This window comes from Marinimicrobium locisalis (assembly GCF_039822625.1).
Taxonomy (GTDB): Bacteria; Pseudomonadota; Gammaproteobacteria; order Pseudomonadales; family Cellvibrionaceae; genus Marinimicrobium; species Marinimicrobium locisalis.
This window is the reverse complement of record NZ_JBDLLG010000019.1, coordinates 1-107,501: the sequence shown is the minus strand read 5'-3', so window position 1 is coordinate 107,501 and position 107,501 is coordinate 1. Positions and strand designations below refer to the sequence as shown.

The window sequence follows — 107,501 nt, the reverse complement described above, 5'->3', positions numbered from 1 at the left end:
AGACGACGTACGGTGGGTCAAAATTAATGGCCAAACGTGGGTCAAAATAGATGGCCATTGACAGAATGGCCACTTACTCTGAGTATATGACTCTCGATCAGACGCCATTTCAGCCGCCAATGATTGTTTTAAGAGCCGGTATTCCTCCGCTACTTTCGGGTTTTCTCGAAGTATATCCCGGAACCTAGTGCGCTCCTTCCAAAGCGGACTCTGGTACGGTACCAAATGCAAATGATGCGTACGAAGCTCGGGAGAAGGCTTGCAAAACCAATGCATAACGTCAGATTTATACGGGTAGTAGCAATACCCATTTTTTTGCAGAACTTCAATTGCACCCTTTGAAGACTCTAGGCTTTCAACTCCAAACATAATGTCAATTATCGGCTTTGCAACCATGCCTGGCACAGCAGTGCTGCCAACGTGCTCCACTGAGCCAACAAGAAAACCACCGATCTCTTCCAGTAGAAACGTCTTTTCTTGCTCGAATAGCTCAGGCCATTTCGAATTGTATTGCTTCAACTCAACTTTCATTTTTACTCTCAAGCCTGACAGCGAGGCTGTAGAAAAACTCCAGCCTCTTCTATCTGATCATATTCTGCGCAGAGAATCCTGAAACTACGCGAATTCTGGGCGCACTTCGTAGCGCGAAAGGCATTTGAAAACAAAGGAATTGCTCGAGCTTTTCTACAGCCTCAACGCCCGCCATAAACGGCCGAGCGAAACGAGGTTCGACGACCGTAGGGAGCGTAATTTATGGCTTGGTTATAAGCTTCGGCACATCTCTTAAGCCTACGAACCAACTCATGGTGCAAACCGCTAACGAGTAATAAGCAACTACTAGCGAAAAACTCATATCTTTCATGAAGACTGCCATAAGAGCGGCGGGTATAGTTGAGCAAATCAGTAGGGGCATGAGCGAAAGGCGTTGAATTCTCCAAAGAATGAACCAGACAAGAGCTCCAAACGAGACTACCGCTAGATAAGCAATACATATACCCCAAAAACTTATCATTAGCGAAGTTTGAAACACTTCAGTGAGACTTCCTGATTCAAATTGGAACATGGAAATCAGAAGAGCCCCGAATACAGTGGCTGGGAAAACCGCCAATGGGCCCAGCATAGCTCCCCGCCAAAACGCGTACTTTATAGTTTTACTTTGTTCCATGTGTAAAGCCTTGAACAGCTATAACGCCTTCTTAAATGTATGACCACACGGCACCTATGATAAGTAGAACAATTATTGCCGCCTGAATTTTGTTGGCTTTAATTTTCTCAGCCTTAGCTTCAGGTGTATCAGTTACCCCTTCTTGATAATCATAACCTTCTTCATCAAGGTCTTCGTTGAATATGATGAGGCCATTAACTAAAACAGTGATCATTGCAAGTAACGTTGCCGTTAGCCAGGAAAATCCCGTCAGGTACTCGATGCTCCAACCAGTTAGGAGGCATGCAGAGATCATTATTGCTGCGGGCTTTAGGTTAATACTATTCATCTGCTAGTACATTTAAAGCCCGCAACAGCGGGGCATTTGTAGCGCTATCGGAAAATGGCTCCGATCCTCGCTCTGATTAAGTGCGCTACGCTGCATTAGTACTGACCTTTTCTCCAGCGTTTCGCAGTGATATTTTCCAGCTTCCTACGATATTGATTTGGTGAAACCTCGCTTCTCTCACCCCGCACTATAGCGAAAATATCTTCAGCTAATATTGCACCTATTGCATGAATCGCTTCATGGCGCGGAAGGCCTTGTCTAGTTAGTTTAGCCACCGTTTCCGGTAACAGCTCTACTCCCATAGCTAGCTGATTTTCGACGATTACGTGTACTGCAGAGTGGACAGTTAATGCCTCCTCGTCGAGGCTCTCATCATTTAGCTCATGAAAATTTTTAACAAGGTCAATCCTTTCTTGTTCAGTAGATTCCAGCCACTCCTCTTTGTTCGGCTGCACAGATGGATCGTATGAAATCATTATCCCACCATTGAGCTATAATTGTGCTTGCACTTAACGCCGCGCCTTGCGGAAAACATGAAGCGCAGCGGAATGTTTGTCCGACAACAGCGCTTTGTGTATGCTCAGCATGGGCATGAACTAATGGGGTGAAAGTCCCCTGTAGGAAGATCACCGTTAATGGTCAATTTAACGCTAACTACTAGCGAATGGCAAGGGCTCCGCCGCAAGGCTGAGTTTGGAGGAGTCGAAGCGCAGCGGAGACCACGCACGCAGTGCGAGTGACCGAAGGGAGCGGTAACCCGTGAGCAAAGCGAGGGGTGTTACGGGGAGGGCGGGCTAAATACCCGTCCTTGCCCGATTAGAAATCTTACTCATTTTCGCACTCTAGAATCTTGAGTGGCACAAGACTACCAAGAAAAACCATTGTAACTAAGGGCAATACAACAAACGATATGAATGCAGCTACAAAACCAAAATAACCAAATACTGGCACAAACGAGAAAAACCCAGCAAAGCCAGACAAGAATGTGACCAGAACTGAATGCGTCCCTCCCACTCCGTAGAATGCCCCACACTCATTACATTTGTTACAATCCCTATCATAGAAAGCAGCTAGCTTAGCAACTAGAGATATGGTTTTATTTTTACATGAAGGACAATTGAACATTCAATAATGCCAAATTAGTTCTAACGCCCGCCATAAACGGCGCGAGGAACGAGCGTCCGGCGACCGAAGGGAGCGAATTTGATGGCAGGGTTAGGCATGAGCTGGCAATATAAAGCTCAATATCAGCGCGGCAATGTAAAGCCCCACGCCAAAAGACGCATGCGCCATAAGGCTCCTGATTCGAGCTAGTTTCGGATTCGGCGTTTTAGATGCCGCAACCCCAAGTCCAAATGACGGCTGCATAATAAAGAACGGCACAGACACGGTTGCCACGCCAAAAACTATAGGTTGAATTATCGTGGGCTCTTGTAACCATACAGGAGATGCAATCGCGACAAGAATCGCAGCGAATGCCACACCAATCACATAGTGAGCAGCCCAGCCGACATGGCATTCCCAGAATTTCGGTTCAGACTGCCCGATACCTTGATGTGCGAAACGTCCTTCAGGCATATGCGCAAGCCATCGCCCAACGAGACAGTAGTTCAGTGACGGAATTGCGAAGGCCCTTTTCAGGAGAAAGGCCCAAAGATCCATTACTAGCGTTGCACCAATCCCAACAGCTACGATGCTGAAGAATAAGCTAATTTTCATGACACCTCCTGATGTCGATTACTGGGTAAGCAGCCAGGTCGTTTGGACGGGACTGTAAACGCGCATGCTATATAGCATTCTACCCAATGCGCGATATTCTACCAATGAGTTCTTCTAATCCATTGTTTTTCTTATAATTTCCGAGTTTCGCCCGCCAAAATCGCGCACTTCCATTGAAATCTTTAAAGACATTCTGTGCTTGTATACAGGATTTTGAGAAGCAGATCCATTCCCTCCTAGGCCGTCTCCCAGCATTTCGTTGCTCGGCTTTCGCCAACTGGACAACCAGGCTGACAGAGTGGGTAATTGCCTCATGAGTTAACCGGGGGGGCTGGTTGTCGATTGAATTTCCACTTGCAGCCGAGCTTGTTTCTCGGCAGCGCCAAGTCGGTTTAGTGCTTCCAACTGGCCGCGTCTTTTCCATTGTTCAGGGGAGTGAAACCCGCAGCATGCCTTGGCTTCCTCACGAAAATCCACCTGACTGAGGGCGGCACTCGGACATACGGGCACTATGTTAGGCACTTAATAACGTTAAAAGTTTCATTAGTAAATTCTCCCGGTCGGCAGTGGCGTTTTAATTGTTAGTTGTTGTTTTAAAAGGGGTTTTTCGTCGTCGAGAAAATTAACAAGACTGCTGTGGCATAAAATTTTGCATTCCCCCTAACCCCCATGATGAGCGTTTTTTGACAAACTGGCATGACCTCTGCTTTTCTCTGGGTGAGGCTTAAAAAAGCGAGAGTAAGATAGAAAGATAGCCTGTTGGTAAACCTTTCAATTCACCTGGGTTAATCAAAGGATGACGTTATGAAGTTTCTCGCGAAAACTTGTTTAGTAGGCGGTTTTACCGCCGCATTTGCCACTCACGCAGCCGCGATCGATATTAACGTTCACGAAGACGCGGCAACCGCACAGTCCAACTATCTTAGCTTGGTGGACGCCGAAAGAACTGTGACCGAAGATTTCAACGGCCTGGCCGGAACTCGGGTCATGGGAGAGGGTTTCCACGACTCCTGGGAAGGCACCAGCAACTCCTACGATACCAGCGTGGGCACCTTCACTCTGACCGAGCACGGCCAGCCCGCCAGTGGCAACGAGAACATCAACAACCTGATGATTGAAAGTAACGCCACTGGTGAGTTCGGTCGCAGCGTGCTGGCCGATGACGACCTGTGGTTGGACAGCAACGATGCCAAAGAGGTGGTATGGAATCTGGACGGAGCGCTTTCTGGCTCTGGCCCGTTCGATTCGTTCGGCTTTCAGTTGGCGGATGCGGCCGACGTGTCGGCTGATTTAACGCTCAACTTTGCCGATAGCGAAGGGGCAGCTTCCACCACCATCCCGTTTGAGCTGACCAACGGCAACGTTCGGTATGTGACGCTGCAAAGCGACCGCAATATCGTTGGCGGCCAGCTCACGTTCGATAACTCCACGCTTGATGACGGCTGGGGCATCGACAATGTCACCGTCGGCAAACTGCCCGAACCGGGCTCGCTCTTGCTGATGGGCCTCGGCCTGCTTGGTCTCGGCGCCGCACGCCGTCGCACCAAGTAAACTGTGCTTTAGGGTGCCCCGCTAAGGCGGGGTCACCCCCTCCCTTCGATTACCCCCCCTACGTGCAGTCTTAGCTTTCGCATTCCGTAGTTACACGAACGCAAGGCGTTTGCCATTCCCACGATTGGCTGGGTTATACTGACATTATACCCACGAAAATAGGATGACGCGCTCGTGCCTCGGAAAGTAACCTCCCCCTCACTCACTCGAAAACGTCGCGTGGCTGGCGATCGCCCGGTATCGGTACAGATTTATGAGTTTATCCGGGATGCGATCATCAACATGGAGTTCCAGCCCGGCCAAATGATTTCCGAGACCGCACTGGCCGAGCAGTTCAGTGTTAGCCGCACTCCCGTGCGTGAAGCGCTCATCAAGCTCGCCAATATCGGGTTTGTGGATGTGCTGCCCCAGCGCGGAACCTACGTCTCCAAGTTCAGCGTGGAAAAAATCCTTGAAGCGCGCTTCATTCGTGAGGCGTTGGAGCTTGCGGTAGTGACCGCCGTGGCCGAGCAGCCCGACGAGGGGTTGATAACTGAGTGCGAATCCATCCTGGCCGAGCAGAAGCTGGCCGCCGACAATGACAATGCCTTGGCTTTCCAGCGGCTGGATGATCACTTCCACCAAACGCTGTCTGGCCGCACGGGCTACGCTCGCGTTACCCAGCTTATAGAGTCCGAAAAGGCGCACATGGACCGCGTACGTAACTTGAGCTTACATATTCGTGGGCAATACCATCGCGTTTTGGAGCAGCACCAGGCCATTCTGAAGGCCCTCAAAAAGCAGGACCCCGAGGCCGCTCGCACAGCCATGGCAACGCATATGCAGGATGTTTACAAAGTGCTTGCCGTCATTCCACGGGAGCACCCCGAGTACTTCTCGGAGGACTAGAACGATATCGGCTCAAGCTGGCGACCGGTGTCGCTCCCTTTTTCCCTATTTGTGTGATATTTGGCATCATTTTGTGGGGTTTTGTGACAGGTCTCACAGACCCTAAAAGGTTGCGTTGATTTCGACATGTCGTCATAATTAGAATTGGCCGTTACGCAAGTTTTGTGGGCTTGCATGGTTATAGGGTGCCCTTTGGGCGTGGCGATTTTCACAAAGGTTTCACGGATGCTTCCCCTCCTGTTTTCCGGCTTTGTGTCCCTCCCTCCGGGTGCTCCCTACATATTAATGCTTTTTGGACCGGCTCTAAAAAGGCGTCAGGCGTTATAACGATAGCGAGTATGGGTAGTGTTTATGGACAGTGCATTCAACAGTAGCTTCTTTTCTTTGGCAGCCAGGCGGGTAGTGCTCCCGGTGGTTGCGTTGGTTTTCTCATTGATTATTACCGCCTGTGGTGGCAGCTCCTCGGGTGGTAATTCCGGCCCCGGCCCGGGCACCGGCGGCGGTGGTTCCGGCTCTGGCGAGCTGACCGTTGACTTGGGGCCGGACCTTGATATTGACGAGGGGGAAACTGTCACCTTCCAGGCTGAAACGAGTGGCGCTGATGGCGATATTGTGGGAAGAAGCCTATCTTCACCGTCCTCGGCACTGAAAATGCCCTTGAAGGTGCTTAGCTTCGGGGCCATGCGTTATTCCTTTACTGGCCCGGACACGGAAACGGAAGACGAAGTGCAGTATGGCATTGTCGTAACGGTAAAGGATGAGGGCGGGAATGAAGCGTCCGATACCTTGCTGGTTACCGTCCACCGAGTGAACACGGCGCCCACCGTGGACGCTGGGGCGGACTTCTCCGCACGGGGCACCACTGAGGTTACCTTCGCGCCCGAAGCGAAAGACTCCGACGGAGAGGTGGCCCAGTACCAGTGGACTCAAACCGCCGGTGCCTCGGTAGAGCTGGTGGGTGCCGATCAGGCGCAGGCCGCCTTTGAGGCCCCTTCCACCAATGAGGTGCTGGAGCTGACCTTCTCCCTGACCGTTACCGATGACGAAGGCGCCACCAGTGACGATTCGGTGACCGTTACGGTCACTCCGGAAGATGCGCCGGACTTGGCGTTGCACTTTCCGCCTAAAGAAACGCTGTACTCCCTGGGTACCGTGCCGGCCTTTGGCACCGTCTCCGTGATTGAGGGGGCCAGCCTGGAGTCGGTGGTGGTTGTCACCGGAGTGGGTGAGTACGAGGCTGTCGTAGAGGAAGATGGTCAATGGAGAGTCGATGAGGCGGTGCTGCCTGAAGGGCTTGAAACGACCGAGTTGACTGTGAAGGCCACCGACTCCGAAGGCCGGGTTACCGCCATTACCGCGAATTTTTCCTCTGACGATGAGCGTAATCTGGGCTCCGGTCCAGCGTTCGGAGAACCTCTTTCCCTGTGTTTGGACGACGAGGAAAAGAAATTATGGGTGTTGGCTGATAGCACCTTTACGACGTCTGTCCAGCTCGTTCCTGTCAGCATCGACACCGGAACGCGGGGCGACTCAGTCACGGACTTTGCGGATGACGCCCAGGGCGAGAATCAAATGGCGTTGACGGCAATGGCTTGCGATTTTGACAACGGCTTCTTTTACTTGGCGAGCAGTCCGGCGGATGAGAATTTGGAATCCATTATTTACCGGGTCAGCATGACAGACGGCAGTCGTGAGCTGGTTTCCGGGCGTGGTCGAGGCAGTGGCGACCCATTACAGATCCCCACCGACATTATTCTGGGCGAGAGCGGCGAGCTTGTGGTGGCGGACAATGGCGCGAACGCCTTCGTTTCCATCGACCTGACGACGGGTGACCGCTCCGAAATTGCCAGTCAAGTGAACGATGGCTCTCGTTTTGAGTACCCGTTACTCCTGACCAAAGATGTGGAAGCTGACCGACTGTTATTTATTAAGAACACCACGCCGGACAGTGATATTTTCAGCATGCAGCAAACTGACGGTTTTGTCAGCTCGGAGTTAGTATCCGCTGCCGTATTTGGGGCTGGTAGCGAGTCGTTGCAGATAGGCGTTGGCGCGCTGAGCATGAGCATCAATGCGGACGGCAGCTTGCTTTACGTTCTGCCGGACAGCGCCTTTAATCCACGCTTTGTTACCGTCAATGTGGCGAATGGGGAGCGGGAAGGGCAGTCGATTGAGCTCGGCTTTGAGGATGTTATCGACACCCAGCCCAAGTTCCTTGCGTATCAGGGCTCCAAGAATTTGCTCTACTTTGGTGTGGCAATGGAGGGCAGCACCACCATTTACGCCATGGACCCCGAAACGGGGACGGCGGCGCCCGTGAGCCACGCCTCCCGGTGGCAGTAACGTAGACGTTTGACGAAGCCGCCCCCCGGGGCGGCTTCATCGCCCGCTAGCCAAATACCACCTCCACCAACCGCACGTCAAAAATCAACACCGCGTTCGGCCCGATTTTATTCCCCACGCCTTTCTTGCCCCAGGCCAAATCCGGGGGCACCACGAACTCATATCGCCCGCCTTGCTTGGCCAGTTGCAGCCCCTCCTGAATACCGGGAATGGCTTCTTTCATGGAGAAGGTGTCGGGCATGCCGTCCTGATAGGTGTCGGCGATGACTTTGCCGTTCACCAACTGAATGCGCTGGTTCACGACCACCTTGTCCTCCATGGTGGGGCTCAGGCCATCGCCTTCTTCCACTACCCGATAGAGCAAACCGGTGCCGGTTTCGATCACGTCGGGCTTTTGCCGAAATTTTTCAATGTAGTTATCGCTAGCCTTGCGGTTTTGGCCGGAAGAGCCTTTGTTCAGTTTGTTACGGGCCATGTGCGCGGTATCCGGGTGGTTGATAAAAAGCGGTACGTTTGCCGGGTTTCGGCGGGAAATGCTAGCGGATTGGTCGGGGAATGCAACTTTGGAGGCGGACTGGTGTGGAATTGCTGACTGGGCGGTGTAGAGTATTGATAGGCGCCGGATGACGCTGCGCCAGTTCGCCCTACTGCTGTGGTGGGGGTTGGGGGTATCATTGTCTTGACGCCTGGTTTGGCGATAGGGTGGTGCGTTCCCGGCGCCGGCGGCCCGACTCCACGGGGGCTGGCCGCTCGGCTCGATTCGTTCGCGGGGTTTGCGTATAATCCTCCGATTAATTATATGATTTATAGGTAAGTGGCAGTGGTTCGCGAGTTACTGACAGAATTAATGGAAGAGCGTCTAAGCGAGAGCGGGCGTGCCTTCTGGGACAAAGCTCAATCCGACCTCCGCGGCGGCGCCGAGGGGCAGGCCTTCGCCAAGCTGTTGGCGCTGGCCAGCCGTCATGCCAAGCGCCAACCGCTGGGGCTGACGGATACGGAACTGGCCGCCGCCGAGGGCGCCGTGCCGGGCTGGAGCCCTCGGGCCTGGAACCGCCTGGAGTTGCTGCGAGTGAACCTTCTGCTCGCCCGACCGGACCTGGAAACAGAGCGGTTCGCCCAGGACTTTGACGCCCTGTTTCGCTATGCGGACGAGGGTGAAACCTGCGCTCTGTATCGTAGCATTCCGCTGCTGCCCCAGGGGGAGCGCTTTGTCTGGCGCGCCACCGAGGCCTGCCGCACCAATATGCTGACGGTGTTTGAAGCCATCGCGCTCGACTCGCCCTATCCGGTCACCCACTTCGACGATACCGCCTGGAATCAACTGGTTATCAAGGCGCTGTTTCTGGACTGCCCGCTGTATCGTATTTCCGGGTTGGATCAGCGGCTGAGCCCGGAGCTGACGCGCATGGCGTTGGACTGGGCCGAGGAGCGTCACAGTGCCGGCCGGCCTTACCACTTGGGGCTCTGGCTCTGCCTGGGGCCGTACGATGAGGAGCGGGTACTGCGGCTGCTGACGGACCACTGGCCCTGTGCGTCTGAAACCGAGCGCGCGGCCATGGTGCTGGCCGCCGAGCGCGCCGGGCAGCAGGCCTGGCTGGCTTCGGTCGAGCCCCGGGAAGCGAAAGTGTTACCCTACTGGCAAAACGCGAAAGACGGCCGCAGCGACCAGACGCAGTTCGCCCCGCTGTTTGCCGATGACCACTCCGCTTAAATAACGACCTGTTAATAAAAAGAGGCGTACCTATGCAGTACTTCGACCCGCACATTCATATGAGCAGCCGGACCACCGACGATTACCAAAACATGGCCGAGGCGGGCATCCGCGCGGTGATTGAGCCCGCCTTCTGGATGGGCCAGCCCCGCACCAACGTCGGCAGCTTTATTGATTACTTCGCCAGCCTGGTGGGGTGGGAGCGCTTCCGGGCCTCCCAGTTTGGGATCGCTCACTACTGCACCATCGGCATCAACTCCAAAGAGGCCAATAACGAAGGCCTCGCCCGCGAGGCGCTGGAAATTCTGCCCAACTTTGCTCTTAAAGAAGGCGTGGTGGCCATTGGCGAAATCGGCTATGACGAAATCACCCCGGCGGAGGAGTATGTGTACCAGCGCCAACTGGAGTTCGCCGTGGAGCACGATATGGTGGTCATGGTTCACTCCCCCCACCGGGACAAGAAAAACGGGATTATTCGCTCCATTGATGTGGCCCGTGAGGCCGGCGTCCCCATGAATAAGCTGGTGATCGACCACAATAATGAAGAAACCGTGGATGACGTGCTGGACTCCGGTGCCTGGGCGGCGTTCACCATTTACCCCAACACCAAAATGGGTTCAGAGCGCATGGTGGAAGTGGTACGCCGCTATGGTCCGGAACGCATTATTGTGGACAGCTCCGCGGACTGGGGGGTTAGCGATCCCTTGTCCGTGCCCAAAACCGCGAACCTGATGCGCAAGGGTGGCATTGACGAGAAAGCCATTGAGTTGACCTGCTGGGGCAATGCGTTGGCCGCTTACGCCCAATCGGGTCAAATCGACGAAGAAGAGCTGGCCAAGCCGGCGGTGATCGACCAGCGCCAGTCCTACAATGACAACACCGTGCTGCGTGGCCAACAGCCCCGCGTCGATGAGCCGGTCCCCAATTGATTGCACAGAAGCGGTAGCAGTTCATGTGGCAAATTCAACAGGCGTTCACCATGACGCACGAGTTCCCGGTCTGTTTCGACCGGGGTACGCTCGCCCCCGACAACCGGCTGCTGACCGACATCATTGCCCTGGCGGGCAAGGGGCGTCACCGGCTCCTGCCGGTAATTGACGACCAAGTGCTCGCGGGCCACCCGGATTTGATCGAGCGGCTCGAGGCCTACGCCGAAGCGCACAGTGAACGAATTGAGCTGATTGACCCCCCGCTGATGGTACGCGGGGGCGAGATTTGTAAATCCGACCCGGTGGAGGTGGACGAGTTCTACCAACGGACTCAAACCGACCGCATCGACCGGCACAGCTTTGCGCTGGTGATCGGCGGGGGTGCCGTCATCGACGCCATGGGCTACGCCGCCGCCACCGCCCACCGGGGTATTCGCCTGATTCGCATGCCCACCACGGTGCTGGCCCAAAACGACGCCGGCATTGGCGTTAAGAACGCCATTAATTACCGCGGCCGGAAGAACTACCTGGGCACTTTTGCCACCCCCTTCGCGGTAATCAATGACTACGACTTTTTGCACAGCCTGCCGGCGCGGGACCGCATCTGCGGCATGGCCGAAGCGGTGAAAGTGGCGCTGATACGCGACGGTGAGTTCTTCCACTGGCTGCACAGCGCCCGCGAACGCCTGGCGGCCTTCGAGCCCCAGGCGATGGAACATATGATCGCCCGCTGCGCGGAGCTGCACCTGAACCATATCCGCACCAGCGGCGACCCCTTCGAGCGGGGTAGTGCGCGGCCGCTGGACTTCGGTCACTGGGGCGCTCATCGGCTGGAGGAACTGTCGGGCTCGGAGCTGCGTCACGGTGAAGCGGTGGCCATCGGCATTGCGCTGGACTCTCTCTACTCCCACGCTCAAGGCATGATCGACACCGACACACTACTGGCGATTCGCGATACCCTGGAAGGCGTCGGCTTTACACTCACCCATCCGGCACTGAAGGCGCTGGATATCGAAGCGGCCCTCCAAGGTTTTCGCGAACACCTGGGCGGACAGCTGTGCATTACCCTGCTCCTGGAGGCCGGTCAGGCTCAAGAGGTGGGTGAAATTGACCTGGCCCTGATGCACCAATGCCGCCAACACCTACTGGAGGCGAAATGGCCGGCTTGACCCAGCCACTGACCTACTGCAGCAACATCCACCCAGGCGAAGGCTGGGCGGATGTAATGAATAACCTCAACACCCATGTGCTCGAGGTCAAACAGCGCCTGGAAGACCAGGCCCAACGCCCCTTTCCCCTGGGGCTGCGCATCGCCGGGCAGGCTGCCGCCGAAATCGATGCCAAGGCGGTGGCGGAGTTTCAAGAATGGTGCCACCGGCACGATGCCTACCTGCTGACCATCAACGGCTTTCCCTACGGAGCCTTTCACAACGAACGGGTGAAGGAGAAAGTTTACCTGCCGGACTGGCGCGAAGCGGAACGGGTGCGCTACACCCAGTCCCTGGGCGATATCGCGGTCAAGCTACAGCCGGATGCCAACACCCTTTCCATCTCCACCGTCCCTGTGGCGTTCAAAGAGGGTTTTTCGGAGAGCGATTGGCCGGCGGTGTTGGATAACATCCAGTCGGTGCTCGCGCACTTTGTGAACCTGAAGCAAAGCACCGGCGTTCATGTGACCTTGGCCATCGAGCCTGAGCCCGCCTGCGTGCTGGAAACCACTGACGAGCTGCTAGCGTTTTTCCAGCGTGTTCGACCACGGCTGACGATGGAGCAGAATGCGCACCTGGGTGTGTGTTTCGACTGCTGCCACCAGGCCGTGGAGTTTGAAGAACCCGAGGAGTGCTTGCAGCGGCTGGCGGAAGCGGAAATTCCGATTGCGAAGGTGCAAGTCTCCAGTGCTTTGCAGGCGAACACCCCAGATGAAGTAGGGCGGCTACTGCGCTTTAACGAACCGGTTTATTTGCATCAGGCGGTGGCTCGTACCTCGGATGGTAAGTTACATGCATTCAGTGATTTGCCGGACTTTGAAGAGGCGCTGTCTGAAGGGCTGACTCCCGAGGAATGCCGGGTGCACTTTCATGTACCGATCTTTCTGGAGCATTTGGGCGATTGCGGAACGACTCAACCGTTCTTGAAGCAGTTGCTACCTTTGCTTGACCCAAACGTTCCACTGGAAGTGGAAACCTACAGCTTCGGTGTTTTACCCGACCACTTGAGAACAGATTCGGTGGGTGAAAGCATTGCCCGCGAATTGTCTTGGGTTAGTAGCCTGTTAGCCGAGAGTGTTACGCAGCCGGCCCGTTGACCCTATCAAGACCCGCCGTGAACCCATCCCTGGGGGCTTCTCATCGGCATCCATGCCTCAGAGAGTCTTGATAGGGTCAACGGGCCGGCCGCTCTCTCCATTAACCGGGGCACGGCAAATATGAGTAAGAGTGTGATATGCATAGAACCGTTGTATTGAATATTGTCGGGTTGACCCGCTCCTTGTTGGGGAAGCACACGCCTAATTTGAATCGCTTGGCCGGTAAAGCAACCGACATTGAGCCAGTGACGCCCGCTGTTACCTGTGCGGCTCAAGCAACCTATACCACCGGAAAGCCGCCAAAAGAGCATGGCATTGTGGCTAATGGCTGGTATTTCCGGGAGATGAATGAGGTTTGGTTGTGGCGGCAGAGCAATAAGCTGGTGCAGGGGCCCAAGGTTTGGCATCTGGCGAAGGAGCGGGACCCGAGCTTTACCTGTAGCAATACCTTCTGGTGGTATGCCATGGCCACCGACGCGGATTTTACCTTGACGCCCCGCCCGCTGTATCTGGCGGACGGGCGCAAGGAACCGGATTGTTATACCTGCCCCCTGGCGCTGCGGGAGACGTTGAGCGAGAAGTTTGGCAATTTTCCGCTGTTTAACTTTTGGGGGCCGATGACGAATATAAAGTCCAGCCAATGGATTGCGGACGCGGCCAAGTACATTGAGGAAGCCCACGAGCCCAGTCTGCAGTTGGTGTATTTACCGCATATGGATTACGTGCTGCAGAAAGAGGGGCCCGATGGGGATATTGCCCGGGACCTGGAAGAGATTGATACGCTGGCGGGGGATTTGCTCGACTTTTTTGAGAAGCGCGGCTGTCGGGTGATGGTGTTGTCCGAGTACGGTATTCAGAATGTTTCGCGGGCCATTCATCCCAACCGGTTGTTGCGCGAGGCCGGTATGTTGTCCTTGAAGGTGGATCTGGGGCGGGAGTATCTGGACTATTTCAGTTGCCGGGCTTTTGCCATGGCCGATCACCAGGTCGCCCATGTCTATGTGCACGATGAGGCGGATATACCCGCGGTGCGCCGGGTGTTTGAAGGCGTGGAGGGCATCGACCGCATATTGGATAAAACCGAGCAGGCGGAGTTCGGGCTGGACCATGAGCGCAGTGGCGAGCTGGTGCTGTTGGCGAAGCCGGATAGTTGGTTTACCTATTATTTCTGGCAGGACGATGCCCGGCAGCCCGATTACGCCCACCAGGTGGAAATTCATCGAAAGCCCGGGTTCGACCCCTGCGAGTTGTTCTTTGACCCCAAGCTGCGCTTTCCCAAGCTTAAGGCTGCACAACGAGTGGCCCAGAAAAAGCTGGGGTTGCGCTATGTGATGGATGTGATTGCCGTGGCGCCGGAGTTGGTAAAAGGCTCCCACGGGGTCAGTGACGGGTCGCCCGAGTCCATGCCGCTATTGATGAGTACCGAGCCGAGTCTGATCCCGCAAGAAACCGTGCCGGCCACGGCGGTTTGTGATCTGATGCTTAAGCATTTGTTTGACTGATTTTTCTTTCACACGCTTACACAAGCCCATACCGACAAGCCCGAGCACGAATACGAGAATCTACAAGATACATAAGAGAGAAAACCCATGCCTTCTGTGAAAACTCTGCTGACCCTATGCCGGGTCAGCAATTTGCCCACCGTCTGGATGAACGTGCTGACCACGGCGGTCATTGTCAGCGCCGTGGCCGGTGGGAGCTATACCATCGGGTTGATTCTTCTTGCGCTGTCGTTTTTTTACGCCGGGGGGATGGCGCTCAACGATTACTGCGACCGGGACTGGGACACCCAACACCAGCTTTATCGTCCCATTCCCTCCGGGCGAATTACGGCCCGGCAGGTGTTAAGCATTGTCATCGCGTTGTTTGCCGCGGGGTTTGTCTGCCTGTTTTTTGCCCCGGACCACCGAGCGCCTTTGGCGGGGCTGGTGCTGGCCGTCGTTATCGTCCTCTACGACTGGTTGCATAAAAAGCACTGGGCCACGGTTTTTCTGATGGCGCTCACTCGGCTGGGGGTTTACGCCGTAACAGCGGTTGCCCTGGTGGGAGAAGTGCCGGCGCTGGTTTGGTTGGCCGGCGGAATTCAGACGCTGTATACGCTCCTGGTCACCGTGGTGGCCCGCTGGGAGAACAGCCGCCAGCGGGAGTTTGGCTTTCCGTTGATCCCGTGGATGATTGCCGGCATGGGTATTGTTGACGGGCTGTTTCTGGCGGTGCTGGTGGCACCGGTGTGGTTACTGGTGGGGGCGGGGGCCACGCTGCTGACTCGCTTGAGCCAGCGCTACGTCCGGGGCGACTGACTCTCGCCCCGGCCGAGGTTCTTAAAGGCTTGTGCTTGAGCCGTTACGGAGTCAAACACTCCATGCAGCGAGCGTACACCGCCCTCGGGTCGTCCAGTTCACTGAGTGCTCTCAGTGGCTCGAGCAGCGGCGCCAGCTGCCGCTTCAGGTCTTGGCTCAGCCACTGATTTTGCCGGGCGTGCGGTATTAGCGCGCTGATTGAGCTTTGGCTGAATTGCCGTGCCAGTTGCTCGAACGGTGACAAGGGGCGCGAGAGCAGGCGCACATCGTATTCTTCTAACTTCGCGTGGCTTGCGGCGGCGGCGATGGTTTCCTTGAGGCTACCGAGCTGATCCACCAGCCCCAGCTCATGAGCGGTGGCACCGGTCCAAACCCGACCCTGGGCCAATTGATCGACCCGCTCCTGGGGCAGCCCCCGGGCCTCGGCCACCATGGAGGTGAACTCCTCGTAAATGTGGTTCACAGTCTGCTGAACAATGGTTTTCGCCTGTGGGGTCAGGGTGCGGTCCAGCCGCATGGCGCCGGCCAAAGGCGTGGTGCCCACGCCATCGACGTTGATGCCGATGTTCTCCAGGCTGTCCTCGAAGGTGGGGATGGCGCCAAACACGCCGATGGAGCCGGTCAGTGTGGTGGGCGTGGCCCACACCTCGTCCGCGCCCATGGCCATCCAGTAGCCACCGGAGGCGGCCATGCTGCCCATGGATACCAGTACCGGCATGCCCTCCGCTCGCAGAGCCTCCAGCTCGCTGCGAATCACTTCCGAGGCGTAAGCCCCGCCGCCGCCACTGTCGATGCGAACCACCACCGCTTTAATGGAAGGGTCCTCCCGCACTTGTTGCAGGCGTTGGATGATGGTTTCGCTGCCGATGCTGCCTTCGGGCTGCTCGCCGCTTTGGATGGTGCCGGTGGCGAGGATCAGGCCCACTTTCCCTTCCGGCTCAACACTGGGTTGGCGGTCGAGGTCGGACAGGAAAGTCCGATAATCAATGCCGTTATAGCCCTCTCCGTGCTGGTTTTTGCCAAAACGCTCCACCAGCATTTGCTCACGCTCGCGGTGAGAAAGGATGTCGTCCACCAGCTTGGAGTCCAGGGCCAACTGGGCGCTGTCTCCGCCCACGGCCGATAGCAGTGAATCCATCTGGCTGATGTAGTCGTTGATGGCGCCACTGGGCAGTTGCCGCTGGGCCTCTACGCGGCTGGTGTATACCCCCCAGAGCTGGTTGAGCCACTCGCTGCTGTGTTCGCGCGAGGCCGGGGACATGGAGTTACGGGTGTAGGGCTCCACGAAGTCTTTATACTGGCCCACGCGGAAGACGTGAAAATTGATTTCAAGTTTGTCGATGGCATCCTTGAAATAGGTTCGGTAGTTCGAGTAGCCGGTCAGCAGGATGGACCCCATCGGGTCGATGTAGATTTCATCGGCGTAGCTGGCGAGATAGTACTGGTCCTGGGTGTACAGGCTGCCCGTGGCGATAATCGGCTTGTCGGTTTGTTTGAACCGTTTCAGGGCCGCCCCGATCTCTTCGAGCTTGCTGATGCCCCCGCCGAGTAGATCGTCCAGTTGCAGAACCAGCGCGGAGACTCTTGGGTCCTGGCGGCTCTCGTCGATGGCTTCGACCAGCTCGCGCACCGGGGTTTCGAGCGAGCCGTCGTCCCCACTCATCAGCATTTCCACCGGTGCCACGTAACTTTCTTCATCCACGAGAAACCCGCTGGGGGAGAGCGTCAGAGCAAACGAGTCGGGCATGACCATGGGCTCTTCGGCATCGGTTATGGCGAGCACGATGACCACCACAATCAACAAAAACAGCAGATTGCTGAGCGTGACACGAAGCCAACTGATGGCCCGGCCGAGGAAGCCGAAAAAACGCCGGATCGGCCCCGGTTTGCGGGGGCGCTCGGCGTAAGCCTGGTGGCCTTCTTGGCCGGGGTGGTGTGGATGATCGTTGCGGTCAGCGTGATCGTTGTAGGGGGGCTCGTCGTAGCGCACGGTCGTATTCCTTGTAATCAATGTCGTCGTTCAGGGCTTAGGCTTGGCTCACTCGGGGCTTTTCCGGTGCTCCCAGAGCCACCATTGTTGGCGCCAGCGGCTGGCCATCATGGCGCTGATAAAGAGTAGCACGCTCAATGTGACCACCACGTAGTCCCGCCAGTAGGCCAAAGGTGAAATGACGTTGGCCACCGACCACGTGAAGTACAGCAGTATCACAAAACACAGCCAGCTATAGGTGCGATGATAACCGCGCCAAAGGCCGGGAATAAAGATGGCCAACGGCAGAATCTGCACCAACCAGAGCTTCCATTTGGGGTCGGTCTGGATCAGCGTCAGCACCGTGAACAGAATGAGCAAAGTGCTGAAACAGACCAACACCGTGGTCCGGGCCAGTCGGAGCCGGTGGTGGATTTGCCGGGCCTGGTCGCTGTCTTGTGGGGCCTTGGGGGCCATTCCCATGGGGAGCTCCTTTAATCTGTGGTTTTCCGGTCGCGGGTTTTTTCGGCCAGCCGGGCCAACCGTTCGCCGAGCGCTTGGCACAGCGTGATTTCGTCCTCGCTGAGCGTTTCGGGCTCGGGGCCTGCGGCCCAGTGCGAGGCGCCGTAAGGTGTGCCGCCGGTGCGGGTGCGGGTCAGGGCGGGTTCGCTGTAGGGCTGGCCGACCAAAATCATACCCTGATGCAACAGCGGCAACATCATCGACAACAGTGTGGCCTCTTGTCCACCATGCAAGCTGGAGGTGGAGGTAAAAACCGCGGCGGGTTTGTCAATCAAATCGCCATTGACCCAGAGGCTGCTGGTGCTGTCCAGGAAGTACTTCAGCGGGGCGGCCATATTGCCGAACCGGGTGGGGCTGCCCAGCAGCAGGCCCGAGCAATGTTTGAGGTCATCCAGAGTCGCGTAGGGCGCGCCGGACTCGGGCACCGCCGGGGCGGTGGCTTCGGTCTCGGCGGAAACCGGTGGCACCGTACGCAGCCGCGCCTCAAAGCCGCTGGCGCGGTTAACGCCTCGAGCGATTTGTTGCGCCATGGCATGGGTGGCGCCCGTTCGGCTGTAGTAAAGAATGAGAATGTAGGGCATATTTTCAGGTACCGGTTGCCGGGATGTCTTGTGGGCTCTTATTCGCTCTCTGCACTCTTGTTCGTCCTCTGCACTATACTCTGCCCAGAACCCAGTCCGAAACAGAAGGGCGCCCAATCGAAGGCCCGAAGCACCGCCCTCCTGCGCCGCTTCTAGATGGGGCGTGGTAAGGGGTGTGGTACAGTGCGATCATTAAGAGCCTCGTTTTATCGGCGTTTGAGCTACGGAATTGTTGTTTATGCGGGATCTGTCAAAAGCTGAAAACCGGCGTCATTACGCTCGCCTTTCCTGGCAGTTTGTTAAGATGATGCGGCGGCAAATACGCGACACCGACTGTATGAAAAGTGCAGCTCAGCTGACGTACGTCACGCTGTTTGCGTTGGTGCCGCTAATGACCGTCACCTATTCCATGTTCTCCGCCATCCCCGCCTTTCAGGGGCTCGGTGAAGAGGTGCAGGCGCTGATCTTCGCCAATATGGTACCCGAAACCGGGCAGGAGTTGCTCGGCCATTTGCAGGATTTCTCCAAACAGGCAAGACGGCTGACCATCGTGGGTGTAATTTTTCTGGTGGCCTCCGCTTATTTTATGCTCACTAACATCGAGATGAACTTTAACGCCGTCTGGGGTATTGTGAAAGGGCGTCGCGGCATTTCCAAGTTTCTCCTATATTGGGCCGTACTCAGTCTCGGGCCCTTGCTGCTCGGCATCGGCCTGGCGATGAGTACCTATTTGGTCTCCCTGCGTTTTTTCATGGACAGCTCTCAGGTTCTGGGTTGGCTTACCTGGATATTCGAATTCACCCCCTGGATTTTGACCTCAGCCACCTTCACTCTGTTATTTGCCGCGGTTCCCAACTGCAAAGTCCCCCTCAAACACGCGTTAGCCGGTGGCCTGCTTACCGGCTTTGTGTTTGAGGTTTTGAAAGCGGTGTTCGGGGTCATTGTGGCCAACTCCGCGATCAGTTCTATTTACGGCGCTTTTGCCATCGTCCCTTTATTTCTGCTGTGGGTGAACGTGACCTGGCTGGTGATTCTCTCGGGCGCGGTGTTTGTTCATACCATTGGCATCTATCAAATTTCCCTGCGCGATCGGGGCTACCCGGATTTGGTGGCGGCAACGGTGATCCTGTGGCATTTTTATCGTCGCAGCCTTGAGGGGCGGGGGCTGGAAGATGGTGAATTGCTGGCGTTGGGGCTGTCCTCGGCACAGTGGCAACGGATCCGTGAAGCGTTACAGCAAAACAACTGGATCGCAGTCACCAATCAGGATGACTTTGTGCTTTGTCGGGACCTGCATTACCGGCGCCTGGGGGAGCTGGCGCAAATGCTGGATTTGCCTCGGGTACTGCCCGACCCATCGGTGGGGTTGGATAAGTTGCCCTGGTATCCGGTTTTGCATCGTCGTCTGGAAAACATTGAGCAGTATTCCCGCGAGCAGTTGGATATGACCTTCGCGGAATTGTTTGAACGCGAAGAGAATTCGTCGGCGAAGAAAAGCGAAGCACTGCCGGGCCCGGCAGAAGGAGTATAGGCGGCCCATGAGACTATCGAAGTTCGGCGAGAAGCTGGCCGGTAATGCAGGCATTATTACCCTGATGGAAGACCTGGGGGACGCGCTCAGGGTTAACCCGAATATGATTTTCATGGGAGGTGGCAACCCGGCGGCCATCCCCGAGGTGGAGGCGGCGCTGACCGAGGCATTGCAGGGCGCCATGGCTGACCCGGCGGTGCGCAGACCCATGCTGGGCGTATATCAGCCACCGCAGGGCGACCCGGAGTTCCTCGACACTCTGGCGCGGGAGCTGCGTCGCCACTGTGGCTGGCCGGTTACTCGCGCCAACCTGGCGGTGGCCAACGGCAGCCAGTCCGCCTTTTTTGTGTTGTTCAACCTGCTGGCCGGGCAGGGCTCGGATGGGGAGAACCGCCGGGTGCTGTTGCCTCTGGTGCCGGAGTATCTCGGTTACTCGGATGTGGGCCTGGCGCCGGGGTTGTTTCGCTCGAACCGCCCGGTCATCAAGAGCTTGCCCGAGGGTCTCTTTAAATACCACATCGACTTTGAACGGCTACAGTTGACTCAAGAGGTGGGAGCGCTGTGCCTGTCGCGCCCGACCAACCCCACGGGGAATCTGGTCTCGGACGAGGAGCTGGCGTGCCTGGATGAGCGTGCGCAAGAGGCCGGCGTGCCCCTCATTTTGGATGTGGCTTACGGGGCGCCTTTTCCCGATATTACCTACCGCTCGGTCACCCCCTTTTGGAACGACAATACCATTCTTGTGATGAGCCTCTCCAAACTGGGGCTGCCCGGGGCGAGAACGGGGGTCGTGGTGGCCAGCCCTGAGGTGATTGAGGCGTTCACCAACGCCAACACGGTGATGAGCCTGGCTTGTGGCAATTTTGGGCCGGCGCTGGCGCAGCAGTTGCTGGTCCGGGGGCAGTTGACCACTTTGGGGCCGCAGGTGATTCAGCCGTTTTACAAGGTCCGAATGGAAGCGGCTCTGGCCGTTTTTCAGCGCTGTCTCGCGGGACTGCCGGTGCGCATCCATCGGCCCGAGGGGGCCTTTTTCCTCTGGCTCTGGTTTCAGGACTTGCCCATCAGCAGTCTGTCCCTGTATGAACGCCTAAAGCGCCGGGGAGTATTGGTGGTCCCGGGGGAGCACTTTTTCCCGGGGTTGGAAGATGACTGGCCGCACAAACACCAATGCCTGCGCATCACCTATTGTCAGGATCCGGTGCGCATTGAGCGCGGCGCGGAGATTCTCGCCGATGAAGTGCGGCGGTTGTATACCGAAGGGGCAGGGTAGAAGATCCAGAGGGGTGTGCAGGCGGGCCACTTGTAACGGCCCGCCAAGGATGGGTCCAACTGGGTTACTGCAACGCCATCATGGCCGCGGCCATTTCGTCGCTCAGTTCTTCCGCATCCGCCGACTGCATATCCGGATCCATGCCCAAGCGCTCAAACGCGGTGACTTCCTGATAGTCCATTTCCCCCAGAGTGGAGCCGTCGCCCATGTGACTTTGAAGCAGCGCCACCGTCACAATGTCAGCGTAGTCGGCGGTGGGGGCCTTGCGCGAGAACTCCAGGTGTTGGCTGGGCACGTGGATTAACTCCTGGGGAAACTCCCACGCTTTCAGAATCATGTCGCCGAGCGGCCCCTGCAGCTCCTCAATGACCTGGTCCAGGGTCAGGCTGTCGATCAGTAGCGAGGGGTGGTCCTCGGCGTAGGTAAGGATCGGCAGTACCCCGATTTTGTGGACCAATCCGGCGAGCGTGGCCTGGTCCGGGCGCAGGCGGGTGTAGTGTCGGCACAGTACGTGGCTAATGCCCGCCACCTCGCTTGAGCGCATCCAAACATCCCGCAGGCGGCTGTCCACCAAGTCGGAAGTAGCCTGGAACATTTGCTCCATGGCCAGGCCGGTGGCGAGGTTGCAGGTGTACTCCATGCCCAGGCGCATCAGGGCGGTTTTCAGGTCGTCGATATGACGGTTGGCGCGCAACAAGGGACTATTGGCTACGCGTACAAGACGGGCGCTCAAGGCCGCGTCGTTGCCGATGACCTTGGCCAACTGGTCCAGGTCGGCTTCGGGGTCGTCGGCGACTTCCCGTACTCTCAGGGCCACTTCGGGTAGTGTGGGGAGAACGAGCTGGTCGGTTTTGATGGCATTCACAATCTCTTCGCGAACGCGCTCTACAACATGACTCATGAGGCTTCCTGTATCGGTTGTTGTGAATCGGTGCAAAAACTTCCGGCTAGGGCCGGTTTGGGCCTCGAGGGTGTTTTAACCGACAGTATAGGGCAATGTAGCCACCCGGGCGGAAAAACTCTCCCCAATCGAGAGTACCTGCTCCAGGGCGCTGTCGTCCAATACGGCCAAACACTCCAGTGCGTCCTTACCGGCGTCCGCCGCCATGATAACTTCGCCGGCTTTCTTGCCACCTTCGCGGTGGATGGGGGTGCCTGGGGAGCACTGGCCGGCGCCGGTGGCCTCCAGACGGCGCATATGGGCCTTGAGCTTGCCCTTGTAGTGCAGGCGGGCCACGATCTCCTGACCGGTGTAGCAGCCCTTGCGAAAGCTGACAGCGCCGAGGAGCGGGAAGTTGAGCGCTTGTGGGGTAAATTGCTCTCGGGTGGGTGGCAGCACCTCTCCACGCCCCGCTCGGATCTCCAGCAGGCGCCATAATTCGTCCCTCGGCTCGGGCTCGCCCAGCGCCCGCTCCAGGGTTTCCGCCGCCTCGGCGCTCAGCCAGCACTCGTATTGGTGCTCGCCCAGCGTTAGCAGCACCGAGCCGTCTTCGGTTCCCCGCCATTGCCCCGGTACCTCCGACGGTTCAGCGAGGTGGTCGATCAGGGCGGCGCGCGCCTGCTCACCGTACAGGCCTCGCAGGTGGTAGCGCTCACTTTCCTCGGTCAGTTCCGCCTTGGAGAAGAGGATGTATTTGCCCAGCGACTCCTTGACGGCGGCCACCATGGACACGGGCACCCGCAGTAGAAAGTGCTCCTCGGAGCGCGCGAGGGCACGAAAGCTGAACTGCATTCGGCCCTTGGGGGTGCAATGGGCGCCCAGGCGCGTCTCGCCGTGCTCGGCGGTGGCGAAAAGGTCGCTGACATCACAGGTGACCTGCCCCTGGAGAAAGGCCTGAGCCTGGGGGCCGGTGACGGCCATGAGGGTCCAGTCATTGAGTTTGAACCAGGGGGCGTTGCTCGACATGAAGGGCTCCAGCTTGTAATTCACACCATTTGGGCTAAAACTTAACGTTAACAGCGGCATGATAGAACGATAACGCCGTCGCTCCAAGTAATGGGCTCATTGCGCCTCGGGTGACGTACTGGGGGAAACCGCTAGATCAAAAAGTGAGCAGGCTATTAGCAAGTAGCAAATAGCAGCCCAGCAGCAAGACGCAGTCCAGAGAGACACAGCCATTCAAGGTAGATAGCGCCCGTTTTCAGTGATCCCTGAGCGTCGCTCGGGGGAGTGTGGTCGGTCAGGTGCAGGTGAGAGTTGTGGTGCAACGCAATGTTCGTAGAGGCATGTCCCGCGCGGTCCTGGAGTCCTCCTATTTTTGGCTATTGATCGGCTGTGTGCTCACGCTAGTGGCGATGGTGGGCTACCCGCACCTGCCCGAAAGGCGCCTGCAATTGATCACAGACCGCTCCGAGGCCTATATCTACGCGGATGAGAAAAACTCCGTGGAGTGGTTGAATATGGAGGAGTTGCGTTGGCGCTGCCATATTATGGACTCCCACAACGGTGCGTTTTGCGGCTTTAATATCGTTTTGGAGGCAGACCGAAACGAGGGGTTGGATTTCAGTCAGTACAGTCGACTCAATCTCGGCCTGAGTTACTCCGGCCCGGGTCGGTCTCTGCGGTATTACCTGCGCAGCCGGGTGCCTGGGTTTTCGGAGCGTGAGAACCCGGAAACTCACAAGTTCAATCAGACCCAGATATCGGTGGAGTTTTTGCCCGAAGGGCTATCGATCGGGCTCGATGAGTTTAACGTGGCGGAGTGGTGGCTCGCCGAGTTCGACGTCCCCAGGATTCTGAGCGGCCCCAGCTTTGATCACGTCACCTCGTTTGGCATTGATCTGGCTTACCCGATTACCCCGGGTGAGTATATTGTTCAGCTCGATAGCGCTGAGCTCGTGGGGGACTGGGTATCGCGGGATACCTGGTACGCCGGCATTATTATTTCCTGGGTGGTGGTGTTGTCGGTGTTTGGGAGCTATCAGCTCTACAATCTTCGAAAGCGGGTGGTTCTCGAGCGCCGACGGGCGGAGAAAGTCGCCGAGCGAAATCGCGAGCTCCATCAAGAGAGCCAGCAGTATCGGGAGCTTTCCGAGCACGACCAACTGACGGGGCTGTTGAATCGCCACGGGGTTACCCGAGCCATTGAACGATTGTTTGGCGATCCACAAAAAGCCGTATCGCTGTTGGTCATTGATATCGACCACTTTAAACCTGTCAACGATACCTACGGCCATGACGTGGGCGACCGAATTTTGCGGCAAATGGGCGAGGTGTTATCCGAAAGTGTTCGCCAAAGCGACCGGCTGGCCCGCTGGGGCGGGGAAGAGTTCGTGCTTCTGCTGCCGGAAGCCGATGGCACAGTGGCGCAAACCGTGGCCGAAAAACTGCGACAGCGAGTCGCCCGCACGTATTTTGAAGCCTTACCCGAGCAGTCGATCACCGTCAGTATCGGCGTAGGCTCACGCCTCAGTGGCGAGGACTACTACTCCCTGTTCCGGCGGGTCGATATGGCGCTGTACCGAGCTAAAGACGCCGGGCGCAATCGCGTGGAGCTTTCTTTGGGGGCTTGAGGGATATGGAGGCGCAGGCCCGCGCAGTGATATACTCGCCTTACTTTTTCCAAGGGGAGATGTTTGTGGAGCGAAACCGTCTTTTTTGGGGCAGCCGTCGCGGTATGCTGGAGCTGGACCTTATCCTGCTCCCCTTTCTGGAAAACATCTATCCCACCCTGGACCAGGGGGACAAGGAGCGCTACTGGAAGCTCCTGGAAGCCGAGGACCAGGACCTGTTCGCGTGGTTTCTGCATCGCCACGCCCCCGAGGACCCGGACTTGAAAAGGATTGTCGACATTGTCCGAGCCAACACCGGTATCAACGCCCAATAACCCCGCCGGGCCACACGGTCCCGAGTGGGTTTCTCTGCGTCCCTCCCGTTGGCTGAGTCGGGCCCACGGTGGCGTCCTTCTGGCATTAAGCCTACTTCCGTTGGTTGCCGTGCTGAACGGAACGGCCACGGCGTTCCATTGGCTGCTGCTCGTCGTGTTTGAAGGCACGCTGCTCGTGGAGTATTGGCGTTTTTGCCGTTGGCGGAGCGGCGCACCTCCCGAGGCGGTGGCCTGTGAGGCTGATGGCACTTGGGCGCTGTTTTGGGACGGGCGGCGCGCCGCGGCCGAGTTAGTCGGGGAGCGCGTGGTCTGGCCCTGGCTCCAGGTCCTTCGTCTCACGGAGGTAGAAACCGGTCGACGCCACACCCTTATCGTCTTGCCGGACTCCGCCGACCGGGAGGAGCGGCGACGCCTGCGCCTGTGGATGCGCCTGGGGCGGGGTTGAGCGCAGTGGTTAAGAATCGACCGGCTATTCTTTGCTGACGATCACGTTCTGGTCCGCGTAGTTCATGGGCACCAGGATGGTGTCCTTGGCGATGGGAGAGCGCTCTGGGTAATCCATGGAGAAGTGCAGCCCCCGGCTTTCTTTGCGAGCCATGGCCGAACGAATAATCAGTTCCGCGACCATGGTGAGGTTGCGCAGCTCAATCAAATCACTGCTGACTTTGTAGTTGCTATAGTACTCGGCGATTTCCTTCTGTAGCAGCTTGATACGATGGGTGGCGCGCTCCAGGCGCTTGCGGGTGCGAACGATACCGACATAGTCCCACATAAAGCGGCGCAGCTCGTCCCAGTTGTGAGAGATGATTACATCTTCATCCGAGTTGGTGACCCGCGACTCATCCCACTGGGGCGCGGTGTCGGGGGTGGCGATTTCCGCTAGGCGCTCCCCGATGTGGTTGGCCGCCGACTGGGCGTACACCACGCACTCCAGCAGTGAGTTGCTCGCCATGCGGTTGGCGCCGTGTAGACCGGTGAAGGAGGTCTCTCCGATCGCGTAAAGGTTCATCAAGTCCGTCTGCCCGTGCTGGTCGACCATAACGCCGCCGCAGGTATAGTGGGCAGCGGGCACCACTGGGATGGGTTCCTTGGTAATGTCGATACCGAACTCCAGGCATCGGGCCTTGACCGTGGGAAAGTGCTCGGCGATAAATTCCGCCGGTTTGTGGCTGATGTCCAGGTACAGGCAGTCGCAACCCAGGCGCTTCATTTCGTGGTCGATGGCCCGGGCGACCACGTCCCTGGGCGCCAGCTCCTCACGTTCGTCGAACTTGGCCATAAAGCGCTCGCCGCTGGGCAGGCGCAAATAGGCGCCCTCACCGCGAAGCGCTTCGGTAATCAAAAAGGTTTTGGCCCGGGGGTGGTATAGGCAGGTGGGGTGGAATTGGTTGAACTCCATATTGGCCACCCGGCAGCCGGCGCGCCAGGCCATGGCGATGCCGTCGCCACTGGCGCTGTCCGGATTGCTGGTGTACAAGTACACCTTGCTGGCACCGCCGGTGGCGAGCACCACGGTGCGGGCCTGAAATACGTGGACGTGGTCGTCTTGCCGGCATAAGGCATAGGCGCCCGTACAGCGCAGTTTGGCGGAGCCGTTGTCGGCCTGGGTGATGAGGTTCAGGGCCACGTGGTCCTCAAAGACCTCGATATTGGGTTCGGCCTGGACCCGGTCGATCAGGGTGCTGTGCACCGCTTCACCCGTGGCGTCGGCGCTGTGGATAATGCGCCGATGGCTGTGGCCGCCCTCTTGGGTCAAATGGTAAGCGCCGTTTTCGCCCTCTTTGGTAAAGCTGACTCCCTGGTCGATCAGCCAGCGAATGGCGTTCTTGCTGCGCTCGACGGTGAACCGGACCGCGTCCGCATGGCACAGGCCCGCGCCGGCGTTGAGGGTGTCCGCAACGTGGGCTTCAATCGAGTCCTCATCATCGAGCACGGCGGCAATACCCCCCTGGGCGAACCAGGTGGAGCCCTGGTTGACCGCGTTCTTACTCAGAACGTGTACCCGCCCGTGCTGGGCGAGTCGCAGCGCGAGGGTAAGCCCGGCGGCGCCGGAGCCGATGACCAGTACATCGCTGCTGAAGTGCTTGCTCATTCAGTTGTTACCTGTAGTGAAACGGGAATTCAATGCTACGCCGGCTTGCCCTTGAGCGATCAATCCCGGAAGATGTCCGCGCTTTGTGCTCTAAGGTCCGAAGCCGCCATTAGAGCTGAGCGGAATAAACCCGTATAATAGCAAGGCTTAGTGTCAGTGTCTTAGAGATCGTCAAGGAATATAGAGGCATGTGCTTATGAACTTTTTGTCAGTTGGTGAGTCTTTTTAGCCATTGACCATAACATAAGCGCCGTCGTTGCCCGAAGAGGCCCATCAGGAAGTGGTCATATCGCCAAATAAAGTGATGCCTGTAAAGCGCCAGTGAGGCGTAAGGTATCAACGAGCGTAGAACGCTAACAGGTCTAGAGAAATAACAGGTCTAGAGCGCTACCAGAGCGCAGAGTGTTAAGCCACGCGTAACGAGTTAACAACAAGAGATCAACGATTTGGCTCCGGCGCGGGAGCGCCGGATCGCTTGGGGGGTTTGGGATGACAGCGCCATCCGCGCAGGATACCGATCAACAATTGGTCGAAAGAGTTCAAAAAGGCGACAAGCGCGCCTTTGATATGCTGGTGGTGAAATACCAGCATAAGATCTACGCCATTATTGGCCGCTATATCCGCGATCAGGCGGAGGTACAGGACGTTGCTCAGGAAGCGTTTATCAAAGCGTACCGGGCTCTGGCCAAGTTCCGTGGTGACAGTGCGTTCTATACGTGGCTGTACCGGATCGCGATTAATACCGCCAAGAATCACCTGGTGGCCCGCAATCGCCGCCCGCCGGCCAGCGATGTGGAGGTGGACGAGGCTGAATTTTATACCGGTAGCGAGGCCCTGAAAGACATCGATACCCCGGAGCACAGCCTGATGCGGGACGAGCTGCAGGCCGTGCTGGACAAAGCGATCCGGGACTTGCCCGAGGACCTGCGAACCGCCGTCACCCTTCGGGAGATGGAGGGGCTCAGCTATGAGGACATCGCAGCGATTATGGACTGCCCGGTGGGGACCGTCCGCTCGCGGATTTTCCGGGCTCGGGAGGCAATCGACCGCTGTATTCAGCCGCTGATGGCATAGGCGTCAATCTCTGTTAACATTTTTTAGCGTTTCTCTGAACCTTTCCTGAATAGATCAGTCTGATGCCATGAGAAAGGTCGGAGGCCCGAAAGACGCGCAAGCGCTTAAGGGTATTATTGAAGTCGCATTTTGAAGGTACACTCGCGATGACTGAACAAAGCAACCACTCCCTGTACGAAGCGCTGTCGGCCCTGGTTGACGGCGAAGCCTCCGAGCTGGAAGTCCGGCGGCTGCTGAAGGCGGAGGACGAGGAGTTGAAGGCACGGTGGGACCGCCACCAACTGGTGGGCGCGGCGATGCGTGGCGAGCTGGGGGCCGTGGCCCCGGCAGGGTTCGCCGATCGGGTCAGCGCGGCACTCGAAAATGAAGCGGTACCAGCCCCCCGGCAGCGCCACCCCTGGTGGCAGAGAGTCGGGCAGGTTGCGGTAGCGGCGTCGGTGGCCGGTGCGGTGTTGCTCGGGGTTCAGCAATACCCTGGGGATACGCAGCAGCCCGCAGTGGCCGAGACTAGCCCCGTTCCCGAAACGAGCGAAAAGGAAAACGATGTAGGCCGCAGCCAAACCGTTTCCTTGCCGGCTGGGTACCAGCCACCCTCTCTCCCGCTGGCCCGCACGGTCAGTCAAGAGAGTGGTTATGAGCCGGCCAGTCAGCCTTCAAGAGAAGTCATTTTTGTTCCGGTTCGCGTCGATTCCGGCCAGGCTCCTTCCGAGGAAATTCGGGCCTACCTCAACGAATTGATGCGAGCGCACAGTGGCCACGCTGTGCGCAACAGCAATCAGGGCGTACTGCCCTATGCCCGGGTGTCTACCGACGCTGAGGAGTGATTCGCCGTGAGGCCGAGTCGCGCTATTGTTGTACTGTTGCTGCTGGCCTCCAGTGTTACCTGGGCCAGCAGTAACGACCCGCTGGCACTATTGCAACGCATGGAGCAAGCCCGCCAAACCCTCCACTACCAAGGTACTTTTACCTACGAGCACCGCAGCGAAATGGAAAGCTTTCGGGTGCAACACTGGATGAAAGGGGGCGAAGTTCACGAGCGTTTGGAATACCTCAATGGCCCCGAGGGCGCTGTACGGCAGCTCGGTGATTCGGTCTTGTGCGAAACCACGGGCTATCAGCTGCTGCACCCCGAAGCCTCGGCTGAGGAGGTATCGAGGCTCGATCACTTCTATCAGCTTACCGTTCGGGGTGAAGACCGCATTGCCGGTCGCACCGTGACCATTGTCGAAGTCCGTCCCAAAGACCAGTTTCGGTACGGTTATCTGTTGGGGCTGGATCAGGAAACCGGCCTGTTGCTCAAATCCCTTCTTTTCGATGAACAAAAGCGGCTGCTGGAGCGTTTTCAGTTTGTCGAGCTCGACTTGGCCCCTGAGGTACGTCACTGGGAAGCATCGCCGGGAGCGAACGCCTCCGACCCCGGCCACTGTGCCGAACTCAGCCGTGGGGCGCCCACCCGCTGGGAGCTGGACTGGCTCCCGGGCGGATTTGTTTACTCAGGCGAGCGACGGCTATCGGATAACATCACAATGTTGATGTACACTGACGGCCTCGCCAGTTTTTCTGTGTTTTTGCAGCCCCTGGATGATGGAGCGCTGAGTGTGGAGGGCCGGGCCCAGCGCGGCGCCATCTCCGCCTTTATGGGGCAGCTTGATACCGGAGAGGCGGCATACCGATTGACAGTGGTGGGCGAGATCCCGGGCACCGTGGCGGAACAGCTTGCCCGTGGAGTTCAGCCGAGCGACCATAGCGGCCAGGCGAGCGCCCATAACGGCCAGACTCCCTAAAGCGCGCCCACCACAAACGAGCCGGACACGGCTTGAGCGATTAAAAGAGGCTTTTCTATGATCACCGAAACCGGGCGTATAGTCGCTGTGGAGCAGGACGGTCTATGGGTGGAAACCATCCAGCGGTCAACCTGTGGCAGCTGTGCGGCTCAAAAAGGGTGTGGTCAGAGCCTGATGTCCCGGTTGATGGGGCATACCAGTTATCTTTGGGTGCTGCTGGAAGGGCGTGATGCGTCCAACTACCATCTGGGTGAAGAAATCCAGATTGGAGTACCCGAAACGGTGGTGGTCAGAGGCTCTTTGTTTGTCTACTTGGTGCCCTTGCTTGCCATGATTCTCGGTGCGGGGTTGGCCCAGCAGTGGTGGGCCTCAGACGGCTTGAGCGCACTGGGCGCGCTGGTGGGTCTGATAGCCGGCGGCGTGGTGGTGCGCTGGCGCGCCCACCAAACTCGCCACGATCGCCGGCTGCAGCCGGTGCTACTGGACGAGTGCCAGCCGGTTACCGTGCTTCCTTCGTGAGGCTGGTGTCATGCTGTCCATAACCGCCCACCTCGAGATTCCCGAACACGAAATAGAATTGACGGCCATCCGTGCCCAAGGCGCCGGAGGGCAGAACGTCAATAAAGTGAACAGTGCGGTGCACCTACGTTTTGACGTGCAAGGCTCCTCCCTCCCCGATGACGTTAAAGAACGCTTGCTGCAAACCAGCGACCAACGACTGACGAGCGATGGGGTCGTGGTCATCAAAGCCCAGCGTTTTCGCACCTGGGAGAAGAACCGCGCGGATGCGCTTGAGCGGTTGGGGGAGATGGTGGCCCGAGCGAGTTACCGGCCCAAAAAACGCCGCGCCACCCGTCCGTCCAAAGCCGCCCGGCAGAGGCGCATGGACCGCAAAACCCGCCGGGGCTCCATCAAGCAAAAGCGCGGCAAGGTCCATTGGTAAAAATCCAGTGGTAAAGCGCCTCCTCAACCGACGCTGGCTGCTGCCTCGCGGCTCGGCGGGGCATCCGGCTCAGGGACCTGGCTCCATAGTCGGTCTCGCAGGGCTTGGATGCTTTGTGTTTCGCCGCCGGTAAGCCACTGGGCCAAGGCTCGGGCCACATCCGGATAGACGACCGGTCTCGGACGCGGGCTACTCAGCCAGTTTCCAATGGCCTGTTCGGTCAACACCTGTGCTACCGCCCCATACCCCAGTTGGCTCAACGCCAGCGCGTTGGACTGTTGCTCCATTTGCCCCACCACGGGTTGAACCAGCAGTTTTTTGCCCAGCTGTATGGCCTCGCTCGGCAGTTCAAACCCCGCGCTGCAGATTACGCCTTCGCAGCGGTGCAGGTCGGCCTGAAACCCCTCGCGGGAAAAGGGGCGAATGTGAATGTGGCCCTCATCAATGGCTTCTGGCACCTTCTGGTAAACGTAAAACTCCGTCTCAGGGAAAGCCCGCAACTGAGGGAGGATATCCTCCAGCTGTGCAAAGGGCAGGTACACCAGGCACTGCTTTTCCCGGCACTCGTTGGGGTAGTGAGACGGTTCGACCAGCGGTGGCAAAATGGGTTGGTTGAAGTGATGCCAGTGCAGGCCCACGGCCTGCTTCACCGGTGCAAAGTTACGCATAAACCAGCGCACGAACAGGTTCTCGCCCCGTTTGGGGATAGGGTGCAAAAATGCGCACTGGTGGGAAAGGCCGATGCTGGGAAGCCCCGCCCGTCGAGCTGCCCAGGCGGTGACCGGCTCAAAGTCGTTGAGCAGCAAATCGTACCGGCTGACATCCAGTGAGCGGATGTCACGGTAGAGCCGGCGCAAATGGCTGTTTACCAGCGTTTGTGGGTAACGCACGCGGCCGTGGCGGGTGACAAAGGTGAGTCCTCGAAAGCAGCGGTAGTCACCGAAGAGGTCCATATCGAAATAATCCGCCGGAGGCCGACCGGAAAACACCCAGTCCACCTCCACGCCCTGCTCGGCCAGGGCACGGGCCATAACTCGGGCGCGGGTGGTATGGCCGTTGCCCGTGCCCTGAACACCGTACAATATTTTCATAATATTCCTGAAGTTGGCTCCAGCAGTGGTGCCAGGTAAAGTCCGGCCAAAGCCGCGCCGGAGCCAAGCAGCGCCCCGGCGGCGATATCGCTGGGGTAGTGTACCCCGAGTAGGACTCGGCTGGCCCCAATTAGAGTGGCCCAAAGGTAGCAGGGGAGGGCAAATGCCGGGTAGAAGCTTGCGATCAACGCGGCGAACAAAAAGGCGGCGGCGGTGTGGCCGGAGGGAAAGCTAAACTGGTCCGAGGGCGTGATCCACGCTTCGTAAAAGTCAATTTTCATGGCTGGCCGGTCGCGTTTGATGGCGTTTTTAAGAATCAGGTACAGGCTCACATCCAGCGTATAGGCAAGGGCGCCGGCCAGCACGAAAGCGGTCCCCCGATGGGGTTCCATCAGTGCGATGGCAATGGCCGCCAGGACGTAGAGGTGGCCGTCTCCGGTGCGCGAAATCCAGCGAACGGACTTGCGGTAAGGGGAGCGCTTGGTGACATGCAGCCAAAGAAAAGCCAGGGTGTCGAGCCGATGGACGCGTTCAAACAGACTGTTCATAGCACACCGCCTTGCATGGGGATTAGCCTTCAACGCTTCCATTGATATCACTCAGGTGTGAATCTTCTATGACAGCGTGAAAAACGCCATTCTCATCCTGCTGACAATCCGCTACCTTAAGCGCGTTTCCGATGGCCCTCTGGAGATTTCCCCATGCCCAAGCCTGGCAAAACCGGCCTCCGCCGGATTATCAATGCCTTTGGTTATTCGCTGCACGGTTTCGCGGCGGCGTGGCGGTTCGAAGCCGCTTTTCGTCAGGAAGTGTATCTGGCGCTGATATTGCTGCCTCTGGCGTTCTGGCTGGGAGAGGGGATGCTTGAACAGCTCTTTCTGATTTCCAGTCTGTTCTGGGTGCTGATGGCGGAAATGGCCAACTCGGCGGTGGAAGCGGCCATCGATCGAACCGGGGATGAAATACATGTGCTTGCCGCCCGCGCCAAGGATATGGGGTCCGCGTTGGTTCTGCTAAGCCTGATTCTTCTCGCCATCATCTGGGGCGCCTTTCTGTTTCGACGGCTGGTTGGGTGAGAGCCCTCAGCGTTTGGTTAGATGGAGAGCCCTCAGCGGGCTGGCTAGGTGGAGAGCCTTCAGCGGCTGGTTAGGTGAGAGCCTTCAGCGGTTGGTTAGGTGGAGAGCCCTCAACAGTCCGGGGTTCATCTTGTGTCTGCGTGGTTATTGGGGTAGATTGAGGTTAATTAAATTATCTTATAAATAATATGGTTGGAGAGCTTGTGCCCCACATCGACGCCCGCCTTTTGGCAGAACAGTTTGAAGCTCGGTATCACCGCCCCCCCTCTGTCTTGGCCCAGGCCCCCGGGCGAGTGAATCTGATAGGTGAGCACACTGATTACAACGACGGTTTCGTGCTGCCGGCCGCCATTGACTATGTTAACGCCGTCGCCGCCGCGCCCCGGCACGACCGCCAGATTCAGGCGACTGCCCTGGATATTCAGGGTCAGTCCGTTCGGTTTTCGCTGGACAAACCCATGGAAAACGACCCGGTCTCGCCTTGGTCGGATTACCTGCGCGGCGTCGTGCAGGCTCTGTTGGCTGACGGCTATCATCTATGTGGCGCGGATTTGATTATTCATGGCAACGTGCCTTCCGGCGCCGGCTTAAGCAGCTCCGCGGCACTGGAGATGGCGCTGATTCGGGTGCTGACCGCCCTAAGTGAAGAACCGATCACCTCTGAGCGGGCCGCTCAGTTGGGGCAGCGGGCAGAGAACGAGTTTGTCGGCTGCAACTGTGGCATTATGGATCAACTGGTCAGTGCCCAGGGGCAGGTGGGTAAAGCGCTTTTGATTGACTGCCGCTCTCTGCAAACCCGCGCGGTCCCCTTACCGGATGACTGGTCGCTGCTTATTGTGGACAGCGGCGTGACCCGGGGCTTGGTCGAGAGCGAATACAACTTGCGTCGGGAGCAGTGTGAATCGGCCGCCGCCTTTTTCGGGGCCCGCAGTTTGCGAGAGGTTACCCTTGAGCAACTAAAGGCGGCGGAGGGCAAGCTTGATCCGTTGCTGTTTCACAGGGCGCACCATGTACTGAGTGAGAACGAGCGCACCTTGCTCGCCGCCGATGCCCTGGGCCGCGCGGACATGGCCACGCTGGCCACGGTGATGATGGAATCCCACCGCTCCATGCGCGATGACTTCGACATTTCCACCCCCGCCATTGATACGCTAGTCTTCCTTCTCGCTCGTGCCGCGCGGGGGCAAGCCGGTGTACGCATGACCGGCGGAGGTTTCGGCGGTTGTGTGATCGCCCTGGCGCGCACGGTGGATCTTCCGATACTGCAGGCCGCCGTGGAGACCGAGTATTCGGCGCGCACTGGCTGCCGGGCTCGGTTGATTCCCGCCAACGCCAGTGACGGTGCCTTCGCCCCAGCGGGGCTGGCATGGCTAGGAAGCCGCGAATAGGCTACACTCGGGGCCGTCTATAACGCCGTAAAGATACTCTACTCTTGAAGGCACTCTCTATTTTAGGCCCCTGTGGCATTCAGGCCCCTATGGATTTTCTGAACGATTTTTCCACACTTTCACTGGTGCTGATGGCGTTAATTGCCCTGATGACGGTTTACTTCATTGGCCCCGGTTATTCGTCCCAAAGCGCGGTCCACGCTCCCACCATTCTGACCAGTACCGGTATTTTTGGCACTTTCATCGGGGTAGCGATGGGGCTGCTGGAGTTTGATACCACCGATATTCAGTCCAGTGTGCCCGGCCTGATTGAGGGCTTGCAAACGGCGTTCTGGACCTCTATCGCCGGTTTGCTCGGGGCCCTTTTGGTCAAGTTTCGCCACCTGGCGACCACCCTGCGCCAGCACCGTCGCCAATCCAGCTACGAGGCGGCGACGGTGGATGACTTGGCCAACTTGCTCTCGGATATTCACCGCTCCCTGTCAGACTCCGAATACGGGGGCCTTCACAGTGCGATTCAAGGGTTGCGGCGGGAGCAGCAGACGGAAATGGCGGAGCTCAAACACTCCCTGGCGCAGTACCAAACCGACATGACCGAGGCCAACACTCGGGCTCTGACTCACGCCCTGGAAACGGTGTTGACGGATTTCAATGCTCAAATAGACGTGCAGTACGGGGAGAATTTCAAAAAGCTCAACGAGGCCGTGGGCAATATGCTGCTCTGGCAGCAGAACTACAAAACTGAATTGCAGGAATTGCTGGTCACCCAGAAATCCAACGGCGAGCTGCTCGATAAGGCCAGCCGGGCCTATGAGAAAGTGGTCACCCACTCAGAGGTGTTCAATCAGGTCTCCGAGTCTCTGGGCGGGCTGATGGAAGCCTTGCAAGCCCAATCTCAGGGGCTCGACCAGTATCTTTCCCAACTGGCCTCGGTGGCGGACAAAGCAGCGGCGGGCCTACCGTCCCTGGAAGGGCGGGTAGACGCGCTGACCGACCAGTTGACCGAAAGCGTCACACGTAACCAACAGCAACTCAGCCAGGTACTGGATGAGGCCTCACGCGCTTTGCGGGATACCTCGGCCGAGGTGCACCGCAACCTGGCCGACAGCCTTTCGCAGTCTCAGCAGGGAATGCACCGGCAGGTGGAAACGTTGGTTCAACGTACCGATGAGCAACTGGCGCAGCTCGACCAGGCGCTGGAAAACGAGCTGACCAAAGCCCTGACGACGTTCGGTTATCAGCTAACCTCTCTGTCGGAAAAGTTTGTCAATGACTATGCGCCGCTGACCGACCGTCTGCGCGCACTGGTTCAAGCGTCCGAAGCCGCCACCCATCAAGAACAGCGAACTCATGACACAAACGCGCAATGAGCAAAACCCGCTGAGCCCCCGCCCCAATCATGAGGTAGAGCACGAGGAGCATTGGGTTTCCGTCAGTGACCTGATGGGCGGGTTGATGATGGTGTTTCTCCTGATTGCCGTGGTGTACATGGTTCAACTGGAAATTGAAAGCCGCAAGGTGCGGGACGTGGCGGTGCTCTATGACCGCCTGCGTACTCAGTTGTACGAGGACTTATACGAGGAGTTTGAGGAGGACCTGCCCCGTTGGGGGGCGGAGTTGAACCGGAACCTGAGCCTGCGCTTTTACGACACCGAGGTGCTTTTCCCTCAGGGGGAAGATACCCTCAGGCCGGCGTTCCGGGAGATTCTTGAGGATTTTTTCCCCCGGTACCTGGGTATCATTACCTCTGCAAAGTACCGGGACGACATTCTCGAAGTTCGGATTGAGGGCCACACCTCCAGCGGCTGGGGGTCGCTCCCCGAGCGTGAGGCCTATATCCGCAATATGGCACTCTCCCAGGCTCGAACCCGTACGACCTTGGCCTACCTTTTGTCCCTGCCGGAAGTGAGTGGCGAGCGCGACTGGATCAAAGCACACCTGACGGCCAACGGTTTGTCCTCCTCCAAGGTGGTAATGGAAAATGGGGTAGAGGACCCGGCGCGCTCGCGTCGCGTGGAATTTCGATTGCGCACCGACGCGGAGTCCCGCATAGAAGGGTTGTTGGAGGAGGAGTCTCCTTGAAGCTACCGGACTTTCTTCAGTTTGCCCCCTTTAGCCGCCTGCGGGAGGCAATGGGGGCGGACAAGCTCGGAGCCTTTGAGTTCTTTGACCCCCGGTTACACCTGACCGCCGCCGAGCGGGAACGGTTGGTAGCGGGGGTGTGGTTGGGCTGGGCCCAGCTGCGCTGCCTGCCCGACTATACCTTGGCCTACAAAAACAGCCGGGTTTTGCTTTGGATGAATGCTCCCGGAGGCGCAGAGGCAGGTTCGGGCTGGGCGGCGCCCTGTTATCATTTGGCGTATTGTCGTAGCCTTCAGGCGGTGCGTCGGGCTTCGCCCGAGAAGCGGGTTGCGGTGGCCACCGCGCTGCCGGCGCCGGATCCCTGGCCCTGGCGGGTATGTTCTGACTGCCTTCAACAGCTGCAGTTTCGCGGTTTTGACGCGGCTCGGGCGCGCCACCGGGAGTACAGCGATCGGGTCCTCGAGCAGTTCAATGTGGAGGACTTTTTCCGGGAATATCCCGTTTACCCGATCACCTCGGATGTGCTGCGCGCCCTGGACTCAGTGGTTTGAGTAAGGGGCGTGCTTTGAGAAGTAGGCGTAGTAATCCTGTTCCAACGAACGGCTGGAAGCCCGCCGGTCTTTGGATTTACGGCGTTTGCGGTGGTAGAGGTCCAGAGGCATCTGCGCACAGGGGTCCCTTTCCCGGCGCCGATCTCTTCCCCTTCGGCGGTCGATAAAGATTCGATGATGATGCATAGGGTGCCAATGTTCATTTTTTTGCGCTAGGTCCACACAGTGTAGACTGCTATGAGTAAAATGCCGACAGTTTTTTGGAGTGATGTAATGAAACCGACTGAAGCCTCAATTACCCACAAGTTGACCGAAACCTTTGAGCCTAGCCATCTTGAGGTGCACAACGAAAGCCACCAGCACAACGTCCCTCCCGGTTCCGAGAGCCACTTCAAAGTGGTGTTGGTCAGTGAGGTGTTTACCGGTAAACGGCAAGTTCAGCGCCACCAGGCCGTCTACGGGGCCCTCTCGGAGGAGTTGGCCGGGCAGGTGCATGCCTTGGCCCTGCATACCTACAGCCCTGAGGAGTGGACGGGGCCGCAAAACGTTCCCGGTTCACCGGCCTGCATGGGCGGTGGGCAAGAAGAGACAAATTGACGGTGGCTGTACAAAAATTAAGCGTTTATAATACGCGCTTTTCCGCTCTTGTTGAGGTAGTCGTCGTTCTATGAGTGTTGTTGTTGCCGCCCTGTATAAGTTTGTTTCTCTGCCGGATTACCAAGAGATTAGCGGTCCGCTCAGGGACAAATGTGTCGAGTTGGGCCTCAAGGGCACCTTGCTGCTGGCTCACGAGGGCATTAACGGCACTGTGGCCGGCTCCCGCGAAGGCATTGACGGCCTCCTGGCGTATCTGCGGGCTGACCAGCGGATGGCGGATCTGGAGCACAAAGAGTCCCCCTCGGACGAGCAGCCGTTCTACCGCATGAAGGTCAAACTGAAGAAGGAAATTGTCACCATGGGCGTGGAAGGAATCGATCCGCGCCATACCGTGGGGACTTATGTGGCGCCCAAAGACTGGAACCGCCTGATTAGCGACCCCGAGGTGGTGGTGGTGGATACCCGCAACCATTATGAGTACGCCATCGGGAGTTTTGAGCGGGCCTTGGACCCGGCCACGGAAACCTTCAGAGAGTTTCCCGACTACGTCCACCAAAACCTCGACCCCGGCAAACACAAAAAAGTGGCCATGTTCTGTACCGGCGGTATTCGCTGTGAAAAAGCGACCGCCTACATGAGAGAGCAGGGTTTTGAGGAGGTATACCATCTGCAGGGCGGTATTCTCAAGTACCTGGAAGAGGTGCCTTCCGAGCAAAGCCTCTGGCGGGGCGAGTGTTTTGTGTTCGACAATCGCGTGGCGGTGAACCACAATCTAGAGCCTGGGTCCTACGACCAGTGTCACGGTTGTCGGCACCCGATTACCGAGGAAGATAAAGCCTCGGCGTTGTATATGAAGGGCGTTAGCTGCCCCAAGTGCTACCATAGTCTTACTCAGGACCAGAAAGCCCGCTTCGCTGAGCGCCAAAAGCAGATTGAATTGGCGCGTCAACGAAACGAGGTGCATATTGGCGCCGAGCCGCCGGCGCGTCAGCGTCGCGCGGCTGCCAAATCGTTATGACATTGAGAGGGAGCACCCTCAGGAGATCAGGATCATGGACTCTTTGGACTTTGATGATTGGGACATTGATGTCGGCCGGGGTCGGGCCCAGCATTCGTGCGGTTTCCGCCTGGAAGTGGAAGGAGATGTTCGCAACCCCACCGGCGTCTCTCCGGCCAACTATCCCCCCGGGATGAGCTTTGCCGAGCAGGCGCGTTTGTTGCGGTCGGGAATGACGGCGCTGGCGTCCGCGGCGGGTCGGGGCCGAGTAACGTCGGTTCGCCCAACCGTTAATCGCCGGGCGAAGCAGGCCGAGGAAAGGGCCCGATTATTTGCCGAGCAGCGTAAGGACCGCCCGGCAAGGGCTAAGCTGTCTCTGAAGAAGCCTACTAGCGGATGACCAACTGGCCTCGCAGCTGCAGGTCGGTTCTGTGGGTGTCCACGGCAATAAACATCTGATCCAGTCGCTGTCCGGCCATCTCGGCTTGCGACTCCGGTACGTAGATGCCGCTGCCGCTGGCCACTAGGCGATCGAGCTCCTTAATGGTGGCGTCAATGGAGGCCATAATGGTTGCCGTGGTCGTCTCATTGCGGAAGATTCGACCTTGGTCGGTCATCGCTAGGTAACGGTCACATTCCTGCAGCCATTCTTTACGCTGTTTCAGGAACCGGCTGATGTTACGCAGTCCGCCTTTGTGGCCGGTCTTAAGCTGGCTGTCCCGGTATTCCTGCAAACTCTCACGAGCCCGCAGCAAAAAGGTCACACTGGTATCCTGGCAATAACTTGCGGTGAGGTAACTGGGGAACTTGACGTCGTTTTCCGCCATCGCCTTTTCACGCTTGCAGTCTTCATCGCAAGCGGTCGCGGGAAAACAGGCGATCAAACCGAGTAGTAAGAATAACTTTTTCATAGCTGCGCCAGTTGGTTGTTATGGATTTTTTGACTTCTTGGTTATACATATAAATTATTTGGGTGCCAGGGTCAACAATCCACCGCCACACTAATGCCCTTTATTATAAAAAGATCTAACTTTCGGATTCTTATAAGGCTTTTGTGTGAAAGGCGCCAAAAGCTACCAATGCTCGGAATCGTCTTCTTGATAGTGAGCCGCCAAAAGCCAGCTGTATATCCGATGGACATTCTGGGCAAAGGCCTCTGTGGAATGGTGCCTGGCAAATTGGTGTGCTTGTTTAGCCAGGGCTTTCCGGTGATTTTCGTCCTCCAGTAACTTCAACACCTGCCGGCACCAGACATCCAGGTTCTCCGGTGTCTTATAGCCATTTTCCCCCTCAACGATGACATCATCGATACCGCTGGAGCGCACGGCCACCACCGGCATTTCCGCCGCCATCGCTTCCAGAATCACCATCCCCTGGGTTTCAGACTTGGAGGCGAATACAAACAGGTCACCCAGACGGTAGTAAAGCGGCATTTCCTCCGGGGGAACGGCACCTGCCAGCGTGACGCAGTCACTCAGCTCTTCGTTTTCAATGCGTTGCTGCAGACGGTGGCGCTCATGGCCGTCGCCGATGATCAGCAAACGGAAGGGAGACGCCTCTCTTGCCTTCAGCTGCGCCATGGCATCGAGCAGGAAGTCGATGTTCTTCTCTGTGGACAGGCGGGAGACGCTGACCAGGACTCGCTTCCCATTCAGGCCAAAATGCTCTCGCCGCTCTTCCAGGCGGGCGGGGTCGAGGTCCTGGAAACGCTCGTAGTCAATGCCGGTGGGCTGGACAAAGATGGAGGTCTTTACCCCGATCATCCGCAGGTAATCCTCCGCCGAATTGGTCGGCACGATGACGCCGCTGCAACGGTTGGCAAAATGCTTGATCAAGGCGTGAGAGATCAAGTTGCGGAACAGCGCGCCAGGCAGGGGCACGAAGTGCGCGTAGTGCTCCAGCCGGGTGTGATACGTATAAACCGCCGGTACCCGCAGGCGGTGGGCGATCCAGAGCCCAAGCGAGCCCATCCAGATGGGGTGGTGCAAGTGAATAATGTCAGGACCGTAGTTCTTGACCTGCCGGTGGGTACGGGGGAGAAACACATTGGCCAGGCGGAACTCTCTACGCTTGCCCATGGCGAAGAGCGAGGGGACCCGAAGCACCTGTTGCTCTTCGGGGTCCTGGTCTTTGTAGCGGGGCGCGACGATTAGAACGTTATCCTTGAGCGCCTGCAGCCCCCGGCGCAAGCGCTCGATGGACAGTGGTACGCCGCCGATGAAGGGCAGGTAATTGTTGGTGAACATCGCCACCTTCAATGGCTGGTTCTCCCAGGGGGTGGGGTCCAGGTCGAAGTTGGGGTAATAATCCCGTCCCACGAACACTTTTTGGTACAGCTTTATGCCCAACGCCATGAAAAGGCATACCAGCAGGATAAAGTTGATGTAACCTACATAGAAGAGGGAATAGATGAAGGACCAAAGGCTCTCCAGTGTTCGTTTCACTGGATGTTGGCCCACCTCCAGGGGTTCAAGCTCCGTCTGTACCTGATCGCCGTTCACGGTGACTTTCACGTAGTGGTAAAAGCTGGTGTCGTCGTTCAGAACCAGGCCTCCGGCGCCGCCGGTGGTAATAAACAGGGTGTCTTCCTCAAGCTGTCGGGAGAAAACCGGCAAGTTGGCGGAAAACACTGCGGTCACGTTGTGCCTATCGATCAGCTTCAGCAGCGCATCCCGAAAAGGGGAATCGGGGAGGTAGTGATCTTTGCGTTCAAACAGCAGGTCATGGTCGATGTGTTTCAGGGGGTGGTTGATAAACAGAAAGACCGGCCCGGTTCGGGTTTCACTTAATACCCCCTTCAACCACTCTATTTGCCAGCGCCAGGGTGTTTTGCCGGTGCTGTCGAGAAAAACGAACTGACTTTGTCCAAGGCTGAAATTGTAAAAATAAGGGCCAAAATGTTCATAGAAACGAAAGCTGCCAAAGTCCTCGTACTCCTTCTCCCCAAAGGTCAGGAGAAAGGGCATGTCCAAGTGGCTCAGTGAACCATAGAGAGCCCGGTATTTGTCTTCTCCCCCGCTGCTGAGGGCATTGCCGGCGGAGACCAGGAAGTCCACCCCGGATTGATTGAGCTCCGGGATGATGCGCTTTTCGAACACGCCCACCGAGTTGTTGATATTGCCGACTACGGCAAACTGATATCTCTCGGGGTCCTCAATGCGCCGCTGCAATTGGTTTAGCTGTTCGACATGGACGCTGGTGAATTCCGGGCTGGAGACGTTCAGGTACAGCTTATAGCCCACCAGGAAGGCGATGATCAGCAGGTTCAGGTAAAAAAGCCATTTGAGTAAGGAGGGACGAGTCATTGCACTTTTCCTTTCGGCCGTTGAGCCAACAACTCCCGGGCCAAAGTGCGGCGGAAGATGATCAATCCAATCAACATACCCAGGTAAATGGTCAATAGGCGCCAGGCCACAGTCACCAATAGAAGATGGGGGCCACTGACCAGGTTTCGGAAAAAGTGTCCAAACACGCCTTCAGAAATACCGGAGGCTCCCGGGGTGGGAGAAAAGTACATGATGAAGGTGGTTATCAGGAGTAAAGCGACGGTGGTGAGATAATTGACAGAGTAGTCGAGCGCGAGCAGCAACAGGGCGGGAAAGCTGAACAGGCTCAACAGGAAAACCGCCGTAAAAAACACGGAAAGGAAAACGGCCCAGTGGCTCCCCGACCAGTATTCCCCAAAAGCCTGGGAGAACCGGAGCATTTCTCGGCGCGCCTTGTATTGCCAGCGCTGATGCCGCCGGTCGCTGAGAAGGTGCCAGCGGTGCAGGCAGCGTAGTAAATGGCTCAAAGGGGCAATTAGCCACCGGGTTCGGAAAATCACTATGGTGAAAAACCCCAGGTAGCCGGTAATAAACAAGGCCAGTGCCACGCCAATGTCGGCCGGCAACCAGTCACCGTTGAACATGGGCAGCGCAATCAGTGCCACAGGGGTCAGAGAAAAAATAAACGCCACGGCCAGCAGCGTGCGCATGGTAGTGGCCGCCGTTGCGTGTCCGATCGGAATGCCCTCGCGTTGGAGAAACCAAATCTGGGCAAACCCTCCGCCGGTGGCCATGGGCGTGATGTTGGAGAAAAACAGATTGATGAACACCAGCGACAGAAGTTTCCGAAAAGGCAGGCGGTGCCCCAGAGCTTGTAATGTGTAGCCCAACCGCAAGGCGTCGGAAATGTAATAAACCGCGAGTAACGCGGCCAAAGCCAGTAAAACCCAAGGCTGCACAAGACGGGTGTCAAACTTCACTTCCCGGCCGGCGAACTGACCGTAGACCGAGTAGAGCCCGGCGATGGTCAGCACCACAAAGAGGATGCCAAACAGAATCAGCCTTTTCGATGAGTTGGGCGTGGTTTGGGCCAAGGTATAGTGCTCGTTAGTTGATTAAGTAAAGGAAACCCAGCGGATCTTTGCTAAAAGCCACACTGACGATGTAAAGAAACACGATTAATGCCGCCAACCAGGCGCCAATACGCACCGGTCGCTTCGGGTGACGAAAGGCCAGGACTCCCAAACCAATATAGACAAACAGCGCCACAATCTTGGTGAGCAGCCAGCCGTGCTGCAGGGGGGAATAGCCGATGAGAACGGCCAGGGCAATGGCGGTGACCAGGAGCAGAGTGTCGTTAATGTGGGGCACCACCTTGACGGGTTTGCGCCTTAGCAGAGGTGAGCCGGTCATCATCCAGACTCCTCGCAGGAAAAAACCGAGAAAGGACAGCAAGGCGAAGGTCATGTGCAGGTGCTTGAGCAGGGCAATCATTGGGCTAGGGTCCTGATCCTTTGGGTGACGTTAACAGTATTCAGTGCTTACGTTTTATTCACTGTTTAGGCCTTACGGACTTGCTTGGGGCGTACTCTGGCCGGGTAGCAAGTGCGGCAGATGTCGCATACGGTACCATCGCAGCGTCGTGCGGAACAGTGTTCCCTGCCGTAGTAGATAATTTGCAGGTGCAGGGCGTTCCACGCGGATTTGGGAAAGAGCCGCTTGAGGTCTTTTTCGGTCTGGGCGACGTTTTTGCCGTTAGTCAGTCCCCAGCGCTGGGCTAAACGGTGGATATGGGTGTCAACCGGGAAGGCGGGCTCGCCGAAGGCTTGGCTCATGACGACGCTGGCGGTTTTGTGGCCCACTCCGGGGAGTTTTTCCAGTTCGTTGATGTCGTTGGGGACTTCGCCGTGGTAGTCGTCGATGAGGATCTGTGACAACTTGGAGATGGCTTTGGCTTTTTGGGGCGAGAGGCCGCAGGGCCGAATGACGGCCTGGATGTCTTCGACGGGGACCTTGGCCATGTCATGTGGGTTGTCGGCGAGTTTCCACAGGTGTGGGGTGACTTGGTTGACCCGTTGGTCGGTGCATTGGGCGGAGAGTAGTACGGCGACGAGTAGGGTGTAGGGGTCTTTGTGGTCCAGTGGTATTGGGGGCTCGGGGTAGAGTTCCTGGAGTCGGTTGAGGATGAATTGGACTCTTTCGGATTTTTTGAGGTTTTTTGGTTCGGTCATGGGTTGGTACTTGTCTTTGAAGGTCTTTTAAGCTTCGATGTTTGGTTTTGTGCCAGTGTTGAGTCCGGCGAGCTGAGGAGGGAATACCAGTTGGAGACCCGCCGTGAACCCGTCCATGGATGCCGATGAGAAGCCTACAGGGATGTATTCACGGCGGGTCTTTGATGAGGGTTCCCGCCAGAGACACCGGACTTTCCGCTAGCGACGTTCTTCAAAACTGTTCCATAAACAACTTGATACGCTTAGCCGCCTCGATACATTCTTCGAGAGAGGCCACAAGGGCCATCCGGACGTAGTGGTCCCCTGGGTTGCCGGCGTCAGTGGGGCGGGCGAGGTAATTGCCCGGTAGCACTGTGATGTTCTGCTGGGCGAAAAGTTCTCGGGCAAAACTCTCACTATCCAAGGGCGTACGCGGCCAAAGATAAAAACCCGCCTCCGGCTTCTCCACCTCCAGACAACCGTCCAGAATCTTCAACACCGCATCAAACTTCTGCCGATACAGCGTCCGGTTCGCCCGAACATGAACCTCATCCCCCCAGGCCGCAATACTCGCCAACTGCGAGGGAACCGGCATCGCACAACCATGGTAAGTCCGGTAGCGCAAAAAATCCGCCAACACAGCCGCATCCCCCGCCACAAAACCCGAGCGCAAGCCCGGTAGGTTCGAGCGTTTGGAAAGGCTGTGGAAGACCACGCAACGGCTGAAATCATCCCGCCCCAACGCCCTGCACGCCTGGAGCAACCCGATGGGCGGCGCCGCTTCATCGAAATACAACTCCGAATAACACTCATCCGAGGCGATCACAAAATCATACCGGTCCGCCAGCTCCAACAATACCCGCCAGTGCTCCAGAGTCAGCACGGCGCCGGTGGGGTTGCCGGGGGAGCAGAGGTATAACAACTGGCAATCTTGCCAAACCGAGGGGTCTACTTCGGAAAAGTTGGGAATAAAACCATTCTCGGCGGTGCAGTTTAAGAAAGCCGTGTTTGCCCCCGCCAGCAGGGCGGCACCTTCGTAGATCTGGTAAAACGGATTGGGACTGACCACCAGAGGGTTTTTTGCCGTGCGATCGACGGTCGCCTGGGCAAACGCAAACAGCGCCTCCCGCGTGCCATTCACGGGCAGGACTTGGGTTTCCGGGTCCAGTTCGTTTTCGGACAGTTGAAACCGTTGGGTGGCCCACCGCGCGATGGCTTCTCGCAGCTCGGGCAGGCCTTTGGTGGCCGGGTAGTTGGAGACGCGGCTGAGGCTTTGGCTCAGGGTTTCCAGCACGAACTGCGGCGGTTCGTGTTTGGGTTCGCCGATGGAGAGGGCAATATGAGCCAGCTCGGCCGGCGGTTCGATGCCGGCTTTGAGTTGGGCCAGTTTTTCGAACGGGTAGGGGTGGAGTTGGTTCAGGTCTGGGTTCATTGGTGTTTTGGTTCTTTGGTTGCTGGTTAAGTTGTGTGGTTTGTGAAAGCCCGGTCCGATTTGGTGGTTGCTTCGCGTCCGGTCCGGGAGCCGGTGCATGGTTCCAAGACACGCAGTAAATACATCCCTGTAGCTCGAGAGCGCGTGTCCCGCGGCTCACGGTCTTGGAACCATGCACCGGCTCCCGGACCTCAGTGCCAAAACTTCACCGAATGGCAGTCAAGCGCTTTGGGACTTTCGTCTTCCATACCTTGCGTGGCTTGCTGCGGTGGGTGGCGGCCTTCGGCCTTACCGCACCCTACGTAAACATCGCAATTCGTTGGCACTGAGGTAGGCGGAGGGTATACCGTTAAGAGACTCTCTGACGCCTACATGGATGTAGGTGTTAGGGCGACGCAGGAAGCCAAAGCCGAGGCATGGATGCCGATGAGAAGCCCCCAGGGGCCGCTCTTTGGCATCCATGCCATCGCGGCATTAGTGAATCCCTTCACGTCATGGGTTCACGGCGGGTCTCCAACCGGTATACCCCGCATCCGCCGGTCCGTCTAGTGGCATAACTCCTAATGGCACAGCTTCCAAATTATAAGTTCACAACGGAGGAAGATGTTTTCGTGGCGCGCTTATCCAGCTGCTCGCAAATCTCCTGTTGTAGAGACTCACACAGCGCCGGGTCACTCAATGGCTCACCATCGTTATCCGTAATAAAAAACACATCCTCCACCCGCTCACCCAGGGTGGCAATCTTGGCATTTTGCAGCATCACATCGAACTGCAAAAAAATCCGCCCAATACATGCCAACAACCCCGGCCGGTCCGGACTGATCACCTCCAGCACCGTATAACCGCTGATCATATCATTGCTCAAACTCGTGCGCGTTGGCATCGTAAAATGCTTCATCCGGCGCGGCGTTCGGCGGCTGATCACCTCCGAATAATCATCCACCAGACGCAGCTCCTCCAACAGCGTATTCTGAATGTGCCGCAATACCTTAGGGTCATCCCCCAACGGCTCTCCATCCTGGTTCAGCACAAAAAACGTATCCACCGTATAACCGCTGTCGGAATTATAAATGCGAGCATCCTGAATATTCAGGTTCAACTGATCCAACGCCGTGGCCACCGCCGCAAACACATTCTTGCGGCCCTTGCTGCGCACGAAAATTTGCGTGGCCCCCTCCAGCTCCCGGTTGGTGGTCTTCTTAATCAGAATCAGAGGCGTGTCGTCTCGGTGCTGAATCATCGCCTCGCTGTGCCAAGCAATATCCAGCGCCGTTTCGCGCATAAAGTATTCTTCACCCATGTCCGACCAGAGGTTCCAGGCCGTGGCCCAGTCGATGCCCTTGCGCTCGAGCTTGCGCAGAGCGGACTGCTGGGTTTCCTCGATCAGTTCGTGTTTGTCGATGTTGTTTTCCAGTCCCCGGCGAAGAGCACGCTTGGTTTCCAGGTACAGGTGACGCATCAGGCTTGCGCGCCAGGTGTTCCACAGCTCCTTATTGGTGCCGTTGATGTCCGCCACCGTCAGGCTGTACAAATAATCCAGACGCTGCTGATCGCCGATTCGCAGGGCGAAATCGTGGATTACATCGGGGTCGGAGATGTCCTGCTTCTGCGCCACGGTGGACATCAGCAGGTGGTGTTCCACCAGCCAGCATACCAGCCGCGTCTCCCGGGGCGAGAGGCCGTGACGCAGGCAGAAGTCTTCCGCGTCCACGGCGCCCAGGATGGAGTGGTCCCCGCCGCGGCCCTTGGCGATGTCGTGGTATAGCCCAGCAATGTAAAGCAGCTCCGGTTTGGGCAGTTGCTTTATCACGTGAGCGGCAATGGGGAAGTCTTCCTTGGCGCTGGGTTTGAGGAAGTCACACATATTCTGCATGACCTTCAGGGTGTGGGCATCCACCGTGTAGATGTGGAAAAGATCGTGCTGCATCTGGCCGGTGACCTGGCCGAATTCGGGCAGATAGAGGCCCAGAATGCCGTAGCGGGACATCCGCTTGAGTTGCTCGACCAAGCCGGCCGGGTGGCTGAACAGCTCCAGAAACAGCCGGGTATTTTCCGGGTCGCGCCGATAGGCGTTGTCGATCAGGTGACGACTCTCGCGCATTAGCCGGATGGTGGAAGCCCGAACCCCTTCAATTTCCGGGTGCTTGGCCATGAGCACGAAAATCTCGAGCAAGGCGGAGGGGTTTTCCTCGAAAACGTAAATATGGGCCGCTTCGATGTAGCGGTCCCGGAGCTGGAAACGTTCGTTCAAAGCCGTTACGTTTTTGTTCCGGCCCCGCTGCAAAATTACCTCGTGTAAGAACTGGAGCAGTACGTCATTGAGCTCCCGCAGGGACATTACCAGCCGGTAGTAGCGGTGCATGAACTGCTCCACCGCCAGGTTTTCGCTGTTGTCTCGGTAACCAAACATGGCAGCCAGTTCGCGCTGGTGATCGAACAGTAGTCGCTCTTCGGCCCGTCCGGCAATCAAGTGGAGGCCGTAGCGAACTCTCCAGAGGAATTCTTCGCCACTGCGCAGCAGAGAGAACTCCTCCTCGGTAAAGAAACCTTTCCCTTCCAGTTGGGTCAGGGTGCGCACCTGAAAGTAGCGCTTGGCCACCCAGCTGATCATCTGAATATCGCGCAGCCCGCCCGGCGCATTTTTGATGTTGGGCTCCAGGTTGTATTCGGTGTCGTTGTACTTCTGGTGACGCGCGATCTGTTCCTGCCACTTGGCCCGAAAAAAGTCATCCGCGGGCCAAAGCTGGTCCGGGGCGGTTTCCTGCATCAGTTGAATGCGTAGCGAACTGTCGCCCTCAAGCGTTCGGGATTCCATGAGGTTGGTGGCGACGGTGATGTCGTCGCGGGCGTAGCCTACGCACTCTTCCAGGGTCCGCACGCTGTGGCCGATCTCCAGGCCGATATCCCACAGAAAGGTGAGCAGGTGCTCGATCTGACCCTGGCAGCGCTGGCGAGTGTTGTGGTTGCCGGTCAGTAGCAGCAAGTCGATGTCCGAGTGCGGGTGCAATTCGCCGCGCCCGTAGCCGCCCACCGCTTCCAGGCTAATGCCCAGGGGCCAGCGGTGTTGGTGCCAGGCGTAGTGGACCATGCAATCGACAAACAGCGCGCGCTCGCGAACGAGAGCGCGAATGTCTTCGCCCTCGCGAAAACGGGCGTCGAACTGCCGGTTGGCGGCGGCGATGGCGTCCTTGAATACGGTGATAACCGGCTTTTCTTCAAGCGCCCGTCGGAACCGGGCCTGGTCAAAAAAGAAGAGGGGTCGTTCGAAGTAGGGGACCGCCACCATATCCATGGTTAAAAGCTTTCCTCTTGCCGGGCGGTCAGGACCTCGACACCGTCTTTGGTCACCGCCAGGGTGTGTTCCCATTGGGCGGAGAGGCGACCGTCTTTGGTTTCCACGGTCCAGCCGTCGGGCTTGGTTTTTGTGTGGCGCTTGCCGGCGTTGATCATGGGCTCGATGGTGAACGTCATGCCCTCTTTGAGTTCCAGGCCGGTGTTGGGGCGGCCGTAGTGCAGAACCTGCGGCTCTTCATGGAACACTGTGCCGATACCGTGGCCGCAGTACTCCCGCACCACCGAATAGTGATTGGCCTCGGCGTGTTGCTGGATCGCGTTACCGATGTCGCCGAGCGTGGTGCCCGGTTTGACCATCTCAATACCCTTGTACAGGCACTCCTGAGTGACCGCTACCAAGCGTTCGGCATGGGGCAGACGCTTGCCCACAAAGTACATTTTGCTGGTGTCCCCGTGATAGCCGTCGACGATGACGGTGACATCAATGTTGACGATATCGCCGTTTTTCAGGGTTTTCTTCTCAGTGGGAATCCCGTGGCAGACCACCTGATTGATGGAGGTGCAGATCGATTTGGGAAAACCCCGGTAGTTCAGGCAGGCGGGGATGGCCTTCTGTTCATTGACGATATAGTCGTGACAGATGCGGTCCAGCTCGCCAGTGGTGACGCCGGGCTGAACATGGGGCTCGATCATTTCCAGCACTTCTGCCGCCATTCGGCCGGCGACGCGCATTTTCTCGATTTCTTCCGGGCTTTTGATGCTGACAGACATGTCTTCTCGCTGATTCTGGGAACAAAAATCGCATTCTAAACGATCTGCGCTGGGTCCGACAGTGATCTTGCCGGGGGAGTGCGCTACAAGGGCAGCGTCCGCCGGGCGTGTCGCCTATATATCGTCGAGCGTGGCCTTTAGTAGCGCCTGGTAGAAGCGCTCCTTAAGGCTGCGGGGGCGGCGCAGAGCCATACGCTCTAGGCCGGCCCGCATGGGCTCGGAAACCGGCCGACGCAGGCCTGTGAGGGCCAGGCGCATCAGGCCTGGCCAGTTGCCCACCTGGGGAGCCAGCTTCGCCAGGGCCTGGGCCACTTGCTCCTCGGTCTCGGTCAGGCCGCTGCCCAGGGGGAAGGCCGGCAAGAGAGCCTCGTGGCCACTGCGCTTGAGCGCCGAACGGATTCGCTCGGGCGTGTTATTGCGCCACGCCGAGGGCACTTGATAGTCCCGGGGCAGTTTGCCGGCCGCTTTGGCTTTTTGCGCGAGTTCGTCCTGAAAACGGGAGTCGGCGATTTTAATGAGCTCGGCGATCACTTCGGCGTCGCTCTTGTCGCGTAAATCAGCTATTCCGTACTCGGTCACGACGATGTCGCGCAGGTGACGGGGCAGGGTGGTGTGACCGTATTGCCAGACGATGTTTGAATGGACCTTGCTGGCTTTGGTCCTGGTGGCGGGCAGCGTGATAATCGCGCGGGCGTCGGGCAGCGCGAAAGCTTGGGCCACAAAATTGTACTGGCCGCCGACACCACTGACTACGCGCCCGTCCTCCAGGCCGTCGGAAACGACCGCCCCGGTGAGAGTGACCATCATGGCGCTGTTAATAAAGCGAGCGCCGGTGCGCGCGGAGCGTTTTTCCGCCTCCAAGCCCAGGGTCGAATCGCCGGGCCGAAGCGGTGTGCTGTCGTAGAGTTCATTGGTAAAGGACACGGGCATCATGGCGATGCCCTCGCGGGCCTCGGGGGGAAGTTCCGCCAGCAGTTGGTAGAACACCGGGCTGCCGACATAAAATGCGCCATGCACCAGGGCGCCGCCTACGCGCCGACTGATGACGCCGGCCTTGATCAGCGCCAGGAATCCTTCCACCAGCATCTCGGTCAGCCCGTAAAGCCCTTTGTCAAAACGGTCCCAATGCAGCAGGCCCTCGGGCTCGTTCTGGCCCTTGAGCAATGGTTTGAGCAATTGCCGGTATTCATCATTGTGGCTTTGGCGCAGCAATAAGCCGTGGGCGATGGCGTCGCCAATGGAGCCGATGCCGATTTGAAGGGTGCCGCCATCGGGTACCAGGCCCGCCACTTGCAGACCGATGGCGTAGTCGGTGCTCGAGACCGGCTTATGTGGTGGCGTGAACAATGGAAATTCGTACTGCGGGTGTTGCAGTAGGTAGTCGAAATCGCTTTCTGGCCGATCGGCCTCGCCCCCCAGAAAGGGCAGATTGCTGTTTATTTGGCCGACGCTGATCAGGCTGATCTGGTCCGAGCGGCGGCGATCGAGCAACTCGGCGCTGATGTCCGGGTTGCAGCTCAGGCTGTAGCGGCCGGCGTTGTCGGCGCCCGGAGGGGCGACCAGTTGTAAAATCAGGTTAACGTCGGCGCGCAGCAGAGCGTCCAGTGCCTGGGTGTAGTTGATCGAGGTATAGTTTTGCTGAGCCAAGGGGCTGCTCAGCCAGGCGCCGGCTTGAAAATAGAAGTCGCGCACGGTGATGTTGCTGGGAAGGTTGCCTCGGCGCAGGGCGCTGGCGTAATCAAGCGCCGGATAGCCGTCGAACAGCCGCTCGGAAACCGGCCCGAGAAAGCGTCGCTGCAATTCGCTGCCGGCGGTGGGGGCTTCCAGGGTCAAGGCAGTAAAGATTGTCAGCTCGATGCTGGGGTCGGCGCAAGCACGCCGATACAGGGCGTTGATCAAGTGGTTTGCCTTGCCGAGCCCCAGAGGTAGCCCCACAACCAGCCTCTTTTCCAGCCGATCAATGAGGGTGTCAGCGAGCGCTTCGCAGCCCTCGAAAACCTCCGGGCCGAGATGACGATTGCTGGCGGGCATTAGCGCTTTCCCTCCTTAAGGAACCAAGCGGGAGGCTCGGAGCTTGTCGCCATGAAGTGACTCCCCCTTCTGTATGAGTGGCGTTCTTTCAGCAGCATACGGTCAGTGCCGATGGTTGCCAACCGACGTCCGGAACTTCCTGTGGCGGTCTGACACCGATATAAGCGGGGGAGTTCGCTGCGAGCGCGGCGGCTCGCAGCAGGGGGGGGGGCAATAATGAAGCCCGTCAGAGGCCCGCGCCCCGATCAAGCCGGGGCGAGATGCTCAAGCGCGTGCATAACGCCGCGAAGTTCCGCCAGGCCCTTCATTCGGCCGGCATAAGAGTAGCCTGGGTTGATTCCCGCTCGGCCGATTTCCTCGCCCATTAGATGGCCGTGGTCCGGGCGCATCGGGATGGGTGGCAGAGGGCGTTGGTCGGCCTGGCGCTTGCGCTCTTCCTGAAGCAGGGCCTGGATTAGGCCCACCATGTCGTTGTCGCCGCCCAGGTGGTCCGACTCGTAAAAAGAGCCGTCCGGCTCACGCGTGATGTTGCGCAGGTGTACAAAATAGATGCGGGACCCAAACTCCCGGGCCATTTCCACCAAATCGTTGTCCGCCCGCGCCCCGTAAGAGCCCGCGCAGAGGGTCAGGCCGTTGGCTTCGCTGGGCACGGCCTCGAGCAGCGCGCGGGCATCGGCGGCGGTGGATACGACGCGGGGTAGCCCGAACAGCGAGAAGGGAGGGTCGTCCGGGTGAATGGCCAGACGAAGCCCAACTGATTCGGCCACCGGGATCACGTCTTCCAGAAAGGCAAACAGGTTGGCGCGCATTCCCCGCTCTCCGAGGGCGATGAATTGGGCAATGGCCGCGCGGATGCCCTCCCGGGTGTAAGAGCCCTCGCCGCCGGGCAGACCGGCGATGATGTTCTTTTCCAGCTGTTGTTGCGCCTCGACCGTCATTGCCGCGAAGCGCTCCGCCGCCCGCTGACGAATCTCGGGCGTGTAGCTCTGTTCGGCGTTTTCCCGGCGCAGGATATGAATGTCGTAGGCGGCGAAGTCCGCCATTTCGAAGCGCAGGGCCCGGCTCTGGTCGGGTAGGGCGTAGTCGAGGTTGGTGCGGGTCCAGTCCACCACGGGCATAAAGTTGTAGCAAACGTCGTAAATACCGGCCTCGGCCAGGTTGCGCAGTGTCTCGCGGTAGTTTTCGAGGTGTCGTTGGTAATCACCGCTGCGGGTTTTGATGTCATTGTGCAGGGGCACGCTTTCCACAACGGTCCATTCGAGCCCCTTGGCTTCGATCATGGCCTTGCGTTCCAGGATGGCCTCTAGCGGCCACGGCTCACCGGTGGGGATCTCGTGCAGAGCGGTCACCACACCGGTGGCCCCCGCCTGGGCGATTTGTTCCAGAGTGACTGTATCCTGAGGGCCGAACCAGCGCCATGTTTCTTTCATAGTGGGTCTTTGTCCTATGTATTGAGGTGTTCTGTGGTGTGCGGGGCCGTCAGGGGCCCTTTTGAGTCAGGTTGACTATTAGACCTTAAGTGCCGCTCAGGAGCAAGGCGGCGGGTTCCACTGTAACCTGAATTATGGTATAAAGCGCGGCTCCGCGGCCAGTGCCACTGGCATCGGCCGCGGAACAGTTGCCCCTACGGGCAACGAATTAAGAAACCTTAACGTCACACATACACCGGCACGTTAGCCTGGGTGCCCGCCGCAAGCGGGTTGGCTGGCGGGGTGTATGGAGGCCCAACCCGATATACAGGAATGACAAAATGCCTACAGTAAGCATGCGCGATATGCTGCAGGCTGGTGCCCACTTTGGCCACCAGACCCGCTATTGGAACCCGAAGATGAACCGTTTTATCTTCGGTGCCCGCAACAAGATTCACATCATCAACCTGGAACAGACCGTTCCCGCCTTCTCCGAGGCGATGGACGTGGTCAAAAAAATGGCCGCTCAGAAGAAAAAGGTCCTGTTCGTCGGTACCAAGCGTGCCGCTCAGAAAACCATCAAAGAACAGGCCGAGCGGGCCAATATGCCCTACGTCAGCAACCGCTGGCTCGGTGGCATGCTGACCAACTACAAAACCATCCGTGCCTCCATTCGTCGCTACCGCGACCTGGAAGCTCAGAGCCAGGACGGCACCTTTGACAAGCTGACCAAGCGTGAAGCCTTGTCTCGCACTCGCGATATGGACAAACTGGAGCGCTCCATCGGTGGTATTAAAGATATGAACGGTTTGCCCGACGCGCTGTTCATTGTCGATGTGGACCACGAGGGTATCGCCGTGCAGGAGGCCAAGAAGCTGGGCCTGCCGATTATTGGTGTGGTTGACACCAACAGCAACCCGGACGACATCGATTATGTCATCCCCGGCAACGACGACGCGATCCGCGCAATCAAGCTTTACGTGACCGCCATGGCTGACGCGTGCCTGGAAGGCGCGAAAGAGGCTCAGTCCGCGCCGAACAAAGACGAGTACGTGCCCGCCGAAGGCGAAGCCGCCTCCGAGTAAGCCGGGTGCCAGCCGATCGGCGCCGGACGGGCTGATTGGCACTAATTAAAGGGGGCAGGCCAAGCGGCGGCCCCCTTTTTTCGAATGAAGATTCAGACCTATTTCAAGAGGATAGCGACATGGCAGCAATTTCTGCGTCTATGGTTAAGGAGCTGCGCGAGCGCACCGGGCTCGGCATGATGGAGTGTAAAAAGGCCCTGAAGGAAGCCGACGGTGATGTGGATGTGGCGATCGAAAACCTTCGCAAAGCCAGTGGTCTCAAGGCCGCCAAGAAGGCCGGCCGCACCGCTGCGGATGGCATCGTGTCCGTAAAAGTCTCCGACGATAACAGCTACGGTGTTATCATCGAGGTTAACAGCGAAACCGACTTTGTCGCGCGCGATGCGGGCTTTATGGCCTTCGTTGAGAAAGTGCTGGACAAAGCCTTTGCCGACAAGCAGACCGACGTGGCGGCGCTGATGGACGGCGAGCTGGAAAACGAGCGCGAAGCGCTGGTTCAAAAAATCGGTGAAAACATCTCCGTGCGTCGTGTTGCCGTGGTTGAAGGCGGCGTGATTGACGGTTATGTGCACTCCAACAATCGTATTGCCGTTATCACTCAGCTTGAAGGCGGTGAGGCCGAACTGGCTCGCGATGTGGCCATGCACGTGGCCGCTGTTAACCCCCAGGTGATCAACCCGGACGATATGCCCGAAGAAATCGTGGCCAAAGAGAAGGAAATCATCAAGGCTCAGCCGGACATGGAAGGCAAGCCCGCCGAAATCGTCGAAAAGATGATGATGGGCCGTATCAATAAGTTCCTGAAAGAAGGCAGCTTGGTTGAGCAGCCGTTCGTGAAGGACCCCGAAGTCAAAGTGGGCAAGCTGCTCTCTAATGCCAGCGCCGCCATTCAGAGCTTTGTGCGCTTTGAAGTGGGCGAAGGTATCGAGAAAGAAGAAGTGGACTTTGCCGATGAAGTGGCCGCCCAGGTCAAGGCTTCTTCCAAAAGCTAAACTCCGCGGCGCTTGCACCGGGCGGGCAGAAACCTGACCTGTCCGGTGATTACCCGATTTTCAATGAGCACCTAGCGGAGAACCCAGTATGCCAAGCGCACGCGATAAGAAGTACAAACGAATTCTTTTAAAGCTCAGCGGCGAAGAGTTGATGGGCTCGGAAGGCTTTGGGATCGACCCCAAAGTATTGGACAAAATGGCGCTGGAAATCGGCCAACTGGTCGGAATCGGCGTTCAAGTCGGTTTGGTCGTCGGCGGCGGCAACCTGTTCCGTGGTGCCGCGCTCAGCAGTGCGGGGCTCAACCGGGTGACCGGTGATCACATGGGTATGCTCGCCACCGTGATGAACGCCCTCGCCATGCGGGATGCGCTGGAGCGTTCGAATATTTCTTCCCGCGTGATGTCAGCTATCCCCATGAGCGGGATTGTTGAGCACTACGATAGCCGCCAGGCCAATCGGGCCCTGACTTCGGGCGAAGTGGTTATTTTTTCCGCCGGCACCGGCAACCCGTTTTTCACCACCGATTCCGCCGCTTGTTTGCGCGCGATCGAAGTGGAGGCGGACATTGTGCTCAAGGCCACGAAAGTGGATGGCGTCTACTCCGCCGACCCGATGCAGGACCCCAGCGCCAGCAAGTATGATCGCCTGACGTACGACGAGGTGTTGGAGCGCAAACTGGGTGTCATGGATCTGACGGCTATCTGCCTCTGCCGGGAACACGATATGCCGGTACGGGTTTTTCGTATGAACAAAGCCGGGGCTTTGCTGAACATTGTGGTGGGAAGCAGCGAAGGCACCTTGATCGAAGAGGGCAAAAACAATGTTGAATGACTTAAAAAAGGATGCGGAAAGCCGCATGGACAAGGCGCTTGATGCGCTGAAAAACAATTTCAACAAGATTCGCACCGGCCGTGCGCACCCAAGCATCCTGGATGGGATTTACGTCTCGTATTACGGCGCTGACACGCCGCTAAACCAGCTGGCCAACATCGGAATGGAAGATGCGCGCACCCTGACCATCAGCCCTTGGGAAAAGACGCTGGTGCCTGAAATTGAAAAGGCCATCATGAAGTCCGATCTGGGGCTTAATCCCTCGACCAACGGTGGTCTCATCCGGTTGCCAATGCCGGCGCTGACCGAGGAAACCCGGAAAAACTACATTAAACAGGCCCGCGCGGAAGCCGAGCATGCGCGCGTGTCGGTGCGCAATATACGCCGCGATGTGCTGTCGGATGTTAAGGCCTTACTCAAGGAAAAGGAAATCACCGAAGACGACGAGCATCGTGCTCAGGATGAGATCCAAAAAATAACCGATAAATACATTGCTCAGATCGACAAGTTCCTCAGCGCCAAGGAAGAGGACTTGATGGAAATTTGAGCCTTGGCGCCGCCCTCTATGGCGGCGCCGGTTGGCCGTGCGCGGCAACTGTTCCAGGAGTTTTTTGTGACCAGCAATTCCCTGCGCCATATCGCTATTATCATGGACGGCAATAATCGCTGGGCCAAGGAGCGAGGCATGTCCGGCATTTCGGGCCACAAGGAGGGTGCCGAGCGCATCCGCGATATCATGACCGCCTGCCAAGATTTGGGGATCGAGGTGCTCACGCTTTTCGCTTTCAGCAGTGAGAACTGGAAGCGCCCACGCAAAGAGGTGGATGCGCTGATGTCTCTGTTTCAGTGGTACCTGAAACAGGAGGCAAAAGAGCTGCAGAAAAAGGGCGTGCGGCTGCGGGTGGTGGGTAACCGCTCGCGTTTTACTCCGTCTCTGCAGAAAGCCATTACCGAGGCCGAGAAGCGAACCCGGGATGGGAAAACCACTCTTGTCATTGCCGCCGACTACGGCGGCCGTTGGGATATCGCCCAGGCCGCCCAACGGCTGGCCGAACAGGTGAAGGCCGGTGAGCTCGACAGCGCCGATATTGACGAGCACCTGTTACACGAGCAGACCAGCCTCGCGGGCTTGCCCGATCCAGACCTTCTTATCCGTACCGGGGGGGAGGTGCGTATCAGCAACTTCTTACTCTGGCAATGTGCCTACGCCGAACTGTATTTCAGCCGAGCCCTGTGGCCGGACTTCGACGCCGCTGAGCTTAAGGCCGCGGCGGATGACTTTCACCGGCGTCAGCGCCGTTTTGGGCGCACGGGCGACCAGGTTGCCCGGGAAGAGAAGGGCGCGAGCCCGTCTTCTTCGTCCACCGGGGAGGTGCGCCATGCTTAAGCAGCGCGTGCTCACGGCCATTGTATTGGCCGCCGTTTTCCTATTGGCTCTGATCTATCTGCCCGGACCGCTCTTTTCAGCCTTCGCCGCGACCATTACCCTCATCGGCGCCTGGGAGTGGGCCAACCTCTCGGGTTGGAGTCGCTACGGGCAGCGGGCTCTCTACATCCTTTTGGCCGGTGCGTTAATGACGGGGGTGGCATTCTATCTCGATATCCATACGCTGCCGGAGACCGCTCTGGTGGGGGGAGCCTTGAACGAAGGCCAGCGCTTGGCGTTTCGCAATGTTCTTGTGCTCGGGTGTCTTTGGTGGGCGGTGGCGCTTCTTTGGGTGCAAAGCTACCCCGCTAGCGCGTTGCTCTGGCAAAGCCGTTGGGTGCGGGCGTTAATGGGCCTGCTGGTGCTGGTCCCCGCCTGGGCGGGCCTGTCCTTTTTGCGAGTGCAGGAGGGCGGCCCTTGGTTGTTGGTGCTACTGGTGGCGGTGGTGGCCTGTGCCGATATCGGAGGTTACTTCACCGGTCGGCGCTGGGGGCGCCGCAAGCTGGCCGCCAGTGTCAGCCCCGGAAAAACCTGGGAAGGGTTTGCCGGCGGCGTGGCCGCGAACCTGTTGTTGGCGACGTTGATTGGCCTGTTTTGGAAAGGGGGGCTGTTGTTCTGGATGGCCATCATCGTGCCCACCAGTTTGGTGTCGGTACTGGGTGATCTGCTAGAGAGCATGGTCAAGCGACATCGCGGCATAAAAGACAGTAGCGCACTTTTGCCGGGGCATGGCGGGGTGTTGGATCGGGTAGACAGCCTGACCTCGGCCGCCCCGGTTTTCGCCCTGGCCTTGCTGGCCGGTGGCTGGCCCCTCGGGTGAGGTCTTCTATGCAATTGGTAACGATCCTCGGGGCCTCCGGCTCCATCGGCGACAGTACGCTGGACGTGCTCGCCCGGCACCCTGACCGCTATTCCCTTTACGCGTTGACCGCTTACGCCCAATGGCAAAAGCTGGGGGAGGCCTGTCTCAGGCACCGCCCGCGTTATGCGGTGGTCGTGGAGGAAGCCGGGGCGGAGTCCCTGAGCGCTTGGTTGAGAGAGCGGGGCAGTGACACTGAAGTGTTGGCGGGCCCCGAGGCGCTGAGCGAGGTGGCCTCGGCACCGGGGGTGGATACGGTCATGGCCTCGATCGTCGGTGGGGCCGGCCTGGTACCGACCTTGGCCGCGGTCCGCGCGGGAAAGAAAATTCTGCTTGCCAATAAAGAAGCATTGGTGATGGCCGGAGGGCTGTTCACTCGGGCGGTGGAAGAGCACGGTGCAACGCTCTTGCCCATCGACAGCGAGCACAATGCCATTTTCCAGTGCTTGCCGGGCCACCCTCGCGATTGCCTTGGCGGGGGCCTGGCGGGCAGCGGAGTGAGTAAAATTTTGCTCACCGCGTCCGGGGGGCCGTTTCGGGACTACCCGGCGGATCAACTGGCTTCGGTGACGCCCGAGCAGGCTTGCGCCCATCCGAACTGGAGCATGGGACAAAAAATCTCGGTTGACTCGGCGACTTTGATGAATAAAGGTTTGGAGCTGATCGAAGCCTGTTGGCTGTTCCATGCCCAGCCGGACCAGATTGAAGTGGTGGTCCATCCCCAGAGTGTGATCCACTCCATGGTGGAGTACGTTGACGGTTCTATGCTGGCGCAGATGGGTAACCCGGATATGCGCACACCCATCGCTCACGCCCTGGCTTGGCCCGAGCGGATGGCCTCCGGCGTGGCCGGGCTGGATATGATCGCCACGGCGAGGCTGGACTTCGCCGCGCCCGACACCGAGCGCTTTCCCTGTTTGCGCCTGGCGGCCGATGCGGCACGGGCGGGCGGTACGGCCCCCGCGGTGCTGAATGCAGCCAACGAGATTGCGGTCGAGGCTTTTTTAAACCGCCGAATCGGGTTTACGGACATCCCGCGAATTATTGAAACGGTTATGGGTCGGGTGGCATTTAATGAACCCGACAGTTTAGAGACTGTCCAAGGCGCGGATCTTGAGGCTCGCCAGCAGGCGAGCGCTCTGATCCAGCCCCACTGAGAGGTTGTTTGTGGCACTGATTCAGACGGTTATTTGGTTTCTGGTCGCGCTGGTGATTCTGGTGGCCGTGCACGAGTTCGGCCACTTCTATGTCGCGCGGCGATGCGGCGTTAAGGTACTGCGCTTCTCCATTGGCTTTGGAAAAATCCTATGGCGTCGCCGCGACCGCCAGGGAACGGAGTTCGCCCTGGCTGCCATCCCGCTGGGCGGTTATGTCAAGATGCTTGACGAGCGTGAGGGCGAGGTACCCGAGGAGGAACTCCACCGGGCCTTTAATCGCAAGAACGTCTGGCAGCGGATCGCGGTCGTGGCGGCGGGGCCCGTGGCAAACTTTATTCTGGCCGTCTTGCTGTTCTGGCTGCTGATGATTCCCGGTACGCGCGAGCCCATCCCCATTATCGGTGACGTCGAGACCGGTTCGGTCGCGGCGGAGGCGGGCCTGGAGGCCGGCCAGGAAATTTTGGCCGTTGACGGAGAGTCCACGCCTACCTGGCAGGCGCTTCACCAGCAACTATTGCGCCGTCTGGGCGAGAGCGGCACCATCTCGTTTCGGGTGAAGTACCCCGAATCAGACTTGCAATACATGTCCGAAGCTCGGCTTGAAGGGTGGCTTCAGGGCATTGAAGAGCCCGACCCGGTCTCTGGGTTGGGTTTGAAACTCAAACGCCCGACGGTCAAACCGGTTGTTGGCCAAGTGGTGCCCGAAAGCGCGGCCGAGCGGGCGGGCTTGCAGAGCGGCGACCATGTTCTCAGCGCCGATGGCCAGCCTATGCCCGATTGGACCACCTGGGTCGAGTATGTGCGCGAGCGACCGGGCGAAGAAATTCAGCTGACGGTGGAACGCGACGGGGCGGAAAAGAGTCTATCGGTGACGCCTGAAACGGTGGAAGAGGAGGGAGAGCGCTTCGGTCGGGTTGGCGTTGGTCTTCAGCCCCAGTCCTGGCCGGAAGAGTGGGTGCGCGAATATCGGTACGGGCCGGTCGAGTCCTTTGTGGCGGGTGTGGATCGAACGTGGGACACCGCTGGTTTTGTGCTGCTTTCCGTTAAAAAGCTCATTGTGGGTGAAATCTCGACGAAAAACTTGAGCGGCCCCATCACCATTGCTAAGGTGGCCGGCGATTCCGCCCAGAGCGGATGGAAGAGTTTTGTTGGGTTTGTGGCGCTGCTGAGTATTTTCCTGGGCGTTTTCAACCTGTTGCCCATTCCGGTGCTGGATGGCGGTCACCTGATGTATTACTTCATTGAAGTAGTGAAAGGCAGCCCTGTTTCCGAGCGGGCGCAGCAGATCGGCTATCAGATAGGGCTGATCATGGTTGTCGGGCTGATGTTCCTCGCGCTCTACAACGACATCATGCGTCTGTAAGCGTGTGCCGGCCATCGCCGGAACGATTGGAGTCAGGCGTGGTACAGCCACCGCCAAAATGCGATTGATTTTAACTGAAAAGAATTTTTCTATGATGCGAGTGTGGATGCGAGTGATCAGCCTGTTGGGCGCGCTGCTGTTGGCAGTGACGGTACAGGCCCAAAATTTCGAGATCAGTGATATTCGAGTTGAAGGTCTGCAGAGGGTATCCGCCGGTACCGTATTCAGCGCCCTCCCGCTCCGAGTAGGGGATCAGGTCACCAGCGATGATATTCGCATGGCCACGCGAGCGCTGTTTCAGGTCGGGTATTTTGCCGATGTGGCCATGGGCCGCGACGGTGACGTTCTGGTTGTTCGGGTGGAAGAGCGCCCGGCCATCAACGAAATCACCATTGAAGGCAACAAAGTGATCAAAACCGAGGACTTGATGGAGAGTCTTCGCGATAACGATCTATTTGAAGGTCAGATTTTCCAGCGCGCGACTCTCGAAGGCATTAGCCAGGCGTTGGAGCGTGAATATATCGGTCAGGGGCGCTACGGTGCCTCCGTGGATATCAACGTGGAAGAGCTCCCCCGGAACCAGGTGAAGGTGACGGTTGACGTAAACGAAGGCAAGCCGGCCCGTATCAAAGGCATCAACATTGTCGGCAATGACACCTTCTCGGACGAGGAGTTGCTCGAAGGCTTTGAGCTCAAATCCTCCGGCTGGTTTTCCTGGATTACCGGCGATGACAAGTACTCCCGGGAAAAACTCACCGGCGATATCGAGACCCTTGAGTCCCACTATCTGGACCGGGGCTATCTGAGCTTCAACATTGATTCCACCCAGGTGGCGCTCAGCCCCGATAAGTCCGAGATCTATATCACGCTGAACGTGACAGAAGGCGATGTCTATACCGTGAGCGAAGTGGAGCTGGCCGGGGACCTTAAGCTCCCCGAAGAGCTGGTGCGCCGCATGATCTTGTTGCGCGAGGGGAATACCTTCTCCCAGATCCTGATGACCAACTCGTCCGACTACATCACCCAGCGGCTGGGGAACGAGGGCTATACCTTCGCCGAGGTGGAAGGCATCCCCGAAAAGAACGATGAGGACAAGACCGTAAAAGTGACCTTTTTTGTCGATCCGGGCCAACGCGCCTATGTGCGCCGGATCAATTTCAAGGGCAATACCAAGACGATTGATGAGGTATTGCGCCGCGAGATGCGTCAGATGGAAGGTGGGGCCGCCTCCACCGCCCAGATTGAGCACTCTAAAGTGCGCCTCGACCGGTTGGGTTTCTTCAAGGAGGTGACGGTGGAGACCAATGAGGTTCCCGGCGTCGACAATCAGGTGGATGTAGACTACACCGTTGAAGAATCGCCCTCGGGCAGCATGGGCCTGCAGATTGGTTACGCGGAGTATTCCGGGTTGCTGCTCTCGGCCAATATCCAGCAGAACAACTGGTTCGGCTCGGGCAAGCAGGTGGGCTTCTCCCTGAGTAACAGCCGTTTCCGTACCTCTTACAACTTTAATTATAACGACCCTTATTTTACTCGGGATGGCGTCAGTCGCGGTATCAATCTGTACTATACCCAGAGTGACTATGCCAGCTACAACGTGGCGGGCTATAGCACCGACGTATACGGCGCGAAACTGAGCTTTGGTTATCCAATCTCGGAAATTGAGCGCATCGGTTTCAGCTTCGAAGCCCGTGACCTGACCGTTAAAACGACCAGTGCCTCCCCTCGGGAAATTATTCGCCAGCCCCGCATCCCCCTGGGTGCTCCCTACGTGACCCAGTCCGAACAGGAGGACTTCGAAGAGTCTATCGCTTCGGGGCGTGACTGGCCGGAAGGTATCCCCACCATGGACGTGACCGAGGAGGTGCTGGGCGAGCCCGGCTACGTGGATGCCAACGGGTCTGAGTTTCAGGATGTGTTAGTGGGCTTCAATTACCGGCAGTCGACGTTGAACCGCGGCATGCTCGCCACCCGAGGGACGTCGCAAACGTTCTCAACCGAAGTGGCCATGCCGGGAGGCGACCTGGAATACTACAAACTGGATTACCGCGCCGAGACCTACAAGCCGCTGACTCGCGCTCTGACGTTGAAACTGCGTACTCATCTCGGCTATGCCGATGGCTACGGTGAGAGCGGTGAGCTGCCTTTCTTTGAAAACTACTATGCCGGGGGCTTCGGTTCGGTTCGCGGCTTTGAGCGCAACAGCCTCGGGCCACGCTCGACCTATCCGGAAAGACCCTATACGGATATCGTGGCCTGGAATGACGCCAATGGCGACGGCGTTGGTGCGAGCCGGGATTCCAATGAAACCCGTCAAGCGTACGTGCTGTGTGAAGACCCGGCGGCGTTTGAGAACACCCGGCAAAAGTGCAACCCCGGCGAGCTGATTACCACCTACCAGTACACTCCCCAGCAGGCAGCGAACCGCGACAGCCGCTATTCCGCCTTCGGCGGCAATATCCTGGTGGAAGCGGGCGCGGAAATTCTTTTCCCGCTGCCCTTTATCAAGGACCAGCGCATGCTCCAGTCCAGTATTTTCGTGGAAGGTGGCAACGTGTTCAGCACGAGTTGCCGCGAGACGCAACTGAACTGCTTCGAGCCGGATTTTGATCGCGTCAGCGCCTCCGCCGGTCTGGGGTTAACCTGGATCACCGGTTTTGGCCCCTTGACCTTTGCGGTATCGCGCCCGATTGCTGAAAACGAGGGGGACGATCCGGAATATTTCCAATTTTCTTTGGGTGGATCCTTCTAACGCGGTATGATTGGCCCCTTTTAGGGAGGCCCCTAGGGTTTTTAATAGAGGGCCCCGGCGGTTTTCACCGCCATACAAGGTTTCGGCGGCCCTGGTTTCAGGGCCGTTTTGTTTCCTAACTTGTTGATAATACAGAGGAAAATGTCGTCATGATGGTTAATGCAAAAAAAGTGGCTCTGGGTTTGATTTTGTTGCTGGGTTCCAGCCTGGCGCTGGCCGAGGGGAAAGTGGTGGTTCTCGACCTTCAGGCGGCCGTATTGAGCACTGATTCGGCCCAGCAGCGTCTCAAGGCTCTGGAAGAAAATGAAGAGTACGCCGCACTGCGCACTCGCTTCGAGAGTCTTACCGCCGACTTGCAGTCCTTTCAGAAAGACGCTCAGAAAAATGCCATGACCTGGTCTGAAGAGAAGAAGCAGGAAAAGCAAAAAGAAGCGCAACAGCTTCGTCAGGAGTACGAGCGCACCGCTCAGACGCTCCAGGGCGAGCGCCAGCGGATTATGCAGGCAGTGATGCAGGAAATGGGGGGCAATACTCAGAAAGTGCTTTCCGAGCTGATTGAAGCCGAAAATATTGGCTTGGTGCTCAACAGCGAAAGCGCGTTTCACGCCACCGATGAGTACGACATCACCCCAGAGGTGACTGAGCTGCTCAACAAAGCGAACGCCAGCGCCGAATAATCGAAGAGGCCTGCGCGGTGACCGTTGCCCACACGCTCTCTTCGTTGGCGCGCCTACTCGGCGTTGACTACGAAGGCGACCCCGAATGCCCTCTGAGTGCTCTGGCCACCCTGCAGAGTGCCGGGCCGGGGCAGGTGAGCTTTATCGCCAACCCCGTTTACCGCAAGTACCTTGCCCAGACGCAGGCTTCGGCGGTGATTATGGCACCCGCCCTGGCGAGTGACTTTTCCGGCAATAAATTGCTGACCGAGAAGCCTTACGAAGCCTATGCCCGCCTAACCAAGCTGTTCGATCAGCGGTTAGCGGTGCCTCGGGGAGTTCACCCCAGCGCCGTGGTCGGGAAGGGGTGCCAACTTGCGGACGGTGTCGCGGTTGGCCCCAATGCGGTGATCGGTGACGACGTTGTGCTGGGCTCCGGCGTTGAGATCGGTGCCGGCGCGACGGTGGGCGATGGCTGTGAGCTGGGGGCCGGCTCTCGGCTCGCCGCCCGGGCCGTGCTCTACCACAATGTCAGGCTCGGGCGGAATTGCCTGGTTCACAGCGGCGCTGTGATTGGCGCGGATGGCTTTGGGTTTGCGCCCACATCGGAAGGTTGGGTAAAAATCCACCAACTGGGCGGTGTCGTTTTGGGGCATGACGTGGAGGTGGGCTCGGGCACGACCATTGACCGAGGGGCTCTGGATGACACTTGGATTGGGGATGGCGTTAAGATCGACAACCAAGTGCAAATCGCCCACAACGTCAAAATTGGCAACCATACCGCCATTGCCGGTCAGGTAGGTATTGCCGGGAGTACCACACTGGGAGAGAATTGCACCATCGCCGGTGGGGTTGGCATTATCGGGCACCTGAGCATTGCCGATGACGTTCACATCACCGCCATGAGTTTGGTTACCCACTCCCTTCGCGAGGCCGGCTCCTACTCTTCGGGCACACCGCTGACAACCACCCGTGAGTGGCGTCGCAATGCGGTGCGCTTTAAACAACTGGACGAGCTGGCGGCACGCCTGAAGAAACTCGCTCCATAAAAGAATTAAATAGACCGGTGCCGCTGAGCGATGCCGGCATTTAGAGAGGGCGGCCTAAAGGGCGGCCCATTGAATGAATACCCAGGGGTCGTTGACTATGATGGATGTAAGAGAAATACGTGAATACCTGCCCCACCGCTATCCGTTCCTATTGGTCGATCGCGTTGTGGAGCTGGTTGAGGGCGAGTCAATCGTCGCCTATAAGAATATTTCAGTAAACGAGGAAGTGTTCAACGGCCACTTTCCCCAGAGCCCGGTATTCCCGGGCGTGATGATTTTGGAGGCGCTGGCGCAGGCCTCTGGTGTGCTCGGCTTCAAAACCATGAACAAGAAGCCGGAAGACGGCTCCATTTATCTGTTTGCCGGCGTGGATGATGTGCGCTTCAAGCGCCAGGTGATCCCCGGTGATCGGTTGACGCTGGAATCTCGCGTGATGTCGGTTAAGCGCGGTATCTGGAAGTTCGAATGTAAGGCCACCGTGGACGGTGCGCTCGCCGCGTCGGCCATTATCCTGTGTGCGGATCGAAAAGTGTAAGCGCGGCCTCGGCCGCATTCAGACGCCGCCGGTGCGGTGACTGACCACAGAATACCCCGGAAAGAGTGAGTGAGACCTTGATTCACCCGACTGCGATTGTTCATCCCGAGGCCCGCTTGGCGCCCGACGTCGAAGTTGGCCCCTGGACGGTGATTGGCGCCGACGTAGAGATCGGTCCGGGTACCGTGATTGAATCCCACGTCGTGCTCAAGGGGCCCACCCGTATTGGGAGCCATAACCATATCTATCAGTTCTCCACCGTGGGTGAAGCTACGCCGGATCTTAAATACAAGGGCGAGCCGACGTGGCTGGTGATTGGCGACCATAACGTGATTCGCGAAGGGGTGACCATTCATCGTGGCACTGTGCAGGATCGGGGCGAAACCACCATCGGGAACCACAATCTGCTGATGGCTTATGTTCACATTGGCCACGATAGCGTTCTCGGGGATCACTGTATTCTGGTGAACAACACGGCCTTGGCGGGGCATGTTCATATTGGCGACTGGGCCATTCTCAGCGGCTTTACCCTGGTGCATCAGTACTGCCATATCGGCGCCCACAGCTTTACCGGGATGGGCACCGCGTTGGGTAAGGACCTACCGGCTTACGTGATGGCCAATGGCAACCCGGCGGCGGCGAAAAGCGTCAATTCCGAGGGATTGCGTCGGCGGGGGTTCTCCAAGGAGGACATCTCGACGATTAACCGTGCCTACAAGGTTATTTATCGGCGCGGGCTCACGCGCGAGGAAGCGCTTAAAGAACTCACCGATATGGCCTCCGAGTGCCAGGCGTTGCAGCCCCTGGTCGACTCGGTGAAAGGGTCCTCCCGTGGTATTGTTCGCTAGGCATGGTTATGGAAACGCAGGAGAGCCGCCCTTCGGACGATAAACAGGGCCGAATGCAAATAGGTATGGTCGTGGGCGAAGCCTCCGGCGACATACTGGGGGCCGCTCTAATGCGCGCGCTTCGCCAGCATTACCCGGAGTGCGAGTTTTCCGGTATTGGCGGCCCGCGTATGCTCGCCCAGGGCTTTCACTCCTATTTTCCCATGGACCGCCTCTCGGTCATGGGCTTTGTGGACCCGCTCAAGCGGTTGCCGGAATTGCTGAAAATCCGCAAGTTTTTGAAAGCGCATTTTACCGAGCATCGCCCTTCGGTGTTTATTGGTGTCGACTCCCCGGACTTTACGCTCAACATCGAACGGCACCTGCGCGAGGAGGTCGGTGTCCCCACGGTTCACTACGTGAGCCCCTCGGTGTGGGCCTGGCGCCAGGGTCGAATCAAGGGGATTGCCCGCAGTGTGGACCTGATGCTGACCCTGCTGCCATTTGAGGCGGAGTTCTATCGCCAGCACGAGGTGCCCGTGGAGTTCGTCGGCCATCATTTGGCGGATGAAATTCCCTTGGAGGTGGACGCCGCCGGCGCCCGGGAAGCACTGGGCATTTCCCACACCGGGCCTCTGCTGGCACTGCTTCCCGGCAGTCGAAAAGGGGAAGTGGAGCAACTGGGGGAGCTGTTTCTCAAGGCCGCGCGCCTGTGCCGTGAACAGCGGCCCAACCTACAGTTTGTTATTCCGGCCGCCAACCCGGCCCGATACCGCCAAATACACCACCAACTGGCCGAATACGTGGACCTGCCGGTTCACTTGATACAGGGTCAATCCCAGAAGGCAATGGCGGCGGCGGACGTGGCGCTAATTTCCTCTGGAACCACGGCGCTCGAAGCCATGCTGCTGAAAACGCCCATGGTGGTGGCCTACAAGATGGCTGCGCTGTCTTATGCCATTTTGTCCCGGTTGGTAAAAACGGAATACGTGTCCCTACCCAACCTGTTGGCAGGCCGTGAGCTGGTTCCCGAGCTGCTACAGAAGGCGGCCACGCCCAAGGCCCTGAGCGCGGCGGTACTGGACTATATCGACCACCCCGAGCAAACGGAGTCCTTGTGCCAGACTTTCACGGAAATGCACCGGGACCTGGCCCGAAACGCCAGCGCTCGCGCGGCGGAGGCCATAGCGGGGCTGGTGGAGGAGCGGTCCAAATGAAAGCGGTATTGGGTCCTTTTGTGCCGAGTTACACTGGCCCCTGGCTGGCGGGGGTGGATGAAGTCGGCCGCGGACCCCTGGCGGGGGATGTCGTGGCGGCGGCGGTCATTCTGGCCCCTGATCGGCCGATCGAGGGCCTGAACGATTCCAAGCAGTTGACCGAGAAGCGGCGCGAATTGCTGTTTGAGGAGATTCAGGGCAGCGCGGCGGCCTGGTGTATTGCCCGGGCGTCGGTGGCGGAAATCGATCGCTTGAATATCCTACAGGCAAGCCTGTTGGCGATGACGCGAGCCGTCCAGGGCTTGGCCCGGGCGCCGGAGCATGTGTTGGTGGATGGGAATCGCTTGCCCCAGTGGGAGTATTCGGCGGAGGCGGTGGTGAAGGGGGACAGCCGTCACCCGGCCATCAGCGCGGCGTCGATTCTGGCGAAGGTGGCCCGGGATCGGGAGATGGTGGCCTTTGATGAGCAGTACCCGGGCTATGGTTTTGCGGGCCACAAGGGTTACCCGACCAAAACCCATTTGGCGGCGCTGGAAAAGCTCGGGGTCACTCCCATCCACCGAACCTCTTACGCGCCGGTGCGTGAGCGCATCGAACAGATAGAATTGTTTTAGCCTCTAACTTAGAGAAGCATCCGTCGAAGCAGAGAAGCTCGACAACAAACGACCCGGCACACATTATGAGTAACCAATTCGTACATCTAAGACTTCACACCGAATACTCCCTGTCGGACAGTTTGGTTCGCATCAAACCGCTGGTTAAAAAAGTAGCCGAACTGGGCATGCCCGCCGTCGCCGTCACCGACCAAACCAACTTCTACGGCCTTATCAAATTCTACAAAGCCGCCCAGGGCAGCGGCCTCAAACCCATCGCCGGCAGCGACTTCATGGTCGCCAACGCCGACCCCGAAGGCAAGCCCACGCTCATCACCCTCCTGGCGATGAACAACAAAGGCTACAAAAACATCATCGAACTGATCTCCCGTGCGTGGCAAAAAGGCCAGCACCACGGGCTCCCCTACGTGCAACGGCAGTGGATCAGTGAGGTGACCGAAGGCGTGATTGCCCTCTCCGGCGGTAAATTCGGTGACATCGGTGTCGCGTTGATCGGCGGTCGCAAAAGCCAAGCGCGCGAAGCGCTAAATGGCTGGATGGCCGACTTCCCCAACCGTTTCTACCTGGAGCTCCAGCGCACCGGCCGGGAAAACGATGAAGACTACCTGCACGCCGCCGTCGACATCGCCACCCAGGCACAGTGCCCCGTGGTGGCCACCAACGATGTGCGCTTTCTGAACCGGGACGAATTCGAAGCCCACGAAGCCCGGGTGTGCATCAGCGAAAGCCGCACACTCGACGACCCCCGCCGCGAACGCCGCTACAGTGACCAACAATACCTGCGCTCGCCCGAAGAAATGGCGGAACTGTTCAGCGATATTCCCGAAGCGCTGCAAAACTCCGTGGAAATCGCCAAACGCTGTAGTTTGGATATCGAGCTGGGCAAATACTACTTGCCCGAATACCCCATTCCCGAAGGCATGACCGAGAACCAGTTCTTCGAGAAAATTTCCTACGAAGGGTTGTACGATCGGCTGGAAAAAATCCTCGACCCGCAGGCAGCCGACTACGAAGAGCGTAAAAAGGAATACGAGCAGCGGCTTCAGTTTGAACTGGATATCATTGTCCAAATGGGATTCCCGGGCTACTTTCTGATCGTGATGGACTTTATTCAGTGGGCCAAGGATCAGGACATTCCCGTGGGGCCGGGCCGGGGTTCCGGTGCCGGTTCATTGGTGGCCTACTCACTGAAAATTACCGACCTGGACCCCCTGCAGTACGATCTGCTGTTCGAACGTTTCCTGAACCCGGAACGGGTTTCCATGCCCGACTTCGACGTCGACTTCTGCATGGACAACCGGGACCAGGTGATTAACTACGTGGCCGACAACTACGGTCGCGATGCGGTCAGTCAGATTATTACCTTCGGTACCATGGCCGCCAAGGCCGTGGTGCGCGATGTGGCGCGGGTGCAGGGCAAGTCCTACGGTTTGGCCGATAAACTCTCAAAAATGATTCCCGCTACCCCGGGCATGACCCTCGAGGCTGCCCTGGAACAGGAAGATGTACTGCGGGAATTTTTGGAGAACGACGAAGAGGCCCAGGAAATCTGGGAGATGGCCAAACAACTCGAAGGCCTGGCCCGTAACGTCGGCAAACACGCCGGTGGCGTAGTGATCGCCCCCACCAAACTGACCGACTTTGCGCCTCTTTATTGTGATGACGCCGGCGGCGGCTTGGTGACCCAGTACGATAAAAACGATGTGGAAGATGCGGGGCTGGTGAAATTTGACTTCCTCGGTCTGCGCACGCTAACCATTATCGACTGGGCGAAGACGATGATTGATCGCCAGCGGGAGAAGGGCGGGGAAGCGCCGCTGGACATCAATGCTATTCCGCTGGATGACAAGCCCACCTTCGAGATGCTCAAGCGCGCGGAAACCACGGCGGTCTTCCAGCTCGAATCCCGCGGCATGAAGGACCTGATCAAAAAAATTATTCCCGAAAGCCTGGAAGAACTGATCGCCCTGGTGGCCCTGTTCCGCCCCGGCCCGTTGGACTCGGGCATGGTGGATGACTTCATCAACCGCAAACACGGCCGGGCCCAAGTCGCTTACCCCGATGCCAAGTATCAGCACGAGCGGTTGGAGCCGATTCTCAAGCCCACCTACGGCGTGATCGTGTATCAGGAGCAGGTGATGCAGATCGCCCAGGAGCTGGCCGGCTACAGCCTCGGCGGCGCCGACATGTTGCGCCGGGCCATGGGTAAGAAAAAGCCCGAGGAAATGGCCAAGCAGCGCAAGATTTTCGAAGAGGGGGCGAAAGAGCAGGGCATCGACCCCGACCTGGCGATGAAGATCTTTGACCTGGTGGAAAAATTCGCCGGCTACGGGTTTAACAAATCCCACTCCGCCGCCTACGCTCTGGTGTCTTATCAAACCGCTTGGCTGAAGGCCCATTATCCGGCGCACTTTATGGCGGCCACCATGTCCTCGGACATGGATAAGACCGACAAGGTGGTGACGTTCATCGAAGACTGTCGCCAGATGAAGTTGCAGCTGCTGCCCCCGGATGTGAACACGGGTGAGTTTCAGTTCAGTGTGGATGATGAGAACAATATTATCTATGGTCTGGGCGCCATTAAGGGGTTGGGTGAAGGCCCCGTGGAGAGCATCATTGCCGCGCGCAAGGACGGTCCGTTCAAGGACCTGTTCGACTTCTGCGCTCGGGTCGATCCGCGCAAGGTCAACAAGCGCGCCCTGGAGGCACTGATTCGGTCCGGCGCCGCCGACAAGTTGGGGCCGGGCATCGATCTGGATTACGATCGGGCCGTCATGTTTGCGGCCATCAATGAAGCGGTGAAAACCGCAGAGCAACAGGCGGCCAACCAGAGCGCGGGTATGGTGGACTTGTTTGGCGAGGTGATTCCCGGGGGTAATCCGGAGGCCGATGCCTATGGGGAGTTTCACAAGGTACGCAGTTGGGGCATGAAGGAGCGACTGCACGGAGAGAAAGAGACCCTCGGGCTGTACCTGACTGGCCACCCGATTGATGAGTACGACAGTGAACTGAATCATTTGGTCACTTCCCGTATTTCTGATCTAAAGCCTCAGAAGGAGAGCCAGACGGTCGCGGGCCTGGTGGTCGCGATGCGGGTGATGAAGACCAAGCGGGGCGATTCCATGGCGTTTGTGACGCTGGATGACCGCACCGGTCGCATTGAGGTGGCGGTGTTCAGTGATGCGTTTTCCGAGGCCCGGGATTTGTTGTTGAAGGACAGTCTGTTGGTGATTACCGGTCAGGTCAGTCACGATGATTACAGTGGCGCTTTGAAGATGCGGGCGGATAAGTTGCGGCTGCTGTCGGATGTGCGTCAGGAGCGCGCCCGTGAGTTGTGCCTGGCGGTGGAGGCGGGGGCTTTGTCTCGGAATTTTTCGCGTCAGTTGAGTGAGTTGTTGGATCCGTACCGGGAGGGCCGCTGCCCGATTGTGATTGATTACACCCGCCAGGGCGCCCGCGGCCAGCTACGCCTGGGCCAGGCCTGGCACGTCCGCCCGGAGGATGACCTCTTGCAGCGCCTTCGGGACACCTATGGTTCTGATAGCGTGCATTTGGTTTACTCGTAAAAGTAGTGCAACAGGCTGGCTTGATGTGCATCACGTCCGGTCTGGTGTGCACTGTTCCCAGACACGCCGTAAACCCATCCCTGGGGGCTCGAATCGCGGGTCCCCCGCTCCACGGTCTGGGAACAGTGCACCCCACACCAGACCTCAGAGCCAGTAGCACCCATAGTTTTTCTCCTGAGGTTCTTTGGCCGTCAGTAACACGTAGGGTAGGTAAGCGAAGCGCCTCCTACCATTTTTTTAGGTAAACCAATGGCTAAAAATGGTCATTTGCTCAAAGCGTATCAACCGGTAACGGCGGAAGACGAGGTACTAGGTGCTCCACGACGCTCCGACAGTTGCTATTGGTACAGAGGCTTGGGGTGGCGAAGACCGGTTGTAGACTCTCTGAGGCATGGATGCCGATGAGAAGCCCCCATGGATGGGTTCACGGCGGGTCTACAACCGGTCTTCGGCAGTCCAAGCCGGACGCGATGCTACAGACGTTGTATCCTGACGTGAGTGTGCGTTACGGAATACTTGAGGAAAGAGGGGTGAGGGCGAAGCCCATAGAGGTCGACTAATTTGACCGTTTCGCGTATCTTAGACGCCCTTCGACGAGTGTTTACCGTTTAAAAACGACACTGAGCCTGACAGCCGATTATGAATCTGAACTATCTAGAATTCGAACAGCCCATCGCCGAACTCGAAGGTAAAATCGAGGAACTCCAACTGGTGGGGAGCGATAACGACCTCAATATAACCGAGGAAATCGCCAAACTTCGGGAAAAGAGCACCAAACTTACCGAAAGCATCTACGCCCAACTCACCCCCTGGCAAGTCGTCCAGGTGGCGCGGCACCCGCATCGGCCCTATACCGCCGACTACATCAAGCGGCTGTTCACCGACTGGGACGAACTGCACGGTGACCGCCATTTCGGCGACGACCACGCGATCATCGGTGGCATTGCCCGCCTAAATGACAAGCCTGTCATGGTGATTGGCGAAGAAAAAGGCCGCAGCGTCCACGACAAGGTCCACCGCAACTTCGGTATGCCCCGTCCCGAAGGCTACCGCAAGGCCCTGCGCTTGATGGAAATGGCCGAGCGCTTCAAGCTACCGGTGCTGACTCTGATCGACACCCCCGGGGCCTACCCCGGCATCGACTCGGAAGAGCGTGGCATCAGCGAATCCATCGCCCAGAACTTGGCGGTCATGTCCCGTCTGCGCACGCCGATTATCTGCACCGTAATCGGGGAAGGCTCTTCCGGGGGCGCCTTGGCCATCGGTGTGGGCGACCAGCTGAACATGCTGCAGTACTCCACTTATTTTGTGATCTCCCCGGAAGGCTGCGCCAACATCATTTGGAAGACCGTGGCAAAAGCCCCCCAAGCCGCCGAAGCTATGGGCGTGACTTCCACTGTGTTGGAGGAGTTGGGGATTGTGGATGAGACTATTCCCGAGCCGCTGGGCGGCGCCCACCGCGATATCGATGCCATGGCCGAGAAGCTCAAGGCCCGCTTGAGCGCCCAGCTTGACCGCTTGAGCGATGAGCCCATCGACACGCTCCTGGAGCGCCGCTACGAGCGTTTGATGAGTTACGGGAATCCCTAGATCTTATCCCCTCTTGTTTGATCTGGTTTTGGCAGGGCATCACGGTCCGGTTCGGGCAGGTAGAGGGCCTTACTCTATTTTTCCAATTAATCGAGTCGTGGCTAGCAAAGTTATCTTTGGCACTGAGGCTCGGGGTGGGGTATACCGGTTGTAGACTCTCTGAGGCATGGATGCCGATGAGAAGCCCCCAAGGATGGGTTCACGGCGGGTCTACAACCGGTATACCCCACCCCGAGCCGGACGCTATGCCCCGTCCAAGCTACGCCAATCGTTATTTCAACTCGCTATATCCCCACCCTACGCTCACAACAAAATTTTACCCGTAATAAACTTTTTACAAGTAATGCGTCCTGCTTCACGTTAATCCTCTCGCTCCTCCGTTACCCTTTCCGCGACGTTCACACCACCAAGTTTATTTGAACGACAAGTGACGTCATATCCCTCTAAATCGTCACACCAACAAATTAAAACACGGTATTAAGGAGCGATGTATGAAACATAAAAACTACGCTCGCCAGTGTATTGCCTCACTGGCGGCAGCCGGCCTCTGGCTGGCCGCATCGGCAGGCGTTCAGGCCGTACCCTCGGAACCTTACGAGTGGCAAAACGTCCGCATCGACGGCGGCGGTTTTGTCCCCGGCATCGTATTTAACCGCACCGAGCCGGGCTTGATCTATGCACGCACCGACATTGGCGGCGTCTACCGCTGGCAACCCGAATCCCAAACCTGGAAACCGCTGCTCGACTGGGTAGGGTGGGATAACTGGGGCTGGAACGGCGTGCTGAGCGTCGCCACCGACCCGGTCAACCCGGACCGGGTCTATGCCGCGGTGGGCATGTACACCAATGGTTGGGACCCCAACAACGGCGCCATTCTACGCTCCTCCGACCGGGGGGAGACCTGGGAGGCCACCGAGCTGCCGTTTCATATCGGTGGCAACATGCCCGGCCGAGGCATGGGCGAGCGCCTGGCCATCGACCCCAATGACAACAGCACCCTGTACTTTGGCGCCGAGGGCGGCAACGGTCTCTGGCGCAGCACCGACTATGGTGAAACCTGGAGCGAAGTCACCGTCTTCCCCAACCCCGGTGACTACGCCCAGGACCCCGATGATGAAAACAACTACCTGAATCAGATTCAGGGCGTAGTCTGGGTCGACTTTGACCGGGCCAGCGGCACGCCGGGGCAGGGCAGTGACCGCATCTTTGTCGGTGTCGCCGACCTGGAGCAGTCTCTTTACCAGAGCCTGGACGGTGGTCAAACCTGGGAGCCGATTCCCGGCGCACCCACCGGCTATATTCCGCATAAGGCCGTAGTGGATCACGAGAATGGCCGTCTTTATGTGGCCACCAGCGATACCGGGGGCCCCTACGACGGCGCCCTGGGGGAAGTCTGGCGCTATGACATCGCCGGCGGCACCTGGACTGATATCAGCCCCGTGTCCGCCGACAGCGATGACGCCTACTTTGGTTACAGTGGTCTGACCCTCGACCGCCAAGATCCCGAGACGTTGATCGTGGCCTCGCAGATTTCCTGGTGGCCGGATGCGATTTTCTACCGCTCCACCGACGCCGGGGAAACCTGGAACCCCATCTGGGAATGGGCCGCCTATCCCGAGCGCGACATGAAGTACGAAATCGACATCACCGAAGTGCCCTGGTTGGATTTCGGAGTCGAGAACCCCGTGGCGCCAGAGACCGCTCCAAAACTGGGCTGGATGAACGAGTCGGTGGAAATTGACCCCCACAATTCCGACCGTCTGATGTACGGCACCGGCGCCACCATTTACGGCACGGAAAACCTGACCGAATGGGACAGTGATGGCACCGTGATCATTCGCCCCATGGTGGAAGGGCTGGAAGAGACCGCCATTCTGGATTTGGCCAGCCCCCCGGAGGGCGCTCACCTGTTCTCTGCCATGCTGGATGTCGGCGGTTTTAAGCATACCGACCTGGATCAAGTGCCGGAGACCATGTACACCACGCCCACGGTTAGCGGCGTGACCAGCATCGATTTTGCCGAACAGAGCCCGAGCACCATGGTGCGGGTCGGGGAAGGCGATGAAGAACCCGCGATTGGTATAACCACTTCCGCCGCCGATAGCTGGTGGGCCGGTCAGCTGCCCGAGGGTGTGACTGGAGCGGGTACCGTCGCCCTGTCCGCCGACGGTGGTGCCATTCTCTGGAGCACCGAGGGTGCCGGGGTGCAGTACTCTACGACCTTCGGCAGCTCCTGGAGCGCCTCCACCGGCATCCCGGAAGGGGCCGTTGTGAAGTCGGACCGCGCCAACCCGAACCGGTTTTATGGGCTGTCCGAAGGCCGTGTTTATGTCAGCGACAACCAGGGTGCCTCCTTTACGCAAACCGCCGCGGATAACCTGCCCACCGGCGGCACCCAAAAGCTGGAAGCGGTGCCGGGTTTTGAAGGTCATCTCTGGTTTGCCGGCGGCAGCACCGACGGCGCCTACGGTCTGTGGCGCTCTACCGACGGGGGCGAAACCTTCAGCCAGTTGAACAACGTGGAAGAGGCAAACAATGTCGGCTTCGGCAAGGCCGCTCCTGGGGCTGATTATCCTGCGCTGTATATCATCGCCCAAGTGGACGGTGTGCGGGGGGTTTTCCGCTCCAATGACGAAGGCGCCTCTTGGGTGCGTATCAACGACGACCAACATCAGTACGGTAACTTTGGCGAGGCGATTACCGGGGACCCGCGTATCTATGGCCGGTTCTACCTGGGCACCAACGGCCGCGGTATTATTTACGGGGATCCGGCCGGTGGCGTCAGCTCTTCCAGCGCCGCGTCCTCTGTAAGCTCAAGCCAGAGCTCGAGCGTCAGTTCTGAACAGAGCTCCAGCGTCAGTTCGAGCGCGAGCTCCAGCCTGAGTTCATCGGTTTCCTCCGCGGTATCCAGCGCGGTGTCGTCCAGCTTGTCGTCCTCGGTCAGTTCATCGGCGAGCAGCGCAGTCTCCAGTGTCAGCTCCAGCAGTGCCTCGAGTGCATCGAGCGCCCCGGCCGGAGACCTCACCTGCGCCGTGAATGTGGTAAACGACTGGGGCACCGGTTACCAGATGGAAGTGAGCGTGACCAACAATGGCAGTTCAGCGACGAATGGTTGGACGGTTGTCCTGAGCTATGCGAACGCACCGCAGCTCTCGGGTCACTGGAGCGCCGAGCTGACCACCAGTGGCAGCGAGGTCACCGCCACGAACCTGAGTTGGAATGGTCAGATTCAGGCGGGGCAGAGTGCCGCTTTCGGGGTACTTGGCAACTATGAAGGGAGTTTTACCACGCCCACCTGTAGCGCTGTGAATTAAGTCACACCCACAGCCATCATGAAAAAAAGGCCGCTCCCGTCTATCGGGCGCGGCCTTTTTTTATTCAACCCGCTTTGAGTCAGTGCCGAAAAATCAGCCCTGTTGTTTCAATGCTGCGCGAACGCCAGCGGCATAGTCCGGATGCACCTGTTCAAAGTGGCCTAATTGGCGTTCGACAATAAAGTCGGGCACGCCGGCCATGGCCCCGGCAATGTTGTTGAACAAGCGCTGCTTCTGAGCCTCGTCGAACAGTTCGAACAATGCCCGTGGCTGACTGTAATCATCGTTGCCTTCGCGGTGGTTGTAGCGGTCGGCATCGCCATCAATTTTCAACGGTGGCTCCAACACGTCCGGTTTTTCCACCGGGCCGCTGAACGAGTTGGGCTCATAGTAGGCGTCCGGGTTCGGGTTGTTGGGCGTAAAGCGCATCTGCCCGTCCTTGTGGTAATGGTGGACGGGGCACTTGGGCGCATTTACCGGCAGCGCTTCGTAGTGTGTTCCGAGGCGGTGGCGGTGCGCATCGGCGTAAGCGAACACCCGCGCCTGCAGCATTTTGTCGGGCGAGAAACCGATACCCGGCACGATGTTCGACGGAGAGAACGCCGCTTGCTCGATTTCCGAGAAGTAGTTATCCGCGTTGCGGTTTAACTCCATAATACCTACTTCAATCAGCGGGTAATCGGCGTGCGGCCAGACTTTGGTCAGGTCAAACGGGTTGTAGGGGGTTCTCTCCGCGTCCTTCTCTGGCATGATCTGCACGCAGAAACGCCACTTGGGATAGTCGCCGTTCTCCAGCGCGTTGAACAAGTCTTCCTGAGTGGACTCTCGGGTTTTGCCCACGATTTTCTCGGCTTCGTCATCCGTCCAGTGTTTGTGGCCCTGCATGGTCTTGAAGTGGAACTTCACCCAGAACCGCTCGTTGTCGTCATTGATGAAGCTGAAGGTGTGGCTGCCGTAACCGTTAATGTGGCGTACGTCCGTGGGTAAGCCGCGGTCAGACATCAAGATGGTCACCTGATGCAAGGATTCCGGAGACAGTGACCAAAAGTCCCACATGGCGGTGGGGGAGCGCAGGTTGGTTCTCGGGTGGCGCTTCTGGGTGTGAATGAAGTCGGGGAACTTGTAGGGGTCCCGCACAAAGAACACGGGGGTGTTGTTGCCCACCATATCCCAGTTGCCTTCTTCGGTGTAGAACTTCAGTGCAAATCCGCGTACATCCCGTTCGGCGTCGGCGGCACCCTGTTCGCCCGCCACGGTAGAAAAGCGGGCGAGCATGTCGGTTTTCTTGCCCACTTCCGAGAAGAGTTTGGCTTTGGTGTATTGGCTAATGTCATTGGTAATGGTCAGCGTTCCATAGGCGCCCCATCCTTTGGCGTGAACGGCCCGCTCGGGAATACGCTCGCGGTTCTGGTGCGCCAGCTTTTCAATGAGTTGGTAATCCTGGAGCAACAGTGGCCCCCGTGGCCCTGCGGTCATGCTGTTCTGGTTATCCCCAATGGGGGCACCGGCGGAGGTGGTTAATGTGGGCTTCTTTTGGTCACTCATTCGGTTTCGCTCCGTTGTTCTAAATAGTGGCTGGGTAGTGTGTACGTCACCATCCCAGATGAAGATGATAGGGGTGAGCTTATGGACAAAGGGAGAGGGGTGCCAATTAAGAGTTTTTATGGAGTCTATAAATAGGTGGTGGATTAATAGTTAATGGCTATTTATTGAGTGGTACCCACCTCAAGGCTGGCTTGTGGTGGGGGGCTGAGGCGCTCGCTAGCGCCACTGCGGGGTTAAGAAGGTCTCAGGCGCTGGCGAGCAGCCGGTCGTACTTACGGCTCAGAAGGTCGTAGAACTTCTCCCGTGCCCGGCTTACTTCCTGCTTGAGTCCGGCCACTTGCTCGAGGCTGATATCGGGCCGGGAGGCATAGACTTGTTTGCGAAACAGGGCGATTTGGCTGCCGTATAGGCGCAGGCTGCGCTCGAGGTTTTTCTCCCCCAGCATGAGGAGTTTGGACTCGGCTTCGGCCAGGCCTTTAAATTCGTTGACCAGATCGGCGCTGATGCTTTCCAGTTCTTGCTTGCGCTCTTTGGGCCAGCGCTCGCCGAACTGGATGGATTCGGCCGCCAGTGACGAGTATTTGGCGAAGGTGTGGGTGAGGCGTCCGACTTGGGCGGAGACGTCTTCGAGATGGCTCAACCGACGATTTTCCTTGGGCGAGCGGGAGCCTACGACGGCGTTGCGGCGCATGACCCACCAGCCCGCCAGGCCGGCGATCATGGCGCCCAGGGCGACTTTGAGGGAGGTGTCGAGCAATTCAATAAAGATTGCGGTATCCACGGTGGCGGTCCTCGAAGACAGAAACTTGACGTTTTGGGTGTTTGTCTTCGATCTCTGCAAGAATAGCGCCAGGTGTGGTGAACAAAAAAGAGAACAGCTAACCCCCAGCAATCTTCACCGTGAAGCCCTTTTTCTCCAAAGCCGGCTTCAGGTTCTCCCGCTGGTCCCCCTGAATCGTAATCACCCCATCCTTGATCGCGCCCCCCACGCCGCAGAGCTTCTTCAAATCCTTCGCCAGCGTCTTCAACTCCGCCCCGGCCAACGGAACTCCCGTAATCAAGGTCACCGCCTTCCCCCCGCGGCCCTTCGTCTCCCGGTGCAAACGCACAATACCATCGCCCTGCGGTGCCGCCTCCGGCTTGGATGCCTCCTCTCGGACACGGCCCGTCTCCGTTGAATACACCAAACGGCTCTCTTTACTCATCATTCAACTCCCGATTCAACGCCCGCCTGGACAAAACCCACATGATAACAAGCCTCAATGGTAGAATCGCCCACCTCGAATGACCTCCATACCGCCAGAAAACGGAGACTGCCGTTGAAACACCTGACCGTATTGCGAACCCTCACCCTCAGCCTGACAACCATTCTGCTCACCACCGGCTGTAGTGACGGCGGCGAGAGGCCGGCGCAAGAAGACCTGACCCCCGAACAACAACTGATCGAGACCGGGCGGCGTCAGGCCCGCTCCTGTTTTGGCTGCCACGGGCCGAAAGGGCGCTCCAAAGTGAATTCCTACCCCTCGCTGGCGGGCCTTTCCGAAGCGTACCTCTCAGAGCAGCTGCAGGCCTTCCGCAGTGGCGAGCGGGACAACCCCATGATGAACTCCATCGCCCGCAACCTGGACGAGCAGGCGATTGAGGCCCTTAGTGCCTATTTTGCCAGCGTGCCGGCCAAGGCCGGGGTTAATAAGGCGAGTGTTAAGGCCAGTGTTAAGGCCAGTGTTAAGGAGAGCGCCGATGAGTGAGATCCAGGGCCATTGGAGCGAACGGTGGCAACCGGTAGTGGACGCCTTTGCCTACAACAGGGCAGAAGCCGGCGACGAGGCGGCGGCCCTGGCGGTGTACCGGTCGGGGGAGCCGGTTATCAGCATTTGGGCCGGCGAGGCAGAGCCCGGACACGCCTGGACGGAAAACACCCAAGTGAACCTATTCTCGGCCAGCAAGGGCATTGTGGCGCTGGCTGTCCTGCAACTGGTGGACGAAGGGACGCTGGCGCTGGACAGCCCCGTGGCGGAGTACTGGCCCGAGTTCGGCGCGGCGGGGAAAGCCTCGATTACCGTGCGGGATTTGCTCGGCCATCGTTCAGGGGTATCCGCCCTTAAGGAACGCGTGGGAGAGCAAGACATTTTTGATTGGGATACCATGGTCCGGCGGATTGAAGAGGCCGAGCCCTGGTGGGAGCCCGGCCAGGGGCAGGGCTATTCGCCCTTCCTGTTTGGCTGGGCCCTGGGCGAGTTGGTGCGGCGCGTGGCCGGTGTGGAGCGCTTCTCCGACCAAGTGGAGAAACGAATTGCCCGCCCTTTGGGGTTGGCGTTGGGTTTCGGGGCCTCGGGGGATGGGGTGCCGGTGGCCCAGTCCCGGCCGCTCAAGCGGGCCTTGGGCGGTGCCGGCACTGGGGCTGACAGCCAGTCTCTGGGCCGGATCATGAAAGCGGACCCGCGCGGGGTTACCAACAAGGCATTCAGCAACCCCATGAGCTTGCTGACCGCCAGCAACAGTGAGGACTGGCGGGCGGCGGAAATACCGGCGGCCAACGGCCACGGCAGTGCACTGGATCTGGCCGCATTGTACGGCGCCCTGGCCAATGGCGGTCGTTTGAAGGGCCACTGCCTGTTGAGCGAAAAAGCACTCTCGCTCTGTGGCGAGGAACTGACCTTTGAGGAAGACCGCGTGCTCGGGCTGCCGCTGCGCTTTGGGCACGGTTTTATGTTGTCCCAGAAGCGGGCGGACTGCCGGTTCGGCCGTGGGCGCGGCGCCTTCGGCCACCCCGGTGCCGGTGGGTGCCTGGGGTTTGCCGACCCGGAGTACGGCATTGGTTTTGGTTACGTGACTGGCCGAATGGGCCAGAGCCTATTGATTGATTCCCGGCCTCAACGCTTGATTGATGCCCTTTATGATGTGTTGGGAGATGCCCCATGAGTGAACAGCGGGATTGGGAAGACATTCAGTCGCGCCTGGCGTTTCAAGAGCAGGCGGTGAGCGAACTCAGCGATGTGGTGGCCCGCCAGGCCGAGCAAATTGATCGGCTTGAGCAGCAACTGCGCGCGCTGGCCGGAAAGTACCGCGATCTGAGAGATACCTTGGAGGAGGGCCCCGGCGGCGGCAACCCGGTGAATGAGCGGCCGCCGCACTACTAACGGTGGGGAGCTCTCACACAAGGAGAGCGGCCGGAGGGCGCCAATTGCGCCTTTTTACTTTTTGGCGGCTATTATCGTCTACACTTGGGGTCACCCACTGATTTAATAAAGTGTAGATGCGCGCAACAATGAGGCAGGGAACCACCGGACAATCCAGCGTCACTTCCACCGACGCTCCGCTGTCCGACTACGAGTTGCTCGGGTCGGCGCTGGCGGCGTCCGATATCGCGGTATGGAGGTTGAATCTACGCAGCCGGCAGTTGAGTCTGTCGGAAGCGCTTTACCAGTGGGCCCCGGAACTGGGCGCGATCAACTGTGAAGAACAGTTGCTCGCCCTTATGCCTCCGGCGGATCAGTACCTGTTTCAGCGAGCCTTCTCGGAAGGCCGTGCTGCCAGTGACCCCGCCTCCTGTGAAGTTTGCCTGGCGGGACTGGCCAGCCAACCGCGTCTGCGTTTTATCGGCCGCCCTCTTCCCGTACAAGAAGCCGAGCCACCGCATTTCGTGGGCGTGGTTATCAGCGCCCAGCATTGGCTCGCCAATCCGGGGCCGGAATACGTTCAGAGCATGCTCTCCCGGCTGTTTGCCGAAAGCCCCATCGCCAGCTTCGTGACGGACCCCGACGGGGTGATGCTGGAGATCAACCACGCCCTGGCGCACTTGTTTCAGCTCACTCCACGTCAAGTGGCCTCAAGTATTGGCTCCTACCGCGTCCTTAGGGATAAAGTCCTAAGTCAAAATCCCGAGCACCTGGAGCGAGTGCGCCGGGTATTCCAGCGCGGTGAGATTCAGTGCTTTGACCTGGATTATCCGCTGGCCAATTTGCACCGCAACCAGCTTTATCTCGACCAACACGTGCCGATCAAGGTGAGCTTTCTGCCCATGCGTGACCGCTTCGGTGACGTCACTCGGGTGCTGATCCAGTGCCAGGACCGCAGTAGCGAAGAGTCCGCGCACTTGGAGCTCAAGCATCGGGACCAGCTGCTGTACAAGCTAATTAACAACTCTCACAATCTTATTTCCATCAAATCCGCTGAAGAAGGCCGCTATCTGTTGGTGAACCAGGGCTTCGCCCAATGGTTTGGCCGGGACGCGGAGGAGCTCTGCGGTCAAACCGACGCGGACTTGTTTCCGGCCCACGTGGCCGAACGATTTCGCGCCCAGGACCTGCGGCTCCAGTCGGGAGAACCGTTGCCCGAAACCGAGGAAGTCATCCCCGGGCCGGACGGTCAGCCCCACACATTTGTCTGCGTTCGTTTTCCCATTGAAGGGCCGAACGGACAGTTGAGTGGCATCGGTCAGAATATGACCGATATTTCCTCCCAGAAATCTATTGAACACCGGCTGCAAAGCCAGCAGCAGGAGCTGAGGCTGCTATTGGACTCGATGCGTTCGGCGGTTTGGTATTTTGATCGCTGGGGATTGATTAAGGACTTTAACGAACTGGCTCGCTCCTGGATTGGCCAGTCTTCCATGAAAGGCAAAAGCTTTCTGGAAATCGCGCCCTATTGGGATAATCCCGCTGAACGTCAGCGTGAAATGATGCAGGTGGTTCGCTCCGGTCAGGCGATGCTCAATTCCATTGAAAGCACCCAAACCGATGGGACGCAGCACTGGTTTTCGGTGGATAAAATTCCCACCAAAAACAGCCAGGGTTACGTAAACGGCGTGTTGTTGGTCATGAACGATATTACCGACAGCGTCATGCGCGAGCGTGCACTGGCCCAGAGCGAGGCTCGCTACCGGGCGTTTATTGCCAACAGTTCCGAAGCCATTTGGCGCTACGACATGGAGCCCCCGGTGCCGGTGGATTTGCCCCGGGAGGAGCAGGAACGGGCGATTGTCACTCAAGCTCGGTTGGGCGAGGGCAATCGGGTGTTGGCGCAAATTTTGGGTGCTTCCTCGGTGGAGGAACTCCTGGGCAGTGGGTTGGTGGAAGCCGGCTCAAAAGATTACCGCTTTGATGTGGCGACCTTCATCGCCCAGAATTATGAGTTGGTTGACCATGAAATCGTCCGCCGCAATCGTCAAGGCCGGGAGATTCATTTTCAGATTTCCTGCGTGGGAGAGGTGGAAGGCGGCGCGCTTCAGCGGGTGTGGGGCACCAGTCGCGATATCACTGCGCGCAAACGCTATGAAGAACGCTTGGAGTACCAGGCCACTCATGATGCTCTGACCCAGTTGCCAAACCGCAGCGGCCTGTACCGCGAAATCACCGATTGGATGGAAGACTCGCAAAACCGACAGTCCGCGCTGCTGTTGATTGACCTGGACCGGTTCAAAGAGATTAACGATACCCTCGGTCACCAAGTGGGGGATCAGTTGCTGACTCAGATCGGCCCGCGCCTGCGCAGTGAGTTGGGTGACCTTCCGGGGCTGATCGCTCGCTTGGGGGGCGATGAGTTTGCCATTTTCCTCCCGAATATTCGCCACCACCGGCAGGCGCTGGTTTTCGGACACTGCGTGCTGGATGCTCTGCGCAATGAGTTTGATCTGGAAGGCTATGCGATCGAGATCAGTGCCAGCATTGGTATAGCGCTCGCACCGAAACAAGCGTCGGATGTCAGCACACTGATGCGTTATGCGGACATCGCCATGTACTGCGCGAAGTCGGAGATGGTAGGGGTCGCCTTGTACGATGCGGAGAAAGACCCGCACTCGTCCAAGCGCCTGTCCCTGATGAATGAGTTGGGGCGGGCGATTCGGGACAATCAACTGTGCCTGCACTTCCAGCCCAAAATCGAGCTGGCGACCCAGCGCTGTTATGGGCTGGAAGCGCTGCTGAGGTGGCAGCACCCGACCCTGGGAATGGTTTCTCCGGGAGAGTTTATTCCAATCGCCGAGGCCACCAATCTCGTGCATCCGATGACGACTTGGGTGTTGGAGCACAGCATTAAGGCCTGCTGCTCCTGGCATGAAGCCGGCGTGCCCTTGAGCGTGGCGGTCAACCTATCGGCGCGCAACCTGATGGATGACACGCTGCCCCGGCAGGTTGAAACGCTGCTGAGCGAGTATCAGCTTCCCCATTGGGCGCTGGAGCTGGAAATCACCGAAAGCTCCATCATGACCGACCCACGCCGGGCCATGACAAACTTGGAGCGATTGCACGAGCTGGGAGTGTCCCTTTCCATTGATGACTTCGGGACCGGCTATTCCTCGCTGTCTTACCTGAAGCGATTGCCGGTACGAACCCTGAAAATCGATTTTTCGTTTGTCCGTCAGATGCTGGACGACGAGCAGGATGAAATTATTGTGAACTCCACCATTCATCTGGCCCACAACCTCGGCCTCAATGTCGTGGCCGAAGGGGTCGAGTCAGAAGCCTTACTGTTGCGGCTGACGGCGCTGGGGTGTGATCTGGCCCAGGGGTTCCATATCAGCCGCCCCATGCCGAGCGATCAACTGGCCGACTGGTTGGCCTCCTCCGCCTGGGTGGAGCGGCCTACCAACGCCCTGCTTGCCATGCCCTGAGGAGGTGGAACAGGGCGGCAAGAGCCTATAAAAAACGGTCAGTGAAGCTGCTTAGGAAAAGAGTCGCGCCGCTGTCCTCTGCATCTCTTCCACTTGCTTGATGCGTTCGCGCAACAGAATCCGGGTATGAGTGCTGCCCTCATCGGCACGCTTTAGAGCGTTTTTAAGCTGGCGCAGTGCCTGGCTGTAGGCGCCTACCTGGACAAAGTATTCCGCTCGGGCTTCATGCACCTGCAAAATGTCTCCCGCCAGACCGCTCACCTCCGCCAGCCAGTACCAAACCTGGGGGTCTTCCGGGCGCTGGCGGGAAAACTTGCGCAGCAGCGCGGTGCTTTTCTCGAACTGGTTGGCCTTCATCAATGCCAGGGCGTAACCCATGTTGACCGCGTAGTGGTCCGGCTCCTGTTGATGCAGGGCGCTCAATTTTTTCAGCGCGGCCTCGTGCTCACCGCGTTCGGTAAGGAGTTCCGCCTCGAGCAACTGGTAGGTCAACCGCTCGGGCTCCTCCGCCAACAGCGGGGCGATCGCCGCTTGGGCGTCTTTGAACTGGCTGGCTTTTAGGTGTGCAAAAGCCAGACCATACCGCTGCGCGGCCACGGGGGAACGTTCTGCTTCCAAGGCATCGTTAAACCGCTGTACGGCGACCTGGGGCGAGGAGGCGTGCTCCACTCGAATGCGTGCGCGCATCAGATGATATTCCAGGTTCTGTTCGTACTCCCGGTCCTCAAGGTTCATGGTGCGGCTACGGGTGTCAGCGATACGGCGCTCGGTCACCGGGTGGGTCAGCAGAAACTCGGGGGGGCGCTCGGAGTAGCGAGTGGCGCGCAGCATGGTCTCGAAAATGTCGCCCGCGGCGCTCGGGTCCATTCCCGCCCGCTTCATGGTCTGCATTCCCAGTCGGTCGGCTTCCTGTTCGAACTGCCGGCTGAAGCGCAGTTGAGCGTCGAGGGCGGCGGCCTGGGTACTCATCATGGCGGCGATTCCCGCATCCGAGCCGGCCGTGGCGGCTAGAATCATGCTGCCAATCAGCGCCGCATAATACGGGGCACTCATTTGCTGACGCTTTTGCTTCTGACGGGCGTAGTGCCGTTGGCTAAGGTGGGCAAGTTCGTGAGCCAGAACCGAGGCCAGCTGATGCTCATTTTCGGCGTAGCTCATCAGGCCGGTATTGACGCCGATGATCCCGCCGGGGGCAGCGAAGGCGTTGATGGTGGGGTTCTCGATCACCACCAACTGCAGAGAAGGGTCTTTGAGATCACTGTGGCTGGCCAGCTCGTTCAACAGGGTCTCCAGGTACTGAATAACCTGGTAGTCTGAGGACGTAGGCATCTGACTGCGATACAATCGCAGAACTTCGCGCCCCAGTCGCTCCTCTTCCAGGGGCGAGCTGACGGCCGAGCTGGTATCCCCAAGCACGGGCAGTTGCAGATCCCGGTTGGCGTTGGCCCCGGGGCTTGTGGCGAGCAACAGACTCAGAACAAGGGTGACAGCATGTTTCACGTCGTTTCAGACTCCGGTGGTCAATCAGTGTCGCACAGTGTAGCCTTCCGCCTGCGGCTAGCGCTAGAGGCGATTTACCGCCCTCCTCAAGGGCGGAGGCTTCGGGGATTCAGACCGCGCAAGCGGCGTCAGGTTCATTATGTGGGGGTACTATGACGCGTCTCGATAACGGGCCGGAAGTGATAACAGAGGTGGATGCGCGCGAGTTACGCTGCCCCTTGCCGCTGCTGCGGGCGAAACAAGCCCTGCGAACCATCGACCCCGGGCAGGCCGTGCGGGTGCTGGCCACCGATGCGGGCTCCGTGCGCGATTTTCGGGCTTTCGCCGACTTGGCGGGCCACGGGTTGGAGCGGGAAGACCGGCCCGACGGCGTCTATGTCTATATTCTGGTAAAATCCTGAAGCGGCTTGGCCGCACTAACCGGGTACTTGGTTGCGCCTAGGCCGGGCCCGCTGGGGCTCCAGGCCGGGGCAATTGGGGTGCCGGATCACTTGGGGCAAAAGGAGCCTTATGCTGAAGATTATTCGCCGCTGGATTGATCGCTACCTGTCCGATGAGGAGGCGGTGCTATTGCTGTTCCTCCTCGCCGGGGGGCTGGTGGTGATTCTAACGCTGGGGGCGGTTCTGGCGCCAATGATCGCGAGCCTGATTATCGCGTTTCTGATGCAGGGCATGGTGGTCCGCCTGAAGGCCTGGAAGCTGCCGCACTGGCTGGCCGTTCTGATTACCTTTCTCGTGCTGGTGGCCACTGGCGCGGCGATTATGTTCGGTTTGGTGCCGGTTATCTGGCAACAGTCCACCCGTTTTTTTGCCGAGCTGCCTCGCATGCTGCGCGAGTGGCAAGAACTGATGCTGTTACTTCCGGAACGCTACCCTAATTTGATTAACGAGGCCCAAGTCGAGCAAATGATGTCCATCACCAGCACCGAGTTGGGTTATGTCGGGCAGTACATTGTCAGTTTTTCGGTATCGAACTTGCCGGTGCTCGCCACGGTGCTGGTGTATTTTGTGCTGGTGCCGATCCTGGTGTTTTTCTTTTTGAAAGACAGCCAGTCCATTATGCGCTGGTTTGCGGGTTTCCTGCCGGAAAAGCGGCCGTTGATGAGTAAAATCTGGCAGGAAATGAACCAACAAATTGCCAACTACGTGCGTGGCAAAGCGATTGAGATTGCGATTGTCGGTACTGTGGCCTACATCGTTTTTGTGCTCTTCGGCCTCAATTACAGTGCCTTGCTTGCCATTGCGGTCGGGCTGTCGGTTTTGGTGCCCTATATCGGCGCCGCTGTTGCCACCATTCCCGTGGCTTTGGTCGGCTTTTTCCAGTGGGGCTGGGGGCCGGAGTTTGTGTACCTGCTTTTTGCGTACGGTGTCTTGCAGGCGCTGGATGGCAACGTATTGGTCCCCCTGCTGTTTTCTGAAGCGGTTAATTTGCACCCGGTGGCCATTATATTGGCTGTATTGGTATTCGGGGGGCTTTGGGGTTTCTGGGGAGTGTTTTTTGCCATACCGCTGGCCACGCTGGTTAAGGCGATTCTTTACGCTTGGCCGATTGGGGTCAAAGAGGCCCACAGCCAAGACCCGCACAGCAGCGAACAAAGTGAAACATGATGCGGCGGACTTGGGCGAAAGTGGTCGGGGGTCTATTGCTCGGCGGTTGGGTGTGGGCTGGTGCGGCGCAGGCATTGGTCCCGGTCAAAGGGGAGGTTGATCACCGGGAGTACCGTCATCTGGCGTTGGAAAACGGTCTTCGCGTTCTGCTTATTTCGGACCCGCAGGCGCAAAAAGCCTCGGCGGCGCTCGCCGTTCACATCGGCCACCACCAGAACCCGCCGAAGCGGCCGGGGCTGGCTCACTTCCTGGAACACATGCTGTTCCTTGGGACCGAGACCTACCCCGAGCCCGGTGCGTATCAGCGCTATATCAATGCCCACGGCGGCAGTCACAACGCTTACACCTCGGCCGAGTACACCAACTACTATTTTGATATTGACCCCGCCTACCTGGAGCCGGCATTAGACCGGTTCGCCCGGTTTTTCACCGAACCGTTGTTTAATGCGGAGTATGTGGAGCGGGAGCGTCACGCGGTGCACGCCGAGTTTAAAGCCAGGCTCAATGACGACGCTCGGCGAATCCAAGAGGTTCATCGCGCACTCATGAATCCGGAACATCCCGCTTCGCGCTTTTCCGTCGGTAACTTGGAAACACTCGCCAACACCGAAGAGCGCCCACTGCGAGAGGATGTGATGGCGTTTTATCAAGGCCATTACTCGGCGGATTTAATGAAACTGGTGGTCTTGGGGCACGCGCCCCTGGATAAGCTGCAGAAACAGGTGACCGAGCGGTTTAAAGCCATTCCCCGTCGGAAGGTCGAGTTGCCGGAGTCCTACCCGCCCTTGTTTGAGAAGGGCCAGCTTCCCCTACGTGTGGAAATTGAGCCGACAAAAGAAATTCGCAAGCTCTCACTCCTATTCCCGGTCCCCGTGAACGATGAGCTATACACGCATAAGCCGCTGCACTACATCAGCCATTTACTCGGTCACGAAGGGGAGGGGAGCCTGCTCTCCTTACTGAAAGACTTGGGCTGGGCGGAAGGGCTGGTTGCCGGCCGCCGCCAGGAGGGGCGCCACTCCGGCCTTTTTCAGGTCTCCGTGGACTTGACGGAGTTGGGGGTGCGTGCGTCGGATCAGATTGTTGCCCTGGTGTTTCATACGATTGAAACGCTAAAGCAAAAAGGGGTGGAGCGCTGGCGCTACGAGGAGCTGCAGCAGATGGCTTCCATCGATTTCCGTTTTCAAGAGCCACGTTCGCCCCTTGCTACCGTCCGGGGGCTGGCCCATAGGATGCACCTTTACCAACCCCGCCATGTATTGAAAGGCGATTACCTGTATGCCGGCTACGACGCCGATATGATCAAGCGTTACCTGGACTATTTGAACAGCGAAAACGTGTTGGTCAGCTTGGTTGCCCCACGGGTGGCTCCACAGGAAAGCGCCGAAGGCTATAAAACCTCCGCCTACTACCAAACCCCTTACCGGGTGATTGAGCAACCCACCGAGCAGCCCGATATCAAGGCGCGGGTGCAAAAACGGCTCTCGCTGCCAAAGCCCAATGACTTTATCCCCACCCGGCTGGCGGTGAAAGAAGCACCGCTGCTTCCCAGCCCCGGTGGGCGCGCCTCCGAAAGGAACGAGTTACCGGTGCTGGCGAGTAATCAGCCCCGTATGAAAGTGTGGTTCCAGTGGGACAGTACCTTTAACGTGCCCAAAACCAGCATGCGCCTGCGTCTCAAGTTACCCGCCGTTGCGGCTGGCGTGCAGGGCGCGGCCCACGCCGAGCTGCTGTCTATGCTGGTGCGTGATCAGTTGAATGAGTTCGCCTACCCCGCTGAGCTGGCCGGCCTTGAGTTCTCCCTCCAGCCCAACACGCGCGGTTTGGACATCGAAATATTCGGTTACAGCGGTCGTCAGAATCTGTTGCTGACAAAAATTGTTCAAGCCTTGCGTCACGGGCGTTTTGAACCCGCCCGGTTCGCCGACCAAAAGAGCAAGCTTCTACGACGCTGGCGCAACGAGGTGCTGGCCGAACCCTACGGCGTTTTGGCCCGGCAAATCCCCCGGCTGCACTTTTCCCCCTACTGGTTGGGAGCGGACAAGCTTGAAGCGTTGGAAGGCACCGACCTTAAAGCCCTTCATGCCTTTTCCGACACGCTTCTCAAGGACGCGGAGCTGGAAGCGTTGCTGTATGGAAACTTGTATCGCCAAGAGGCCGTGCGCTTGGCTGCCTATCTCGAACATCAGCTGCTGGGAGAGCAGACCCGGCGCAAATTGCCGGCGGCGAACGTCTATCGCCTTAAAAGCGAAGGGCCCTGGGCACACTACTACCCCGTGGAGCACGACGATAATGTAACGCTATTATATGTGCAGGGCCTGGAGAGTGATCGGCGGGATGAGGCTCACATGCAACTCCTGCAACGGATTCTGCGGCCGAGCTTTTTCCATCAGCTGCGCACTGAGAAGCAGCTGGGTTACATTGCCACGGTATTCCCTTTGGCACTGAAGGATCTTCCGGGGACGGTGATGGTTGTGCAGTCGCCCTCGGCGGGCAGTGGGCAACTGTGGCGCGAAATCGATGCTTTTCTGGAGGCCGCGGAAGACGATTTGGCGGAGCGGCTGGCCGACCCGAAAGAGGCGTTGGCGCGGGAGTTGCGCGAGCCGGCCAAAACGCTCTATCAGCAGTCTTCGTACTATTGGGAGAGCCTAATCCTGGGGAACAGTGGGTTTGATCGTCGTGCCCAACTGGCCGATCGGGTAGAGGAGGTTACCCCCGATTCTCTGAAGGCCTACTACCAACGTGTTTTCAACGATCCCGAGAGGCGTTTATGGGTGGTGTCGGAGCGCGAGCCGCCGCCGGGGAAAGGGGCCGACCAGGCGCCAGCCTCAGCCTTGGAAGAGGGCTCCGAGGCCGAGCTCGGGGAAGGTGTGGCCGCGCCGGAAGGTGAGCCACCGGCACCGGAACGGGCCGAGGAGCGCGCACGGGAGGCTCCCGAGCCCCACTGGATTGAGGAAATACCGGCCTACCAGAAGGCGCTGGAGACGCTGGTCTACCCGTGATTGCGCCCGTGAATCCCGCGCGGATGGGGCCTCGATATTGCCCCAATGTGAGGCACGACGGGCAGACTGGTAAAAAACGCGTGAATATGTAAGAATTCGCTGATTTTTCGGCTCTACCAAACTGGCTATAACCCTATATAACATCCCACATAAGGGCTCTATAGCGGTGCAGAGACACCTGTTTTTTCAATTCCTAATTGATTGAATGCAACGATTAGATGTGCCAATGCGTGCACGGCTGAGGAGAATTTAATGCAAGAAGATATCGATGCCCTCGAAACCAGAGAATGGCTGGATGCCCTTGAGTCGGTTGTTCGCCACGCAGGCAAAGAGCGGGCCACCTTCCTGCTCAAGCAACTTTCAGAAGACGCGGTCGATCACGGAATTGATCAACCCTCGGCGATTACTACGCCGTACCGCAACACCATTCCGGTGTCGAAAGAAGTGCAGAGCCCAGGCGATGCCTACATTGAGCGCAAAATTCGTTCCATCATCCGTTGGAACGCCATTGCCATGGTGGTGCGTGCGAACAAAAGTGCCGACGAGCTGGGGGGGCATATTGCTTCCTTCTCCTCCGCGGCTACATTATACGAAGTGGGCTTCAACCACTTTTTCAAGGGCAATGACGGCGATAAACCCGGTGACCTGGTCTACTTCCAGGGCCACAGTTCTCCCGGCATGTACGCCCGCTCCTATGTTGAAGGGCGTCTGACCGAAGACCAGTTGGACAACTTCCGCCGCGAAGTGGACGGTAAGGGCCTCTCTTCTTACCCGCACCCCTGGTTGATGCCGGATTACTGGCAGTTCCCCACCGTTTCCATGGGCCTGGGCCCGATCGCCGCGATTTACCAAGCCCATGTAATGCGCTATCTGGATCAGCGCGGTTTGGTTGAACGAGGCGACCGTAAAATCTGGGCCTTCCTCGGTGACGGTGAGTGTGATGAGCCGGAAAGCCTGGGCGCCATCTCCCTGGCCGGCCGGGAAAAACTCGATAATTTGATCTTTGTGATCAACTGCAACCTGCAGCGTCTGGACGGTCCGGTACGCGGTAACGGCAAAGTCGTTCAGGAACTGGAAGGGGTCTTCCGGGGTGCCGGCTGGAATGTGGTCAAGGTACTGTGGGGCGGCCAGTGGGATAAGCTGCTCGAGAAGGACAAGACCGGCCTGCTGCAAAAGCGCATGGACGAAGTCCTTGACGGTGAAATGCAGAACTACAAAGCCAACGGCGGGGCCTATACTCGCGAGAATTTCTTCGGCAAATACCCGGAGCTGCTCGAGTTGGTAAAAGACATGACCGACGATGAGATCCTGCATCTCGCTCGCGGCGGCCATGACTCCCACAAGGTGTACAACGCCTACCACAACGCAGTGAATACCAAAGGTCAGCCCACGGTAATTCTGGCGCAAACCGTAAAAGGTTATGGTATGGGCCCCACCGGTGAAGCGGTGAACAATGCCCACCAGGTGAAGAAGCTCGACCTCGAAGGCCTCCAAACCTTCCGCGACCGCTTCAATATTCCCATTGAAGACAAAGAGCTTGAAAAAATACCCTATTACCGTCCGCCGGAAGACAGTGCCGAAATGCAGTACCTGCACGAGTGCCGGAAAAAGCTGAACGGCTATTTGCCCTCGCGCAAGGCGGATTTCGAAGCGCTGGAAATTCCGCCGCTGGAGGCTTTCTCCAAGCAGATTGAGAGCTCCAACGGCCGGGAAGTGTCCACCACCATGGCTTTTGTCCGGGTGCTCAACACTCTGATTAAGGACAAGAAAGTCGGTGACAAAGTGGTGCCGATCGTGCCCGACGAAGCCCGTACTTTTGGTATGGAAGGCATGTTCCGTCAGGTGGGGATTTACTCGGCCGAAGGCCAGAAGTACACCCCGCAAGATGCTGGCCAGATCATGTACTACAAAGAGGATCAGAAAGGCCAGATCCTTGAGGAAGGCATTAACGAAGCCGGCTCCATGTCTGCATGGATTGCGGCGGCCACCTCCTACAGCAACCACCAGACGCCGCTGTTGCCGTTCTACATTTACTACTCCATGTTTGGCTTCCAGCGCATTGGAGACCTGGCCTGGTTGGCTGGCGATGCTCAGGCGCGTGGCTTCCTGCTCGGCGGCACCGCCGGGCGTACCACGCTTAACGGTGAAGGCTTGCAGCACCAGGATGGCCACAGCCACATTATGGCCAACACCATCCCGAACTGCCGCAGCTATGACCCGACCTTTTCCTACGAAGTGGCGGTCATCGTTCAGGATGGTCTCAAGCGTATGTACCAGGACAAGGAAAACTGCTACTACTACGTGACCTTGATGAACGAGAACTACGAGCACCCGGAAATGCCCAAGGGCGTGGAAGAGGGCATCATCAAGGGGATTTACCAACTCGAAAAAGGCACCAGCAAGAAGAAAAACCGCGTTCAACTGATGGGCTCCGGCACCATTTTGAACGAGGTGCGCGCGGCGGCCGAGATGTTGCGTAAAGACTTCAGCGTGGAAGCGGATGTCTGGAGTGTGACCAGTGTGAACGAGCTGACCCGCGACGGTCAGCGCGCCACTCGCTACAACATGCTGCACCCGGGGGAGACCCCGCGCAAAGCCTACTTGACCGAGCAGCTTGAAGGTCAAGACGGGCCGGTGATCATTGCCACCGATTACATGAAGACCTACTCGGAACAGTTACGCCCCTACGTGCCGGGCGACTTCACCGTGTTGGGCACCGATGGCTTTGGTCGCAGCGACAGCCGTCAAAAACTGCGCCATTTCTTCGAAGTGGACCGTCACTTCGTGGTGATTGCCGCGCTCAAGTCCCTGGCGGATCAGGGCAAGATCAAGCCCGATGTGGTCAGCAAGGCCATCAAACAGTTTGGTATTGATCCGGACAAGGCCGACCCCCTGACCGTGTAAGCACGAGGGTATCCCCCGGGGCGTGCGCCCCGGGGGTGGGTCGAACACCAAGAGTATGAGTGAGGAGTTACTGTGGCCACAGAAACCATCAAAGTCCCCGATATCGGCGGCTCCGAAGATGTTGAAGTGATTGAAATTGGCATCGCGGTGGGGGACACCGTTGAAGCTGAAGATACGCTGGTTACCCTGGAAACCGACAAGGCCTCCATGGACATCCCCTGTCCGAAGGCCGGAAAAATCGCCAAGGTACTGGTGAAGGAGGGAGACAAAGTCTCTGAAGGCTCCCCGCTGGTGGAACTTGAAGGCGAAGGCGCCGGTGACGAGGAGGAAACACAAGCGTCGAAGTCCGAGGGTCAGTCGGAAGAGAAATCGGAAGACAAGCCCGAGTCCAAAGAAGCGGCTCCCAAGAAAGAGGCCAAGCCCTCCTCCGGCGGCAGTGAAGTGGACATTCCCGTGCCCGATATCGGTGGTTCCGAGGGCGTGGAAGTCATCGAAATCTGCGTCAAATCCGGTGATGAAGTCAGTGAAGGCGATTCGCTGATCGTGCTGGAAACCGACAAGGCGTCCATGGAAATTCCCTCCCCGCAGGGCGGCACCATTAGCAGCATTGCCCTGAAAGAGGGTGACAAGGTGTCCCAAGGGGATCTGATCGGCAAGATGAAGTCCGCCGGGGGTGAGGAAGCCGCTCAGGAATCCGAGGGTGAAGCCTCTGAGAAAGAAGAAAAGCCCGCCGCCGCTCAAAGCGGGGGTGAGCAGGACGTGCCCGTTCCGGATATCGGGGGCGCCGAGGGCGTTGAGGTCATCGAGGTGTGCGTTAGCGAAGGCGACGAAGTCTCTGAAGGTGACTCTCTGATCGTTCTGGAAACGGACAAAGCTTCGATGGAAATTCCTTCACCCGCGTCCGGCAAGATCAAGAGCATTGCCCTGAAAGAGGGGGACAAGGTCTCCCAGGGTGACAAGATCGGCGTGATGGAAACCGAAGGCGGTGGCTCGGCGGAAGCGGCCTCCAAAGAGGACGCTGAACCCAAGAAGTCGGAACCGGCTCCGTCAAAATCGGAAGCGGCTCCGAAGCAGCAGTCCGAGTCCGGTTCACCGGCTACGGCAACGGCGGCGAGTGAACAGGCTATCAATAGAAGTGATGTGTACGCCGGCCCGGCGGTTCGCAAATTGGGCCGTCAACTGGGCGTGGACCTGGCGAAGGTGAAGGGCTCCGGTCCGCGCGGGCGTGTCACCAAAGACGATGTGCGCGATTACGTGAAGAATATCGTCACCACCTCCCAGTCCGGCGGTGGCGCCGCGGCCGGTGCTGGTGGCGCCATTCCTCGTGTTCCGCCGGTGGACTTTGCCAAGTTCGGCGAGGTCGATGTGGTGAAGATGAGCAAGATCAAGAAGCTCACCGCCGATAACATGACCCGCAGCTGGTTGAACGTACCGCACGTGACCCAGTGGGACGATGTTGACATCACTGAAATGGAAGACTTCCGTCGGGGGCTTAAGGCCGAAGCGGAGAAGCGTGGCACCAAGCTTACGCCTCTGCCGTTCCTGCTGAAAGCCTGTGCTTCGGCCCTGGCGGCGGAACCCAGCTTCAATGTCTCGCTGCACCACGACGGCGAGCACATGGTGCAGAAGAAGTATATTCATATCGGCATGGCGGTGGATACGCCCAACGGCTTGGTCGTCCCCGTTATTCGCGACGTGGATAAGAAAGGCCTGTGGGAGCTGGCGGAAGAGGCGAGCACCATGGCGAAGAAGGCGCGCGATGGCAAACTGACCGCGGCGGAAATGCAAGGCGGCTGCTTTACCATTTCAAGCCTCGGTGCCATGGGTGGCAGCGGCTTTACGCCGATTGTGAATACACCGGAAGTGGGTATTCTCGGCGTTTCCCGCGCTCAGATGAAACCGGTGTGGAATGGCAGTGAGTTTGTACCGCGCAATATGTTGCCGATCTCGCTGTCTTACGATCACCGTGCCGTCAACGGCGCCGACGCGGGCCGCTTCTTTACCTATCTCTCCGGAGTGCTGGCGGACGTTCGTCGCCTGTTGCTCTGATGGGGTAGCCCTAAGCGGCGCTGTCGCTCATAAAAAAGGCCAGCATTTTGCTGGCCTTTTTTATGTACGGGGGTTTGATTGTGGGCAAGTGCCGCCCGTGGCGAAAACGTTCCGGGTGGCGTGGCGGTCTGGTTACCCGCGAAACAAAAAGTGGCTCCAGCGGGGAAAGGTCTTTCGGAAGGCTTCAATGAGCAGCAGGCCGGAACCGACCCCGAGAGCATTGGCCACCATGTCACCCAGGCTGAGCGTTCGCGGCGGCAAGAAGTGCTGGAGGACTTCGATCAACCCCGAGTAGGCGAGTAGCACCAGGGCCCGCTGCCACCAGGGCCAGCCGGGAAAGGCGCCGGTAATGGATAGCCCCGCCACCAGGTAGCCGAGGTAGTGCATCATTTTATCGTCGTACTGCGGAATATGCGGCCCAGAGGAGGTGGTGAGCCCCATATAGGTATAGACCACTAGCAGTAGGGCAAATTGCCACCGACACAACAGATACCACCATTCGGGGAAGCGAGTCATACCTCTTGCACAGTACCATCAAAAAATTGGGGGCTACAACAAACGTTTCCCATCACTTGCGGGTATCCTCCCCTTTAGGGAGGAAGGCCTCGGCGTTGTGGAGGTCCTGCGGCTGATTAATGTTGAAGAAGGGGTCGTAGTCGTGTTGCTCAAACGGAACCTCCACCCAGCGCTGAGTTTGCACCCAATCTTGCAGCCTGGGCGTCGTGCCCGCTTGTAGCGTTTCCCTTACGGCGGGCAGCAGGCGGCGATGCCAGAGCGCAAAAATGGGGTGGAGCCGCCCATCGGTGCTTGCCACGGCCAAATCCGCCTCGGTATCGAGCGCTTGCTCTAGCAGCGCCTGGACCAAATTGTCGGGGAAGAACGGGGTGTCACTGGCAAAACTGACCAACCATTCGATGTCTGGGCGGTGATGCGTCAGCCATTCCAAGCCGGCGTGCACGCCGGCCAGCGGTCCGGGGAAGTTCGGGAACTCATCTGACAGAACGGTCAGGCCACTGCGAGTGAAACGCAGGTGATTGCCGTTGGCATTGAGGAGTAACTCGTCCACCTGCGGTTTCGCCTTACTGATAGCGCGGTCCAGCAGGGTGCGCCCCCCCAGGGGCAGCAGGCACTTGTCGCCGCCGCCCATTCGGCGGGCCAGGCCCCCGGCGAGGATAATACCGAGGATTGGGTTATCATGTGTCATAGTCTTGCTTAACGGCGTTGGTAATAATCAGTACTATACGCTGGAATCAGTGGAGAGCGCGACTGTTTTCCGCGTCAACCTACCCGGGGAGGCCCCGGTGCCAACCAGTGATACGGAGTGAATAGCATGGGTTTTGATTTGCAGGGGCTGCGGCGCGAGTATCTACGCGGCGGGCTTAACCTTGAAGATTTGAGTGCCGGCCCGATCGAGCAGTTTGAGCGCTGGATGGAGCAGGCGGTGGAGGCGGACATCCCCGACCCTACGGCCATGGTCTTGGCGACCGCCGCTCCAGATGGGCAGCCTTCCCAGCGCATTGTGCTTTTAAAGGACCTGGATGAGCGTGGCTTTGTGTTCTACACCAACTACAGCAGCCGCAAGGCCCATGAACTCGATGCCAACCCCAAAGTCAGCCTGCACTTTCCCTGGCACATCCTCGAACGGCAGGTGGATGTCTGCGGCAGGGTAGAGCGCTTGTCGCGGGAGGAGGCGGAGCATTACTTCAACCGCCGGCCCCGTGAAAGCCAGCTATCGGCCTGGGCGTCGCACCAGAGCCGCGCCATCGAATCCCGGGATGCGCTGATGGCTCACTACAAGAACGTTGAGCAGCGTTTTGAGGGCGGAGAAGTGCCGCTGCCGGAGTTCTGGGGCGGGTACCGGGTTTGCCCCCACCAGGTGGAGTTCTGGCAGGGCGGTGCTTACCGTCTTCACGATCGCTTCGAGTACAACCTGCAGCCCGACGGAAACTGGGCAATCGACCGCCTGGAGCCTTAATGAGTGAAAGCGATACCCTCGTTCGTTATATAGACCTTCCCGAGCCGGGGGAGGCGAGCCGAATGGAGCTTGCCCAGGGCCCCCGGCCGCAACCGGGCGCCGATGAAGTACTTATTGAAGTGGCCGCCGCCGGCGTCAATCGCCCGGACGTGCTTCAGCGCAAGGGGGTCTACCCGCCACCGGACGATGCTTCCCCGGTGCTGGGGCTGGAAGTCTCCGGGCGTGTGGTTGCTTGTGGTGAGTCGGTCACCCGCTGGCGCCCGGGGGATGAGGTCTGCGCCCTGGTCAACGGCGGCGGCTACGCCGACTATGCCCTCGCGCCCGCCGCGCAGTGTCTGCCGGTGCCGGAGGGGGTTTCCCTGGAGGAGGCCGCCTCCCTGCCAGAGACGCTGTTTACCGTCTGGCACAACCTCTGGCAGCGGGCGCAATTACAGCCCGGGGAGACTCTGCTGATTCACGGCGGCGCGAGCGGCATCGGAACCGCGGCCATTCAACTGGGGAAAGCGCTGGATCATACCGTTATCGTTACCGCCGGTAGCCGGGAGAAGTGCGACGCCTGCCGTGCCTTGGGCGCCGACCGGGCCATCTGCTACCGGGATGAGGACTTCGCCACGGAAGTGAAAGCCTTTACCGAAGGGCGGGGAGCCGATGTGATTCTGGACATGGTCGGAGGCGACTATATTCAGCGTAACTTCAAAGCCGCCGCCCCGGAGGGGCGCATTGTCAATATCGCCTACCTCAAGGGCAGCAAGGCAGAGGTGGACTTTATGCCCCTGATGCTCAAACGGCTGACCCTCACCGGTTCGACCTTGCGGGCGCAAGGCGCCGCCGTTAAAGCCGCCATTGCCAAGGAACTGGAGCAGCGGGTTTGGCCCCTCATTGCCCTGGGAAGAATCAAACCCCAGGTTAACCACCGCTTCGCCCTGGCAGAGGCGGCCCAAGCCCATGAACTGATGGAGTCCAACCAGCTCATCGGCAAAATTATTCTGGTGCCTTAAGCGTTCAAAGTGAGATACCCCATGAAGCAACCAGACGACACATCGACGCAGGCCCTAACGCCGGGCCGGTACCGTCACTACAAAGGCAAAGATTACCAGGTGCTGGATGTGGCGACCCACAGCGAAACCGGCGAGACGGTGGTGGTCTACCGCTGCCTCTACGGTGATTACAGCTTATGGGTACGGCCGCTGTCGATGTTTACCGAATCCGTGGAGGTGGCCGGAGAGACTGTTCCGCGCTTTGCCTTTGTAGCGCCCATGGAAAAAGAAGACCTATGGGCGGGCCAGTAGTGAGCGACCTGGCCACCTCCGATGAACACTGGATGCGACGAGCCCTGGCCCTGGCCGAGCAGGGCGCCGCGCTGGGAGAAGTACCGGTGGGCGCCGTGATTGTGCGCCACGGCGAGGTGATCGGCGAGGGTTTTAATCAACCTATCAGTGCCCATGACCCCACCGCCCACGCGGAGGTGGTCGCTCTTCGGAAGGCCGCCCGGCGAGCGCAGAACTACCGACTGCCGGAAACCACCCTGTACGTTACGCTTGAGCCCTGCACCATGTGCATCGGCGCTTTGATTCATGCCCGCGTCGGCCGACTGGTCTACGGCACCACAGAGCCCAAGGCCGGCGTGGTGGAAAGCCGCAACCAGCTGGCCCACACCCCCTACTACAACCACCTGATGGAAGTGGAAGGCGGCGTTTTGATGGAAGTCTGCCAGCAACAGCTCACCGACTTCTTTCGCCAACGCCGTGCCGAGGCAAAAGCCCGCAAGCGAGCCGACCCCGCCCTATGACTGAATACGACGTAGTGATTATCGGAGGCGGCGCGGCCGGCCTCATGTGCGCGGCCACCGCCGGCCAGCGCGGGCGCCGTGTGGCGGTGTTGGATCACGCCAACAAAGTGGGCAAAAAAATCCTGATGTCCGGCGGCGGTCGTTGTAACTTCACCAACTACGATGTCTCCCCGGACAACTTCATTTCCCGCAATCCGCATTTCTGCATCTCGGCGCTGCGCCGCTACACGCCCTACGACTTTCTGGAGCTGGTGCATCAATACGACCTGCAGTACCACGAGAAAACCCTGGGCCAGCTGTTTTGCGACCATAAATCCAAAGACATCCTGAATATCCTCCTGGCCGAATGCGACAAGGCCGGAGCACAGATCCGCACCGGCTGCTCCGTGGAGGCCATTGAACCCCTGGAGCCGACACCCGGATTCAAACTCACCACCCGCGAGGGGCTGATACAGTGCCAGTCCCTGGTAATCGCCACCGGCGGCCTCTCCATCCCGACCATGGGCGCCACCGGCTTCGGCTACGAAGTGGCAAAGCAGTTCGGCCTGCCGGTCACAAGAACCGACGCCGCCCTGGTGCCCTTCACTCTGGGCAGCCGATGGCTCGAGATCGCCCAGTCCCTCTCGGGGCTATCGCTGCGGGTCACCGCCGAATGCGGAGGGCAGCGGTTTGCCGAAGCCCTGCTGTTTACCCACCGGGGCCTGAGCGGGCCCGCCATCCTGCAGATCTCCAATTACTGGAAACCGGGCGATACCGTCACCATCGATTTATTGCCCGGCGAATCCCTGGAGCAACGGATCGAGCAATGGCGCCGCGACGGCCAGAAAACCAGCCTGAAAAATCGGCTGGCCCGGCTGCTGCCCAAGCGCTTTGTGGAAACCTGGCTCAGCCTGCCGATGTTCCCAGCGTCCATCCACCACAAGCCCCTGGCGGAGCTCAGCCGCAAGGAGATCAACGCCCTCTGCGAGGGTTTCCATCAATGGCAACTGATCCCGCCCGGCACCGAGGGCTACCGCACCGCCGAAGTCACCCGGGGCGGCATCGACACCGATGCCGTCTCCTCAAAAACGTTTGAAGCGAAAACGGTGCCCGGCCTGTACTTCATCGGCGAGGTGCTGGACGTGACCGGCTGGCTGGGGGGCTACAACTTTCAATGGGCCTGGGCCAGTGGGTACTGCGCGGGGCAGTATGTTTAGGTGAACTGAAGGAATTAAAACGAAGACAGTTTGAACAAAACGAAGACAATCTAAACCCTTGATCGCTCTATCTCTTTGTATTTAAAGGAGTTTAGTTTGTCTTCGTTTCTCAGAAGTGCCATGGGAATGACTCTCGATATATACCAGGTCGAACATCTCGACTGTATTGACCGCCCGTTTCCCGCCCTGTGTATAGCTGCGCCGACTGGTCGACCTTAGAGAGCGTCCAGCACCGTCAATTAACCAAGGAATTTAGCGGCTCGCTCAGCCTTCATTCATAATACGCTTCAGTTGTTTTGGTCAAAAAGTAGCCAACTTGTGCTATATATTTAAATCCCCGAAAAAATAGTGCACACTTTACCTAAAGGTGGCGCTCGCTTTTGCTCCTACGAAAACCATAAAACCAGTTAAATCAAAAACTTACGGGTGCCAGGGGAATAATAAGCGTGCCGAGAATCAAGATAAATCGCGCCAGCACACTTTTACCCCCAAGGTGAAATGGATAGTTGTCGAAAAATGCTTGAATTTCATTATCTTAACGTCGTTATCCCGCCTCTTCCTTCGGCGCAAAAGCGTGCTGGCTGGATATATAGCTGTTAGATTCAACGGAGAACTATGCCAGTGAGGCGTGTTAGATATAAACCAGCATTAAATTCTCAATGTTTGTGTGGATCAGGATTGAAATTCAAACGTTGTTGTTTCGGCGACAACGATGTTGCTTGTGGAAAAATGACCGACTTCGCTAGAGATTTGATGATTAGGAAAGATTATCGAACGGCGCTCAAATACGTTAGGCACGGAATTACCAATTACACAATTCTACATAAGACAAATACTGCTCCTTATATTACCAGCAATAATGAAGGTGTAATGTGGCTATTAGATATTGATATTAAAGCTCTCACTGAATTGACTGAATCCTTACTCGATTGTTATCGAGGCTTAAATGACTATCAATCATTTGAATATGACTTAGAAAGATTAAGGAGTAATATTTCTGATGTGCGCTGGCAAAGAAAGATTACGTACTTTCAGGTCATAGCTTCGCTAGGTGATCATTGGTCTGAAAAAGTAGGGAGAAGGGAGGTAAAAAAGTTAATGCCTCTAGATGAAGAGAGTGATGCTGACATTATCCAGCTATATCTTCATTTTTGCTCTGACGACCTTCCGTTTAAAAGAAATATAGATATCTTAGAAAGGCTTATTTCTCTAATCGAAAAGCCTTCGGAAAAACTTCAATATACTGTAGTCAAGGCTATAAAATATCTTTGTATAGGCGATGAGTCAGAATCTGAGAAGTTAATTGAACAAGCTATAAAAAATTATGAATTGACAGATTGGAGTAGTGATAATTCATATGGACACATGCAGCATGCGCTGGCAATAAGTTTATTGGCCGATCTAAAGCATTCTGCCAAGTTAAAGGTGCAGTCAATTCAAGAGTTTGAAGCTCTTTTAGAAAATCATTCGTGGACAGATTCAGGCATAGCCGATATACATTTTGAAATTGGGAAGTCTCTATTTCACATTAAGAAGTTTGAAGAGGCTATCGAGCAATACAGAAAGTCGTTAGAAATTGAGAACTCAGAAATAGTAAAGGTCTTCCTGTCTCAAGCGCAGATTGAGTTAAATGATGAGGGTGCAATCTGCACAATCAGGGAAGTAGAAAAGAACCTTTCTGAATTATCTGAATCAGAGCTATTGGATTATATATTTACCTATGCTGCTATTGGTATAGCGTTTAAACAGAAAGACATGATCGAGAAGTCTTTGGGTTATTTGAGTGAGGCCTCTCTGTTAGCTCCAGTTTTCGAAAAACAAAAATCAAAGCTGGTTTCAGAAATATCATTACTATATAAAACTGGTGAGCTAGAAGGAAAAAGCAATTTATTAAGTACGTTAAAGAGATTGTTCGGACTAACAACTAGGTACTTAATTTTACAGCCAAATATTGCTGGGCTGGGTGTAAATATTAACAAGATAGCAGACGATTTAGCGTCAGAATCTAACAAGAAAAAGCAGTCGGACGAGTAAACGCGCCGCTGTTTTTAACGTTATCTGCCAAGGGAAGTTCGTTGATGACTGATGATTTTGAGAGGAGGCTCTGGCTCTCCACAGTTCCGCTTGTGTCTACTAATGCTGGTGGGACGCCAACCGGAATCGCGTCAGGGTGTTTTGTAAGATATGGCGGTAAGAAGTTACTGCTGTCCGTCCAGCACGCTACTGGTAATGGCGCCGTATGGGCTATTCAGCAGCAGTATGTTCCGAACAAAGGCGCAGAATTGTACAGGTTAGGTGGCATCAACTTCTTGATGAAGGCGAATATACACACAGCGGAGGTGATGGATGTCGATTTCTCGTACATTGAGGTACCGGAAACAACATTCGCTAAGCGCCAAGAGATTGATCCGCATACCTTCAGGATAATTTCAGAAGAGCTCATCTCGGAGCTTTCTCCTTCTTTAGAAATCTTGCCTTATAGTCACACAACGTATGGCTTTAGTGGACTGGTTCAGGCCTCACTGGAGCAATACGGCGGGAAAAATTGCTTGGTCACCGAGGTGCGCGTTTACACAGGACTGGAATATTTGCGAACTGACGGCGACTACCATTACTTCAAGTTGCCTTTCGCGCATCCTGGGCATGAGCAGTTCAAAGGTTGTAGTGGTGCACCAATTATCAGTGAAGATGGAGAGCTAGTCGCTCTGGTTTGTGGTGGAAGCACTCAAAGCAACGAATTATGGGGGATCTCATTGAAAGCCTATAAGCTTCCTGTGGATATCCTTGTTCAAGGTATTTAGCAGTTGGTACATAACCAAGCAATTAAATGGCTCCCTTTGGTCGCCGGACGCTCGTTCCTCGCGCCGTTTATTGCGGGCGCTGGCCCTATTAACTAGGAATCTCGTCATGGATAGTCCCAAGCCATTTCTTACAGAGATCTTTCACCAAGTCGTAGATCTAGGTGATGACAGAGCTCTTTGTGCCGGTTTTGAACGGCAACAATGGCGCTCCGACCAATTAGCTGATCACGTTCTTGAATGGCTTCCTGAATTTGCACTTAAACATTCCGAATTGGAAGACCTGAGCCACTCCAATGCAATGAAGTTAATCCGTCGCGCGGCCAAGACGGTGTATCAATCTGAAAAATATGAGAAGCGCGGGGAGTTTGGTGAAATTATGCTGCATATCGCAATGCGCCAGTTATACGACACCCTGCCTGCAATTAGCAAGATATTTTACAAAACATCTGCTAACGAGACCGTCAAAGGGTTTGATGCTGTCCATGTGGTTAGAGGTGAATCGGGACTAGAGCTATGGGTAGGCGAAACTAAATTCTATCGTTGCTTAAAAAGTGCCATCAGAGACGTCGTCTCTGAAATCGTAGACCACCTGGAAACCGACTATTTGCGATCTGAGTTCATCTTCATTGCCAACAAAGTTGACCCGAGTTGGCCCGAAGCAGAGGCTCTAAATGCATTGATTGATCAATCATCGTCAATCGACGAAGTATTTTCCTCTATGTGCATCCCAGTCCTCTTGACGTATGAAAGCCCTGCGACTTCCGGAAGCACGAAAATAGATCAGAAGTATCTAGAAGAAATCGAAAATGAACTGACTTCAGAGTTCGCCCGGCTGCGAACATCTCTCTGTGAGAAATACAAAGGTAAGTACCAAGAAGATTTTGGTATAACGCTCCATGTGCTCGTTATACCTCTCGCGGACAAAGACTCATTTATACAGAGCTTGGATAAAAAGCTCAAGGGGCTCCAAGCATGATTTCAGCAGGTGCGCTTCGCGATAAACTTAGCACGGCTGGCTGGGCAGACTCTCCTTTTGAGTTACTTGCGCAGCTCTCCAGTTTCGTCTCACGCGATCCAGATGTTGGGCGAGAGCTAACGATTCGAGCATTGAATAATCGTGAATTCCTTTCAGAACAGTACCGACCGATTTTGGATGAAATTACCGCCAATACGGGCCTTCATCCATATATTGTCAATAATCTCAAAGAGTTGTCGGCGCGCACAGCTCTGCTTCGTGCAGCACACGAAGCAACTGGAGAGATGGAGGGATACGTCATTCATTCCGCGCAGGCAAAGATCCTGTCGTATCTGGTCGCCGGCGAATCAGTCGTGCTCAGCGCGCCCACTTCTTTTGGCAAAAGCTTATTAATAGATTTAACAATTGCCTCCCGGGAATTTGAAAACGTGGTTCTACTGGTTCCTACGTTAGCCCTTGTGGAGGAAACCCGCCGTAGGATGGCTCGATTTTCACATCGATATTCCATTATCACGGCAACTAATCAGGAACTGTCTGACAAAAATATCTTTGTGCTCACGCAAGAAAGATATTTGGCAATGAGAAATGAAATTACCACCGTCGATTTCTTCGCAATTGATGAATTTTACAAGTTATCGATCTCGGATGACGGAGCACGCTCGACCCAACTAAACGAAGCTTTGTTGCATCTGATGCGGCTTTCTCCTCAGTTCTTCATGCTTGGTCCTTCAATTCACGCGATACCAGATGTCGCTAGCGAAAGACTAAACTGTCGTTTCATTGCTGAACGTTTCCAGACCGTCGTAACAGAACTGGTTGCGCTTTCAAAAAAGCCAAACAAGGATGAAGCATTAGCACGTCTGCTTGATAATATTGAGGGTCAAACGCTGGTGTATTGCCAATCGCCGTCGAGTACACGAAAAGTCCTGGCGAAGTACTTGGAGCTACGTGAAGTTCCCGTAACCACTAACACCGAACTTTTGGAAGCCGCTGATTGGACTAGCAAGAACTTTCATGAGGAGTGGCTTGTTTCGGTTGCTCTTAAACACGGTATTGGCATTCATCATGGCCGCCTTCCTCGATCGTTGGCTCGTTTTATGGTTCGAGCCTTTGAACGCGGGCTTATTAATATCCTCCTGTGTACTTCGACTTTGATAGAGGGGGTAAATACTTCAGCAAAGAATGTAGTCGTATTCGACAATAAACTCGGAGGAAACACGAAAAAACACCTCTTGGATTTTTTTACTTTCAATAATATTAGAGGACGCTCTGGGCGTATGTTTGAGCATTTTATTGGAAACGTCTACTACTTCGAGACACCTCCGCAGGAGGAGTTGCCCTTTGTCGATATTCCCGCAATAAACCCTACGGAATCGACGCCAAGTAGTTTGCTTATTCAAATGAACGAATCTGATATCCCAGAAAGCTTAATGCCTAAGTACCAAGATTTCAGAAGCAATAGCTTTATAGAGTTTGACCAACTTAGGGCAATGTCGGGGATTGAGCCCGAAATGGTTATTGATACAGCTCGTTACCTGTACGAACTTCCTATCCAGAAGCTTATTGCGTTTTCATGGTCAAACAAACCTCAGTATGACGATCTAAAGGTAACTTCAGAGATCATCTGGGAGTACTTGGGGGGGAGCGTGTCGGCAAAAAGATCAGCAATTTATTCCCATAAGATGATGACTTTTTGGCTTTGGGAGCTTTACAGATCCAGGAGTGTCAGCAAGTTCCGACGTCAGATGATCGTAAGTCAAATACAGAATGGTAAAAAGCCTGATGACGCCGTAGAGAATGTTCTCGCTTTCCTAAGAAACTGGGCATCTTTCAATTACCCGAAGTACTTATCGTCACTGAATGAAATTGCGAATGTTATTTTGCTAAAAAGAGGGGTTTCTGCGGCAAACTACATTCCTTTCGCGGCGCAGATTGAGCATTTATTCCAGCCGACAGCATTCTCAACGCTAGAAGAATATGGCTTACCTTCCGAGATTGCCCAATCATTGGCCGACAGAAAGGTTTTTTCAGGTCAAGATGGGTTGGATGTAATTGTGAACTCCCTAAGACGCCCTGACTTGATGAGGTTTGGAGCGACGCAATTCGAGAGAGGAATGATCGATGACTTCCAGATTGGCATTATGGGTCGACCCTCAAAGGACTAACACGCCAGGCACGGCGACGGATTTTACATTCCGGCTTCGCATTCACTACAAAGCCGCGTGCTGGCGGCGTTAGACGGACGGGAGAAACTGCTTTGTTCTGTTTAGATAGAGATATTTACTTCCGATGCGGCCACTGCTCGGAAGAGTACGTAGTGCCGTCCGAATCGATAAATATATTTGAAACAGGTGACTTTGGCAATGTTCAAACGACGGGATTCCCATGTCCGTCATGTGGTAGACCTGTTGCTTTTGGATGGTCTCTCTGGGCCGATGAATCTCAGTCTTCGGGCGCTTTAAGTTTTGTATGGCGAGTAGTTTCTAATTTTATGGAGATACTGGATAATGTCCAGATTATTTTTGATCCGGTTTTCATTTCTAAAGTAGGCGGGCTATCAGCTTTGGAGTACGGCAGGGCCTTGGAATGTATATCTAGGCTAAAGCGGGATCTGAATCTAATTAGTGCCCGTCCATAAACGAGTAAGCCACTGAAAATACAGGGAAAATATCGATTGGAGGGTTA

General features: G+C 57.5%; 92 protein-coding genes. 63 read left to right on the top strand and 29 right to left on the bottom strand.

Annotation, left to right across the window (positions count from 1 at the left end; genetic code table 11):
• The 4 genes from AAE514_RS13130 to AAE514_RS13115 all read right to left on the bottom strand — a co-directional run.
• Positions 1-531, bottom strand: a 531-nt coding sequence (locus AAE514_RS13130) for a GrpB family protein (protein ID WP_347332007.1), incomplete at its 3' end; no start/stop codon positions are given.
• 665 nt (positions 532-1,196) lie between these two features.
• On the bottom strand, positions 1,197-1,493 hold the full coding sequence (locus AAE514_RS13125; RefSeq protein WP_347332006.1) for a hypothetical protein: 297 nt from the start codon (positions 1,491-1,493) through the stop codon (positions 1,197-1,199).
• A 95-nt stretch (positions 1,494-1,588) separates the two neighbouring features.
• Complete coding sequence (locus tag AAE514_RS13120) at positions 1,589-1,969, bottom strand: hypothetical protein (protein WP_347332005.1); 381 nt, start codon at positions 1,967-1,969, stop codon at positions 1,589-1,591.
• Between the two features lie 739 nt (positions 1,970-2,708).
• Positions 2,709-3,212 (bottom strand): DUF2938 domain-containing protein, encoded by a 504-nt coding sequence (locus AAE514_RS13115; protein WP_347332004.1) that lies wholly within the window; start codon positions 3,210-3,212, stop codon positions 2,709-2,711.
• 804 nt (positions 3,213-4,016) lie between these two features.
• On the opposite strand from AAE514_RS13115, the gene AAE514_RS13110 reads away from it, so the two are divergent.
• From AAE514_RS13110 to AAE514_RS13100, 3 genes are all read left to right on the top strand, one after another.
• Positions 4,017-4,763 (top strand): PEP-CTERM sorting domain-containing protein, encoded by a 747-nt coding sequence (locus AAE514_RS13110; protein ID WP_347332003.1) that lies wholly within the window; start codon positions 4,017-4,019, stop codon positions 4,761-4,763.
• A gap of 174 nt (positions 4,764-4,937) precedes the next feature.
• Positions 4,938-5,651 carry a GntR family transcriptional regulator gene (locus tag AAE514_RS13105; RefSeq protein WP_347332002.1) on the top strand — a complete coding sequence of 238 codons (714 nt, stop codon included), beginning with the start codon at positions 4,938-4,940 and terminating at the stop codon, positions 5,649-5,651.
• A 351-nt stretch (positions 5,652-6,002) separates the two neighbouring features.
• The gene (locus AAE514_RS13100) at positions 6,003-7,994 is read left to right on the top strand and encodes a PKD domain-containing protein (protein WP_347332001.1); all 1,992 of its coding nucleotides are present in this window, start codon (positions 6,003-6,005) and stop codon (positions 7,992-7,994) included.
• 46 nt (positions 7,995-8,040) lie between these two features.
• Here AAE514_RS13100 and AAE514_RS13095 read toward each other — a convergent pair whose 3' ends face one another.
• Positions 8,041-8,469: an FKBP-type peptidyl-prolyl cis-trans isomerase gene (locus tag AAE514_RS13095; RefSeq protein WP_347332000.1), complete on the bottom strand. Its 429-nt coding sequence runs from the start codon at positions 8,467-8,469 to the stop codon at positions 8,041-8,043.
• A gap of 345 nt (positions 8,470-8,814) precedes the next feature.
• Here AAE514_RS13095 and AAE514_RS13090 point away from each other — a divergent pair, with 345 nt between their 5' ends.
• The 6 genes from AAE514_RS13090 (at position 8,815) to AAE514_RS13065 (ending at position 15,239) form a co-directional block, all read left to right on the top strand.
• Complete coding sequence (locus AAE514_RS13090) at positions 8,815-9,705, top strand: EboA domain-containing protein (RefSeq protein ID WP_347331999.1); 891 nt, start codon at positions 8,815-8,817, stop codon at positions 9,703-9,705.
• 32 nt (positions 9,706-9,737) lie between these two features.
• Positions 9,738-10,634: a TatD family hydrolase gene (locus tag AAE514_RS13085; RefSeq protein WP_347331998.1), complete on the top strand. Its 897-nt coding sequence runs from the start codon at positions 9,738-9,740 to the stop codon at positions 10,632-10,634.
• Between the two features lie 23 nt (positions 10,635-10,657).
• A complete protein-coding gene (locus AAE514_RS13080) occupies positions 10,658-11,803 on the top strand; it encodes a 3-dehydroquinate synthase (protein WP_347331997.1) in 1,146 nt (381 codons plus the stop codon).
• A complete protein-coding gene (eboE, locus tag AAE514_RS13075) occupies positions 11,791-12,939 on the top strand; it encodes a metabolite traffic protein EboE (RefSeq protein ID WP_347331996.1) in 1,149 nt (382 codons plus the stop codon). The genes AAE514_RS13080 and eboE overlap by 13 nt, the downstream gene beginning before the upstream one ends.
• A 137-nt stretch (positions 12,940-13,076) precedes the next feature.
• Entirely contained in the window at positions 13,077-14,441 is a 1,365-nt protein-coding gene (locus tag AAE514_RS13070; protein ID WP_347331995.1) for an alkaline phosphatase family protein, read from the top strand.
• Between the two features lie 87 nt (positions 14,442-14,528).
• Positions 14,529-15,239 carry a UbiA family prenyltransferase gene (locus tag AAE514_RS13065; protein ID WP_347331994.1) on the top strand — a complete coding sequence of 237 codons (711 nt, stop codon included), beginning with the start codon at positions 14,529-14,531 and terminating at the stop codon, positions 15,237-15,239.
• Positions 15,240-15,282: 43 nt separating this feature from the next.
• On the opposite strand, the gene sppA is transcribed toward AAE514_RS13065, so the two are convergent.
• Genes sppA through wrbA form a run of 3 tightly spaced genes read right to left on the bottom strand, consistent with a single transcriptional unit; the run spans position 15,283 to position 18,311 of the window.
• Positions 15,283-17,229 (bottom strand): signal peptide peptidase SppA, encoded by a 1,947-nt coding sequence (gene sppA / locus AAE514_RS13060; RefSeq protein WP_347331993.1) that lies wholly within the window; start codon positions 17,227-17,229, stop codon positions 15,283-15,285.
• 48 nt (positions 17,230-17,277) lie between these two features.
• Positions 17,278-17,691, bottom strand: a complete 414-nt coding sequence (locus AAE514_RS13055) for a DUF2069 domain-containing protein (protein WP_347331992.1) — start codon at positions 17,689-17,691, stop codon at positions 17,278-17,280.
• 11 nt (positions 17,692-17,702) lie between these two features.
• Positions 17,703-18,311 (bottom strand): NAD(P)H:quinone oxidoreductase, encoded by a 609-nt coding sequence (gene wrbA, locus AAE514_RS13050; protein ID WP_347331991.1) that lies wholly within the window; start codon positions 18,309-18,311, stop codon positions 17,703-17,705.
• A 238-nt stretch (positions 18,312-18,549) separates the two neighbouring features.
• Between wrbA and AAE514_RS13045 the strand changes: the two genes are divergently transcribed.
• Both AAE514_RS13045 and AAE514_RS13040 read left to right on the top strand, forming a co-directional pair.
• Entirely contained in the window at positions 18,550-19,842 is a 1,293-nt protein-coding gene (locus tag AAE514_RS13045; RefSeq protein ID WP_347331990.1) for a YihY family inner membrane protein, read from the top strand.
• 7 nt (positions 19,843-19,849) lie between these two features.
• Complete coding sequence (locus AAE514_RS13040) at positions 19,850-21,112, top strand: valine--pyruvate transaminase (RefSeq protein WP_347331989.1); 1,263 nt, start codon at positions 19,850-19,852, stop codon at positions 21,110-21,112.
• A 64-nt stretch (positions 21,113-21,176) separates the two neighbouring features.
• Here the strand turns inward: AAE514_RS13040 and AAE514_RS13035 are convergent, their stop codons facing one another.
• Together AAE514_RS13035 and ygfZ are read right to left on the bottom strand one after the other, a co-directional pair.
• Positions 21,177-22,013, bottom strand: a complete 837-nt coding sequence (locus AAE514_RS13035) for an HDOD domain-containing protein (RefSeq protein ID WP_347331988.1) — start codon at positions 22,011-22,013, stop codon at positions 21,177-21,179.
• Between the two features lie 75 nt (positions 22,014-22,088).
• Positions 22,089-23,018 (bottom strand): CAF17-like 4Fe-4S cluster assembly/insertion protein YgfZ, encoded by a 930-nt coding sequence (gene ygfZ, locus AAE514_RS13030; RefSeq protein ID WP_347331987.1) that lies wholly within the window; start codon positions 23,016-23,018, stop codon positions 22,089-22,091.
• A gap of 293 nt (positions 23,019-23,311) precedes the next feature.
• Here ygfZ and AAE514_RS13025 point away from each other — a divergent pair, with 293 nt between their 5' ends.
• The 3 genes from AAE514_RS13025 to AAE514_RS13015 all read left to right on the top strand — a co-directional run bounded on the left by AAE514_RS13025 (position 23,312) and on the right by AAE514_RS13015 (position 25,384).
• On the top strand, positions 23,312-24,625 hold the full coding sequence (locus AAE514_RS13025) for a GGDEF domain-containing protein (RefSeq protein ID WP_347331986.1): 1,314 nt from the start codon (positions 23,312-23,314) through the stop codon (positions 24,623-24,625).
• Positions 24,626-24,690: 65 nt separating this feature from the next.
• On the top strand, positions 24,691-24,939 hold the full coding sequence (locus AAE514_RS13020; RefSeq protein ID WP_347331985.1) for an FAD assembly factor SdhE: 249 nt from the start codon (positions 24,691-24,693) through the stop codon (positions 24,937-24,939).
• Entirely contained in the window at positions 24,905-25,384 is a 480-nt protein-coding gene (locus AAE514_RS13015) for a protein YgfX (protein ID WP_347331984.1), read from the top strand. Before AAE514_RS13020 ends, AAE514_RS13015 begins: the two co-directional genes overlap by 35 nt.
• 24 nt (positions 25,385-25,408) lie before the next feature.
• Here the strand turns inward: AAE514_RS13015 and nadB are convergent, their stop codons facing one another.
• Positions 25,409-27,031: an L-aspartate oxidase gene (gene nadB / locus AAE514_RS13010; protein ID WP_347331983.1), complete on the bottom strand. Its 1,623-nt coding sequence runs from the start codon at positions 27,029-27,031 to the stop codon at positions 25,409-25,411.
• Between the two features lie 489 nt (positions 27,032-27,520).
• On the opposite strand from nadB, the gene rpoE reads away from it, so the two are divergent.
• The 5 genes from rpoE to arfB all read left to right on the top strand — a co-directional run bounded on the left by rpoE (position 27,521) and on the right by arfB (position 30,832).
• The gene (gene rpoE, locus AAE514_RS13005; protein ID WP_347331982.1) at positions 27,521-28,105 is read left to right on the top strand and encodes an RNA polymerase sigma factor RpoE; all 585 of its coding nucleotides are present in this window, start codon (positions 27,521-27,523) and stop codon (positions 28,103-28,105) included.
• Between the two features lie 146 nt (positions 28,106-28,251).
• The gene (locus AAE514_RS13000; protein WP_347331981.1) at positions 28,252-28,929 is read left to right on the top strand and encodes a sigma-E factor negative regulatory protein; all 678 of its coding nucleotides are present in this window, start codon (positions 28,252-28,254) and stop codon (positions 28,927-28,929) included.
• 6 nt (positions 28,930-28,935) lie between these two features.
• Positions 28,936-29,889 (top strand): MucB/RseB C-terminal domain-containing protein, encoded by a 954-nt coding sequence (locus tag AAE514_RS12995; protein WP_347331980.1) that lies wholly within the window; start codon positions 28,936-28,938, stop codon positions 29,887-29,889.
• A 57-nt stretch (positions 29,890-29,946) separates the two neighbouring features.
• On the top strand, positions 29,947-30,408 hold the full coding sequence (locus tag AAE514_RS12990) for a SoxR reducing system RseC family protein (protein ID WP_347331979.1): 462 nt from the start codon (positions 29,947-29,949) through the stop codon (positions 30,406-30,408).
• A gap of 10 nt (positions 30,409-30,418) precedes the next feature.
• Positions 30,419-30,832 (top strand): alternative ribosome rescue aminoacyl-tRNA hydrolase ArfB, encoded by a 414-nt coding sequence (gene arfB / locus AAE514_RS12985; protein ID WP_347331978.1) that lies wholly within the window; start codon positions 30,419-30,421, stop codon positions 30,830-30,832.
• Between the two features lie 23 nt (positions 30,833-30,855).
• Here the strand turns inward: arfB and AAE514_RS12980 are convergent, their stop codons facing one another.
• Both AAE514_RS12980 and AAE514_RS12975 read right to left on the bottom strand, forming a co-directional pair.
• On the bottom strand, positions 30,856-31,923 hold the full coding sequence (locus AAE514_RS12980) for an MJ1255/VC2487 family glycosyltransferase (RefSeq protein WP_347331977.1): 1,068 nt from the start codon (positions 31,921-31,923) through the stop codon (positions 30,856-30,858).
• Positions 31,920-32,471 carry a phosphatase PAP2 family protein gene (locus tag AAE514_RS12975; RefSeq protein WP_347331976.1) on the bottom strand — a complete coding sequence of 184 codons (552 nt, stop codon included), beginning with the start codon at positions 32,469-32,471 and terminating at the stop codon, positions 31,920-31,922. The genes AAE514_RS12980 and AAE514_RS12975 overlap by 4 nt, the downstream gene beginning before the upstream one ends.
• 153 nt (positions 32,472-32,624) lie before the next feature.
• On the opposite strand from AAE514_RS12975, the gene AAE514_RS12970 reads away from it, so the two are divergent.
• From AAE514_RS12970 to AAE514_RS12935, 8 genes are all read left to right on the top strand, one after another.
• Positions 32,625-32,999 carry a diacylglycerol kinase gene (locus tag AAE514_RS12970; protein ID WP_347331975.1) on the top strand — a complete coding sequence of 125 codons (375 nt, stop codon included), beginning with the start codon at positions 32,625-32,627 and terminating at the stop codon, positions 32,997-32,999.
• Between the two features lie 203 nt (positions 33,000-33,202).
• Complete coding sequence (gene galK, locus AAE514_RS12965; RefSeq protein ID WP_347331974.1) at positions 33,203-34,387, top strand: galactokinase; 1,185 nt, start codon at positions 33,203-33,205, stop codon at positions 34,385-34,387.
• Between the two features lie 89 nt (positions 34,388-34,476).
• Positions 34,477-35,757, top strand: a complete 1,281-nt coding sequence (locus tag AAE514_RS12960) for a hypothetical protein (RefSeq protein ID WP_347331973.1) — start codon at positions 34,477-34,479, stop codon at positions 35,755-35,757.
• Complete coding sequence (locus tag AAE514_RS12955; protein ID WP_347331972.1) at positions 35,738-36,469, top strand: OmpA family protein; 732 nt, start codon at positions 35,738-35,740, stop codon at positions 36,467-36,469. Before AAE514_RS12960 ends, AAE514_RS12955 begins: the two co-directional genes overlap by 20 nt.
• A complete protein-coding gene (locus tag AAE514_RS12950; protein WP_347331971.1) occupies positions 36,466-37,020 on the top strand; it encodes a hypothetical protein in 555 nt (184 codons plus the stop codon). Before AAE514_RS12955 ends, AAE514_RS12950 begins: the two co-directional genes overlap by 4 nt.
• 273 nt (positions 37,021-37,293) lie before the next feature.
• Positions 37,294-37,617, top strand: coding sequence for a BolA/IbaG family iron-sulfur metabolism protein (locus tag AAE514_RS12945; RefSeq protein ID WP_347331970.1), 324 nt, complete (start codon positions 37,294-37,296; stop codon positions 37,615-37,617).
• Positions 37,618-37,687: 70 nt separating this feature from the next.
• Positions 37,688-38,635 (top strand): oxygen-dependent tRNA uridine(34) hydroxylase TrhO, encoded by a 948-nt coding sequence (trhO, locus tag AAE514_RS12940; protein WP_347331969.1) that lies wholly within the window; start codon positions 37,688-37,690, stop codon positions 38,633-38,635.
• 34 nt (positions 38,636-38,669) lie between these two features.
• Positions 38,670-39,014, top strand: a complete 345-nt coding sequence (locus AAE514_RS12935; RefSeq protein WP_347331968.1) for a hypothetical protein — start codon at positions 38,670-38,672, stop codon at positions 39,012-39,014.
• Here the strand turns inward: AAE514_RS12935 and AAE514_RS12930 are convergent.
• The 10 genes from AAE514_RS12930 to uxuA all read right to left on the bottom strand — a co-directional run bounded on the left by AAE514_RS12930 (position 39,004) and on the right by uxuA (position 53,048).
• Positions 39,004-39,525: a hypothetical protein gene (locus tag AAE514_RS12930; protein ID WP_347331967.1), complete on the bottom strand. Its 522-nt coding sequence runs from the start codon at positions 39,523-39,525 to the stop codon at positions 39,004-39,006. The genes AAE514_RS12935 and AAE514_RS12930 overlap by 11 nt on opposite strands.
• Before the next feature lie 162 nt (positions 39,526-39,687).
• A complete protein-coding gene (locus AAE514_RS12925) occupies positions 39,688-41,919 on the bottom strand; it encodes a glycosyltransferase (protein ID WP_347331966.1) in 2,232 nt (743 codons plus the stop codon).
• Positions 41,916-42,974 carry a lysylphosphatidylglycerol synthase transmembrane domain-containing protein gene (locus AAE514_RS12920; protein WP_347331965.1) on the bottom strand — a complete coding sequence of 353 codons (1,059 nt, stop codon included), beginning with the start codon at positions 42,972-42,974 and terminating at the stop codon, positions 41,916-41,918. Before AAE514_RS12920 ends, AAE514_RS12925 begins: the two co-directional genes overlap by 4 nt.
• Before the next feature lie 13 nt (positions 42,975-42,987).
• Entirely contained in the window at positions 42,988-43,374 is a 387-nt protein-coding gene (locus tag AAE514_RS12915; RefSeq protein ID WP_347331964.1) for a SirB2 family protein, read from the bottom strand.
• A gap of 65 nt (positions 43,375-43,439) precedes the next feature.
• Positions 43,440-44,111 (bottom strand): endonuclease III, encoded by a 672-nt coding sequence (gene nth / locus AAE514_RS12910; protein ID WP_347331963.1) that lies wholly within the window; start codon positions 44,109-44,111, stop codon positions 43,440-43,442.
• Between the two features lie 211 nt (positions 44,112-44,322).
• Complete coding sequence (dapC, locus tag AAE514_RS12905; RefSeq protein ID WP_347331962.1) at positions 44,323-45,522, bottom strand: succinyldiaminopimelate transaminase; 1,200 nt, start codon at positions 45,520-45,522, stop codon at positions 44,323-44,325.
• A 580-nt stretch (positions 45,523-46,102) separates the two neighbouring features.
• Positions 46,103-48,814, bottom strand: a complete 2,712-nt coding sequence (locus AAE514_RS12900; protein ID WP_347331961.1) for a [protein-PII] uridylyltransferase — start codon at positions 48,812-48,814, stop codon at positions 46,103-46,105.
• A 2-nt stretch (positions 48,815-48,816) separates the two neighbouring features.
• Entirely contained in the window at positions 48,817-49,587 is a 771-nt protein-coding gene (gene map / locus AAE514_RS12895; RefSeq protein WP_347331960.1) for a type I methionyl aminopeptidase, read from the bottom strand.
• A 114-nt stretch (positions 49,588-49,701) separates the two neighbouring features.
• Positions 49,702-51,618, bottom strand: coding sequence for an acetyl-CoA hydrolase/transferase C-terminal domain-containing protein (locus AAE514_RS12890; RefSeq protein WP_347331959.1), 1,917 nt, complete (start codon positions 51,616-51,618; stop codon positions 49,702-49,704).
• A gap of 245 nt (positions 51,619-51,863) precedes the next feature.
• Entirely contained in the window at positions 51,864-53,048 is a 1,185-nt protein-coding gene (uxuA, locus tag AAE514_RS12885) for a mannonate dehydratase (protein ID WP_347331958.1), read from the bottom strand.
• Positions 53,049-53,368: 320 nt separating this feature from the next.
• Between uxuA and rpsB the strand changes: the two genes are divergently transcribed.
• The 18 genes from rpsB (at position 53,369) to AAE514_RS12795 (ending at position 76,861) form a co-directional block, all read left to right on the top strand.
• Complete coding sequence (rpsB, locus tag AAE514_RS12880; protein WP_347331957.1) at positions 53,369-54,112, top strand: 30S ribosomal protein S2; 744 nt, start codon at positions 53,369-53,371, stop codon at positions 54,110-54,112.
• A 119-nt stretch (positions 54,113-54,231) separates the two neighbouring features.
• On the top strand, positions 54,232-55,104 hold the full coding sequence (gene tsf, locus AAE514_RS12875; RefSeq protein WP_347331956.1) for a translation elongation factor Ts: 873 nt from the start codon (positions 54,232-54,234) through the stop codon (positions 55,102-55,104).
• An 88-nt stretch (positions 55,105-55,192) separates the two neighbouring features.
• Positions 55,193-55,936 carry a UMP kinase gene (gene pyrH / locus AAE514_RS12870; protein WP_347331955.1) on the top strand — a complete coding sequence of 248 codons (744 nt, stop codon included), beginning with the start codon at positions 55,193-55,195 and terminating at the stop codon, positions 55,934-55,936.
• Positions 55,926-56,483, top strand: coding sequence for a ribosome recycling factor (gene frr / locus AAE514_RS12865; protein WP_347331954.1), 558 nt, complete (start codon positions 55,926-55,928; stop codon positions 56,481-56,483). Before pyrH ends, frr begins: the two co-directional genes overlap by 11 nt.
• A gap of 66 nt (positions 56,484-56,549) precedes the next feature.
• Positions 56,550-57,323, top strand: coding sequence for a polyprenyl diphosphate synthase (gene uppS, locus AAE514_RS12860; protein ID WP_347331953.1), 774 nt, complete (start codon positions 56,550-56,552; stop codon positions 57,321-57,323).
• Entirely contained in the window at positions 57,316-58,182 is an 867-nt protein-coding gene (locus AAE514_RS12855; protein WP_347331952.1) for a phosphatidate cytidylyltransferase, read from the top strand. The genes uppS and AAE514_RS12855 overlap by 8 nt, the downstream gene beginning before the upstream one ends.
• A gap of 8 nt (positions 58,183-58,190) precedes the next feature.
• The gene (gene ispC, locus AAE514_RS12850) at positions 58,191-59,378 is read left to right on the top strand and encodes a 1-deoxy-D-xylulose-5-phosphate reductoisomerase (protein ID WP_347331951.1); all 1,188 of its coding nucleotides are present in this window, start codon (positions 58,191-58,193) and stop codon (positions 59,376-59,378) included.
• A 10-nt stretch (positions 59,379-59,388) separates the two neighbouring features.
• Positions 59,389-60,741 carry a sigma E protease regulator RseP gene (rseP, locus tag AAE514_RS12845; RefSeq protein WP_347331950.1) on the top strand — a complete coding sequence of 451 codons (1,353 nt, stop codon included), beginning with the start codon at positions 59,389-59,391 and terminating at the stop codon, positions 60,739-60,741.
• 94 nt (positions 60,742-60,835) lie between these two features.
• Positions 60,836-63,493: an outer membrane protein assembly factor BamA gene (gene bamA / locus AAE514_RS12840; protein WP_430623902.1), complete on the top strand. Its 2,658-nt coding sequence runs from the start codon at positions 60,836-60,838 to the stop codon at positions 63,491-63,493.
• 149 nt (positions 63,494-63,642) lie between these two features.
• Positions 63,643-64,170, top strand: a complete 528-nt coding sequence (locus AAE514_RS12835) for an OmpH/Skp family outer membrane protein (RefSeq protein ID WP_347331948.1) — start codon at positions 63,643-63,645, stop codon at positions 64,168-64,170.
• Between the two features lie 17 nt (positions 64,171-64,187).
• Positions 64,188-65,198 carry a UDP-3-O-(3-hydroxymyristoyl)glucosamine N-acyltransferase gene (gene lpxD, locus AAE514_RS12830; protein WP_347331947.1) on the top strand — a complete coding sequence of 337 codons (1,011 nt, stop codon included), beginning with the start codon at positions 64,188-64,190 and terminating at the stop codon, positions 65,196-65,198.
• A gap of 97 nt (positions 65,199-65,295) precedes the next feature.
• Positions 65,296-65,733 (top strand): 3-hydroxyacyl-ACP dehydratase FabZ, encoded by a 438-nt coding sequence (gene fabZ / locus AAE514_RS12825; RefSeq protein ID WP_347331946.1) that lies wholly within the window; start codon positions 65,296-65,298, stop codon positions 65,731-65,733.
• Positions 65,734-65,798: 65 nt separating this feature from the next.
• Positions 65,799-66,581, top strand: coding sequence for an acyl-ACP--UDP-N-acetylglucosamine O-acyltransferase (gene lpxA, locus AAE514_RS12820; protein WP_347331945.1), 783 nt, complete (start codon positions 65,799-65,801; stop codon positions 66,579-66,581).
• Between the two features lie 8 nt (positions 66,582-66,589).
• A complete protein-coding gene (gene lpxB / locus AAE514_RS12815; RefSeq protein ID WP_347331944.1) occupies positions 66,590-67,777 on the top strand; it encodes a lipid-A-disaccharide synthase in 1,188 nt (395 codons plus the stop codon).
• Positions 67,774-68,391, top strand: coding sequence for a ribonuclease HII (gene rnhB / locus AAE514_RS12810; protein WP_347331943.1), 618 nt, complete (start codon positions 67,774-67,776; stop codon positions 68,389-68,391). Before lpxB ends, rnhB begins: the two co-directional genes overlap by 4 nt.
• Positions 68,392-68,456: 65 nt before the next feature.
• Positions 68,457-71,957, top strand: coding sequence for a DNA polymerase III subunit alpha (gene dnaE / locus AAE514_RS12805; RefSeq protein WP_347331942.1), 3,501 nt, complete (start codon positions 68,457-68,459; stop codon positions 71,955-71,957).
• Between the two features lie 639 nt (positions 71,958-72,596).
• Positions 72,597-73,547 (top strand): acetyl-CoA carboxylase carboxyltransferase subunit alpha, encoded by a 951-nt coding sequence (locus tag AAE514_RS12800; RefSeq protein WP_347331941.1) that lies wholly within the window; start codon positions 72,597-72,599, stop codon positions 73,545-73,547.
• A gap of 491 nt (positions 73,548-74,038) precedes the next feature.
• Positions 74,039-76,861, top strand: a complete 2,823-nt coding sequence (locus AAE514_RS12795) for a cellulose binding domain-containing protein (RefSeq protein ID WP_347331940.1) — start codon at positions 74,039-74,041, stop codon at positions 76,859-76,861.
• 93 nt (positions 76,862-76,954) lie between these two features.
• Here the strand turns inward: AAE514_RS12795 and AAE514_RS12790 are convergent, their stop codons facing one another.
• From AAE514_RS12790 to yciH, 3 genes are all read right to left on the bottom strand, one after another.
• Complete coding sequence (locus AAE514_RS12790; RefSeq protein WP_347331939.1) at positions 76,955-78,406, bottom strand: catalase; 1,452 nt, start codon at positions 78,404-78,406, stop codon at positions 76,955-76,957.
• Between the two features lie 244 nt (positions 78,407-78,650).
• On the bottom strand, positions 78,651-79,187 hold the full coding sequence (locus tag AAE514_RS12785; RefSeq protein WP_347331938.1) for an energy transducer TonB: 537 nt from the start codon (positions 79,185-79,187) through the stop codon (positions 78,651-78,653).
• Positions 79,188-79,284: 97 nt separating this feature from the next.
• Positions 79,285-79,611 carry a stress response translation initiation inhibitor YciH gene (gene yciH, locus AAE514_RS12780; protein WP_347332008.1) on the bottom strand — a complete coding sequence of 109 codons (327 nt, stop codon included), beginning with the start codon at positions 79,609-79,611 and terminating at the stop codon, positions 79,285-79,287.
• A 114-nt stretch (positions 79,612-79,725) separates the two neighbouring features.
• On the opposite strand from yciH, the gene AAE514_RS12775 reads away from it, so the two are divergent.
• The 4 genes from AAE514_RS12775 to AAE514_RS12760 all read left to right on the top strand — a co-directional run bounded on the left by AAE514_RS12775 (position 79,726) and on the right by AAE514_RS12760 (position 85,016).
• Positions 79,726-80,154, top strand: coding sequence for a c-type cytochrome (locus tag AAE514_RS12775; protein WP_347331937.1), 429 nt, complete (start codon positions 79,726-79,728; stop codon positions 80,152-80,154).
• Positions 80,147-81,328 carry a serine hydrolase domain-containing protein gene (locus tag AAE514_RS12770; protein WP_347331936.1) on the top strand — a complete coding sequence of 394 codons (1,182 nt, stop codon included), beginning with the start codon at positions 80,147-80,149 and terminating at the stop codon, positions 81,326-81,328. The genes AAE514_RS12775 and AAE514_RS12770 overlap by 8 nt, the downstream gene beginning before the upstream one ends.
• Positions 81,325-81,546 carry a SlyX family protein gene (locus tag AAE514_RS12765; RefSeq protein WP_347331935.1) on the top strand — a complete coding sequence of 74 codons (222 nt, stop codon included), beginning with the start codon at positions 81,325-81,327 and terminating at the stop codon, positions 81,544-81,546. Before AAE514_RS12770 ends, AAE514_RS12765 begins: the two co-directional genes overlap by 4 nt.
• A 128-nt stretch (positions 81,547-81,674) precedes the next feature.
• Positions 81,675-85,016 (top strand): bifunctional diguanylate cyclase/phosphodiesterase, encoded by a 3,342-nt coding sequence (locus AAE514_RS12760; RefSeq protein WP_347331934.1) that lies wholly within the window; start codon positions 81,675-81,677, stop codon positions 85,014-85,016.
• A gap of 51 nt (positions 85,017-85,067) precedes the next feature.
• Here the strand turns inward: AAE514_RS12760 and AAE514_RS12755 are convergent, their stop codons facing one another.
• Positions 85,068-86,516: a M48 family metalloprotease gene (locus tag AAE514_RS12755; protein WP_347331933.1), complete on the bottom strand. Its 1,449-nt coding sequence runs from the start codon at positions 86,514-86,516 to the stop codon at positions 85,068-85,070.
• Between the two features lie 152 nt (positions 86,517-86,668).
• Here AAE514_RS12755 and AAE514_RS12750 point away from each other — a divergent pair, with 152 nt between their 5' ends.
• From AAE514_RS12750 to aceF, 5 genes are all read left to right on the top strand, one after another.
• Positions 86,669-86,917, top strand: coding sequence for a sulfurtransferase TusA family protein (locus AAE514_RS12750; protein WP_347331932.1), 249 nt, complete (start codon positions 86,669-86,671; stop codon positions 86,915-86,917).
• A 109-nt stretch (positions 86,918-87,026) separates the two neighbouring features.
• Entirely contained in the window at positions 87,027-88,124 is a 1,098-nt protein-coding gene (locus AAE514_RS12745; protein ID WP_347331931.1) for an AI-2E family transporter, read from the top strand.
• Positions 88,121-91,126 (top strand): insulinase family protein, encoded by a 3,006-nt coding sequence (locus AAE514_RS12740; RefSeq protein WP_347331930.1) that lies wholly within the window; start codon positions 88,121-88,123, stop codon positions 91,124-91,126. The genes AAE514_RS12745 and AAE514_RS12740 overlap by 4 nt, the downstream gene beginning before the upstream one ends.
• 252 nt (positions 91,127-91,378) lie before the next feature.
• On the top strand, positions 91,379-94,030 hold the full coding sequence (aceE, locus tag AAE514_RS12735; RefSeq protein ID WP_347331929.1) for a pyruvate dehydrogenase (acetyl-transferring), homodimeric type: 2,652 nt from the start codon (positions 91,379-91,381) through the stop codon (positions 94,028-94,030).
• Positions 94,031-94,102: 72 nt separating this feature from the next.
• Positions 94,103-96,079 (top strand): pyruvate dehydrogenase complex dihydrolipoyllysine-residue acetyltransferase, encoded by a 1,977-nt coding sequence (aceF, locus tag AAE514_RS12730; protein WP_347331928.1) that lies wholly within the window; start codon positions 94,103-94,105, stop codon positions 96,077-96,079.
• Between the two features lie 132 nt (positions 96,080-96,211).
• Here the strand turns inward: aceF and AAE514_RS12725 are convergent, their stop codons facing one another.
• The gene (locus tag AAE514_RS12725; protein ID WP_347331927.1) at positions 96,212-96,595 is read right to left on the bottom strand and encodes a VanZ family protein; all 384 of its coding nucleotides are present in this window, start codon (positions 96,593-96,595) and stop codon (positions 96,212-96,214) included.
• 52 nt (positions 96,596-96,647) lie between these two features.
• Entirely contained in the window at positions 96,648-97,283 is a 636-nt protein-coding gene (gene mobA, locus AAE514_RS12720; protein WP_347331926.1) for a molybdenum cofactor guanylyltransferase MobA, read from the bottom strand.
• A gap of 126 nt (positions 97,284-97,409) precedes the next feature.
• Here mobA and pdxH point away from each other — a divergent pair, with 126 nt between their 5' ends.
• The 9 genes from pdxH (at position 97,410) to AAE514_RS12675 (ending at position 106,981) form a co-directional block, all read left to right on the top strand.
• The gene (pdxH, locus tag AAE514_RS12715; RefSeq protein WP_347331925.1) at positions 97,410-98,054 is read left to right on the top strand and encodes a pyridoxamine 5'-phosphate oxidase; all 645 of its coding nucleotides are present in this window, start codon (positions 97,410-97,412) and stop codon (positions 98,052-98,054) included.
• Positions 98,054-99,052 (top strand): NAD(P)H-quinone oxidoreductase, encoded by a 999-nt coding sequence (locus AAE514_RS12710; RefSeq protein ID WP_347331924.1) that lies wholly within the window; start codon positions 98,054-98,056, stop codon positions 99,050-99,052. The genes pdxH and AAE514_RS12710 overlap by 1 nt, the downstream gene beginning before the upstream one ends.
• A 21-nt stretch (positions 99,053-99,073) precedes the next feature.
• A complete protein-coding gene (locus tag AAE514_RS12705; RefSeq protein WP_347331923.1) occupies positions 99,074-99,343 on the top strand; it encodes a DUF1653 domain-containing protein in 270 nt (89 codons plus the stop codon).
• Positions 99,328-99,843 carry a tRNA adenosine(34) deaminase TadA gene (tadA, locus tag AAE514_RS12700; protein ID WP_347331922.1) on the top strand — a complete coding sequence of 172 codons (516 nt, stop codon included), beginning with the start codon at positions 99,328-99,330 and terminating at the stop codon, positions 99,841-99,843. Before AAE514_RS12705 ends, tadA begins: the two co-directional genes overlap by 16 nt.
• On the top strand, positions 99,840-101,039 hold the full coding sequence (locus AAE514_RS12695) for a BaiN/RdsA family NAD(P)/FAD-dependent oxidoreductase (protein ID WP_347331921.1): 1,200 nt from the start codon (positions 99,840-99,842) through the stop codon (positions 101,037-101,039). The genes tadA and AAE514_RS12695 overlap by 4 nt, the downstream gene beginning before the upstream one ends.
• A gap of 615 nt (positions 101,040-101,654) precedes the next feature.
• Positions 101,655-103,073 (top strand): SEC-C metal-binding domain-containing protein, encoded by a 1,419-nt coding sequence (locus tag AAE514_RS12690; RefSeq protein ID WP_347331920.1) that lies wholly within the window; start codon positions 101,655-101,657, stop codon positions 103,071-103,073.
• Positions 103,074-103,117: 44 nt separating this feature from the next.
• Positions 103,118-103,840: a hypothetical protein gene (locus AAE514_RS12685; RefSeq protein WP_347331919.1), complete on the top strand. Its 723-nt coding sequence runs from the start codon at positions 103,118-103,120 to the stop codon at positions 103,838-103,840.
• A 106-nt stretch (positions 103,841-103,946) separates the two neighbouring features.
• Complete coding sequence (locus tag AAE514_RS12680) at positions 103,947-104,816, top strand: HamA C-terminal domain-containing protein (protein WP_347331918.1); 870 nt, start codon at positions 103,947-103,949, stop codon at positions 104,814-104,816.
• Complete coding sequence (locus AAE514_RS12675) at positions 104,813-106,981, top strand: DEAD/DEAH box helicase (protein WP_347331917.1); 2,169 nt, start codon at positions 104,813-104,815, stop codon at positions 106,979-106,981. The genes AAE514_RS12680 and AAE514_RS12675 overlap by 4 nt, the downstream gene beginning before the upstream one ends.
• Positions 106,982-107,501 lie beyond the last annotated feature (520 nt).

Bases quoted from the DNA above. Each gene is read 5' to 3' on its own strand.
- AAE514_RS13125 (WP_347332006.1), bottom strand. From the start codon at position 1,493: ATGAATAGTATTAACCTAAAGCCCGCAGCAATAATGATCTCTGCATGC.
- AAE514_RS13120 (WP_347332005.1), bottom strand. From the start codon at position 1,969: ATGATTTCATACGATCCATCTGTGCAGCCGAACAAAGAGGAGTGGCTG.
- AAE514_RS13115 (WP_347332004.1), bottom strand. From the start codon at position 3,212: ATGAAAATTAGCTTATTCTTCAGCATCGTAGCTGTTGGGATTGGTGCA.
- AAE514_RS13110 (WP_347332003.1), top strand. From the start codon at position 4,017: ATGAAGTTTCTCGCGAAAACTTGTTTAGTAGGCGGTTTTACCGCCGCA.
- AAE514_RS13100 (WP_347332001.1), top strand. From the start codon at position 6,003: ATGGACAGTGCATTCAACAGTAGCTTCTTTTCTTTGGCAGCCAGGCGG.
- AAE514_RS13095 (WP_347332000.1), bottom strand. From the start codon at position 8,469: ATGGCCCGTAACAAACTGAACAAAGGCTCTTCCGGCCAAAACCGCAAG.
- AAE514_RS13085 (WP_347331998.1), top strand. From the start codon at position 9,738: ATGCAGTACTTCGACCCGCACATTCATATGAGCAGCCGGACCACCGAC.
- AAE514_RS13080 (WP_347331997.1), top strand. From the start codon at position 10,658: ATGTGGCAAATTCAACAGGCGTTCACCATGACGCACGAGTTCCCGGTC.
- eboE (WP_347331996.1), top strand. From the start codon at position 11,791: ATGGCCGGCTTGACCCAGCCACTGACCTACTGCAGCAACATCCACCCA.
- AAE514_RS13070 (WP_347331995.1), top strand. From the start codon at position 13,077: ATGCATAGAACCGTTGTATTGAATATTGTCGGGTTGACCCGCTCCTTG.
- AAE514_RS13065 (WP_347331994.1), top strand. From the start codon at position 14,529: ATGCCTTCTGTGAAAACTCTGCTGACCCTATGCCGGGTCAGCAATTTG.
- AAE514_RS13055 (WP_347331992.1), bottom strand. From the start codon at position 17,691: ATGGGAATGGCCCCCAAGGCCCCACAAGACAGCGACCAGGCCCGGCAA.
- wrbA (WP_347331991.1), bottom strand. From the start codon at position 18,311: ATGCCCTACATTCTCATTCTTTACTACAGCCGAACGGGCGCCACCCAT.
- AAE514_RS13045 (WP_347331990.1), top strand. From the start codon at position 18,550: ATGCGGGATCTGTCAAAAGCTGAAAACCGGCGTCATTACGCTCGCCTT.
- AAE514_RS13040 (WP_347331989.1), top strand. From the start codon at position 19,850: ATGAGACTATCGAAGTTCGGCGAGAAGCTGGCCGGTAATGCAGGCATT.
- AAE514_RS13035 (WP_347331988.1), bottom strand. From the start codon at position 22,013: ATGAGTCATGTTGTAGAGCGCGTTCGCGAAGAGATTGTGAATGCCATC.
- ygfZ (WP_347331987.1), bottom strand. From the start codon at position 23,018: ATGTCGAGCAACGCCCCCTGGTTCAAACTCAATGACTGGACCCTCATG.
- nadB (WP_347331983.1), bottom strand. From the start codon at position 27,031: ATGAGCAAGCACTTCAGCAGCGATGTACTGGTCATCGGCTCCGGCGCC.
- rpoE (WP_347331982.1), top strand. From the start codon at position 27,521: ATGACAGCGCCATCCGCGCAGGATACCGATCAACAATTGGTCGAAAGA.
- AAE514_RS13000 (WP_347331981.1), top strand. From the start codon at position 28,252: ATGACTGAACAAAGCAACCACTCCCTGTACGAAGCGCTGTCGGCCCTG.
- AAE514_RS12990 (WP_347331979.1), top strand. From the start codon at position 29,947: ATGATCACCGAAACCGGGCGTATAGTCGCTGTGGAGCAGGACGGTCTA.
- arfB (WP_347331978.1), top strand. From the start codon at position 30,419: ATGCTGTCCATAACCGCCCACCTCGAGATTCCCGAACACGAAATAGAA.
- AAE514_RS12980 (WP_347331977.1), bottom strand. From the start codon at position 31,923: ATGAAAATATTGTACGGTGTTCAGGGCACGGGCAACGGCCATACCACC.
- AAE514_RS12975 (WP_347331976.1), bottom strand. From the start codon at position 32,471: ATGAACAGTCTGTTTGAACGCGTCCATCGGCTCGACACCCTGGCTTTT.
- AAE514_RS12970 (WP_347331975.1), top strand. From the start codon at position 32,625: ATGCCCAAGCCTGGCAAAACCGGCCTCCGCCGGATTATCAATGCCTTT.
- AAE514_RS12960 (WP_347331973.1), top strand. From the start codon at position 34,477: ATGGATTTTCTGAACGATTTTTCCACACTTTCACTGGTGCTGATGGCG.
- AAE514_RS12955 (WP_347331972.1), top strand. From the start codon at position 35,738: ATGACACAAACGCGCAATGAGCAAAACCCGCTGAGCCCCCGCCCCAAT.
- AAE514_RS12945 (WP_347331970.1), top strand. From the start codon at position 37,294: ATGAAACCGACTGAAGCCTCAATTACCCACAAGTTGACCGAAACCTTT.
- trhO (WP_347331969.1), top strand. From the start codon at position 37,688: ATGAGTGTTGTTGTTGCCGCCCTGTATAAGTTTGTTTCTCTGCCGGAT.
- AAE514_RS12935 (WP_347331968.1), top strand. From the start codon at position 38,670: ATGGACTCTTTGGACTTTGATGATTGGGACATTGATGTCGGCCGGGGT.
- AAE514_RS12930 (WP_347331967.1), bottom strand. From the start codon at position 39,525: ATGAAAAAGTTATTCTTACTACTCGGTTTGATCGCCTGTTTTCCCGCG.
- AAE514_RS12925 (WP_347331966.1), bottom strand. From the start codon at position 41,919: ATGACTCGTCCCTCCTTACTCAAATGGCTTTTTTACCTGAACCTGCTG.
- AAE514_RS12915 (WP_347331964.1), bottom strand. From the start codon at position 43,374: ATGATTGCCCTGCTCAAGCACCTGCACATGACCTTCGCCTTGCTGTCC.
- nth (WP_347331963.1), bottom strand. From the start codon at position 44,111: ATGACCGAACCAAAAAACCTCAAAAAATCCGAAAGAGTCCAATTCATC.
- dapC (WP_347331962.1), bottom strand. From the start codon at position 45,522: ATGAACCCAGACCTGAACCAACTCCACCCCTACCCGTTCGAAAAACTG.
- AAE514_RS12900 (WP_347331961.1), bottom strand. From the start codon at position 48,814: ATGGATATGGTGGCGGTCCCCTACTTCGAACGACCCCTCTTCTTTTTT.
- map (WP_347331960.1), bottom strand. From the start codon at position 49,587: ATGTCTGTCAGCATCAAAAGCCCGGAAGAAATCGAGAAAATGCGCGTC.
- AAE514_RS12890 (WP_347331959.1), bottom strand. From the start codon at position 51,618: ATGCCCGCCAGCAATCGTCATCTCGGCCCGGAGGTTTTCGAGGGCTGC.
- uxuA (WP_347331958.1), bottom strand. From the start codon at position 53,048: ATGAAAGAAACATGGCGCTGGTTCGGCCCTCAGGATACAGTCACTCTG.
- rpsB (WP_347331957.1), top strand. From the start codon at position 53,369: ATGCCTACAGTAAGCATGCGCGATATGCTGCAGGCTGGTGCCCACTTT.
- tsf (WP_347331956.1), top strand. From the start codon at position 54,232: ATGGCAGCAATTTCTGCGTCTATGGTTAAGGAGCTGCGCGAGCGCACC.
- pyrH (WP_347331955.1), top strand. From the start codon at position 55,193: ATGCCAAGCGCACGCGATAAGAAGTACAAACGAATTCTTTTAAAGCTC.
- frr (WP_347331954.1), top strand. From the start codon at position 55,926: ATGTTGAATGACTTAAAAAAGGATGCGGAAAGCCGCATGGACAAGGCG.
- AAE514_RS12855 (WP_347331952.1), top strand. From the start codon at position 57,316: ATGCTTAAGCAGCGCGTGCTCACGGCCATTGTATTGGCCGCCGTTTTC.
- ispC (WP_347331951.1), top strand. From the start codon at position 58,191: ATGCAATTGGTAACGATCCTCGGGGCCTCCGGCTCCATCGGCGACAGT.
- bamA (WP_430623902.1), top strand. From the start codon at position 60,836: ATGCGAGTGTGGATGCGAGTGATCAGCCTGTTGGGCGCGCTGCTGTTG.
- AAE514_RS12835 (WP_347331948.1), top strand. From the start codon at position 63,643: ATGATGGTTAATGCAAAAAAAGTGGCTCTGGGTTTGATTTTGTTGCTG.
- fabZ (WP_347331946.1), top strand. From the start codon at position 65,296: ATGATGGATGTAAGAGAAATACGTGAATACCTGCCCCACCGCTATCCG.
- lpxB (WP_347331944.1), top strand. From the start codon at position 66,590: ATGGAAACGCAGGAGAGCCGCCCTTCGGACGATAAACAGGGCCGAATG.
- rnhB (WP_347331943.1), top strand. From the start codon at position 67,774: ATGAAAGCGGTATTGGGTCCTTTTGTGCCGAGTTACACTGGCCCCTGG.
- dnaE (WP_347331942.1), top strand. From the start codon at position 68,457: ATGAGTAACCAATTCGTACATCTAAGACTTCACACCGAATACTCCCTG.
- AAE514_RS12800 (WP_347331941.1), top strand. From the start codon at position 72,597: ATGAATCTGAACTATCTAGAATTCGAACAGCCCATCGCCGAACTCGAA.
- AAE514_RS12795 (WP_347331940.1), top strand. From the start codon at position 74,039: ATGAAACATAAAAACTACGCTCGCCAGTGTATTGCCTCACTGGCGGCA.
- AAE514_RS12790 (WP_347331939.1), bottom strand. From the start codon at position 78,406: ATGAGTGACCAAAAGAAGCCCACATTAACCACCTCCGCCGGTGCCCCC.
- yciH (WP_347332008.1), bottom strand. From the start codon at position 79,611: ATGAGTAAAGAGAGCCGTTTGGTGTATTCAACGGAGACGGGCCGTGTC.
- AAE514_RS12770 (WP_347331936.1), top strand. From the start codon at position 80,147: ATGAGTGAGATCCAGGGCCATTGGAGCGAACGGTGGCAACCGGTAGTG.
- AAE514_RS12765 (WP_347331935.1), top strand. From the start codon at position 81,325: ATGAGTGAACAGCGGGATTGGGAAGACATTCAGTCGCGCCTGGCGTTT.
- AAE514_RS12760 (WP_347331934.1), top strand. From the start codon at position 81,675: ATGAGGCAGGGAACCACCGGACAATCCAGCGTCACTTCCACCGACGCT.
- AAE514_RS12750 (WP_347331932.1), top strand. From the start codon at position 86,669: ATGACGCGTCTCGATAACGGGCCGGAAGTGATAACAGAGGTGGATGCG.
- AAE514_RS12745 (WP_347331931.1), top strand. From the start codon at position 87,027: ATGCTGAAGATTATTCGCCGCTGGATTGATCGCTACCTGTCCGATGAG.
- AAE514_RS12740 (WP_347331930.1), top strand. From the start codon at position 88,121: ATGATGCGGCGGACTTGGGCGAAAGTGGTCGGGGGTCTATTGCTCGGC.
- aceE (WP_347331929.1), top strand. From the start codon at position 91,379: ATGCAAGAAGATATCGATGCCCTCGAAACCAGAGAATGGCTGGATGCC.
- AAE514_RS12725 (WP_347331927.1), bottom strand. From the start codon at position 96,595: ATGACTCGCTTCCCCGAATGGTGGTATCTGTTGTGTCGGTGGCAATTT.
- mobA (WP_347331926.1), bottom strand. From the start codon at position 97,283: ATGACACATGATAACCCAATCCTCGGTATTATCCTCGCCGGGGGCCTG.
- pdxH (WP_347331925.1), top strand. From the start codon at position 97,410: ATGGGTTTTGATTTGCAGGGGCTGCGGCGCGAGTATCTACGCGGCGGG.
- AAE514_RS12710 (WP_347331924.1), top strand. From the start codon at position 98,054: ATGAGTGAAAGCGATACCCTCGTTCGTTATATAGACCTTCCCGAGCCG.
- AAE514_RS12705 (WP_347331923.1), top strand. From the start codon at position 99,074: ATGAAGCAACCAGACGACACATCGACGCAGGCCCTAACGCCGGGCCGG.
- tadA (WP_347331922.1), top strand. From the start codon at position 99,328: ATGGGCGGGCCAGTAGTGAGCGACCTGGCCACCTCCGATGAACACTGG.
- AAE514_RS12695 (WP_347331921.1), top strand. From the start codon at position 99,840: ATGACTGAATACGACGTAGTGATTATCGGAGGCGGCGCGGCCGGCCTC.
- AAE514_RS12690 (WP_347331920.1), top strand. From the start codon at position 101,655: ATGCCAGTGAGGCGTGTTAGATATAAACCAGCATTAAATTCTCAATGT.
- AAE514_RS12685 (WP_347331919.1), top strand. From the start codon at position 103,118: ATGACTGATGATTTTGAGAGGAGGCTCTGGCTCTCCACAGTTCCGCTT.
- AAE514_RS12680 (WP_347331918.1), top strand. From the start codon at position 103,947: ATGGATAGTCCCAAGCCATTTCTTACAGAGATCTTTCACCAAGTCGTA.
- AAE514_RS12675 (WP_347331917.1), top strand. From the start codon at position 104,813: ATGATTTCAGCAGGTGCGCTTCGCGATAAACTTAGCACGGCTGGCTGG.